Source organism: Tamlana flava (assembly GCF_041287255.1).
In the GTDB taxonomy this organism is placed as follows: domain Bacteria; phylum Bacteroidota; class Bacteroidia; order Flavobacteriales; family Flavobacteriaceae; genus Tamlana; species Tamlana flava.
The window spans coordinates 519,043-601,327 of sequence record NZ_JBGGTX010000004.1 but is presented as its reverse complement, the minus strand read 5'-3'; the positions used below and the strand labels follow the sequence as shown (position 1 = coordinate 601,327).

The 82,285-nt window shown below is 35.3% G+C and carries 64 protein-coding genes (1 of these 64 cut by a window edge); 12 read left to right on the top strand and 52 right to left on the bottom strand.

What is annotated here, in order from left to right; genetic code table 11:
* The 3 genes from ACB104_RS14355 to ACB104_RS14345 form a co-directional block, all read left to right on the top strand.
* Positions 1-1,753: T9SS type B sorting domain-containing protein (locus tag ACB104_RS14355; RefSeq protein ID WP_370479811.1), on the top strand; the 1,753-nt coding region annotated here is incomplete at its 5' end.
* Positions 1,754-1,855: 102 nt separating this feature from the next.
* Positions 1,856-2,785 carry a PorP/SprF family type IX secretion system membrane protein gene (locus ACB104_RS14350; protein ID WP_370479809.1) on the top strand — a complete coding sequence of 310 codons (930 nt, stop codon included), beginning with the start codon at positions 1,856-1,858 and terminating at the stop codon, positions 2,783-2,785.
* Positions 2,786-2,797: 12 nt separating this feature from the next.
* Positions 2,798-4,714: an OmpA family protein gene (locus ACB104_RS14345; RefSeq protein WP_370479808.1), complete on the top strand. Its 1,917-nt coding sequence runs from the start codon at positions 2,798-2,800 to the stop codon at positions 4,712-4,714.
* A 247-nt stretch (positions 4,715-4,961) separates the two neighbouring features.
* Here ACB104_RS14345 and bshA read toward each other — a convergent pair whose 3' ends face one another.
* From bshA to ACB104_RS14310, 7 genes are all read right to left on the bottom strand, one after another.
* Positions 4,962-6,101, bottom strand: a complete 1,140-nt coding sequence (bshA, locus tag ACB104_RS14340; protein WP_370479806.1) for an N-acetyl-alpha-D-glucosaminyl L-malate synthase BshA — start codon at positions 6,099-6,101, stop codon at positions 4,962-4,964.
* Positions 6,102-6,160: 59 nt separating this feature from the next.
* On the bottom strand, positions 6,161-9,079 hold the full coding sequence (locus ACB104_RS14335; RefSeq protein WP_370479805.1) for a serine hydrolase domain-containing protein: 2,919 nt from the start codon (positions 9,077-9,079) through the stop codon (positions 6,161-6,163).
* Between the two features lie 116 nt (positions 9,080-9,195).
* The gene (locus ACB104_RS14330) at positions 9,196-9,681 is read right to left on the bottom strand and encodes an ABC transporter ATPase (RefSeq protein WP_370479803.1); all 486 of its coding nucleotides are present in this window, start codon (positions 9,679-9,681) and stop codon (positions 9,196-9,198) included.
* Between the two features lie 47 nt (positions 9,682-9,728).
* Positions 9,729-10,520, bottom strand: coding sequence for a (Fe-S)-binding protein (locus tag ACB104_RS14325; RefSeq protein ID WP_370479801.1), 792 nt, complete (start codon positions 10,518-10,520; stop codon positions 9,729-9,731).
* Positions 10,521-10,532: 12 nt separating this feature from the next.
* Positions 10,533-11,846 (bottom strand): 4Fe-4S dicluster domain-containing protein, encoded by a 1,314-nt coding sequence (locus ACB104_RS14320; RefSeq protein WP_370479800.1) that lies wholly within the window; start codon positions 11,844-11,846, stop codon positions 10,533-10,535.
* A gap of 3 nt (positions 11,847-11,849) precedes the next feature.
* Positions 11,850-12,782, bottom strand: a complete 933-nt coding sequence (locus ACB104_RS14315; RefSeq protein WP_370479798.1) for an MlaD family protein — start codon at positions 12,780-12,782, stop codon at positions 11,850-11,852.
* 106 nt (positions 12,783-12,888) lie between these two features.
* The gene (locus ACB104_RS14310; protein WP_370479796.1) at positions 12,889-13,989 is read right to left on the bottom strand and encodes an N-acetylmuramoyl-L-alanine amidase family protein; all 1,101 of its coding nucleotides are present in this window, start codon (positions 13,987-13,989) and stop codon (positions 12,889-12,891) included.
* Between the two features lie 167 nt (positions 13,990-14,156).
* On the opposite strand from ACB104_RS14310, the gene ACB104_RS14305 reads away from it, so the two are divergent.
* Together ACB104_RS14305 and ACB104_RS14300 are read left to right on the top strand one after the other, a co-directional pair.
* Complete coding sequence (locus ACB104_RS14305) at positions 14,157-16,925, top strand: putative LPS assembly protein LptD (protein ID WP_370479795.1); 2,769 nt, start codon at positions 14,157-14,159, stop codon at positions 16,923-16,925.
* A 55-nt stretch (positions 16,926-16,980) separates the two neighbouring features.
* Positions 16,981-17,361, top strand: coding sequence for a RidA family protein (locus ACB104_RS14300; RefSeq protein WP_370479793.1), 381 nt, complete (start codon positions 16,981-16,983; stop codon positions 17,359-17,361).
* Between the two features lie 48 nt (positions 17,362-17,409).
* Here the strand turns inward: ACB104_RS14300 and ACB104_RS14295 are convergent, their stop codons facing one another.
* Positions 17,410-19,011: a family 43 glycosylhydrolase gene (locus tag ACB104_RS14295; RefSeq protein ID WP_370479792.1), complete on the bottom strand. Its 1,602-nt coding sequence runs from the start codon at positions 19,009-19,011 to the stop codon at positions 17,410-17,412.
* A gap of 198 nt (positions 19,012-19,209) precedes the next feature.
* Here ACB104_RS14295 and ACB104_RS14290 point away from each other — a divergent pair, with 198 nt between their 5' ends.
* Entirely contained in the window at positions 19,210-19,482 is a 273-nt protein-coding gene (locus ACB104_RS14290) for a hypothetical protein (protein WP_370479790.1), read from the top strand.
* Between the two features lie 122 nt (positions 19,483-19,604).
* On the opposite strand, the gene ACB104_RS14285 is transcribed toward ACB104_RS14290, so the two are convergent.
* Complete coding sequence (locus ACB104_RS14285) at positions 19,605-20,000, bottom strand: hypothetical protein (protein ID WP_370479789.1); 396 nt, start codon at positions 19,998-20,000, stop codon at positions 19,605-19,607.
* A gap of 387 nt (positions 20,001-20,387) precedes the next feature.
* On the opposite strand from ACB104_RS14285, the gene ACB104_RS14280 reads away from it, so the two are divergent.
* Positions 20,388-20,843 (top strand): energy transducer TonB, encoded by a 456-nt coding sequence (locus ACB104_RS14280; protein ID WP_370479788.1) that lies wholly within the window; start codon positions 20,388-20,390, stop codon positions 20,841-20,843.
* Between the two features lie 959 nt (positions 20,844-21,802).
* Here the strand turns inward: ACB104_RS14280 and ACB104_RS14275 are convergent.
* The 30 genes from ACB104_RS14275 to mnmE all read right to left on the bottom strand — a co-directional run bounded on the left by ACB104_RS14275 (position 21,803) and on the right by mnmE (position 68,380).
* Positions 21,803-21,958 carry a hypothetical protein gene (locus ACB104_RS14275; protein ID WP_370479787.1) on the bottom strand — a complete coding sequence of 52 codons (156 nt, stop codon included), beginning with the start codon at positions 21,956-21,958 and terminating at the stop codon, positions 21,803-21,805.
* 130 nt (positions 21,959-22,088) lie between these two features.
* Positions 22,089-23,948, bottom strand: a complete 1,860-nt coding sequence (locus ACB104_RS14270; protein ID WP_370479785.1) for a hypothetical protein — start codon at positions 23,946-23,948, stop codon at positions 22,089-22,091.
* A gap of 19 nt (positions 23,949-23,967) precedes the next feature.
* A complete protein-coding gene (locus ACB104_RS14265) occupies positions 23,968-26,310 on the bottom strand; it encodes a beta-glucosidase (protein ID WP_370479783.1) in 2,343 nt (780 codons plus the stop codon).
* A gap of 40 nt (positions 26,311-26,350) precedes the next feature.
* The gene (locus tag ACB104_RS14260; protein WP_370479782.1) at positions 26,351-27,166 is read right to left on the bottom strand and encodes an SDR family NAD(P)-dependent oxidoreductase; all 816 of its coding nucleotides are present in this window, start codon (positions 27,164-27,166) and stop codon (positions 26,351-26,353) included.
* 17 nt (positions 27,167-27,183) lie between these two features.
* Positions 27,184-27,948 carry an SDR family NAD(P)-dependent oxidoreductase gene (locus ACB104_RS14255; protein WP_370479780.1) on the bottom strand — a complete coding sequence of 255 codons (765 nt, stop codon included), beginning with the start codon at positions 27,946-27,948 and terminating at the stop codon, positions 27,184-27,186.
* A gap of 383 nt (positions 27,949-28,331) precedes the next feature.
* Positions 28,332-29,465 (bottom strand): helix-turn-helix domain-containing protein, encoded by a 1,134-nt coding sequence (locus tag ACB104_RS14250; protein ID WP_370479778.1) that lies wholly within the window; start codon positions 29,463-29,465, stop codon positions 28,332-28,334.
* Between the two features lie 238 nt (positions 29,466-29,703).
* On the bottom strand, positions 29,704-32,610 hold the full coding sequence (locus tag ACB104_RS14245) for a TonB-dependent receptor (protein WP_370479777.1): 2,907 nt from the start codon (positions 32,608-32,610) through the stop codon (positions 29,704-29,706).
* A gap of 271 nt (positions 32,611-32,881) precedes the next feature.
* Complete coding sequence (gene uidA, locus ACB104_RS14240; protein WP_370479775.1) at positions 32,882-34,738, bottom strand: beta-glucuronidase; 1,857 nt, start codon at positions 34,736-34,738, stop codon at positions 32,882-32,884.
* 141 nt (positions 34,739-34,879) lie between these two features.
* On the bottom strand, positions 34,880-35,335 hold the full coding sequence (locus tag ACB104_RS14235) for a hypothetical protein (RefSeq protein WP_370479773.1): 456 nt from the start codon (positions 35,333-35,335) through the stop codon (positions 34,880-34,882).
* A gap of 197 nt (positions 35,336-35,532) precedes the next feature.
* Positions 35,533-36,585, bottom strand: a complete 1,053-nt coding sequence (locus tag ACB104_RS14230; RefSeq protein ID WP_370479772.1) for a GntR family transcriptional regulator — start codon at positions 36,583-36,585, stop codon at positions 35,533-35,535.
* Between the two features lie 22 nt (positions 36,586-36,607).
* Positions 36,608-37,789, bottom strand: coding sequence for a mannonate dehydratase (gene uxuA, locus ACB104_RS14225; RefSeq protein WP_370479770.1), 1,182 nt, complete (start codon positions 37,787-37,789; stop codon positions 36,608-36,610).
* 20 nt (positions 37,790-37,809) lie between these two features.
* The gene (locus ACB104_RS14220) at positions 37,810-38,637 is read right to left on the bottom strand and encodes an SDR family oxidoreductase (RefSeq protein WP_370479769.1); all 828 of its coding nucleotides are present in this window, start codon (positions 38,635-38,637) and stop codon (positions 37,810-37,812) included.
* A gap of 24 nt (positions 38,638-38,661) precedes the next feature.
* Positions 38,662-39,534, bottom strand: a complete 873-nt coding sequence (locus tag ACB104_RS14215) for an alpha/beta hydrolase (protein WP_370479767.1) — start codon at positions 39,532-39,534, stop codon at positions 38,662-38,664.
* Between the two features lie 13 nt (positions 39,535-39,547).
* Positions 39,548-41,779, bottom strand: a complete 2,232-nt coding sequence (locus ACB104_RS14210; RefSeq protein ID WP_370479765.1) for a glycoside hydrolase family 3 N-terminal domain-containing protein — start codon at positions 41,777-41,779, stop codon at positions 39,548-39,550.
* Positions 41,780-41,797: 18 nt separating this feature from the next.
* On the bottom strand, positions 41,798-43,942 hold the full coding sequence (locus ACB104_RS14205) for a hypothetical protein (RefSeq protein ID WP_370479764.1): 2,145 nt from the start codon (positions 43,940-43,942) through the stop codon (positions 41,798-41,800).
* 16 nt (positions 43,943-43,958) lie between these two features.
* Entirely contained in the window at positions 43,959-47,738 is a 3,780-nt protein-coding gene (locus tag ACB104_RS14200) for a beta-galactosidase small subunit-related protein (RefSeq protein ID WP_370479762.1), read from the bottom strand.
* Between the two features lie 33 nt (positions 47,739-47,771).
* The gene (locus ACB104_RS14195; protein WP_370479760.1) at positions 47,772-48,479 is read right to left on the bottom strand and encodes a LamG-like jellyroll fold domain-containing protein; all 708 of its coding nucleotides are present in this window, start codon (positions 48,477-48,479) and stop codon (positions 47,772-47,774) included.
* 1 nt (position 48,480) lies between these two features.
* A complete protein-coding gene (locus ACB104_RS14190; RefSeq protein ID WP_370479758.1) occupies positions 48,481-50,658 on the bottom strand; it encodes a hypothetical protein in 2,178 nt (725 codons plus the stop codon).
* 37 nt (positions 50,659-50,695) lie between these two features.
* Entirely contained in the window at positions 50,696-51,565 is an 870-nt protein-coding gene (locus ACB104_RS14185) for an alpha/beta hydrolase (RefSeq protein WP_370479756.1), read from the bottom strand.
* 18 nt (positions 51,566-51,583) lie between these two features.
* Positions 51,584-52,909 carry a family 43 glycosylhydrolase gene (locus ACB104_RS14180; protein ID WP_370479754.1) on the bottom strand — a complete coding sequence of 442 codons (1,326 nt, stop codon included), beginning with the start codon at positions 52,907-52,909 and terminating at the stop codon, positions 51,584-51,586.
* A 6-nt stretch (positions 52,910-52,915) separates the two neighbouring features.
* Positions 52,916-54,589: an alpha-L-rhamnosidase-related protein gene (locus ACB104_RS14175; protein ID WP_370479752.1), complete on the bottom strand. Its 1,674-nt coding sequence runs from the start codon at positions 54,587-54,589 to the stop codon at positions 52,916-52,918.
* A gap of 351 nt (positions 54,590-54,940) precedes the next feature.
* Positions 54,941-56,515 carry a carboxylesterase/lipase family protein gene (locus ACB104_RS14170; RefSeq protein WP_370479750.1) on the bottom strand — a complete coding sequence of 525 codons (1,575 nt, stop codon included), beginning with the start codon at positions 56,513-56,515 and terminating at the stop codon, positions 54,941-54,943.
* A 1-nt stretch (position 56,516) separates the two neighbouring features.
* Positions 56,517-58,217 carry a carboxylesterase/lipase family protein gene (locus ACB104_RS14165; protein ID WP_370479749.1) on the bottom strand — a complete coding sequence of 567 codons (1,701 nt, stop codon included), beginning with the start codon at positions 58,215-58,217 and terminating at the stop codon, positions 56,517-56,519.
* Between the two features lie 172 nt (positions 58,218-58,389).
* On the bottom strand, positions 58,390-59,946 hold the full coding sequence (locus ACB104_RS14160; protein WP_370479747.1) for a RagB/SusD family nutrient uptake outer membrane protein: 1,557 nt from the start codon (positions 59,944-59,946) through the stop codon (positions 58,390-58,392).
* 23 nt (positions 59,947-59,969) lie between these two features.
* On the bottom strand, positions 59,970-63,251 hold the full coding sequence (locus ACB104_RS14155) for a SusC/RagA family TonB-linked outer membrane protein (protein ID WP_370479746.1): 3,282 nt from the start codon (positions 63,249-63,251) through the stop codon (positions 59,970-59,972).
* Positions 63,252-63,498: 247 nt separating this feature from the next.
* Entirely contained in the window at positions 63,499-64,635 is a 1,137-nt protein-coding gene (locus ACB104_RS14150) for a FecR family protein (RefSeq protein ID WP_370479745.1), read from the bottom strand.
* A gap of 123 nt (positions 64,636-64,758) precedes the next feature.
* Entirely contained in the window at positions 64,759-65,316 is a 558-nt protein-coding gene (locus ACB104_RS14145; protein ID WP_370479743.1) for an RNA polymerase sigma factor, read from the bottom strand.
* 212 nt (positions 65,317-65,528) lie between these two features.
* A complete protein-coding gene (locus tag ACB104_RS14140; RefSeq protein WP_370479741.1) occupies positions 65,529-66,296 on the bottom strand; it encodes an SOS response-associated peptidase in 768 nt (255 codons plus the stop codon).
* A 219-nt stretch (positions 66,297-66,515) separates the two neighbouring features.
* Complete coding sequence (locus ACB104_RS14135; RefSeq protein ID WP_370479739.1) at positions 66,516-66,773, bottom strand: hypothetical protein; 258 nt, start codon at positions 66,771-66,773, stop codon at positions 66,516-66,518.
* A 206-nt stretch (positions 66,774-66,979) separates the two neighbouring features.
* Positions 66,980-68,380, bottom strand: a complete 1,401-nt coding sequence (gene mnmE / locus ACB104_RS14130; protein ID WP_370479738.1) for a tRNA uridine-5-carboxymethylaminomethyl(34) synthesis GTPase MnmE — start codon at positions 68,378-68,380, stop codon at positions 66,980-66,982.
* Between the two features lie 204 nt (positions 68,381-68,584).
* Here mnmE and ACB104_RS14125 point away from each other — a divergent pair, with 204 nt between their 5' ends.
* Complete coding sequence (locus ACB104_RS14125) at positions 68,585-69,013, top strand: hypothetical protein (protein WP_370479736.1); 429 nt, start codon at positions 68,585-68,587, stop codon at positions 69,011-69,013.
* Here the strand turns inward: ACB104_RS14125 and ACB104_RS14120 are convergent.
* The 10 genes from ACB104_RS14120 to ACB104_RS14075 form a co-directional block, all read right to left on the bottom strand.
* Positions 69,005-69,835 (bottom strand): CvfB family protein, encoded by an 831-nt coding sequence (locus ACB104_RS14120; protein ID WP_370479734.1) that lies wholly within the window; start codon positions 69,833-69,835, stop codon positions 69,005-69,007. The genes ACB104_RS14125 and ACB104_RS14120 overlap by 9 nt on opposite strands.
* A gap of 123 nt (positions 69,836-69,958) precedes the next feature.
* Positions 69,959-70,297 carry a DUF2853 family protein gene (locus ACB104_RS14115; protein WP_370479733.1) on the bottom strand — a complete coding sequence of 113 codons (339 nt, stop codon included), beginning with the start codon at positions 70,295-70,297 and terminating at the stop codon, positions 69,959-69,961.
* A gap of 90 nt (positions 70,298-70,387) precedes the next feature.
* Complete coding sequence (menD, locus tag ACB104_RS14110; protein WP_370479731.1) at positions 70,388-72,148, bottom strand: 2-succinyl-5-enolpyruvyl-6-hydroxy-3-cyclohexene-1-carboxylate synthase; 1,761 nt, start codon at positions 72,146-72,148, stop codon at positions 70,388-70,390.
* Between the two features lie 51 nt (positions 72,149-72,199).
* Positions 72,200-73,315 (bottom strand): chorismate-binding protein, encoded by a 1,116-nt coding sequence (locus ACB104_RS14105; protein WP_370479729.1) that lies wholly within the window; start codon positions 73,313-73,315, stop codon positions 72,200-72,202.
* Between the two features lie 6 nt (positions 73,316-73,321).
* Positions 73,322-73,747: a hotdog fold thioesterase gene (locus ACB104_RS14100; protein WP_370479727.1), complete on the bottom strand. Its 426-nt coding sequence runs from the start codon at positions 73,745-73,747 to the stop codon at positions 73,322-73,324.
* Between the two features lie 92 nt (positions 73,748-73,839).
* A complete protein-coding gene (locus ACB104_RS14095; RefSeq protein ID WP_370479725.1) occupies positions 73,840-74,646 on the bottom strand; it encodes a sensor histidine kinase in 807 nt (268 codons plus the stop codon).
* Positions 74,622-75,344 (bottom strand): hypothetical protein, encoded by a 723-nt coding sequence (locus ACB104_RS14090; protein WP_370479724.1) that lies wholly within the window; start codon positions 75,342-75,344, stop codon positions 74,622-74,624. The genes ACB104_RS14095 and ACB104_RS14090 overlap by 25 nt, the downstream gene beginning before the upstream one ends.
* A gap of 11 nt (positions 75,345-75,355) precedes the next feature.
* The gene (locus tag ACB104_RS14085) at positions 75,356-75,865 is read right to left on the bottom strand and encodes a hypothetical protein (RefSeq protein ID WP_370479722.1); all 510 of its coding nucleotides are present in this window, start codon (positions 75,863-75,865) and stop codon (positions 75,356-75,358) included.
* Between the two features lie 76 nt (positions 75,866-75,941).
* A complete protein-coding gene (locus ACB104_RS14080; protein WP_370479720.1) occupies positions 75,942-76,568 on the bottom strand; it encodes a CPBP family glutamic-type intramembrane protease in 627 nt (208 codons plus the stop codon).
* Positions 76,569-77,027 carry an Lrp/AsnC family transcriptional regulator gene (locus ACB104_RS14075; protein ID WP_370479719.1) on the bottom strand — a complete coding sequence of 153 codons (459 nt, stop codon included), beginning with the start codon at positions 77,025-77,027 and terminating at the stop codon, positions 76,569-76,571.
* A gap of 159 nt (positions 77,028-77,186) precedes the next feature.
* On the opposite strand from ACB104_RS14075, the gene ACB104_RS14070 reads away from it, so the two are divergent.
* A complete protein-coding gene (locus tag ACB104_RS14070) occupies positions 77,187-78,401 on the top strand; it encodes an aminotransferase class I/II-fold pyridoxal phosphate-dependent enzyme (RefSeq protein WP_370479718.1) in 1,215 nt (404 codons plus the stop codon).
* Here ACB104_RS14070 and ACB104_RS14065 read toward each other — a convergent pair.
* On the bottom strand, positions 78,398-79,426 hold the full coding sequence (locus tag ACB104_RS14065) for a metal-dependent hydrolase (protein ID WP_370479716.1): 1,029 nt from the start codon (positions 79,424-79,426) through the stop codon (positions 78,398-78,400). The two genes, ACB104_RS14070 and ACB104_RS14065, sit on opposite strands and share 4 nt — an antisense overlap.
* Before the next feature lie 317 nt (positions 79,427-79,743).
* On the opposite strand from ACB104_RS14065, the gene ACB104_RS14060 reads away from it, so the two are divergent.
* The 3 genes from ACB104_RS14060 to ACB104_RS14050 all read left to right on the top strand — a co-directional run bounded on the left by ACB104_RS14060 (position 79,744) and on the right by ACB104_RS14050 (position 81,013).
* Complete coding sequence (locus tag ACB104_RS14060; RefSeq protein ID WP_370479714.1) at positions 79,744-80,382, top strand: peroxiredoxin; 639 nt, start codon at positions 79,744-79,746, stop codon at positions 80,380-80,382.
* A 78-nt stretch (positions 80,383-80,460) separates the two neighbouring features.
* Positions 80,461-80,775: a thioredoxin family protein gene (locus ACB104_RS14055; protein WP_370479713.1), complete on the top strand. Its 315-nt coding sequence runs from the start codon at positions 80,461-80,463 to the stop codon at positions 80,773-80,775.
* Entirely contained in the window at positions 80,756-81,013 is a 258-nt protein-coding gene (locus tag ACB104_RS14050; RefSeq protein WP_370479711.1) for a DUF6952 family protein, read from the top strand. Before ACB104_RS14055 ends, ACB104_RS14050 begins: the two co-directional genes overlap by 20 nt.
* A gap of 191 nt (positions 81,014-81,204) precedes the next feature.
* Here the strand turns inward: ACB104_RS14050 and ACB104_RS14045 are convergent, their stop codons facing one another.
* Together ACB104_RS14045 and ACB104_RS14040 are read right to left on the bottom strand one after the other, a co-directional pair.
* Positions 81,205-81,780 carry a Crp/Fnr family transcriptional regulator gene (locus tag ACB104_RS14045; RefSeq protein ID WP_370479709.1) on the bottom strand — a complete coding sequence of 192 codons (576 nt, stop codon included), beginning with the start codon at positions 81,778-81,780 and terminating at the stop codon, positions 81,205-81,207.
* A gap of 277 nt (positions 81,781-82,057) precedes the next feature.
* A protein-coding gene (locus ACB104_RS14040; protein WP_370479708.1) for a DUF8428 domain-containing protein crosses the window boundary here: on the bottom strand, positions 82,058-82,285 show its 3' end. The gene runs 651 nt beyond the window's last position; 228 of the gene's 879 nt are visible here — the last part of the coding sequence; its start codon lies off the right edge, out of view — the gene reads right to left on this strand; its stop codon occupies positions 82,058-82,060.

Here is an 82,285-nt window from a genome sequence, read left to right as displayed (position 1 = left end):
AACGCTTACGGCCACCGATAACTGTGGTACTGCTACGGTAACTTTCAATGAAGTTAGAACCGATGGTGATTGTCCTTCTAGCTACTCGTTAGCTCGTACCTGGACGGCTACGGATGAGTGTGGTCTAGAAACCGTACATACACAAACTATAACTGTACAGGACACAACCGCCCCTACTTTTGTTGAGGCCCTACCTGCTGATGCCACTGTGGAATGTGATGCGGTGCCTACTGCTGAAACGCTTACGGCCACCGATAACTGTGGTACTGCTACGGTAACTTTCAATGAAGTTAGAACCGATGGTGATTGTCCTTCTAGCTACTCGTTAGCTCGTACCTGGACGGCTACGGATGAGTGTGGTCTAGAAACCGTACATACACAAACTATAACTGTACAGGACACAACCGCCCCTACTTTTGTTGAAGCGCTACCAGGCGATATCACCGTGGAGTGTGATGCGGTGCCTACCGCTGAAACTTTAACTGCAACAGACAGTTGTGGTGATGCAGTAGTAACAGTGAGTGATACCAGAACCGATGGTAGTTGTGCAAACAACTATATTATAGCCCGTACGTGGACGGCAACCGACGAGTGTGGACTCACAACAGTACACACCCAGACCATTACCGTTGAGGATACCACACCACCTACTTTTGTTGATACCCTACCAGGCGATATCACCGTGGAGTGTGATGCCATACCTGCCGCTGAAACTTTAACTGCAACAGACAGTTGTGGTGATGCAGTAGTAACAGTTAGTGATACCAGAACCGATGGTAGTTGTGCAAACAACTATATTATAGCCCGTACGTGGACGGCAACCGACGAGTGCGGACTCACAACAACCCATACACAGACCATTACCGTTGAGGATACAACGGCACCGGTACCAACAACAGCTTACGAACAAACCATAAGCACCAGTTGTTACGATATTGAAACTGCTCCCGAACTAGAGTTTTCCGATAACTGTTCAACAAACATTATTGTGGAGTTTGAAGAAACGAATACTTTTGACGAGACCATTTTGGCCGATTATCAAGTTATAAGGACATGGACCGTTCGCGATGCCTGCAACAACGAGGCCGTCTATACTCAGACCGTGAATGTTTCATTGGATGAAGTCTATACTGAGATTAGTGCCCCAGACAGATGTTTTGATGACGGCTTGGTCAACCTTAGCAACTTCCTTTCCGAAGACGCTATAAATGGAACCTGGGAGATTATTGAAGGCAATCCACTCGCAACCATTAATGGAGATATCTTCGACCCGACCAATTTAGAAGATGCCTATACCGATGAATTTAATCCAAATACAGAAGGAATTACCTATGTATTACGCTTTACTGGATTAGAAAACGGGTGCATCAACATCACTGATGTAACCATGGTCATAGACGCTAAGTGTAAAGTACTGCCCTGCGGAGAAAGCTCTATTATTATATCAAAGGCTGTAACGCCTAATGGCGACGGTTTCAACGATACTTTCGACATTGCCGGTATCGACCTTTGTGGATTTACTGCCGAGGTAAAGATATTCAACCGTTGGGGCGCTTTAGTTTATGAATCCAACGATTACACATTGGGCAGCATAACGACATCCGGCTCTAATGGTGACTGGAATGGAAGCTCGCCGAGCTCATCGTTCGGTAGTGCGGGCAAACTGCCTAACGGAACATATTATTACATCATAAATTTAAGGGATAGTGGACTGAGCCCATTTACAGGCCCCGTATATTTAGGAACCAAATAACAATAACCTATGAAATGAGCCCTAACAGTATTTCGAAATTAAACCGAAATGGCCGTTATGGTGAATGACATCTGAAAAATCAAGAACGTAAAACTTAAACAGATGAAATTTATAAAATATAATATAATCGCTATGGCGCTGTTCAGCTGTGTTTTCGGAGCGGCACAACAGTTACCGCAATTTACACAGTACATGTACAACACCATCTCTATAAACCCGGCTTATGCGGGAAGCAGAGAGGCGCTCAGTATAGTTGGCCTACACCGAAGCCAATGGGTTGGTTTTAAAGGTGGCCCCATCACACAAACACTTTCTATCCATACACCATTACGTAATGATAGAGTTGGATTGGGCTTATCTTTTATTGAAGATGATTTAGGCCCACAAAATTTTTCATATCTATATGCTGATTTTTCATATAGTATTCCAACAGGAGATACAGGGAAACTGGCATTTGGTGTTAAGGGAGGATTCACCCAATTTAGTTTTGATACCGATTTTCGTTTGGATCAAGCGAATCAATCCGACCCATTAATCTATGGGACAGAAGATAGGTGGACACCAAATGTAGGTGCTGGAGTTTACTGGAGTACTAATAGAGTTTATGCGGGTTTATCCGCACCAAGAATATTGAACAACGATTTCAGTAACAAAAACAACGACTTTGAAGCCTTAGAGCGCATTAGTTACTATTTTACAGTAGGTGGCGTTATTGATTTAAACAATACGATTAAGTTTAAGCCTGCGGCATTAATTAAAGCGACAAATGGTGCCCCCGTATCTTATGACCTAACTGCAAATTTCTTATTTAATGAAAAGTTTTGGTTAGGCGGTTCATACAGAATCAATGAGCAAACTGCAGCCATTGGTGGTATTGCAGATTTTCAAGTGTCAAGACAATTGCGTGTTGGCTATGCATACGAAAAGCCAATTTCAGATATAGCAGATTATACAACAGGCACACACGAAATTTTACTTATTTATGAATTCAAGTTCTTAAATTCTAAACTAAAATCACCTAGATACTTCTAATACCTTTTAGATATGAAGATAAAAAATTACATATTAGTTTTCGCTGCATTATTGTTAACCTGTTCTGTATTTGCTCAACAAGGAAAACAAAAGAAAGCAGACACTCTATTCAATAAATTTTCTTTTGTAAAAGCAACAGAAGTTTATAAAGAACTTATTGCAAACAATTACAATAAGGATTATGCAACCAGAAAACTGGCAGACTGTTATGCTCTATTAAGAGACCCTAAAAATGCCTCTAAATATTATAAAAAAGTGGTAGAACAAGACAACGTGCCTGTCGAGTATTATTACAGCTACGCACAATCATTAAGAGGTATTGAAAATTATAAAGAATCTGAAAAATGGTTGCAACGTTTTAAAGATTCTGGTGGGGTTGTAAATAAAAATGACTTCTCTAAAGCTCCTAATTATTCAACCAATGTTTTTAATGCTAAGCAACAGTACTTTTTAAATAAATTTAATTTTAATTCAGAGTTTAGTGATTTTGGTGCTTTCGAACACGATGGGAAAGTATATTTCACCTCGTCTAGAGATGAAGGAGTGTCCATAAAACGTCTTTATGGATGGAATGAACAACCCTTTTTAGATGTTTATGTTGCCAAACTTGATTCTGAAGAAGTAGTTGATCATACCTACAAACTTCAAGGAGATGTGAATTCTGTTTTTCATGACGGTCCGGTTACCATAACTAAAGATGGTAAATACATGTATTTTTCACGTAATAATTTTAAAAATAATGTTGAGAAAAAAGACAACAAAGGTTTAACCAATATGAAAATTTACAGAGCTACTTTCAGAGATAGTATCTGGACAGACATTGAAGACTTACCAATTAACAGTGATGATTTTTCAACACAGCATGCTGCACTAAATAGCGATGATTCTAAATTGTATTTTGCATCAGATAGACCAGGTGGGCTTGGAGGTTCAGATATTTATGTGGTTAGTATTTCTCCTGATGGCGTGCTAGGTGAACCTAAAAACTTGGGAGATGTAGTAAACACTCAAAATGCTGAAGGTTTTCCTTTTATAAATACCGAAGGTACATTATTCTTTTCTTCAGACGGGCATGTTGGTATAGGTTTACTAGATGTTTTTGCCACTATCAAGGATGAAAACGACAACATTGTTGATGTTATTAATCTAGGTAAACCGGTAAACTCTAGTAAAGACGATTTTTCATTTACCATGAGTGCAAATGGAACATCTGGTTATTTTGCTTCAAATAGGTCTGGAGGTAAAGGCGATGATGATATTTATGCATATAACAGAATTCCGCCTCTTGAAGTAGAAGGTGTTGTTTCCGATGCTATTAATGGTAACCCTATCACTAATGCGACAATTAAGTTATATAATTCAAAAGGTAATGAAATAGCTTATTTAGAAACAGACGACAAAGGCTTCTATGAAATTAATATAGATAGAGATGAAGATTATAAAGTGACTGGTAGTCATGACAAATATATAGAAGATTATAGAACATTTACTTCTAAAAATATCAAAACCGAGTTAAAGACCATCACTGCTAATTTATTATTAAACCCTGTAGAAGATGTGGTTAAACTGGCTGAGTTAAATACTATCTATTTCGATTTTGATAAATATAACATTAGAGAAGATGCTGCACTGGAATTAGACAAAATTGCTGATTTAATGCAAAATCAATATCCAGACATGGTTATACGTATTGAGTCTCATACAGACTCTAGAGGTTCACTATCTTACAACGATAAATTATCGATAGATAGAGCAAACTCAACTTACGAATATTTAATCTCTAAAGGTATAGCTCCTGAAAGAATTACTGCTCATGAAGGATTTGGTGAACGTAGGTTAACTAATGGTTGTGACGGAAGTGATGATTGTGAAGAAGAGGCTCACCAATTGAACAGACGCACGCAATTTATAGTGATAAAAATGGAATAAGTTAATCTGTTGCCCTTTATAGGTCTTTGTTCTTCTTAACCATATATTTTGCTTCGAACAGAGAAGGAGGCCAAGGTGTCGATAATATTAATGGCTTCAACAGATTTACAAGAATAAAACTTGGTAAATAGTTCTCACGGAACGATTCGTTGCTCTGAAGCCGAGCATGCTCTTAATAGAAGAACAAATTTTATAGTCGTTAAAGTAAAATAAAAGACTGTAAAGAAAAGAGTAAACCCCTTGCTAGCTAAAGCACAAGACACTTAGCTAAAGTGTCTTCATAAATAGCTTCGTATTGTGGTACAATTTTGTGCAAATCAAATTTCAAAGCTTCTTTTCGTGCATTAGCTTTGAACTGGTTTAATCTATTTATATCACTTAGAATATACAAGGCGTTTTTGGTCATGTCTGCAACATCGCCAACATTGCTTAAAAAGCCGGAGACACCATGGACATTCACTTCTGGAATGCCTCCTGTATTGCTTGAAATAACGGGGACCCCAGATGCCATGGCTTCTAGGGCGGCCAAACCAAAACTTTCAGTTTCCGATGTCAACAAAAACAAATCACTAAAACGTAGTATTTTATCTATCTCGTTACTTTTTCCGAAGAAAACCACTTGGTCTAAAATACCAAGTTCTTGACAACGCATTTCCACACGTTCTTTTTCTGGCCCTTCACCTATAAACATAAGTTTGGCCGGCATTTCCTTTTGGATATTGTAAAAGACACTAATAACGTCCTGAACCCTTTTAACCGGTCTTAAATTACTGATGTGCGCAATAATTTTTTCATCATCTTTTGCCATAATGGCCCTTTGGCAATCTGTGTAACTTTCGTGGTTGTATTTTTCCAAATCAATGAAATTAGGTACGACATGAATCTCATTTTTTACATCAAATAACCGAAGTGTGTCTTCCTTTAAACTTTTTGAGACTGCCGTAACTGCATCTGATTTATTAATGCTAAACGTCACCGCTGGTTTATAAAACGGATGGTTGCCAACAAGCGTTATATCTGTGCCATGCAGGGTTGTTACAATGGGCAGATAAATACCTTCTTCATTAAGCATTTTCTTGGCCATGTAAGCGGCGTAGGCATGTGGAATGGCATAATGCACATGAACAATTTCTATTTTATGAAGTTTAACCATATCAACCAATTTACTTGATAAGGCTAGCTCGTAAGGTTGGTAGTGAAACAATGGATATTCTGGAACAGTTACCTCATGATAGTGCACATTATTACTTAAAAGTTCCAATCTTACGGGCTGATTGTAAGTAATAAAATGTATTTCGTGTCCACGTTTAGATAGCTCTAAACCTAGCTCTGTAGCCACTACGCCACTACCACCAAATGTTGGGTAACAAACAATTCCTATTTTCATAAATTTCAATTTTTCTGATTATTTCATTGCAAAGTTATAATTCCAAAATCGCAATCAAGTTAATCAATTATCGCTTCATAAATCAAGCGTTGTATTTCTGTTCTAATATTTTTTCGAAGCAATAAATTTTTTCCAGCTTTAGGATAGGTTCTATTGGCCAAAAACACGTACACAATTTCTTCATCTGGGTCTGCCCAAGCATACGTTCCCGTAAATCCTGAGTGTCCGAAACTGGTCATGGAAATACAGCCACATGTGGGGCCATCATCACCCAATTGGGGTTTGTCAAAACCCACCCCTCTCCTATTGTTTTTACTGCAATAGTAACATTGGTTAAACTTATCGATGGTTTCGGGCTTCAAATAACGTTTTCCTCCATAAAAACCTCTTTGCAAATACATTTGCATAATTTTTGCCACATCATTGGCATTACTGAAAACTCCCGCGTGCCCTCCAATTCCATTTTGCATGGCAGCACCCATGTCGTGAACATAGCCATGAACCTCCTGGAAACGATAATAATCATCAACTTCTGTGGGTACAACCCTTTTGTCACTTATTTTATGATAAGGATTATACATGGTATAATTTGCACCCAAAGGCTCATAAAAATGACTTTGAGCCAATTGCTCCAATGTTCTGTCGTAATGATGCTCAATAAATTTCTTCAGAATGTAATAAGGGAAATCACTGTACCTATAGCGCAAAGTTTCCAACAGTTCTGAATCTTTTATAATCTTTGGTATAGAATCTTGATAATCTGTTCTTAAATATAGGTTTTTGGCCACTTCAATATTGAACTCATCACTTCTCTCCGTCCTGTAGTATTTTGGACTTGGGTGTTTGGTAACTGAATCTATAGTATGGTAATAAAAAGGTTCCCATGGCCGTAACCGAGCATAATGGGACAGCATGCTTTTTAATGTGATGTCTTCCTTGTTAGACCCAATATATTCTGGCAAAATCTCCGAAAGTTTCGAGTCTAGAGACACAATGCCTTGTTCTTCAAGCTCCATAAGCAAAGGTAATGTGGCCAAAATTTTAGTGAGTGAAGCTACATCGTAGATATCATCAAAAATCACTCCCTGCTCACCTTTATAGGTGTGCTTTCCAAAATTCTTATTGTAAATTACTTTACCCTTTCTTGCCACCAACAATTGTATTCCGGGCGTCATCATGGAATCTACCGCAATTTGAGCCACCGAATCTACACGTTTTAACTTTTCAGAACTCATACCAACACGCTCAGGCAATGTATAACCAAGTCTTTCAATGGCATTGAGCCTTATGCAATTTCCTACCTCAAAATAAGGTTCAACGGAAACCGGAAGCTCCCCTTTGGCCTCAATTGCTCCAAAAATGAGCTGCGCAGACTTTTGCTGGGCAATCGCACTGTTTTGATAGCTGACAATAATGCTGGCTATGTTTTCAATATCCTTTAAACCTGAAAGCGCATAAGGTTTTACAAAGGCATCTAAAACAACCGTGTTGGTTTTTGCAATTTCATCAATCCAAACCACATCCTGATCGGAAAATTCATAATTCTTCCAAGGATTTTCATTTGATCGATGAAACCCAATTATAACCGTGTTATAAGATTTTAATTTTCCTGTTAAACTAAAAAGATTATCGGCCTCGATTAAATGAACCTTTCCGTATTTTTTAAGCTCATCATAAAAGGGTGAACCATCATCATCGCCAAGTTTAACATAGGCTATTGATTTGGTTTCCAATCTTCTCAAAGGAATTAAATCCCGTTCATTCTTTACAACAGTTATCGCGTTTTCAAGAAGCTCTTCATAAAGAACGTCGTCTTTAATCCTATTTAAATCTTTAGACAAATCATGCAGCCCAATAGGTTTGTACTTGTTCAGCCCCACTTTATATTTCGCCATTAATATTTTTTTTACCGAATGTGCCAAACGTGCTTCTGTAATATCACCACTGATAATGGCTTCTACTATTTTTGAAACACCAACCCCAACATCTTCAGACATGAGCATGACATCATTTCCTGCCATAAAAGCAGCCAAATCAATATCACCTGTTTCACTGAAATCGGCCGCACCTTTCATGGTCAATGCATCCGTGAAAATGAGCCCTTGGAACCCTAATCTTTCTTTTAAAATATCTGTTACAATGTGTTTTGACAATGATGACGGATAACCCTCACGTGGCTCTAAACTTGGCACATTTAAGTGGGCAACCATAACACTTGAAAGCCCTTCCTTGATCAACGTTTTATAGGGATACAATTCTATGGAATCTATGCGTTTTTCATTGAAACTGATGGTTGGAAGGGTTTTATGCGAATCTTGGTCCGTATCACCATGACCCGGAAAATGCTTGGCATTGGCCAAAACGCCGGAACTTTGCATCCCTTTCATAAAAGCCGATGCCTTTTCGGTAACGTTATCCCTATTTTCGCCAAAAGAACGATTGCCTATTATTGGGTTTTGCGGATTGGTATTTATATCCACAACGGGAGCAAAATTAAAATGCACCCCTAAACGCTTGCAATGCTCCCCTATTTGTCGCCCCGCTTGTTCAACAAGTCTATTGTCTTTTATGGCTCCCAAAGTCATATTCCATGGAAAAGCATAGGTAGAATCTAAACGCATGCTCAATCCCCACTCGGCATCCATACCAATGAGCAAGGGTATTTTTGCACTTGCCTGCAATTCATTGTTAAGTTTTGCTTGTCTATATGGCCCTCCATTGGAATAAATAATGCCTCCAATATAATCTTCCTTTATTAGATTTATGATCTTATTCTTGGTTTCCTCATCTTGATTGGACATGACTTGTACCATATACAACTGGCCCACTTTTTCTTTAAGGGAAAGGGAAGAATAAACGCTATCAACCCACTTTATTTGCGCAGCACTATCAGAAGTCAATAATGGGCTTTCTGTATTTTGTCCGTAATTTATGGATACTAAAAAAAGAGAAAGAAATATAGTCGAGATTTGACGCATAAAATATTGATTAAGGGGACCTTATCAGTAATACTAATAATCGTGCCAAAATAATACTTTTAAAAGGAAGATAAAAAGACTTTAAGATAGATTTATAAAGAAACTATCAACCGTAACTACTTTAAAAAACGGCTGTGCCAGCTATCGCTTGCGGGCACTTCCCAATTTTCGTTGAACTCCGCAATATTGGTCACCAAATTATTGAAAACAATGGTGTTTTTAGATACGGCCTTTTCTTTAGCCATTTTTTTGAAGTCTGTAAGTGGCTTATATGCAATAAATTCACCTTGTTTGTAAGAGACATTCATTTTATCCATTAAATCTACATTATAATCTTTTTCCAATTGTTGAATAAAATGAACCGATGAATCAATGGAGCAACCTGTCGCCTTATTTAAGTTTTGATTTAATCCTATAACTATAAATCGCTTATATTTAATTAAGTAACCTGCTTCTAAATCGCTGCCGTGCGCTGTCCATTTTTCAATAAACACATCCAACTTAGATTGAATTTCATCAATCTCTTCTTGGGTAAAGGAGCGATTGGCTTGGTAAATCCAAACACGTGATTCTTCTGGCAATGTATTAAAATCTACGAGCATTAAACTAATTTATAAATTACGGTCAATGATTTTTAATTTTTCAGGAATTACAAATCTTGGGCATTGGCAATTAACTCGGCCACATCCATAACAGGAATATCTCCTTCCTTCTCCTTCGATTTGACGCCATCGGTCATCATGGTGTTACAAAACGGACAACCTGCTGCAATTATTTCAGGCTTTGTATCCAAAGCTTGTTCAGTGCGCTCTACATTGATATCCTTATCACCTTTTTCTGGCTCTTTAAACATTTGCGCTCCTCCAGCACCACAACACAACCCTGTACGTCGACAGTTTTTCATCTCTACCAATTCGGCCTCTAGTTTTTCAATTAAATCACGAGGAGCTTCGTAAACATTATTGGCTCGCCCTAAATAACAAGGATCGTGAAATGTAATACGCTTACCTTTAAATTTTCCACCTTCTACGGTTAATCTGCCATCATCCAATAAAGTTTTTAAAAATTGGGTGTGGTGCATTACCTCATAATTTCCACCCAATCCTGGATACTCGTTTTTAATAGTGTTAAAACAATGTGGGCAAGCCGTTACAATCTTTTTTACTTCATAAGCGTTAAGCACCTCAATATTGGTTACTGCTTGCATTTGAAACAAAAACTCATTACCGGCACGTTTTGCGGGGTCACCAGTGCAACTTTCTTCAGTGCCCAAAACAGCAAATTCAACATTTGCTTTGTTCAATAATTTAACAAAGGCCTTGGTGATTTTTTTGGCTCTATCATCAAAACTACCCGCACAGCCCACCCAAAACAAAACTTCGGGTTGCTTGCCTTGTTCCATGAATTCTGCCATGGTTGGTACTTTGATTGTTTCGCTCATATTACATTAATTTTATTCATTCTTCCAATTCAATCGATCCATTTGGTTATAAGGCCAAGGCGCACCGTTGTTTTCAATATTGGTCATCATATTGTTCAACTCCATAGGTGCAGCAGATTGTTCCATCACCAAATAGCGACGCATATCCATGATAATTGAAAGCGGATCAATGCTCACCGGGCAAGCCTCAACACATGCATTGCACGAAGTACAGGCCCATAATTCTTCACGGGTAATGTAATCGTCCAACAACTGCTTTCCATCTTCTTTAAATTCGCCATTATTTGCATCGATGTTTTTACCAACTTCCTCCAAACGGTCGCGAGTGTCCATCATGATTTTTCTGGGCGACAGCTTTTTTCCTGTTTGGTTTGCTGGGCATTCACTGGTGCAACGCCCACATTCGGTACACGTATAAGCATTGAGCAATTGCACCCAATTTAAGTCCTGAATATCACTTGCACCAAATTTTGCTGGCACATCGTCTTCTGAGCCTTCTTCTGGAGCAGCAAATGGGTCGACATTTGGATCCATCATCATTTCAACCTCCTTCGTCACGGCTTCCAAATTATTGAATTGCCCTTTCGGTGTCAATTTTCCGAAATAGGTATTCGGAAATGCCAACAAAATATGCAAATGCTTTGAAAAATATAGATAATTCAAGAAAATTAAAATCCCAACGATATGCAACCACCATGCTGCTCGCTCTATGGCATGCAAAGTAGATTCGGACGTGCCTTCAAACAAACCGGCTACGTGCTGACTAACAATATTTCCTGAATTTAAGCTTTGAAAATGGACATCGGTGGCATTCATGATTAAAAAAAACAGCATCAAAATCATTTCGAAATACAAAATGAAGTTAGCATCGTTTTTAGGCCAGTTGGTCATTTCACTTTTCCAAAAGCGAGCCAACTTAATCACATTTCGTCTTATCCAAAAAACAATCACAGCAACAAAAACCAAAACAGCCAACAGTTCAAAAACTCCTATGAATATACCGTAAACAGAGGACGAAAGTACACTAAGGCCTATTCTGTGCGTTCCGAAAACACCATCAATAATAATTTCTAAAACCTCTAAGTTTATTACAATAAAGCCCACATAAACAATGGCATGAAGCAAACCAGCAATTGGGCGCCTCACCATTTTGCTTTGCCCAAAAGCAATAAGTGCCATGTTGCGCAAACGTTCGGATTTATTATCGCTAACGTCAACATCTTGGCCAAGCTTTATATTTCTAATGAGTTTTTTTAGATTATTTGCAAAATAGCCAATACAAACAACCAATATGACAGCAAAAAGTATATTCGGCAAGTATTCCATAGATTAGTTGCTAGGTTCTTCTTGGTAAGGTATTTCTTTTTTTGATAAAATCCTAAAGTAGCGTTTTGGGTGCAATTTTATATCCCGAAGCAGTTCTTCCAATTCTTTGGTAGCACCTTCTAGATTATTATAAAGGCTTTCATCTTTTAGAAGTTTTCCAATTGAGCCATCACCTTTTTCAACTTTATCCAACACCCCGTTTAAGCTAGCTAAGGTTTTTTTCAAAGATTCTATAGTGGCTCCCATATCGGCATTTTTCAAGTCGGTCGCTAGGGTTGATAAATCCTCGCTAGTTTTCTTAAAACTCTTTAAGGTTGTGGTAATATTTTCTTCATTCTTGGCAATGAGTCCGTTGACACTGCTTGAAGTAATTTCAAATGATTTTAAGGTTTCGTTTAACTGCTCTACCGTCCGTTTTAAACCTTTTTCAGACTGGTCATTTATTACTTTATTCAAGCTTACAATAAGCGAATCTGCTGATTTTAAAGTTGAATTTAAATCGGTACTTAAACCTGAAAAATTCTTGGAAAGACTGGTAACCAGACCAACTTCAACTTCAGATTTTAAAACATCACCCGGTTTTGCCAATTCTCCATCTTCCCGAGCCACAATGGCCAATCCATTACCACCCATCAAACCGGTTTCGTAAAGGCGAACCACGGAGTTTTTTGAAAATTTAAGCTTTTCATCCACTGAAAACGCCACTCGTGTTTTACCTGTGTTAAAATCGTAATTAATGTCTTGAACCTTACCAACGCTATTACCTTTAATGGTAACTGGTGAAGACTTGGTAAGCGCGTTATAATCGAATTCTGTAAAATAAACATTATTGGATTCCAGTAAGTTTATGCCTTTTAAATAGTTGAATCCAAAAATAAAAAGTATAATTCCTAATATTACTAATACGCCTGTTTTTACTTCTTTGTTTATTTTCATCTGGTTGCATTGGCTATTTTAAATGAACCTAAACCATGTATTAGACGGTCCATTTTAAAATACATGTTCGAAAAACAAATTTAATATAAATTTAAAAAGAACGGCTTTAATTTGAAGTTGATTTTAAAGCATCGGCCAAGGCTATCTTTTCACCATTTTTAAAAGCCACAATAAAACTTGAAGCATATCCTTTTTTTCTAGCCTCAACCTCAAATGCTTGCGCTTGGCCATAGCTTGAAGAAACTCCGTAAAAATACTTGTAAAGGCTTCCTTCCTTTAACTTTGAAATAGAATTCAGCCCTTTGAAATTGTAAGGTTTAGGGTCTAGGGATTTTGAACTGGCCGCTATTTGCACTTTAAACACAACGTCTTCTGAAGCTGTTTCTTGAATATTCTCCGTGCTTTTAACCAACTCAAAATCACCAACATTTTCATCTAAACTGGATTTATATTCCAGAACAGCATCGGCAATAGCTGTTGACATTTGGTTTTGCCCCCTTTTAGAATTGAGATAGCTTCCTTCGCTTTTATAAGTTAAAAAACCTGTTTCAACTAAAACACTAGGCATCACGGTTTGGTGCAAAACAATAAAACCAGCTTGCTTAACCCCTCTGTTGTTACGTTTCAATATGTTTGTGAATTTGTTTTGAATCAACGAAGCCAACATGATGCTTTGATCTAAATACTCCTCTTGACTCAAAAGGATACTAATAACAGATTCTGGGGAATTTGGATCAAAACCACCGTAGTTTTTTTCATAGTCATCTTCTAGAAAAATAACTGAGTTCTCCTTTTTTGCCACTTCGAAATTAGTTTGGTTTCTATGCGTACCCAACACAAAAGTCTCCGTGCCATGGGCTTGTGAATGATGGGAATTGCAATGTACAGAAACAAATAAATCGGCATTAGCCTTGTTTGCAATTTGTCCCCGAACAAACAAGTCGATAAACTTGTCTTTCTTACGTGTATAAACCACTTCTATATTGGGATTTTTTTCAAGCTGCTCTCCTATTTCCAAAACAATTTTCAATGCAATATCCTTTTCTTTAAAACCATTTCCAATATTACCTGGATCGTGCCCTCCATGACCGGCGTCCAAAACCACAACAAATTTTTTGGAACCCTTATTTTGATTAACGGATATAAAAGAAGAAAGTGTTAATACGAATATAATAGATACGAAAAGTAATACTCTATGCGTTTTCATGTGGTGTATTATAATTTTTTTCTATCAGCCTAAAACCATACGGAATCTTTAATTCTATGTTTAAAACGACCAATAAACTCGGTTTATTACCCAGCCCAATTGTGCAGGGTTTTAATTTGAAATTTTTAATTGAATATTAAATCAATCCCAGAAAAATATATGTAATTTTGGCATTTCAAAAACCGAGCCATACTTTTACAAAAATACATTTAAAAGCGTTGCGTACAAACAACTTTAAAATACTTTTTGCATTAAGTTTTACAGTGTTTATCAACATGTTAAGCTTCTCCCAAGACATCAAAAAACCACAGGATTCCATCAAACCTGTAGTTCGAGATAAAGCCATAGTAAAAGTTGACAGTATAATTAATTCAACCCCTTTAGAAAAGGAACAGGACACCACACTAACCGACTCTATAAAACCAAAAAAAAAGGAACTACTTGAACATACGGTGGTTTACCACGCTGAAGATTATACTAGGTTCAACCAAAAGCAGCAAAAGCTTTACTTGTATAACCAGGCCAGAATTGACTATGGCGACATGAACATAACGGCCGGGGACATTACCATAGATTACAACAAAAACATCGTTTATGCCAAAGGTATCAAAGATAGTATTGGCAACTACGACCAAAAACCCGTGTTAACCGAGGGTAGTGATGTTGTTGAACCAGATTCTTTGGTTTTTAATACCAAGACCAAAAAGGCACTTATATACAATTCTAAAACTGAACAAGGAGAAGGCACGGTAATAGCTTCGGTAACAAAAAAGGAAAATGATTCGGTGTACTTTTTAAAGAATGCCAAGTACACGACTTCAGAAAATATTGACGACCCTGAATATTACATTAAACTTTACAAAGCCAAAATTGTTCCGGGCAAAAAAATTGTAACTGGGGTGGCAAACTTGTTTATTTATGACGTTCCCACACCATTGGGCCTGCCTTTTGGATTTTTCCCCCAAAGTGAAAAACATACCTCGGGAGTCATTATACCTTCTTTTGGTGAGCAAAACGACAGAGGGTATTTTTTACAAAACGGTGGTTATTATTTTGCGATAAGTGACTATGTAGATTTGGCCGTTTTAGGCGACTATTATACTAACGGAAGCTACGGAACGCGTTGGGAGAGCTCCTATAAAAAACGTTACAAGTTTAATGGCAATGTTAGTTTTAGGTATGAAAGTTTAATAAGAAGTGAGCGCGGTTTTCCTGATTATGCGAAAAGCACCATTTACAACCTACGTTGGTCGCACAGTCAAGATTCCAAATCCAACCCGAGTTCCCGATTTTCTGCCTCCGTTAACTTGGGTAGTAGCAATTATTATCAGTCATCAAACAACCAAGTTAACGTTGCAAATAGGTTGAACAATACTTTGGCGTCTTCGGTGTCATATTCAAAAACATTTCAAGGGGAACCCCAAGTAAACCTCAGTTTAACGGCCACGCACTCCCAAAACACCCAAACACAGTCTATTAACATGACATTACCTACGTTACAAGGTAGTGTAGGTAGAATGTATCCGTTTGCCTCAAGCACAGGTTCTAAAAAAGGCATTTTTCAAAACATAAACTTTCAGTATAACTTAAGAGGGGAAAATAGAATTGCAACAACAGATTCATTGTTCTTCAAAAAAGAAATGTTTGATGATGCCAAAACGGGACTTCAACATACCATACCGCTTAACACCAACTTCAAAATATTCAAATATTTCAGCGTTAGTGCCAGTACCAACTTTAATGAGGTTTGGACCTTTAAAACCATCAACAAATCCTATGACCTCGATGAAAACAGAACGGTAACAGAAACCGTTAACGGATTTGATTCCTATAGAACGTACAATTTCAGCACAAGTTTGGGAACCACCATTTACGGCACCAAAAATTTTGAAAAGGAAGGAGAAGACCGAAAATTCAAGGCTATTCGCCATATTATAAGGCCATCCGTAAGTTATAATATAAATCCTGCCTTCGACCAATATTACGACACCTATGAGGGGGATGAAGTAGTTGATGCAGATGGCACAACTAGAAGGCAACTTTTGGAATATACGCGGTTTGAACAGGGTGTTTTTGGCACGCCCGGAAAGAATTTTTCAAGTTCTATGGGGATTTCGGTGTCCAACAACCTTGAAGCCAAGGTTCGGGACAAGGACAGTACAGCAACCGAACCCAAAAAGATTATCATTCTTAACAACCTTAATTTTAGCACATCGTATAATTTTGCCGGTGACTCCTTACAATGGAGCCCAGTGCGAATGAATGGTGGCACCTCGCTCTTCAAAAATAAATTGAGCATCAACTTTAGTGCTACGCTAGACCCCTATGCTCTGGACAACAACAATAACAAAATAGATAAATTCAATATCGATAATGGTGGCAGCTTGTTTCGGTTGACAAGCGGAAACATTAATGCTAGTTGGTCTTTTTCAAGTAAAGGTGGTGGTGCAAAAGACAAAGACAAAAATATTGAAGAAAACCTTAGAGGTGGTGGCCGAGATGACGATATGTTTGGTGTTTCGGAGGATTTTTCCGACCAGCAATATAATGAGGATGACAGAAATAGTGGAAATGATGAGACACCAAGTGAATTTTATAATTTCAACATACCATGGAGTTTAAGGTTGGCCTATGCCGTAAATTACTCTAACCAAAGACGGCAAAATGAAATATCGTCACATTCGCTTATGTTTTCTGGAGATATCCAACTGTCTCAAAAGTGGTCAGTCGGGGCTTCTTCAGGTTATGACCTAAAGAATCTTGGATTTACAACAACCCAACTCCGCTTTGAACGCGACTTGCTAAGTTGGCGTATGAATTTTAGTTGGACACCTTTTGGTGCTTACAAATCTTGGAATTTCTTTATAGGTATTAAGTCCAACCTGCTTAAAGATCTTAAATACGAAAAACGGCGTCAACCAGACATTAGATTGTAATTTATTTTTAATGGGTAATTCAATTTTTTATCTTGAAACTTAAATTTATTTCACAATGAAATCAATAATAAATACCACGAATGCCCCTGCTCCCATTGGCCCATACAACCAGGCTGTTTTAATGGGTAATACACTTTACACTTCGGGGCAAATTGCATTAAACCCAAAAACTGGAAATCTTGTTTTAGACGACATTAAGAAAGAAACCGCTCAAGTGATGCACAACTTAAAAGCCGTTTTGGAAGCTGCCCAAATGACTTTTGAAAACGTTATTAAGTCTTCCATTTTCATAAGCAATATGGATGACTTTGCATCAATAAACGAAGTTTATGGTAGTTTTTTTAATGAGGCTACCGCACCAGCAAGAGAAACCGTTCAAGTGGCTAAATTGCCTAAAAACGTTAATGTTGAGATTAGTGTGATTGCTGTTAAGTAAAATACAGAACTTACACTAACAGACCAATATAATTAAAAGTTGTCTAGGTTATTTTAATACAACCTTACCTATTGCCTCCTTATTATTGGTTTTCGACTTTATTAAATAAATCCCTGAATTAAAACCAGGTAAGTCTAATTTTAATTGGGAAATATTGCTATACTTTGCTCTTTTGACTAAAACTCCTGTCAATGTAAAAATTTCTATCACCAAATTATCATAGGGTTCAGCAAAATTAATCTTAATAGTTCCTTCAGTAGGGTTGGGATAAATGAGCATATCCAAACTATCATTGGAAATGTCCTCAACGCCTAATTCACCCACCTTTGTGAACGACCACTGTTGTGTGGGATGTTGATTCCAAGGCCATTGTTGTACCCTGGCTCCGGGGGTTGTAATGGCATCCTTTATTTCCATTGCTAAATAACTGTTCTTATTCATTAACCGATATGAGTTTCCTGAAACATTAACAATGTACCATTCCTGGCAAGGGCTGTTAATGGTTGACCAAATACGTACCTCATCACCCCATCCGTTACTACAATTTATAATCTCGAGTGATTTGTCGGGAGCTGCCTCTGGAGTGATTTTGTAATAATGATTGTTAACTGAAGTAATAGCCCATCGTTCGCTACTATTGCCGTCACTAATTCCTGATGTTGCATTTACTCCGTCCACAAAAGTCTCGTTTTCTAGCTCAAGCAAATTTGAGCTATGGTTATTACGGATTGTATAGACACCATTTGCAATGCCACTTTCAGTAGTGTAAATGGCAACAGGCCAGTCATTTACCCATTCTATGTTTTCAACCTTTAATTTAGCATTCCCGTTATTTTTAGAATCGTAATAATGATAAGTAAATAAGGAACCAGATAATCCAAAATGACCAGGACCAACAAAACGGCCATCGGAATGAAGAAAAGTTGACCCTCCATTATTATTACAGTTAACACCATTTTTATCGAGGAAAGGTCCAGTAGGACTTGTTGATCTGCCCACGAACATTTGGTATGTACTATTTACACCGCTACAACATCTTCCCCTATTAAAAAAAAGATAATAATACCCATCATGTTCAATAAGCGAGGAAGCCTCAGGATTATTATTGGCAATATGCGTAATATTATTTATATCGAAAGGTTTTCCTGTAGCTGGATTTAACTCCGTTATAACAATACCATCCCAGTAAGAACCATAAGTCATCCAAAATCTGCCGTCATTATCCTCTAATAATGAAGCATCAATGGCATTAATTCCCTGCGAACCATCGGTATAAGTTACCATACCTTGATCTTGCCAATTACCTGCTTCTAAAGAGCTTGTTGTAGCCAACCCAATTGCCGAATTCTGTGAGCCAAAGGAAGAACATGAATAATACAAATGCCATTTATTGTTCATGTAAATTAAATCTGGCGCCCAAAAATGTCCGCCAAAATTATCGACATAAGTATCAATCCATGAAGGATAAGTGCCTATTGGAAAAACTGGAGCTTCTCCTCTCCAGTCTGAAAAGTCAGATTGAGTAGCTGACATTACCCATATTCCATTACCCGTACTGTAAATATAATTTCTGCCATTTTCTTGTACCATGTGAGAAGGGTCGTGTGAAGGCTGAGCAAAAACAAACCCCACACTGAAAACTAAAATCAAGATTATAAAAGAACCCTTGCTTTGCATCTTTAATTATCATTACGTATTAATCAAAGATACAAAAGGCATTTCATGTATTTCAATTATACATTTAAATATGTTACTAGCATTTTCATGTATCGTTATGGCTTATAATAGAAATGACATGTAAAGTTGAAATGAGCTGGAGTCAGTACCAATTTTGACGGAAATTTTACTTTGAAGGTAAAAGAAGGGGCTGTACTTGTCGTTAGTTGTTCTGGATTTAAAACCAAGGAAATCATTGTGGGGAATCAAATGAATATTGACATAACTTTGGAAGACAAAGTTAAATCAGAAAATAAAATACCATTAACTAAGGCTGAAATTAGGAAGAATAGACGTAATGCTAATAGAAAAAAATACTCAGAACCATTAGATTTACAGGAAGAGGTGTTAAAGGGTGTAGGTAGGTCTATTAAAGGAGCCATCCATAAAAAAAATAATTTGTAACATATTTTAAAATTTTGGCGCATACTTATCAAGACTATGCCCATATTTAAAACTCCTTAACTCTTTAATAAATAATTAAATTCCAAAACAATAATCATTTTGAAAAACCGATAAAATTATGGTTAATTTCCAATATGGCTAAAGCCGATATTTTGAGCAGATAATGCTAACACCACTATTCCTATACCCAGCCATGCAACTGGGATAGAGATAGTTAAAATCGTTGAGGTTGATTTGTCTTTTATTTGGATTTTTTCTATCTCATCTCCATTGATTAAAATATTATTATGCAACCCGTTTACTTTTTCATCGCCATAATAATTCCCGTCTTCGCCTTGGACAATTTTATAATATTTCAATTTTTCACCATTTCTTTTTTCAATTTTTACTTTGGTATCTGCTTTCACTGCTTCATCAAGAGTTACAGGTGTCGATTTGTAAACTGTGCAACTTTGAAGTATCATTAATGCTGATAAAAATAACGCCACTGCTTTGAGATAGATTTTTAAAGTTTTCATATTAAAAATGTTAATTGGTTAATATTAAAGTTTTATCCAAAATAAAGCAAGGTGAATTGAATCAATGTCCGATAAAATAGTCTATGGAAGAATTTGGACAAATAAATTGTGATTAAAAAAAGTAAAAAAACAATTTAGATTTAAAAGAGATTGAATATTAAAGTTTTGGAGCATACTTATCAAGACTATGCCCATATTTAAAACTTCTTACTTCTGTTATGACATTAAGTTGGTCATCATAGACAACTTCAACAAAGAACTTATTTTTTTAACATAATCAGTTATAATTCCTATATTACAATTATATTCAAGATATTATTCTTAATCTCCCCTATAAATTATAGTCTTTTGGATGGTATGTTATTAACCTTTAGACTATAATTTCTTATGAAAAAACTACTATTTCTTTTATTTTTTGCTCCTGCAATTATTTTTGCACAATCTGATAATGAAAACTCTAAAACAAATAAAGACTATAAGCAAGAAAAAAATGTTGATATATCGGAAACTCCTCCTACTTACCCTGGTTGTGATCGCCGAGACTTTGAATTTAAAAAGAAATGTACATCAGACAAAATAGTGAAATTTGTAAATAAAAACTTTGATACTGACATTGCTGGAAGAATAGGACTAACTGGTGTACAAAAAATTAAAGTTGCTTTTAAAATAGATAGGAATGGTGATATTACAGGGGTAAGATGTAAAGCTCCACACCCTGAATTAGAAAAAGAAGCTATTCGTGTAATAAAATTACTTCCAAGAATGAATCCTGGTTATCAAAAAGGAATGCCTGTTGTCGTTCCTTATTCACTACCAATTAATTTTGCAGTGGCCAGAAAATAACTCTTCCAACTAAATTTTATTAGCATTAAGCCTTACACATCGACCAATTAGGGGTTTTAGAGTTCTTGGATGGTATTTGTATGAGAAATTATTAAAGTCTGTATTTTGGATATTAATTCTGAATAAACCTTGGAGCATACTTCTCAAGACTATGCCCATATTTAAAACTACTAATTTCTTTAATGATATTCAATTCTCCATCATAGACTACCTCAACAAAGAACTTATTTACTGCGTATCAATTAATTCTTCCATTCTTTGTAAGGTAATTGTCAAGAAATACCCCTATTAGGTTGACTACTTCCATTTTGCCATTTAAATCTAGTTTATTGAAGTCGTATAGAGTCATTTTTATCTATGTTTTGACCAAAACTGAGGAAGATCATTTGTTATTATAAATTAATTGATTTTATTACTTCCGCTATTAATCAAATTATGCTATTTATAATTAGCAAAGTGGAATATAAATATCTTTTTATGTTTCACTTTTTTTTAATGGCTCATTTTTAAAATAGTCTAGTTGTGATAGATATTACTTTGTTTAAATATCAAAATGAATATTAACTTTATATCAACAAAAAAGCCTTTTAATAAAGGCTTTACAATGGTTTTCAATATGTTTTGTATTTGTTTAGTTTGTATTGGTTACTTCCCGATGCAATATTTAAAGTTTATTTATTTTAAAGGGATATCACAAAATGGGCAACAAATAGGCTTCAAGAAACATTAAAAATGAGTAAATACAGGACAAATACAAATTAATATATATGATAATAAGTTAAGATTTTTTTATTATCAAATTAGTTTATATTCAGTCCAAAAAGAACCTGTTTAAATGCTTAATCTTTATAACGCATAATTTTTTTAAAAGTGCTAAATCCCAATCAGCAATATTGATTGTGAACGTGAGGTTTTAAAATATGAATTTTTACAACTTAGATAAAGGGTGTTTATGGAATTTAATGTAGCCTTGAGTGTAAATCATTAATAGCGTCTATAATTGTTTTCCCGTAGCCTTTTATTATTTCAAATCCCTTTTTATCAATCAAGGAAACACAATGAATATTATTTTTGATTTCAAACTTTAAATTAGCAAGTTTTTCAAGTTCTATCATGATTCAATGTTTATATAATTGGCTTAATCTGTCAATTCCATTTGGTTGGTCAAAACCATTGTTAGATAAGTAAACCCTTAATTCAAAAGATACATATGGTAATTTCTCTATTAACCAAACAAATATATTTTTATTCAGATTCTAATACGACTATGCAAAGTGCATTAGGTTCTAGTGAAAAAGTAGTCTTAAACACCCTTCCTTTTTTACGTTCAATGATTTTTTCATTCATAGTTAAATTACAATTCTCTAAATCATATTGATAGTTACTGTTCTTAGCATCAATTAAACCAGTTTTAACCTTAACTTTCTTTTTAAATGACTTAGGCAAGTTTTCAATTATTAATTCTATATTATAACCTTCAGTATTTTTACTCTGATAATTCCAAATCATTATAGAAACGCCTGATTCATCATAACTCGCAATGGAATAAACACCTTTCCCTTCTTTAAGCTGATTGGATGAACTAACCTGCAGTCTTTTTTTCTTCAATTTAGAAACCATAAGTATGGAATTACCGTATGGTGTAAACTTTTGAGTGTGAATCATATCGGTACCTGTAGAATCTCTTGACACCAATTGGTCTTTCCTACCCTCTGTTTGATGCCTAAGTACCCAATTAAAGGGATATGATCTTTTGCTATTCAAGTACCAATAATTAATAGACATAACACCCGCCGCTTGACGCAACCTATCGTTCTTCATATTACCATAATCATCAAAAAGAGGCCCAGGATAAATACCCATTTCAGTAATAAAAGAAGGTATGTCAGTAGAAATACCTCTACTTGTCATTTCCTTTTCTAAAATCACTCTTTGATCCTTTACCAAACTTGGGTCATCTTTATAGAATTTGTACTCCTTACCTGGTTTTGTAAAATACCCATGATAGGAAATAAAGTCCAATTTCTTGTCTTCTGTGTCATCCTTTTGAAATTCATCTAAAAAAGTTCTAATCCAATTTAGGTCAAACTGTGCCGTAGATGGCCCTCCTATTTGTAGCGGAGATTTAGGATTCAATTTACTATTTACCTCATTGACTGCCTGATAAAACACTTTATAAACACCATAGTATTCTGTTGGAGTGAGTCTTTTTTCGTAATCAGGCTCATTAAGTACCTCAATGTATGAGAACGCTGGATATTTTGTTTTTAAATCGGTTAGTATATTGATTAAAATTTTCTGGCTTTCGGCAACTGAAACACCCCAATCACCTGTAATGCCTCGGCCATTCATATTAAACATCAGATAATCTGAAAGCCTACTTGCGTCTTCTATATAATCTGCGTATTTACTATAGTCGTAGGCATCTGTTTTAGGATTATAAAAATCGGCGTCATATATCCACAACTTATAAATCTTTCCATGCAACCCTTGCTCGTTATAGAAATTAACATCAGCATCTCTTTGCTCTGTAAATAAGTGATGATCGGTTAAATTATTATATCTCTCCGTTCTTATCAATTCGCCGATAGAATTACTCGCATCTACTGTAATTGTAGAATTTTCAAAACTTGTTGCAACTACGGTTGCAACTTCGCTTGTACTTGAAGAACCTTGGGCCATTAAATTTCTACGAATTTCTTCTGGAGGACCCCCGGTACTTGGATCAGGTATTTCGAAATTAAATTGGCTATCTTCATCTAAACGTATAGCCTTAAGGTTAAATCTACCTAACAGCGTTGCATTCATATGATTTTTATCTCCTTCAACCTTGGTAAGTATAATATTTGCTGGAGTACCTGCTGTTGTAAAGTATACTGTTAAAGTTGAATCTGTAGATTCCTTTTTATAAATTAAATCCGGGTCACCATCATCATTCTTAAATGCTCCAACTAACTCTTTCCCTTCATATTTAAATTTCAAATACATTTTGCTATGTGCAAACGATCCTTCTCCTTTAAGATGCCATAGACCTTCATAATCTTGACTTTGAGAAAAAGCATTGAATGCAAAAACAAGTAGTACAATTGTATATAATCGTTTCATTTTGTCTTTACTTAATTATTTATTGTTTAGCTGATAATTCATTAATCTTTACTTGTGGTACAAGAGCCTTATTTACCTTTTGCACTACTCTATCTTTGCCTAGGTTAAAGGATTTCTCTGCTTTAATATCTTCACTAGACATACCTATTTTCACAATATATTCTCCAGCTTCAGCAATCCAGGCGGATTTTTTAGTATCAAAAGATGTTAAACTTGAAATGTCAATTTTAAAGGTTATGGTTTCTGATTCTTTGGGTGCTAAATTTTTAGTTTTAGCAAAAGCTTTCAATTCCTTAACAGGCTTCTCAAGGTTACCAGTTGGTGCTGATACATATAACTGTACAACCTCTTTTCCACTTAATTCTCCTTCATTTGTTACAGTAATACTAACTTCTAGTTCATCCTTGAATTCTGTATTACTCAACGATAAATCACCAAAAGAAAAGTTTGTATAACTTAATCCGAAGCCAAAAGGATAAGATGCTTCTACTCCAAAAGTATTGTAATAGCGGTATCCCAGATAAATACCTTCTTCATAAATTACCTGTTTAGGGTTATCAGCCGGAGTACCTGGGAAATTCTTTGCTGAAGGTTCATCTTCATATTTCACTGGAAATGATGCAGTCAGCTTTCCAGAAGGATTAATATTACCACTTAACACATCTGCTATCGAATTCCCAGCCTCTTGACCTGGTTGCCAAGCTATTAAAATTGAATCTGGTAAACCTTTCCAATTGGCAGTTTCAATAACTCCACCTATATTTAGAACCACAACTACCTTTTTTCCTTGTGCATGAAATGCTTGTGAAACATTATTAATATTATTTAGCTCTACCTCTGTAAGCTTAAAATTCCCTTCAATACTTCTATCTGCTGTTTCCCCCGATATTCTGGCTATTGTAATAATTGCCAAATCAGATTCCTCCGCTATTGTTTGAATTAATTTTTGGTCTAATAACATTTCAGGAGCTCTTTTCTTTCTACCCCTAGTCATATCAATCATTCCTGTTGGAGGTGTGTTTTCAGAAATGTAAGCAGTATATGCATCTTCAAGGGATTTTGAAACTTTGAAATTTTGATTTTTCAATCCCTCTATTATATGTACGGTAGGCCCAGCTCTCATGACAAATCCACTACCTGATCCACCTACGATTGTTTCATATGACCCATTACCGAACAATGCTAAATTTTGTTCTTTATCTAATAATGGTAATGCTTGATTTTCATTTTTAAGTAATACCATTCCCTGTGCAGCTGCACTTCTGGCTATACTGGCATTTTCTTCAAGATTAGGTTTATTGGAATATTTATAATCTTTGAATTTTTGCACTTTCATAGCCCCTTTTAAAATCCAACTTATGTTTTCATTTAAAACATCTTCTTTTAAGTCACCGTCTTTTACAGCCTTTAACAATAAAGTGTCTTGATAGGGCCCAGGCATTAACAAATTAAGCCCTGATTTCATTTGATTAACTGGATCTTTTCCAGCTTCCCAATCTGACATAATTATGCCTTCATAGCCCCAATCCTCTCTGGCAACTTTAGTGAGTAAATCATAGTTTTCTGTTGCCATATTTCCATTAACTGAATTATAGGAAGCCATTAAAGTCCAAGGATTAGACTCTTTTATGGCAATTTCAAACCCTTTGAGATAAATTTCTCTTAAGGCTCTTTCACTAACAATAGCATCCACCTCAATACGGTTGGTTTCTTGGTTATTAGCAACAAAATGTTTTAAAGACGTGCCTGCTCCTTGAGACTGGATTCCATTAACCAGAGCCGCTCCCATTTTACCCGATAGCAAAGGATCCTCTGAAAAATACTCGAAATTTCTTCCGGTTAAAGGGTTTCTATGAATATTGATTGCCGGTGCAAGCAGAATATCTAAACCGTATTCGAGCGTTTCGTTGCCCATGCATTCTCCAATTTTCTGAACAAGATCTACATCCCAAGAACTTGAAAGCGCAGTACCAATAGGGTAGGCTGTACTTCTAGACATAAAACTTACTCCTGCCGGGCCATCTACCATTTCAATTGTATTAACACCCAGACGAGGAATTTCTAACGTTCTACCAACTGCGCCACTAACATACACCTTCGATTTTGCGGCTAAACTGCCCGGTACTGGTTGATTAGGAATTGGAAAAGGTGAATTTTTATCGATTGAATCTCCAAATTTTAACCCTGTACCAACAACAAGTGCTACTTTTTCCTCTAACGTCATAGCATCAATAACCTCCTCAATTGGTGATTTTCCCAACTGAGGCACTGCTTCTTTTTTACAAGCGATGAATATTATCATTGGCACTATGACCAAAGCAATAGAAATTATAATATTTTTCATTTTCTTTAATCTGTTCATTGTCTCAATAGTTTAGTTGACCTTTTGATTTTCGAAATAATTAATTAGATACTTCCATTGGCATATCTTTCATTTTCTTAACAATAAGGTTTGTAGCAAATCGAGGCGCAATCCTATAGATAATGTCAAGCATACGACTGTCATTGCCTACGGTGGCTCTATACTTGTTTTTCTCCATGGCCTTAATAATTAATTCTGCGGCTTTTTCTGGTTCAAGGGCCATATTGCTTTCTTCAGCTGAAGTTGAATCAATACTATTTTCCAAACCTGAATTAGCCATTATATTTGTTTTTATGGCGCCTGGATGGATAACAGTTGCCCTAACATTTGTTTCTTTTAACTCGGCATACAAACCTTCAGTTAGCAGTTTTAATGCCGCCTTTGATGCCCCGTAAATAGTTTGGCCAGGAAATGGCATAAAACCGCCAAGACTAGATACATTCACAATATGCCCTTCAGGTCTTTTCAAAAAATATGGCAAAAATGCTTTTATTAAATAAAGAGAACCGTAAAAATTAACATTCATAATCTGTTCAATTTTTTTCATGTCAAGTTTATTAACATGAAAAAATGGTTGTATGATTCCAGCATTGTTAATTAAGCCATCTACAGTTCCATGCACTTTAATTACCTCTTCCGGAAACTCTTCAACTTTTGACCAATCTGTAATATTTAAAACATGAACAGAAAGATCAGAAACATAATTACCTGATAATTTTTGAGTCTCATATAATGCAACTTCATTTATGTCAACAGCCGCAACTTTTGCCCCTTTCTTTAATAAAGAAAGCACCAATGCTCGCCCAAGACCTCCACCTCCACCTGTTACAACTATTACTTTGTTATTTACCTTCATACCCTTAGTTTAATGAATTAGGTTCTCATAATGGCACCACCGTCAACGCAAATGGTTTGACCAGTTATCCATTCAGAAAGGTCGGATAAAAGGAAGGCCACAATAGAAGCCATATCTTCTGGTTTTCCGACTCTTGGAGCTGGAATCATTTGAAGTACCATCTCGATAAGATGTCCTGAATTTTGGACGCCACTTTCTGTAAGCACCAACCCTGGTGACACTGCATTACATCGAATACCTTGCTTACCAAACCTTGCAGCTATGTTTCTGGTAAGTGCCCCTATTCCGGCTTTAGTTACCGAATATGCTACCTTGTCGTGCATTCCGGCATAAACTGCATCAGATATAGTATTAACTATGGCTCCACCCCCTGCTTTTAAAATATGGGGGATTGCGTACTTTGATGTTAACAAATAACCCGTAAGGTTTATATCTATATTACGTTGCCAGTCCTTCAAATCAATATCAACAGGGTTCGTGTCTTTTGCAACTTCTACTGGATTAATATTGGCAGCCACATTGAAGAGACCATTTATTTGACCATAAGTATCTATGGCCAAATTCATTAAATCTTTGACTTCGCTAGGTTGAGATATATCCATTTTTATCGAAACGCCATCTCCTCCTGCCTGCTTAGCAACATCCACACATCTATCTGCATTTTCTTTAACAATATCACCCACAACAAGTTTGACGCCGTTTTGACCCAAAAATTTAGCTGTTCCATCAGAAATCCCTCCAGCACCTGCAACAACAATAACTTTTCCTTTTAATCCTTCCATTACAATATTTAGTTTAATTAAATTATTTAGTAACGATAAGTAGTTGTTTAAATACTTACGTAATTGTTTATTGAATTATTCAAATATATATAATGACCAACCAAGAAATGTTTTACTAAACTATCCCATACCAAAAATACGTTTACAGTTTATGGCCTAAAAGTTCGCTTAATATAGGAATCTGATTATAAGTGATTTATGAATTGAAAAGGAGATGATTTCCAGTTTTTCAATGGTGAAGAAAGATTATAATTAAATTGAACTTTTAATACTAATCTCAAAATATTTAACTTATAATTCGGTCTATTAAATAAATTTTTTTTGGTTTAAGACCTCGGAATAATTAGGCAAAACCTATTGACAGGCAATAAAACAAAAGCTTATTAAGCGGATTTACGCTTACTTCTTTTAAATTCACTAGGGGTCATTCCAGTATACTTTTTAAAAAAAATATTGAACGCCGTCTTCGAATTAAATCCACTTTCAAAAGCAATACCGACAAATGATAACGTATCATACTCTGGAGACTTTATCATTTGCATGGCTTGTTCAACACGATATTCGTTAACAAAGGTATAGAAGTTCTTCTTTATATTTTCATTTAAAACCTGGGTAACATGATGCTTTGGAATATTGGTCTCCTCAGATAATATAGCAACAGTAAGTTCATTATTTTTCCATGAATCTGAGTTATTCATATGATTGATCAAAGTATTTGCGTAATTCTCGGCTTTCTTTTTAGTCAATCCAGATTTTTGGTATCGATCAGATTCTAGTTCGTCATCTTTTCTAAAAATATTCAGCTTAGGTGTTCTAATATTCGTGGCTAATTGATTTTGTTTAAACCCCCAAAAACTAAGAATATATACAAATAAAAGTAACGCTCCACTTCTAAATGTTTCAATATTTGGCATATACGCGCCTAGATAATATTTAGTACTGATATAAATGATATAATTATAAATAACTAAAAATGCTATGATAATAAATACCAACCAATTCAAACTATTTTTGTAAGATTTAAAAGAAAAGTAGTTTTTTATTCTTTTACGGTAATTAATAATAAAAATTAATGCCAAGATACAATACACCCATATATATAACCTGAAAACATATCCTACTTCATCAGGTGGATTTATATTATGCAACTCTTCTTTAAATTCTTCTATACCTACAGTAAGTGATGGAACAAAATAAATAAGAACAAAACAACCAACTAATAAAGGGACAAAATGTAAATAATCTAATGCCTGAAATTTTGTATAGTCTGAAACTACATATTTAGTATAGATATATAAAAAAATAGGAAATGAGGTAGATAGCGTAAGTGATATTGGCCAAAAATCTTGTGTCGCCTCAAAATGAATCTTTACAATATTTAGTGCAAACATTCCACTAATTGCTAAAAGCCAAAAACCTAGAATTCTATTGGCCACATTTCTAGGTTTTTTAAAATAAATGATAAAGGCTGAAAATAATGATTGTGCTAAACCAATATAAATAAAAGCAATATCCATTAATTTAGTTTGATTAAAAAAATGCAACAAGTTGTCAAATTAACAAAATATCGTCCAATAAAAAAACTAACTTGAACAATAAGCCCGAAAAGACTCAAATACATCAAAATATTTTTGCCCATCAAAATACTACTTGAAAGGACATAAAAAAACCATCAAAAAACTAATTTTGATGGTTTAAACAAACTAAACTAATTGAATGATAAGTTTTCCTTATCTGTGAAAAATTCTCAATAAATTAAAAATTATAGCTGGCAGTCAGGAAGTAAGCCCTTGGTGGTATACTTTGGGTAAAGTATACCGCATCTGGGTTTGTTGCTAATTGCTCTTTTGTAAAAGATTCCGGGTTTAAAGAATTTGGAAAGCCACCAGGAGGAGCAAATGCATTTACTCCTATAACATTAAAAATGTTGTTCATATTGAACTGTAATCTAAATTTCTTTGAAAACTCGTACCCCATACCTAAATCAAATTGATGATAGGCTGGTAAGTCAAAAGCTTTTGCTGTATTAGCTGGACGGTCACCAACAAACTGCCAATCTATTGTAGAGAAAAACTTCCCTTTTGTATAAGATGGTGAAACCCTAAACAATGTTGTTCCTACTCCATCATTTTCGGTAGTTAAATCAAGAAGAGTATCATCTGCTTGACCTGCACCCCCTAAATCATAGGTTTGTGCAATTAAAGGCTTTGCATGTTGATATGTAAATACTCCACGAACACTAATGTTATCGTTTACCGAAACATTTCCTTCAAATTCTATACCTGCTGTTCGATTCTTATTGTATAGGACAGGCGTATAGTATATTGAACTTGGGTCTGAAGCATCCTCAAGACCAAAAGACTGCTGATAAATATTGTCTAGAACGGTGTAAAATGGAGTAATAAAAAGACTGTATTTTTCTCTATTTATTTTAACGCCACCTTCAATTTGCTGAACCCTTTGTGGTTTTGGAGATAATAGCCCTTGGCTTCCATCAGAATCAATGCTTAAAAATTGAGAAAGGTCTGCTACCAGCTCTCCTTGTGAAAATCGTCCAAAAATTGCAAATTCACTTGAAAATTTATAGTTAAAACCAAAAGAATAAGAAAATGTGGTCATTGTTTCATCGTATGCAAAAACTTCTCCACTTAGACGACCGCCTCTCTCATCATACAAAGTAAGCGGATCACCATCTGTTCCCCCAGTTGGCAAAACATATTGTTCACTCAATTGGTTCATCCCTTTAACCCTATCCTTTTCATATCTTACACCCCAATCAAAGTTTAAATTTGGAGTAATTTCCCAATTATGCCCAAAAAATCCAGCCAATTGAGATTGTTCTAATTCAAAAATAGAAGATGGCTGACTCGCTCCATTTCCACCTAATGCTACTCCATCAGAATTGGTTATCATATATTCATTATTACCGTCATTGTACGAAATGGTTGTTAGACTAGGAATAGGTGAGGTTAACTGAGGGAAAGTAATACCCCCACTAGCGCTACTTCTTTTAACTTTTGAATGAGAATAAAAACCACCAGCCGTAAAGCTCATGTTTTCAAATTCTTTGGTAACCATTAGTTGATCAACTATCTCTAAAACATTATTATCAAATACTGTTAAGGGATTAAAAAGCAGTGAATTAGGGGCATATTCTCCAGGAAGCCCTCCGCTTACAGTATCAAACTTAAGTTGAAATGTAGAAAAATCAAGACCTTGGTTTACAACCATAAGCTCCTGTCCAGTAGCTTGGTCTCTAAATGTGTAATCACCAAACGCTCCAGCTTGATTTAAAAGGAAATAAAATATCACGTCATCAACAGCAATGGGATATGGTATTGACGTTTGGTTCCAAAAACTATTCTTTTCTGAAAGTCTAAAATTGTTTTTAACACTAATTCCGTTATCAAATGAATAATCAAAGTTAGTACCGATTGAAAAATCTTGGGAATGTATAAGATCTTCAGAATCAAAAGTTTGATATTCTCCAGACTGGTTTATCTCATATCTTGATCGTATTGATGGAATTAAAACAGAGTTGGTCTGTTCAACACCAGGAGCCATTCTTGGGTTGTTAAAGTCAACGGTAGGTAAAAATTCAAAAGATGAATTCCTGTCATCCAAATATTTTACGTAAAGCTTCAGCCCCCCATTGTCTAATGGCTTAAATAAATTAGCCTTTATTTGACCTCCTTTATTCATTGGATAGCCCGGATATCTCGCACCATCGGCTTGTCTCCAAAACCCTCCAACATTATAAGTTACGTCACTATCTTTTCTCAGAGGTCCTCCAAAATTAAAATCCGTTCTATAGTAAGGGTTTTTTCCATTACCTTCTAAACCATATTTGGCTTGGATTTCGGCGGAAAACTCTTGTCCACCTACCTTAGACACATAGTTATAAATACCTCCAGGGGCATTATTTCCTAAAATTGAAGCCGTACCACCTCTTACAGCTTCTAATCTTGATAAACTAAGGTCAGACCTCAGAAAATAGTCTGGTCCGTAGTTATTATATTTAGCATTGGTTACTGGAAGTCCGTCCTCTTGAACAGAAACGTAAAAATAACCTCCCAAACCTCTGGAAACGATTGTGTTTTTAATTTCTCCTGATGATGAGTTAACATAAACCCCAGGAACATTCTTTAACAAATCTGGAGCACTAACAGGCACTTGACGCTGAATTAGTCCCTGCTTTAAAACAGAAATTGCAACAGAAGATTCCATTGCTGTCCTTTTATCGAAAACTCCTGTGACAATTACTTCGTCTAAGGTTTCACTACTTTCAACAAGTACTACATCAATATAGGTACGCCCATTTAAAGCTACTTCCTTAACCTGATACCCAATATATGAAATCACTAAAATGACATCATCACTTGGTACATCTAAACTAAACTCACCATCAAAATCAGTGACAGTACCTATTTGGGTGTTTTGTACAAAAACATTTGCCCCAGGAAGTGGAACTCCACTTTCATCAACAATTTTACCTTTAATACTTGTTTGAGCAAGGTCAAAACTGCTAAGGACAAATAAATTTTCATCATGATTTAAAATAGCATGGTCTGCTTTAGCCTGTGTACTAAACAAAAAGAATGTTAAAATCAGGTACACGTAATTATTACGATTGGCTTTTAAAATTTTGAATACTCCATTCATGGTTTTTAATCTTTATTTAGTTAATGTTGGTTTAAAAAGTTTTAATTCTAGTTTGGTAAATGTAGATAAAGGAGGTTTTACTTCTGTTCGGATAATAAAGCCTGCGCCATAAATACGTTCTGAATTTTAAAATTTAATAGTTCGCATTTTTTAGGGTGTTGATTATCAAATAGTTATTTTTGCAAAAGATTTTCAAGTCTCACATTTTTCAATGCTTTTTTTAATTCTTGTTTTTGAATATTGTATTCGAATATTTGGATAATTGCGCCATTTATTGACCATTCCATCTTTTTCTAAGATACCAGGCAGCCAACTTAGGCCTTCGGTCTCTCGTAAAAACCCCCTTAAGATTGTAGCTCCCAAAACGTATTAATCCTTGACTTGTCTTAAAATCAGCTAAATTCCATACGTGCATGCCTGTAACAAAATCTTTGCTGTCCGCTACATCCAAATAAGCTTTAATAAATTCCTTTTGATATTCTTCAGTAAACATTTCAGGGTTGACCGAATGCATTCCTGCTTGTGCATCGGCTCCAAACTCAGTAACCATGCATGGTTTTTTAAATTTGTTATGCAACCTATCAAGTTCTGTACTAATAGTTTTTGCGCCTAGTTCAATATTTCCAGGAGAACTGTACCATCCCCAATATCTGTTTATGGCTATTACATCCGTTAGATTAAACCAATCTGTTGGCCCAAACATGACGCCAACATACATGACCAATCTTGTATTATCACGTTTTCTAACTTGCTTGAACAACTTCTCAAATTGATTGTATGCTTTTTCTTTAACTTCATCACTTGAATATCCCATTTTTCCAATTTGAGCATTTTCACCAGGTTCGTTAGCAACGCACCACATAATAATTGATGGATGGTTTTTATCTCGTAACATCATTTCTTCTATATAACGTGTCATTGCCTGCTGCCTTTTTTCCAAAGAATCCCCATCACCAGCAAAATAAAGCCCAACGCCCGGCGTTTCTCCTATAACTAAAAAACCTTCACGGTCAGCCAGGTTATAATTTTCCTCATCATAAGGATAATGTGTTGTTCTAAATGAATTTGCTCCAGCCCACTTCATTAATCCAAAATCTTTGATAATGACCGAATTAGAACTTGAACGCCCTAAAGCTGGAAAATCCTCATGTCTACCAAAACCTTTTAAGAAAATAGGTTTTCCATTAAGCAAAATACTTTTTTCATTGACACTCACTGTTCTTACCCCGGTTTTTAAATTGTAAATATCCATTTGTTCATTTCCTTCTCCCAAAACAACCTTAACGTCATATAAATAAGGATCTTCAGGACACCATAATCGAACATCAGGAATCACTACACCAACATTTGCTCTGTTGTTTTTGAAAACAAGCGGAACTTCTATTGTTTTTCCTTGACCATGAACATATACCCTTCCTTTATTAATGCCTCCAACACTCTCAACTGTAACATTTAATGCCCCTTTACTGCCTTCAAAAGATGGTTTTATTGTAATATCTCTTAAGTAAGAACTTGGCACCGAAAACAATACCACTGACCTGTTTAGTCCTGAATAAGGAAAAAAATCATAATTTGAAGCTGGAAAACTCTGAAAAGAACCTCCTTGAACATTACCTGTAGGTACGCGCTCTGGTGACAATTGATTCTCCACTTGAATCACCAATTTATTGGCTACTCCCCAATTGACATGTTTCGTAATGTCAAAGGCGAAAGGTACATGGCAACCTTCGTGGTAACCCAGAGGCTTTCCATTGACCCAAATTTTTGCCGAATAAGTAGCATCATTTACGCGAATAAATATTTTCTGCCCTTTCCAACTTGATGGCACATAGGTTTCTGTTTCGTACCAAACCCAATCTAAATAATCTCGCATATCATCATATTGCGCGTTCCAACTCCCTGGAACGGCTATTGCTCGCGAATCCGACAAACCTTTATACCATTGCATTTTTTCACCAATGTTAAGGGAATCCTTTTTAAACCTCCATATTCCTGAAAGGTCAAGTACATTACGTATATTATTTTGAACTGGGGCAAGGGCAATGTCTTTAGGATCGGAAAGCCTGAAATCAGTTGCAAAACCAATAAGGCTGCAAAACGCAAATAGAAAAAAGATTGAGTATTTCATTAGAAATTGTGATTGAAAAAAAATAGATTGATTGCATACAATGATAATTATAGACGCAAAACAACACTTATGCTTATGTTATAAACAAGCCAATAACTTGGTTCCGAAATTAAAGAGAGAAGATAAAAATGAAAGGAAAAATTAATTAACAATACGCTCACCAGTGGCATCGAACATATCCATAAGAGAGCCTTCTATTTTATTGTCATCGATTTTTTCCAAATGGAGAAAAATATTATAGCCTCCTCCAAACCAATAAATTTTCATTTTGTTCTCTTTAATTTCAACTTTATCAGCTTTTACGGGTTTAACATCCGTTCCAATAGATTGAACTGTCCCTATATACTTATCATCCTTCTTTTCAATAACTACATTCATAACTACATCTCCATTAGGAGTGCCTTTAACAAGTACCTTCCATTCACCAATAAAAAATCCAGCTTCAATCGGACTAAGTTTTAATATTGGATTAAAACTATCGATGACGTTGTCAACTAAATTAGAGTCATCCTTACAAATTACATTATTTTCATTTGCATATAAATTGACAATTGACAAAATGGAAACTATCAAAAAGTTAATTTTAGGAACTTTCATGGTAATATATTTAAGATTCTATTTTATGTGACTAAATGCCTTAATCGCTAATTTAAAGAAAAGAAGTTGTTTAGACAGCCTTCATTTCTGGGACAGAAAACAAACTCGTTTTAAATATATGGCAAACAGCGTTCGTTTTATATAGGATCTTAAAAATCAAATCAATAGAAAATCAAACAAACTGGATTAGTTGTGGTTTAAATTGAATTTCTTTTAATAAGCGAGAACGGATTTCTAATTTTCCCTTTTTCTTCTTTTGAAATCATATTGGCCGCCGTTTCCCCCATTTGTTTAAAATCAGTTGAAATTACGGTAATGTCCAACAATCGTTTGAAAGGGGTTTCGTTATATGAAATAACTCCTACATTTTCACCTAATACTAATTCATTATTATCAGATATTAAATCTAAAAGACTTACTAAATCCTCATCTGCTATGACTATAAATAAATCGCCCGAGTTAACAATTCCTTTGTCTTCTATTCGATTTAAAATTTTAAAATCAAAACAAAATTCATTACAAAATTTAATAAACCCATTACAGATTTTCTGTAAATATGGAAATGTATCACCCTTGGAAATAATCAAATTAAGGCTTTTATATTTTTTTATCTCATTCAAACCCCCAATCAGTGCATTAAAAATATCATTCTCAAAATCCTGAAAAACTTCAACAATATTCCCATCAATGTTCATGTCATTATTATCCAGTAATATTATCTTGTTCCTAGAAATGCCCTCTATTAATTTCGTTGATTTATTTCTAACACTCACTTCCTCATTACTAACAACTTTAAAATGTGGCATTATCACATAATAATCGTACTTGTTTAAATTTTTCTCTATCAAACTTAAAAAGAGCAATTCATTGCAATGATAAATTTCAAAATCGGTATGGTAGTCTTCTCCAATATTTTTAATAAATGAATGATATACCATTAACTTATATGGACTTAATTTATTAATTAAAAACAATACTTTTATTTTACCAACTACTTGATCCGATACATTTATAAATGAACCTAATCCCTTTCTTCCAACAACAACGTTCTTGGACTTAAGTACCTTATAGGCTTTTTCAACCGTATCCCTAGAGACCTTATATTCTTTACTAAACACATTTATGGAGGGCAGTTGAGTATCGTTTTTAATATTTCCTTCATTAACATTATCAGCAATACAATTTGCTATTTGAAGGTAAATCGGCGTTTTGTTATCTAAATTAAAATGTAAGTCCTTTAATAAATCCATAACATTTAGTGTAAAATTCCTTTTACTGAATTAAGCTTTTCTTAATGCCTAGTTCCAGACCTCTCAATTCTGCCAACCCTCTTAACCTACCAATACCTGAATAACCAGGATTGGTTTTCTTTCTTAGGTCATCAAGCATTTGGTGCCCGTGGTCAGGCCGCATTGGTATTAAAGCATCTTTCATCCCAGCGCCATTTCTACGTTTTTCTTCTATAACTACTTGTTTTACAACCCCAAACATATCCACGTCTCCTTCCAAATGATTAGCTTCATAGAAATTGCCCTTATCATCTCTCTTGGTACTTCTGAGATGTAAAAAATGTACACGATCAGCAAATTTTTTAAATATTTGAACTAAATCATTATCTGCCCTGACGCCTAATGAGCCAGTGCAAAATGTAATTCCATTAGACCTGTCGGGAACCTGATTAAATAGAAAAGCATAATCGTCTTCAGTACTAACAACCCTTGGCAAGCCTAATATTGGATAGGGAGGGTCATCAGGGTGAATGCACATAAGAACCTTGTTTTTGGAGGCTACCGGTATTATTTCTTTTAAAAATAGCACTAGATTTTCTCTTAAAGTTTGTGCATCAATTTCAGAATATGTGTTTAATATTGCTTGAAACTCTTCCAAAGTATAACCTTCCTCAGAACCAGGAAGGCCTGCAATGATATTATTGACCAATTGGTGCTTTTCATTCTCAGATAACTTACCCATTAAAACTTTAGCCTCAAACTTTTGTTCGTCCGTATAGACATCTTCCGCCCCAGGCCTTTTCAAAAGAAATAATTCAAAAGCGGCAAAAGCAGCAGCATCAAACCTCAAAGCTCTAGAACCATCTTCTACCTCATAGGCCAAATCAGTCCGGGTCCAGTCTAAAACAGGCATAAAATTGTAACAAACCACTCCAATATCACAACTAGCTAAATTTTCTATACTTTTTTTATAGTTGTCGATATAGTGGTTGAAACGGCCAGTTCGCGTTTTGATATTTTCGTGCACAGGTACACTTTCCACAACACTCCAAGTAAGTCCATGATGTTCTATTGTTTTTTTTCTTTTCTGAATTTCCTCTACAGTCCAAATCTCTCCATTTGGCACATGATGTAATGCAGAAACAACACCAGTTGCTCCAGCCTGTTTTATATCGCTTAATGAAACGGGGTCGTTCGGCCCGTACCATCTCCATGTTTGTTCCATTTGTAATTTATTTGCGTTAATTAAACTCCACTATATGCAGAAAAACCACCATCGATAGGTATTACCACGCCTGTAACGAACGAGGATTTTTCATCGCACAAAAACAGTGTTGTACTTATTAAATCTTCTGGTTCTCCATAACGGCCCATAGGTGTTTGATCAATTATTTGTTGTCCCCGTTGTGTTAAACTTCCATCAGAATTTGTTAATAAAGTTCTATTTTGTTCAGTAAGAAAAAAACCAGGGGCTAAAGCATTAACTCGAATTCCTACTTTAGCAAAATGAACAGCAAGCCACTGAGTAAAGTTTGAAACCGCAGCCTTTGCCCCACTATAAGCAGGTATTTTGGTTAAGGGTGTAAATGCATTCATTGATGAAATATTTAAAATACTACATCCCTTTTTACCTACCATATCTTTAGCAAAAATTTGAGTAGGCAGCAATGTTCCAATAAAATTCAAATTAAAGACGAATTTAATTCCATCAGGGTCTAAATCGAAAAAAGTCTTAAAGCCTTCTGCTGTATTAGTTAAATCCTCTTCCTGTAGATACGGATTTGAAGTTGTTCCTAAAGGATGATTTCCTCCTGCTCCATTTATTAATATATCACAGGTTCCAAATCGTTGATTAATTTCGGTCTTTGCTTTTTCTAATGATTCCTTATTTAAGACATCAGCCATTAAACCTATGACTTCTCCTCCATCAGAGTGAATATCAGCAGCTACTTTTTCAGCAGCTTCTAATTTCAAATCTAAGACCGCCACTTTATGGCCTTCCTTTGCAAAAGACTTAGCTATTGTACTGCATAAAACGCCTCCAGCTCCGGTAACTACAACTACTTTACTCATTATTTAGTTATTTAATTTTGTTGGTTAATTATTTTTTAAAAATCCTTGGTTTAACATCCATTCTTTAAACAGTATTGTCCATATATCCGATGCCTTATTCTGTTTATTAACAGAAAAACCATGGCCTCCATTATAAAAACAATGCATTTCCACAGATCTGCCTGCTTCTTTCCATTTCTCATACAATCTTGGATTTCCATTTGCTATAACATCATCAGAAGCCCAGGCAAGAAACATTGGTGGAGCATTGGCAGGAACTCTATCACCAACAATTGCTCCGCAATAGGCATAAACTGGAACCACAAAATCAGGCCTACTTTCTTTATTATAATTTTGAGCAACGGAGCTAACAATTGTTCCTCCTGCTGAATAGCCAATGATTCCAATCTTTTCCATATCTAAATTATATTGGTCCGCACGACTTCTAACATATTTCACTGCTTCCAAACCATCATCAACGGCAAGTTTAACAAATGGCTTAAAAATTGAATCTCGTTCAGACTGTTCTGAACTATTTAATTCTGGATATGGGTAAGGCATCAAACGATATTTTAAAATAAAGGCAGTAATGCCATTTTCCACACACCATTTAGCAGTTGCTGTGCCCTCAGTTTGATAAGCCAATCCTTGAAACCCTCCTCCGGGACAAATGATAATAGCTGTCCCTTTAGATTTGATTTGTTCTGGTCTATAAACTGTTAATGTGGGAATAGAAACATTTCTAATAGTAACAATTTCACCATTATCATCTAATCTTGCACTTTCTTTTAAAGTAAATATTTCCGAACCTAGTGGAATCGAATCTTTGTAAAGAGGAATCACTTCTTGGCTATTTCCAATCAGACAGCTAAATACTAATATGATTGACCAAATTCTTAAATCACTAATTATCTTCATTTTAAACACTTTATTAATCTAATAGATTAATTACTATCTTTTGATTTCCAACTGATACATGATACTCACCTGATTCAAGTATTTTATTCCCAGAACTATCCACAAAACTTAAATCGCGAATAGGATTCAGATGAAATTCAAAAACTTCTGTCGTTCCTGCCTTAATTGATTTTTTCTCAAAAAACTTTAACTCCTTGATAGGTCTTGAAATTGAACAAACAGGGTCTGAAATAAACCAATGCACAACTTCTGCCCCATCAACATCTGATGCATTGGTTACCGGAATTTCAATTATCAGATTTTCATCTTTCCTCAGGTTAGTTTTTGAAGATTTTAAATCTCCATATTTAAAGTTTGAATAGCTTAATCCATGAGTAAAACCATAAAGAGGCTCTTTTGTAATATCCTGATACATACCTGACGTAGGACGTGCCTTTTTCCTCATATTATAGTAGATAGGTACTTGCCCCGTGGAAAAAGGAAAAGTCATTGCAAGTTTTCCTGAAGGATTAATTCTTCCTGAAAGAATACCAGCAACAGGTTTCCCTCCAACAACACCAGGCTGCCACAGTTCAATTATCCCGTCAGAAAGTGGAGCTAAGCGACTTAAATCTAATGGTCTCCCATTTGATAATAATAAAACAATAGGCTTCCCTAATTCACTTAGTTTTAAAAGTAAATCCTCTTGTATTTTTGGAAGGGAAATTGTAGAACGTGAAGCATTTTCACCACTCCACGATTTTTTTTCTCCTAAGCAAACAACGACAACCTCAGCCTTTCTAGCTACGTTAATAGCCTCTGTATATCCAGCAGAATCATTGCCATCAAAATCACAACCCCGAGCATAAAATATTTTAGATTGTACAAACTCAGATTCTATTGCTTTATAAATACTTTCCACATCCTTGGCATCTCCATAAGCAGACCATGACCCCAAAAGATCTTCTTGATTATTAGCCATCGGTCCTATAACTGCTAAAGAAGATACCTTATTATTTAAAGGAAGTATATTATCTGAGTTCTTTAGCAACACCATGGTTTCTTCAGCTAATTTTTCAGCTGTTGAAATATATTCAGGAAGTAAATACCTATTGTACTCAGGGGTTACGGTAACATAGGGCTTATCAAACAACCCCAGTTGAAATTTAAGGTTTAAAACCCTGCTAACCGCATCATCTACACGATTTAGCGAAACCTTGTTTTCTTTTACTAAATCAGAAATATGGTCAAGATAAAGTCGATCTGCCATATCCATATCAACACCTGCATTAATTGCTTTTAAAGTAGCTTCCTTATCAGAACTGGCAACGCCTTGATTTATTAGTTGTTTGACTGAATTCCAATCTGACACCACAAAACCATCCATTTCCCATTTTTCTTTGAGTATTTCAGTTAACGTATAATGATTTGCACTAGCTGGCACTCCACTAATGTCATTAAAACCACTCATAACAGTCGCCGCCCCTGCATTAACTCCTGCTTCAAAAGATGGTAAATATGTATCCCAAAGTGTTTGATTTGAAATTTCGGTGTATATATAATCCTGACCTCCCTCTGAAGCGCCATATCCAACATAATGCTTTAAACATGCGGCAATGGAGTTCTCATCTGCCAAATCATTACCCTGATATCCCTTTACTGAAGCTTTAGAAAAAACAGCATTTGTATAAGGGTCTTCACCATAACCTTCAGCTACTCTACCCCATCTCGGATCCCGAGCGACATCTACCATTGGAGAAAATGTCCAATCTATGCCCGAAACTTTTGACTCTTTGGCTGCCATTGCACAAGCTTGTTCAACCAATTCAGCATTCCATGAACATGCCTGAGCCAAGGAAATGGGATAAATTGTTTTAAACCCATGTATTATATCATTAGCAAAAATTATTGGAATACCTAATCGAGACTGCTCCATAGCCTTTTTCTGCAAATCGTTTCTAAGATTTGGATCTTGATTCACATAAATTATTGAACCTATCAATGGTGAAACCTTATCCATTTCTCCACCAATATTATTCGCTGTCATATGTTTTCCAAAAGCCACCTGATTTAATTGGTAAACCTTTTCTTCAAGTGTCATCCTTCCCAATAAATCTTTTACTCTATCGTCTATTGGAGCTTCCTGATTTTTGTAAACAACCAAATCTGAACTCTTCTCTTCAGAAGAAACACATCCAAATTCTGTTAGCAAACAAAAACCAATTACAGCTATGATTGCTTTACGGTATTTTATATATTTTTTCATAAAAAGCATTCAATTAAATTATGGGGCAGGATATAATCCCTCCCATTTCACTGTCCAACTTCCATCATCGGGAAATCCAGGCGCATGTTTATCTGGAGCGCCATCCCATCCAGCTGCCATCATAGCAACAGCATACAATAGTCCACCATTACCAGGTAAATATGGACAAGGTCCTCCGGTACATACCCCTCTTTCGTCGTAATAATTTTTTGTTCCAGCATCAATAAGTAAAGCATCAACAGCCATATTTGGTTCACCTAATCGAGCAGCTGCCATGGCAGTCCATGGAAAATCCCAACCCCAACAGCGCTTCCATTCCCAGGTTTCCCAAACTTTAAGTAAACTTCGATGAGCCGTTTCATAATCCATTGTATCATTTGGTGGCAACATTCCCCAAACTCCTACGGTATTAGGGTGTTCCCAGTTACGCTCTGTATAAGTATCTTCCCATTCCTTAGAATGAAGATATAAACCATCCTTTACCGGTAATTCTTCAAGATTAGCCAAAACATCTTCCCAATCAGAGTTACGTGCTAATCCCATGCGCTCCCTCCAAATTTGAGCATGTTCTAACCCCCATTTCCAATAAGCCAAATCAAAAATATCATCTTTGGTTACACCCTGTTCGCTAGGAGGCATGACTGGGTCTAAATGATATACTCCTGTCTCTTCATCACGTACAGCATAATCGGCCATATGTACGGCGGTTCCCTCAATAATTTCAGCCCATCTTTCAAGAGTTTCCTTATTTGGGTTTAATCTATAATCCAGCTCTGCAAAAAAGATAGGATGTGGTTGTTTCCAAATCAAAATTTGATTCCCTACCCAAGGTGCTGTTCGTCCTTCTGGCCCAACTGACTTTTGCCATTTTAAACCTTTATAATCTAATTGTTCTGCTAAAGCACGTGCAGAAGGAACAAACCTTTCATATACATTAAGAGCCTCCTGTGGCAAATCCCATCTATCCCACAAAGCATAGTGTGACAAATGCCACCAAATCATTTCCATATGAAACTGACCTCTCCAGGAATCTATCCCCATTAAACCAACTTCTGCCGGAGGATTACTTCCTTTTGATTGCGCTGCCATTAAATATTGTGAAAGCACAATTCGTCTCTCCAATTCCTGCCACCTAGGATCTTTACTTTCAGATAAATCAATAGCCCCACCACTTTTCCAAAAAGATGGCCAATATGCTTCACTTAAAGCTACAGTTTCATCGACATTAGGCATATTATATGATATTGGACTTTTTGAAAAAGCACAGGAGAACTTAATACTATTCGCATTATCTGCTATTAACTGACACGTATTAGGAGCTTTATTACTATCAAATTGGATATTAGCATCTGAGCTCCAATTAATCGTTGTATAATAACTAACATCATCCATTTCTCTCCTAAAATCAGCCTGATTACTCTCATTTGGATCATTCAATAAAATGGTATTGTTTCCTTGATGCTCATCGAAATCACCTACCCAAGCAAGTCTTCTATTTATAGATGGATATGGAAAGTCTATGCTTATTTGTAAAACACCTTTTCTAAACAATTCTGAATCAACATCAACAGAAACCAAATCTTTATCGGGATGGACACTAGTTGTAACGTTAACTTGTTCTCCTTCTATGATAAAACTTGAAGTTAAAACACCCGACCATAAATCATATGTTCTCTTTATGTTTTGAATATCTTTCTCTTCTAATTCATTACCATCTGTTCTGATTAATCGTATTCTTCCTAAGTTGTAACTATGAGGATTATCAAACATCCATTGGCGCAACTCTGATTTATCTTCTGGAAATTCATCCAAACCTGTATTTCTTCCCTGTTGAAAGGTACCTGTTGCAGGTATATCTTCGGCTGAAATACCTTCCGGAAGAGGAAATGAATGCCAAGCCCAATGAGACATAGAACTACCTCCAAATGTTTGTAAACCTGTTCCGTCGGCATTAAAACAAAACTCACCATTACCTAATGGAATTTGTCCATTTACATCATTCCAATTGATATTATGTCTTGTAACCAAAGCAAAGCGATCTATTGGTTTATCAGGCTTTTTTTTCTCGTCTGTTTTACAAGAGTAAATTGTTAAACACACAAGTAAAAGCGTATTTAAAGCCTTTATATTTTTATTGAATATTGAAAATTTATAAGTTTTCATATTTTGATAATTTACCTTAGTTGCTTATTGGTTTAATTGTTATGGTTCTTTCGTATTTTTTAGGAAATACTCTATAAGAATTAAGAACTGGTTGCGAAGTATCTCCAACACCAGTAGTGTCATAATCTAAATTGAGAGTTATGCCTTCCGCTTTTTTTAATTGAAATGCATACAGTGCTTTTGTGATGTTTTCGGTGGTATATGCATGAGCATTGAAATTGAAGTGATCATTCATTGAAAATTCAAGACCATTTCCATCTTTATCAATCATTCTTAAATAACGATTGTCCATTCTTAACCCGTAATCCTGAGGCACTAAATATGGCTCAAACATATCATTTACTGTAGAATTGTAAATTCCCAATTTATATCCAGTCTTTCTGTCAGGATAATTCTCCTGAGGGCCTCTACCGTACCATTCTACCTGATTATAGCTATTATCCAACATCAAAGATATTCCTATTCTTGGTAAAAGTTGTGGCATTTTACCTTGTGGCATCACCTGATGATTAACTTCTATAAGACCATCACCATAAAAACTATACTCATAAATACTTTCAAAGCCTCCTAATTGCCCTGCTGCTCCTCCCTCAATAAGAAAATCTAAGGAAGAGGCTTTACTATCCTGACGTGTAAGAGCTACTTCACGAACATAAATTGAAACCACTCCATCTGCTTCATTTGCTCTAACTTCTAATGGAATAAAATCCAGTTGATCGATACCATTAGAATATAAATCCGTTGCCATAGTTCTTCCGTATTCAGGTTTCCATGATGGTGCGATGAAACTATAACCAGCCCATCTATCATTTTGGTTATTAACCGGGGCTCTCCATACATTTAATTTAATAGGAGCTACGAGTAATTCTTTTCCATTAACAACCATAGATTTTAATTCTCCTGTAGTCTTATCCAATAGGTAAGTAAAATTATCTCCGTGGATTACATAATCTCCTTCCTTATTTTTAAGAGAAATTGGAGAATCTACTTCATAAGATTTTGTTTTTAAAACATTCCAGTGTTTTAATTCAAATTGATCCCATGAAACCTCATGGCCCTTTACTGCCCATATCTCATCTTTTCTTAAAACAGAACTAATATTTAATCTATATTCTTTTCCTGGAACAATGTTAGGCTTTGTATAATTTATTGTTGTAGTTTGTCTAGATCTAGGCTGTAAATCCAGGTCTATTACTCCTTCTTGAAGCACTTTATCATCCTCAGTCAGAGTCCAAGTTGTTTTCCAAAAAGAAGCATTTGTAAAATCACTTCTATTCCACACCTCAACTATTCCTTTATCGTTGTTTAATAATCTAAATGATAAAGGTTGAGGAGATTTCTTCATTTGCCATAATTCTGGTTGTGGCTGACGATCTGGCCAAATACTACCATAGGTTCTTGCGGCCATACCATTACTGTAATAGGTACCTCCATTACTTTCTTCCTCAAAATCCAACCATAAAACAGTGTCTGAAACATTAATTTCTTCAGTTGGATTTACAGCCTTATCTAATACTCTAACATTATCAATCTGAGCATCACATATATAAACCTTAGTATCCTGAGTATGTATTTCTGCATTTCTTCCAATATTTACAGGGAAAGGTAAATTTTTAATATTACCACTTACAGACTTAACAGCTACCTCAACTTTATCAATAAACAATTTCATTTGTTTACCATCATAAACTGCTGCTATGTTATGCCAATTATTCTCCCAATCTGATGGTAAATCGGCGCTTAATACATGTTTGGCTTTTGTGAAAATGTAAAAATCCAAAGATTCATTACCATTTTGTACTAAACCAAATTGGTTACTTCCTTTAGTTAAAAATGACCCAGAACTACTATTAAGAGGTCTTGGATATACATTCATAGATATAGATAGTTGATCTCCAGAAATTTCTAAATTGTTACTTCTGTATATTTCTACCCATTCATCATGTCCATTCAAATCAAGTACTTTACCTGATTCACTATCTACTAGTTTTGAATTACCCATGGCATGCAAAGGTGTATTATATGGAGATTTGTCCTTTAGAATACGAACACTATCTGTAAGTCCATTACTTACGAAATCCCAAATAGCACCTCCCATAACTCTTGGATGCGTATAAATTCCTCTCCAATATTCATCCAATGCTCCTCCTCCATTACCTGTAACCGATAAATATTCATCCATAAATGAAGGACGACTATCCGTGGTGTCTAAACCCAGGTTGATTTCTTCCTGCATTGGTGAAGGATAACGAGGTCCAATAATATCCTCAGCCGGGTGAACCATATCATTTCCTCCATACATCCATAATCTTGTTGGATCTAGCTTCTTCCCTTCTTTCACCACTTCTGTAATATTCATGCCTTCACCACTTTCATTTCCAGCGCTCCAAAACAAAATACTTGGGTGATTACGATCTCTAAGAACAGCTTTTCTTGTTCTATCTTTATACATTTCTGTATACTCCGGCATATCTGAGACGAATTGAGTTGCATGACACTCATTACCTACTTCATCAACAATGAACAGACCATATTCATCAGCTAGTTCTAAATATCGATTTACCGGAATATAGTGCGAAATACGAACAAGATTGAAATTAAATTGTTTTAAAATTTCCATATCCTTCCTGATTGTAGCCTCATCGATTACATGTCCCATCTCAGGATGTTGCATATGGGTATTTGTTCCGTTAAGTTTTATTGGCAGCCCATTGAAATAAAATACATTTCCTCGAATTTCAGTTTTTTGGAATCCCATTCTGGTATCAATCTGATCCACAACTTCACCTGAGCTATTTAATAACTGTAAGTTTAAATCATACAGAACAGGCGTATCTGGTGTCCATTTAAGAGGTTTTTTTATTAATTCAGTTAGATTAATTGTTTGTTTTCCTTTATTCAAACTGAATTTTGAGCTTTTTAAAACCGAAATCTTTTCTCCATTTCTTTGCAGAATAGCCTGAACCTTATAATTATTTATTTTCTGATCATAATTTTTAATATCAAGATTAATCGAAAGTTTAGAGTCTGTATAAGTTTCATCAAAATCTGTGATAACCTGCCAATCAAAAAGTCTTACTTTAGGCGTTGCATATACCCAAACATCATCAAAAACACCTGCCAATCTCCAATAATCTTGTCCTTCTAGGTAGTATCCATCTGAAAATTTCAAAACAAAAATCGCAATGGTATTTTCACCTGGTTTTAAATAAGATGTGATATTATATTCTGACGGCTCATGCGCTCCTTCATTATAGCCTACTTCCTGACCATTTACCCAGACGAAAGATGCTGAAGCTACTTTCTCTAAATGTAAAAACACTTCTTGACCTTTCCAATCTTGTGGTAAACTAAATGATTTTCTGTAAGCTCCAGTTGGATTATATTCATCTGGAACTTCAGGAAGTACAATTGCAAATTCACTTGCATTCTTTCTGTCTTCCTCTTTTTCGACGAATTCATAACCGAGACCGATATTTCTGAACATTCTATCACCATAACCAAGCATTTCCCAATTAGAAGGAACAGTTATTTCATCCCAATCCTCATCGGCGAAATCATGTTTGAAAAAATCGCTTGGTATACCCTCAGGAACATTACTGTAAAAGAACTTCCATTTTCCATTTAACAAAATATTCTTTTCTGGAATATGGAACGCTCTAGCTTCCTCCTGCCCCTTTTCAAATATATCGGTGTTTTCTATATAACTGGATAAATTATTTATAAAACCTTGTTCTTGAGCCAACACCCCATAAACATTTAAAATAATAACAATTAGGAAAATTGTTTTTCTCATGATTAGTTTATTTTTAGTTAGTTTAGTTAATTCCTATTTAATTGTTTTAAAATCTTCAGGATTTAAAACCTTGTTTGTTATTTTGATGCTGTAAATTGCACCTTTAAACCAAGATACCTTATTTTGACGTACCCCTATAGAAGTTTTTCCTTCTGTAATTGGGGCATACTCAACGTGGCCTTCGAGTTCCTTATTTCCATTAACGAAGGTGGCCTGTTTACCATTTTTTACAGTAAATGCAATATGATGCCATTCATCTAGAGGATGAGAAAAATCTGGAGACATTAAAACCACCCACTTATCATTAGATTCAAACATACCATCCAAATACCAAGAATCATTACTAGAACGCATTTCTATCAAAGAGCGATCTTTTTTTACTGTGCCGGCATGAAAATAACGCTGTTCTTCGTTACCGCCTTTATCAAAACGAATAATCATTTCAATAGTAAATTCTGAAAGCCCTTTTAATGGCATTTCATCCAAAAATAGTGCATCATCAATACCATCAAACTGAACGGCATTACCATAAGGAGATTCTATTATTTTTGGGTTTCCGTGCACCAAAACTCCCTCTTTAGATTGAAGCAAATCAGATATAAACCAAACTACTTCTTCATTATCATGACTAATTCCTAAACAAGAGATAAGCATCAATACTAAAGAGAGATTTGTAAAATAATACAGTGCACTTTTCATTCTAGGCATATCTTTTATATAATATTTCAATATTCTAATCATACTATGGAGCTTTTATAAGGCCCTCACTTCTAACAACCCATGAGCCGTCATCAGGAAAACCAGGTGCATTTCTATCTGGAGCTCCTTCCCAGCCTGCTGCCATAACGGCCACCGCATAAAGTAAAGCTCCATTGGTAGGAAAATATATACCTCCTAATCCGCGATTGACACCATTTATTCCGTATGCTGTTCCTAGTCCTCCAATTAATTCGTGAAGAGCCTTTTCTGGTTGATGCATTTTCGCATAAGCGACAGCATCCATTCCATTTCTCCATCCCATTTTACGATTCCACGAAACTCTATACAGTTCATCAATCTTGGATTCGAAAATACTCGCTTGTGTCCGTATTGCGGTTTCCAAGGTAACTGCCTTTGAGGGAGGCATTAATCCCAGAATCTCTGTCAAATCCATTGGTTCACCCTCATTATCAACATAAATTCCGTTCTTAATTGGGAAGGTAACAAGCTTAGTAAGAACTTTATCCCAAGATGGATTACGTTTCAACCCCATTCGCTCTCTCCAAACCTGAGCATGATTAATTCCCCAATGCCAAAAGGCCAATACTTGAGGATTGTCGATTGTGTCCCCCCATTCTCCTCGCCCCATATTAAGCTGAATATGATAAATTCCAGTCTCTGGGTCGAGAGTTAAGAAATCAACCATATATTCGGCAGTTCCCTCAACAACCTCAGCCCACTTTTCTAGCGTTTCGCTAGTAGGATTTGTCTTATACTCGATTTCCGCAAAATGTATTGGTTGAGGTTGTTTCCATAGGAGTGCCTGATTGCCTTCCCAAGGTGCACTTCTACCTGATGGGGTTGCTGACTTTGGCCATTCAAGCCCTTTAAAACCAAATTGTTTTGCTCGAGCACGTGCTGTAGGAATGAACTTCTGATAGGAACTAATAGCTTCGTCTGTTAATTCCCAGCGATCCCACAAGCCAAAATGTGCCTGATGAAAAAAGATTATCTCAAAATGAAATTGTCCTCTCCAAGGATCAATATTCATAAGGCCACTTTCGGACGCAGGCCAACTTCCGGCGGCTTGAACCGCAGTAAGCCATTGAGAAAGTACTATACGTCGTTCTAATTCGTACCATCTAGAATCAGTACTCTCAGATAAATCTATAGCTCCACCAGTTGTCCAGAAGTCTTTCCAATATTGGCTACTTGCTAGCTTTGTTGAATTAAAATCAGGTATCGTAATTGAAACGGGATCAAGAGAATAAGTAGTACTAAATTCTAATTCAGAAAGCCCGTTTCCTTCTAAATAGTAAACCGGGCTGTCATCAAATTTTGATGCCTTAAATTCCGCACCTTCCGAATAATTTAAAGATACATGATAAGTAAAGTCGTCAACCTCTCTCTTGAAATCTTGGCGGGTATTGCTGATCTTGTCAAGAAGAGTATTGTTATTTTCGGTCTTCTTGAAGTCTCCAACCCAATCTTCTCGATTATTCAAAGTGGGATATGGAAAATCCAAGGCTACTTTAATAACTCCTTTAGCTATCAGATCAGATTCAATTCTCACAGACACCTGGTCATTTTCAGGATGTACGTAGGTGGTAACAATAACTTGCTGACCACTTCCTTCCATTTCCGCTGGATTTACCCATATGTCATCATTTATCCATTTACCACTTACGACAAATTGTGTTATATGAGTTCCTGTCCATAAGTCAAGAGTTCTCTTGCTGTTACTTGTTATGTCTTCAACAGTTAATTCCTTTCCATCATATCTTACAAAGCGTAAACGACCTAAATTCATTATATGAGGATTATCGAACATCCAATTACCCAAATCTTTTTTATCTTCTGGGAGCATATCGGGTCCGATATAACGTTCTCCCTTTTTAGATTGAAAGAAAGAACCAGTTTCAGGAATTTGATCTTCAGTTATACCTTCGGGTAACGGAAAGGAATGCCATCCCCAATGGGACATTGTGTTACCACCAAAAGTCTGAAGACCTGTGCCATCAATTCCAACACAAAATTCTCCATTTCCCATTGGTATCTGCCCACGTTCTTCCCAAGCCCACCTAATGTTATGTCTGGTAACTAATTGTTCACGGTCAATTGGCAAAACATCTTTTGCTAGTTCACTTTTTGTCTCCTTACAAGAATTAGTAATTAAAATGGTAAAACCAATAAAAAAAAATATGTTTTTTAAAATCTTCATCCATTATCTTTTAAAATATTTAATAATTTAATTTTTATTAAAATGACACGACTTCAATCCATTCATAAAATCTATTTATCCAACCATCTACTGGTAGGTTCTTTTTATCCATTCCAAAACCATGACCACCTCTGGAATACACGTGTAGCTCTGCAGATTTACCCGCTTGTCTCCAAGCCTTAAATACATCTGGGCTGTTAACAGCAATAAAATCGTCAGCAGCACATAAAATAAACACAGGAGGCGCACTTGCTGGCACTTCGGTATCATTTAACCATCCTCCATAAATTAATCCTGCAAAATTCAATTGATCTTCAGGTGAAACATTAAGGATTGTATGCATGGTCACACCTGCTCCTGCGGAAAAACCAATCATTCCAATTTTATTGGGGTCAACACCGAAGCTTTTACAGTTTTCTCGAACGTACTGAACAGCTTTAATACCATCATCCCCACCATAAAAAACTGGTTTTTCAGGTATCCCTTTTTTACCCTTTTCTTTTTTCAATGACCTCCCAAAGTTGTTCCAGAACTCATTAAATTCAGATTTATCAATTGGTGTTTTATTAAGTCTGTATTTTAAAACAAATGCCGTAAAACCTTTTTTAACTAACCACTCTGCAACTGCAGTTCCCTCACTTTCATAAGACAACCATACATTCCCTCCTCCGGGACAAATTATTACAGCTGTTCCATTAGAAATTAATTCATCCGGAACATACACTTCTAATGTTGGATCTACCACATTCCTTAGCATTCTTGTATTTGTTCCTGAATTATAAAATTCAATTTCCTGATAATCCCAATTTTCAGAACCCGGAGCTTTTCCTTCATACAACCGCATAATCTCTTGCGAATTACCAAGCGTAACAGAAAAAAACATAGCAACCAGTAAAAAATATTTCATAATAATTAGTTCTTGAGATTATTCATTAAACTTAAACCAATCCAAATCCAAAAGATCTTTACCTTCTCCTCTAAAGCTTATAAAAACAGCATGTTCTCCTTTTATTGGTTTTATTGGAAAGTTTATTGCTGTCCATTCGGAGTTCTCATCATTTTTTATTGAATAACTTCCTAAGGTTGGTCCCCAAGGCTGATCTTGTTTTATAACAATAGTTCCTCCATTAACAGGTTTTATTCTCATATCAATAGAACTCGCTCCTCCTTTAAAATCAAAATATTTATAAGCCACATTATCTGAAGGATTAATAGCTGTTAACATTTCATTCGCTTGTTCAAACAGTACAATCCTAACATTTCCATTCAACAGACAAGCTCTTTCCGCTTCAGTTTTAAGAAAGGCATTCAAGGGTGAACCTGCCCCTTGGGTCGTCATTTCTACTTCATCAATAGTTCCATCTTCATTAAAGAAAATCGGCTCTATACAAGCTTTTCGCATTGTACTGCTATTGTGTGTTGATCTGTGATAAAAAACAAACCAGTTACTATTAAACTCGACTATTGATCCATGGTTATTCCAGTTCGACGGGTCTGAATTATCGTTATCAATTATTACTCCCTGATATTTATATGGTCCTGTTGGGTTTTTACTGGTAGCATAGCCAATACAAGTTGGCCTATTAGCTCGACTTATATCTGTATAAACCAAGTAATAAAGACCATTTCTTTTGATCATAAAAGCTCCCTCATGGAAGTAATGCTCGTTTTCGGTAAGTATATTTGAAACAATTGATGATGTATCAACTTCTACCATATTAGGCTTTAACTTAGCTATCTTAGCATTAAATTGCCCCCATACGTAATACGCTTGGCCATCATCATCAATAAAAACTGATGGATCTATTTCTTCAATACCTCCAACATCTAATTTAACTCCATTGGTAAATGGGCCTTGGGGCTTTTCACTAGTGGCTACACCCTCAGCAGAATTCTTATCAGATAGACAATAGTATAAATAATACCTCCCATTGTTATACTGGCAATCTGGCGCATATAAATAAGCATCATTATAAGCTACCTGATCACTTTCTCCTTTTGAAGAAAATGAATTTGAACTTACCTCCCAATTAACTAAATCTGATGTACTTAAAATATCATAGCTATTAGAGCAGTAATACTCTGTGCTCTCATCTTTTGAGCCATAAACATATAACTTGCCATCGTTCCAAACTTTAGCCGAAGGATCAGCAAAATATACTCCTGATGGTATTATAGGATTTTGTGCTTCAATAGTTTTAGAAAACAAGAAACAAAAAACAAGAGCTATATAATATTTTGAGTAAGCCATAAAGATCTATTCGTTTGAATTAACTAATTCAACTTCTATCTCCTGAGGTTTTTTATAAGTTGTTTTCACAGATCCATTCGGTAATTTTTCATGTCTTAACTCTAACAATCCATAAGGGGTTGGGAAGGTTCCTTCCACCCAATTTAAATCACTTAAATGTGGTTCAATAACTATCTTCTTACATCCCGGATCAACAACATGAACCCCCAAAACATAGCGACTTAACCATGCGGTAGGTCCTGATGCCCAACCGTGACATAGGCTATGTCTGTACCCTACGTAACAATAGTCTCCATATTCACCATGAACATCAACTTTATTCTCTGGAACAATCTCATCAATACGTGCTGCATTTTCTTTCCAATCTATATTAAAATCTTCCCAAAAGGTGGTCGCGCCTAAATCTAACATAGCTCCCCAATATTCACGAATATTATCTATTGCTCCTTGATAGTCGCCTGCCATAGCTCTTGCTATAAGCATATAATACCCATAAAAAGTTGACATATTCTTTACACCGTTTTGGGCTAACATGCTTTTATTTGAAACTTCCGGAGAAACCAAATTGGCCATAGCTAATAAAGCTGCTGCCTGTTTTGACCCTGCCATTGATGGGGTGTGTTTTTTCAATTTTTTAACTGAAGCCTCACATAATTTTACTGTCGCCTTATCTCCTAGAATTTCACTTAGCTCTTTACCTGCTTCAAACCCTAATAACATAAGCGAATGAAGTCCAGCATGAATGGCATCTTTATTTTCACTTGATGGCCAGTCTAAAAAGCGTTCTCCATCTAAACTTTCACTACCATCCTCTTTTATTTTATCCGATAGCTGATTTAATAATCCTGTTAAATATTCCTTTTGTTTTTTAAGGTATTCTAAATCTCCCTGATAATAATACCAGTCCCTTTGAATAAGAATCCACCAAATGGAATATGACCCTATGCCATTCATATAATTTGGTAATGGCGTTTGCTTTTTAACAAAATCTAATGTTTCAGGCACGACTTCATTATATCCAAACACAGAATTAATAGTCATAACTTCTGGATGCATGTCTCCAACCCAAATTAATCGATCTCTTTTAATACCATCCCACAAATAATCCTGCATGTTTAAATGAACTGTATATGCACCTGTCATCCAAATATCATTGAGCCTTTGGTCATTACATTTAAAAGAACCTTTATAAGGAATATCTCTATACCTAAATACAGCACTTATTTCTTTAATAAAAACTCGTGAATTTGGATTAACTAAGTCAATACGAACAAATCGGAAACCTGATTCTCCAACATTAATCCTACCTAACTTAGGAACTAAAATTTCAAAATCTCTAATGGCATGGTCATTTGTTGCTCCTTTTTCACCAACATCACTCATTACTTCGGCCACAGACTCTCCAAACCTAATACGTAATGTACCGGCTGGATTCATATTCCCTCGTGGAGCAACTATTTCTATTCCACCTTGAATTTCTCTTCCAAAGTCCAGTATAATACCATGGTTAGAAATACTATCATTTCTAATCATTAAAAAATCATCCCTCCTCAAATCAGCTTGGCCTGACCCAGGTTTTAATACATATTCTGAATTCTTTATAAACTCTCCTGATTCATCCGTTTTCCAGACAATTCGAGATGGCGTTATGTATTTTGTTGTTAGACTTGTACTTCTCACTAATGCGGTATCCATGGATTGAAATACCGGAGGTAGCTGAGCTTCTGCTTTCAATACAAAAGCTAAACAAATCATTAATGTATATAAGTTTTTCATTATGCAGTTAAATATCTTATTTAGTTTTTTACAATGACTGGTCAGGTCATAAGGGCTGGTTTCAATACAATTAATTTACAACTTAAATTCCACCAAATAGAAACCCTTTATCTCAAATATATCCAACAATTAATTAAATTAAGTAAAGCTAATCTCGCCCATATAAGAGATGCGTTCATTTGGTTTAGGAACACTGTTCGTGTTATTTAGGAAGCTGATTAACAACAATTTGAATCAAACATCTTAAATTCCAACTTAATCATTTGGTTTATCTTTTTTAAGCATTATTTCTATCAATTCGCGTTCCTCCTTGTTCGGGTTTTCCTCTACTACACTTTCATCTACATCAAAAATCATGGTGCTTCGTGTATCCAATGAATACGAAGGCCATTCTAACGCTGTTGTACTTGGATCACTCGTTCTAGCGAATTCAGCCCAAGCATTAGCCATCTGTCTTGACAATTGCTCCGATTCCGGATAAAGCGTTAATCGCATCACTAAAGGAAGATCATAAGTATGAAAAGCTCTGAGTTTCCCATTTTCAATTGGAGTATTATACTGGCTTAAATACATCCATACCTTTGATTTTTTATTAGCTAATTGCAATTCCGCTAATTTATTAGCAGACCTCCTAAAGCTGCGATCTGATGATATTCTAAAATATAAATCACTCATAGAATCTTCCGGATAATCTCGTTGGTAGAGTTTCAGTAGCCCATCCAAATTATCTTCAGAAATTCCATCTTTAATTAGATTGTTTTTTAAACCCTTTAAATCCAAAGAAAAAAGTGTTGAATCTTGTTGTTTGAATAACGTGGTTTCATCCTTGCATGTTCCTATTAATAAGGGAATACCCTCCGATTCATTAGGAGCATCAGGGTAGAAAGGATGTCTTTTTAGGGAATAACCATCTACAACAGGACCAAAACCAAAAGCTTTTTGCATGAGCATATCAGCCGAAGCAGATAATAATTCCTCTACAGAATCAACTTGAATTTCAGACATAAAGTCTCTGATTTTTGCATTGGCCTCCTCTTGCTCGCTCATTTTTATACCTGCACCACTCATTATGGCTGCCTTATGAAATAATCCCTTTGCTCCAGGCATAGCCAAAAGACAACTTACCTTTGCTGCTCCTCCTGATTCTCCAAAAATCATAACATTATTAGGATCCCCACCAAAGTTTTGAATATTATATCGTACCCACTCAAGAGATGCAATAAGATCTAATTGACCTGGATTTCCTATTTTATATTTTTTATCAATTCCTCCTAAATAAGCATAACCAAAAACACTTAAACGATGATTGACACCAACCAAAACAACATTCTGCTCCTTAACAAACTTGTCTGAAAAAACACTAAGCAAACCGCCTCCATCTTTAAAACCGCCTCCATGAAAATAAACCATAACAGGAAGTTTTGCTTTTAAATCAGGACTAAGAACATTCAGGTTTAGGCAATCTTCACTCATTCCCTGTTTTGACAATTCAAACCTATCTTCTCTACCTCCAGAAAACCAAGGTCCTAATTGATTCGTTTCAAAAATACTTCTGCCTGTTTGGTAACATCGATCCCCATTAGTTGTGCATTCTCTTACTCCATTCCATTTTTCAGGCCTTTGGGGTGGCAGAAACCTGTTCTCTCCACCAGTATCTGCACCATAAGGGATGCCACGGAATATTTTAACATCATTAAACTGATAGCCCTTAACTTTCCCATATGCAGTTTCTGAAATAACCTCTGAAGTCTTAGATTTACTTGAATTACAGTTCACATTAATAAATCCTAAAACCAAAAAAAATATAAGTCTGAAAAAATTAGATTTCATATTAGCTTCGGTTTAAAATTTTATTAGCAAGATCCCTAGCTTCCCTATCTGGATCATTACGAACCTCACAGATATCGTTTAAAATCATAACAGCTCCCTTTTCATCATCGTATGCAGGCCAATGTGGAATTCCTGAATGATTTGGATTTCCCGTTCTTGCAAAATTGGTCAAAGCCAACCCCATTTTTTCAGCCAATTTACGTGGCCTACTTCCTCCTCCTGTAATCGTATCCATAATGTCTGTTGTATTAAACCAAAATGGCAAATCGCTATTATGATAAGCCCTAGGTCTACCATCATATAAAGGGGTCGCCCAATCAAATAAATAATTGTAAACCACACCTCCATTAGCTGATTGCCTTTTAGCCTGCTTGATTTGACCATTTCTACCTGCCAACAACGACCATATTTCAACTGGTTTTTTCTCTGGGAAAACTTTGGCATAGGCATCTACCACCTTTCCAGCTCTCTCCCCAAAAGCCACATTACTGCCGAAAAACCCACCACGTTTTGGAGACTCCGCCAATTTTTGCTTGAGCTCCTCAAAAGTTATATCCTCAAGAGAAGGGTCGTTTTTACTATGTGAATATTCAGCAGTTGTATTACCAATTATCATTGGAATACCTGCCGAGATTGAAGGAGCCGTAGGGTGAAAAGGGTGATGTGGAATATGGAGATTATCGAGACATGGAGCAAATACCCCAGATCTTAATCCCGGAACTGTCCGTGTAATCATGTATAAATCTTTCCAGGGAAGTTGCTGTAACTTGTCAAGGTTAGCTGAACTAATCCCAACAGCTTTAATGAACTTACGAGCTTTTTCCGCTTGTGACTCAAAACTAGCCACTTTCAATGCGGCACCACTAATGGTCATTGCCTTATGAAACAGACCCTGAGCTGAGGGCATAGCCATTAAGATACTTACTTTAGCTCCTCCACCTGATTGACCAAAAATGGTAACATTCTCAGAATCTCCTCCAAAATTTGCGATGTTTTTTTTAACCCATTTTAAAGCAGCTACACAATCGAGCATTCCGGCTGAAGATGAATCCTTATATTTTTCTCCACCAATCGCTCCTAAATTTAAATATCCAAAAAGATTTAATCTATGGTTTACAGTAACCACTATTGCATCACCAATTTTACTTAGGTTCTCACCATTATAAGCGTTAATTTGTATGGACGACCCTCCTGCAAAACCGCCACCATGAAACCAAACCAATACAGGTCTTTTAATATTGTCGTTAATACTCGGAGTCCAAACATTAAGGGACAAGCAGTCCTCTCCATATCTTTTTTCAGCCCAATCAAAAGTAAACCAGTCAGAGAAGTGATTAAAATCGGGTTCCATTGGATCTCCCAGCCCACCTCCCTGTGGTGCTGCATTGCCCCAATATAAAGCATTACGTACCCCTGTCCAGGGCTTTGGTTTTGTTGGAGCCATAAATCTATTTTCTCTAGTCGTATTGCCACCATAAGGTATCCCCTTGTATGTATAAATTCCATTACGCTGAAAACCCCTTACTTTACCATATTCGGTTTCTACAATTGCTTCCTTTTCTGATATCTTTAAAAATTGTTTGGAAGGGCTTTCGAGTTTTTCTTCCGTATCTGAACATGAAGACATCATTAAACCACTTATTCCAATGGTCGACGCCCCCATTCCAACGGTTTTAATGAAATCTCTTCTTTTATTTTGCATACCTAAATCTTTTAGCTTTTAAAATTGAAACCTTCTCCAATAGAGCGTTCAATTAGCTCATTACAAAAAAAGCTCAGAGCTTTACACTAACTAGTTAAACACAATAATAAAATTGGGAAGACCCGTTAAGTTAAATTCAACTCAACAAATCTTCCCATACAAAAAAACTAAACTAGTATCCTGAATTTTGAAAATTGGGATTACCCATTAAATCTATTTCAGATTGTGGAATTGGATAATTAACCATATGCGGTTGCATAATTCTATTTGATACATTTGTGGAGTTTGAGCCTACCATAAAATGAAGACTTACCCTTTCTGCCAGCAATCCGAGTCTTTTCAACAAGAACCATCGAGAGTGCTCCAAAGCCATTTCACGTGCATGTTCCTCCAGATAAGTATCTAAAGTTATTGATGTGTAATCGAACGCGGGATCATTGTCGAAGGCTCTTCTTCTAACCATATTGATGTATTCCAAAGCTTTTGAATCTGTACTACCTCCTAATCTCCAATGCGCTTCAGCTCCAAAAAGTAATGTTTCGGCAAAACGATAATGAATATAATTTTGATAACTATCTGTAGAGGTGGCCGGTTTATTTTCATCATGAAACTTTCTAAGGCTAAAATGATACCTTCTATAGTTATCTTCCGTTGAAACGAAAGGTTGACCAAAATTTGGATGATCCGGATTATTTACAATATAGGTACTTGGATCATAATAATAAGTAGTATAGCGATTGTCATTGGTTTGATCATACAATGATTCACAGTAATCGTTTGGAAAAGCCCAACCGAAAGACTGTCCGCCATATTCAACTGCTTGAATAATTTCACCACTTCCTGCTTCATAAAGTCTATTAACAAACATACTTGCAAATGCAGTAGCTCCACCTCCAGCAGAAGCGTTTCCACTTGCCAATTCCTGACTAAATGGATAAGTATATAATGATTCTGCGTGCATTCTATCACCTGAAAAAACTTCATTCACTCCTACCAAATGATGTGTGCCATTATCAACTATGGCGTCATATTGATTGGCCGCTTCTTGCCAATCTTGCTGCCACATAGCTGCATTTCCTCTGAGGTGTCTTGCCACACCTTGACCATAACGACCAGGTTCAACCCCCCATGATAATTTAGAAATGGCAAAATCCAAATCACTATTGACCAAAGCCCAAATATCTGCAGGATTTGCAGGAACGTACTCTACATCTACAGCAGGTTCTGTTTTTAACACAATATTGTTATAGATGGTATATGCTTCCATATATGTTTCAGCTCTCATTGCTCTAGCTTGTGCCAATAAAACATCCTTTTTATTCTGATCCATATCAACATTTGCAGCACTTGAGATAACTGTATTACACCTTTCGATGATCAAATACAATTGATCCCATTTTCCTGTTGGACCAATACTTGTTGGACTATAAGAGTTAGGATCATATGCCCAACTTGACGCAATTCTTGCGACCCCCAAATCCGTAGCTATACGGAAAAAACCGCTTGCCTGAATTGGAGCATCTGTTCCAGCAGGATAATATAACTCCCTCATTAAGTTATAAAGGCCATTTACCCCTGCCTCCAAACCTGACTCTGTAGACAAGAATGAAGAATCTGTAACATCAAAAGGAGTTTCCTCTAATAAATCCTCACATGAAAATGCCAGTAAAATTGTTAATAACAGAATACCAACATATCTAGTTTTATATAAATTTTTTATTGTTTTCATCTTAATTAAATTTTTTAATTTTACTAAAATCCTACTTGAAGACCTGCCGTTACCGAAATAGATTCTGGATAAGAATAGGCATCATTTTCAGGACTAAATGATTGAAAATCAGTAACAGTTATAAGGTTTTGTCCTGTTACGTAAAACCTTAGCTTACTTAACCCTAAATTGTCAATAACGTTTTCAGGCAATGAATATCCCAAGGTAACATTCTGCAATCTAAAAAATGAAGCATCTTCCAAACCAGCGGTAACGTTGCCCAAATCCATAAACCTTCTTCCTCTTGCCTCAATTGGTCGAGGTCTATCTCCTGTTGGGTTTTCTGGTGTCCAATAATTCACCCTTACCCCTGATAATATTCCTCTTGGGTTACCACCAGTTTGGTAGTCCACTAAGAACGGATTAAATTTAGTAACACCTTGTACTGTATACAAACTGCTTGAGAAATCAAAATTCTTGTATTGCATGTTTAAGGTAAAAGTACCATACCAATCTGGACCTTGTTGAGTAATGACCCTATCATCTCCATTTAGATCGCCGTCATTCGGATCTCTATCCCAAACTTGAATGTCTCCCAATTCGGCATCTGGTGTATTGGAATTGTCTATTTGTTCTTGCGAACTGAAAATCCCTTGAAATAAATAGTCATAATAAACATCTATGGGCTGCCCGATGAACCAACGGTTGGCTACATCATCATCTTCTCTTCCATCTCCATCTTTATCTTCACCATATAAACTGATAATTTTGTTTCTATTACTATTTACTACAATACCTGCACTTAAGGTAAAATCTTGTTTCCTGATAATGTCTGCATTAAATGAGGCCTCAATACCTTTGTTTTCAATCTCTCCCACGTTAGTTTTACTAACTGCATAACCTGTTACGGCCTCAAGAGCTCTGTCAACAAGTAAATCCTTTGTTCTAGTATTGTAAAATTCAACTGTACCGCTAAATCTATTTTGAAGGATTCCATAATCCAGGGCTAAGTTAAAGGTGGTTGATGTTTCCCATTTAAGATCTGGATTTGGAAGAGTAGCCCCTGGCAAAAGTCCAGCGGTTTTATTTCCGTTTATGATATAATCTCTGGACACTAGGGTGTTTAAACTTTGGTATGGCTCGATACCCTCATTACCCACACTGCCATAACTTCCTCTGAGTTTTAGTGTATTTATAGAACTTCCACTCAGGAAATCTTCTTTATGAACATTCCACCCTGCACCAACGGCTGGAAAATATCCCCATTTGTTATTGGCACCAAAAACACTAGATCCATCAGCACGCATTGAAGCTGTTAAGTAATATTTTCCTCCGAAATTATATTGAGCTCTACCAACAAAAGAAACTAAATTTCTTTCTAATCCTCCAATTGTTGTTTGATTTGTTCCTGCGGCAGAAATATCGTAAATACCAATATTATCATTAGGAAAATTACTTGCCTCGTTATTCAAAAAGTATGATTTAGTATTTAGAACACTTTGAACAAATGTTAAGTTTAAATTGTGATCATCATTACTAAAATCAAAATCATAATTAAAAATATTCTCAAGTTGCCAAGATTTATTTTCATTATAGCCAATAGAACCTAACCCTTGACCTCCAGCTTGAATACCGCGTAAGGATTTAGATGAATTATAGATAATAGATTTTCTGTTGATAGTATTTCTACTCGCATTAAATCTATAACTGAAACCTTCAAATGGTTTAATGTCTAAAAAAACATTTACTATATCTCTTTTATCATCAGTAGTGTTAGTGATTTCATTTAAATCCAAAAGTGGATTAAAACTATCCTGAACATCACTTGGATTGACTTTTAAACTACCATCATCATTGTATACTTGTCCTAATGGGGATGTGGTTATGGATCTCAATAACATTGATCCAGCATCATCTGTGTAAGCAATCCCAGGGTTGTCTTTTTCAGAAACCTGATAAGAAGTATTTATACCTACTTTTAGCCAATCTGTAATCGTTTGATCCAAATTCAACCTGATTTGACCTCTATTAAAATTTGAACCTTTTATAAGACCCTCTTGTTTAAGGTAACTAAAGCTACTGTAGATTTTAGTTTTCTCAGTCCCGGCAGAAACACTTATATCACCATTGGTAATAACAGCCGAATTGTTAATAATTTTGTCCTCCCAGTTTATATAATCCCCTGAAGCGATAGTTTCCAGTTCTGAAGCCGAGAACACCTGATCATCTGGTAAAAATGTCCCACCATTTGATGCTCTAAAGGCTTCCCGTTTATAAGCAATAAATTCATCTCCGTTATAAGTTTCAAAATGTTTTTGAAGTGATTGAACACCTGTATAACCGTTAAAATTAACCTGAATTTTTCCTTCTTTACCTCTTTGGGTCGTTATTAAAACTACGCCATTTGATGCTCTTGCTCCATAAATAGCTTGTGCAGCAGCATCTTTTAAGACTTCCATAGAGGCAATATCGTTTGGGTTAACATCATTTAAGCTAGAAACTTGCACTCCATCTACAATTACCAATGGCTCATTTCCACCATTTATAGACCTTTTTCCCCTTATTTGAATAGTAGTAGAACTTCCTGGACTAGCATCGGCAGTACTAATTAAAACTCCCGGCGCCTTACCTCTCAACATTTCACCAACATCCGAGCTTGGCACTTTAACTAAATCTTCCGTATCCACTTTTGATACAGAGCTAATCAAATCGCTTTTCCTTTGAGTACCATAACCTACAACAACAACTTCATCTAAAGCAGCCGCATCTTCTTGCAATTTTATCGTCAACGTAGTTTCACCATTTAAAGCCATTTCTTTAGTTTTAAATCCAACATATGAAACAACTATTGTGGCATTGGAATTGGATACCTCCAGTACAAAATTACCATCAAAATCAGATTGTGTTCCATTAGTTGTACCCTTTTCAATAATGTTAGCGCCTGGAAGCGGCTGATCATTTGAGTCAACAATTGTTCCCGTAATTTGATAATCCTGATTTTGCTTGTCAGTATTTATAGTTTTTTCTTTAATGATTACCCCTTTGTTATCGGTTATTGATATACTAAGATTGCCCATAGACAAACTTGAACTTAGTAAATCGTTCGTATTTATAACCCCTTTTTTAACATGTACTTTTGGGTAATCCTTAAACATACCTTCTTCATAGAAGAATTTGTAATCGGTTTGCTCCATTACAAGGTCAAATACCTGATCAACTGTTAGCGTTTTGTCTTCTTTAATCCTGATTTTCGAATTTTGGGATACAATATTATTAGGTGTGAAGGCAAATACAGTTGTAAAGAATAAAAAAATGAATGTCTTCATAATAATTAGTAGTAACCTCTTCCCAAATATGGAATACGAGTTTGTAAATTTAAATTTCATAAATTTGCGTATTATTTAGTTAGTTAATAAATATTAATTAATTGGTAATAATCTATAGAGGGTAAAGCGTTATACTTCCCGGTTAAACAAACTTTATCCTCTTTTCTTTTTAATGTTTTTTTATATCATAGGCTTGCTAGTTTTTTTGATTTTAGTTAGTTTATTTAAAGTCTTCCTTTAGGAAATTTTATTCTAAAAATATTTTTTTATCCACTATTTCATACTTATTAATACTACTTGATGTTATAATTGATAAAATTTCCTCAATACTTTGGTGCTTGCTTAAAATTCCTTTGAATTTAATTTGTTCAAGATCCTTATTTTTAAATATAACCTCGACGTCATACCATCTAGATATAACTTTCATAATTTCCTTCAATGGTTTTCCTTTGAAACTAAAAACCCCGTTCTTCCAAGATATCTCAGAATCAACATCAACGATTTCCACGTTCAAAGAGCCATTTAAAGTGTCATAGTTTGATTGTTCATTTGGAGATAAATTTTGTTTTTTTCCATCAATGTCAAGCATAACTCTTCCCTCAACTAAGGTGGTGTAAACATTGTTTTCGTCTTTGTAGGCCTTAATATTGAATTCAGTACCTAAAACCTCAACTTCTTGTGAATTGTTAGTTACTATGAATTTAGAGCCGTTATGCTCGGAACTCGGTGAAACATCAAAATAGGCCTCTCCATATACAAGTTCTACCTGACGGTTCAGCCCTTTTACAAAAGCAACTGGGTACTTTAATTGCGTTTCTGAGTTTAACCAGACTTTTGTACCATCAGATAAAATAACGTAAAACTGGCCTCCTCTTGGTATAGTTAAATAATTATACTTGATTTCTCTCGAACCCGTATCAACTGAATTATATTCAATTTTTTCACCATTACTCACTACCGTTTGAGAATTATAGGAATTACCTTTTTCAAGTTCAACAGAAGACCCGTCATCAAGAGTTAAAATTGCCTTATCCGAACCAGGTAAAATTGGGTTATCTGCTATTACTGGAATTGGAGTTTCATTTAAGGAAGAATTTGAAAATTTATCTTTAAAGAAATAAGTTGTAGTAACTAATCCAACGACAATAGCAGCAGCTGCGTACTTCCAGTACTTTCTTTCTTTCTTTGGTTTATTTAGACTATCTTGAATTTTTAACCAAGCCTTTTCAACATCAATATCATCCAATTTTATTTTGTAATTAGATTTTACAGAAGTGAAAAAATCTTTATGTTTTCTGGACTCGTTAAACCACTTAGAAAAAATAACCTCTTCCTCAGGCGTAAGTTTATTGTTGAGTTTCTTTATTATTAACTTAAATTCCATTTTCTTCTTTTAAGGGCCTTTCTATTAGTGAGACAATTAAAATTCAAAATGGGTGACAAAAAAAGGAAAGAATTTTAAAATTTATTGTGAAAAAATTTATCGAGTTGATAAAAAAGTTAGCTTTTAATGATTGATTTGCAATAAAATTAATAGTGAAGTTACCAATTCGGCAATTTTTAGTTTTGCTCGCTTAAGTTGCGTTTTAACTGTGTTTATAGATATTCCCAACTCATCCGCTATTTCAGAGTACTTATAGTTGTGTAAAAACTTTAACTTTACAACCTTTTGCATTCCTTCTGGAAACGTGTCAACCAATTTTAAAATCTGATGATAAACTATCCTTTTATCTTCTTCCGAAGTTGAATCAAAAACTTGTTCAGTGATTAAATTGATATTAAATTCAAGAAACTCATAATTATCTGTAATCTTAATAGATTTTAAGTAGTTAATACACCTATTTCGAACCATTGTGTATAAATATGCTTTAAGAGACCTTTTCACTTCCAATTTATTGGCATTCTCCCATAAATAAATAAAAACTTCTTGCACAATATCCTCGCTCGAAGGCTGGTCAAAAAGATAACCATTTGCATAAATTACTAACTCCTTATAGTGCTTATTAAAGACGTTTTTAAAAACTCGCCTATTCTGTTTGCTTATCTCTTCTAAAATGAGATTCATATTTATGTCTTAGGGATTGTAACAAATCTATAAAAAAGAATAGAATAACCTTCATATTTAAGTAAGACATGTTTAGTAGGGCAAACCAAATTAAGAGAAAACAATAAGTAATGTTGTGAAATTAGAATTGTAATCAACTATTATTTTATGTATACATATGACCTTAAAACTAACTTGACTGAATTCCTTTTGATGTCCATGGAAATTATAAATTAAAATAAACTATTAAGTTCAGGATATATCACCTCCTTTGAGATTTCCTCAACATTGCCCAAATACTCCTTGCCCCTAAGTTTTGCAACTGTATGGGATGTCAATTCTTCTTCTGGAAACGGCCTTATCAACTCCATAACAGCCTCTTTATCCAAGTCCTCATCAATGGGTGCCAACCACTTATCTTCCTCCTCTTCGGTCAATATCAGTGGCATTCTCGGCCCCTTTAATTTAGGGTTGTTATGTATTCTGGCCATCATGGGGTTGCCTTCAGTGGTAACAATGGTAAATGTGTTCATGATTCCGCCATTACCACGCCTCCATTCCGACCATAGCCCAGCTAAGACAATGGGCTTACCATCCTTCCTATAAATAAAATAGGGATAGGTATTCTTACCGTAATGATGGTGCTCATAAAAACCATCTAGGTAGATTAAACATCTATTATGTTCGGCAGCATATCGAAAGGATGGCTTCTCAAAAATTGTCTCACCCCTAGCATTCAAGGTATTGTTCCAAATCTTCTTAACACCTTCATCATCCTTCACCCAATGCGGCACCAACCCCCAAGTAGCCACCGATGGGAAATCTGGAGACTCATCAGTATAAATAAGCAGTTCTGGATGGCTAAACCCAGAAGCATGGTAGATTGGCAAATCGGTATACGGCACTAACCTTTCCATTATTTCCTCTACTGCACTGGCATCTCCTCTTTGCCTGGCTCTTTTTAACTGCGTCTCTAAATTTGCTTTTATATCGTAACACATCAGCGATTTATTTTATCTTTATAAAGTTATGAATTTTAAAGATTTACAATGGCACATTCCCTCAATTCATGGGCTGTACAATTTAAAGATACAGGATATTGATAAGGGATACCGTATTTCCAAGGGAAAATGGAACGGCTTCGGCTTTGTATTGGCTCAAGGCGAACTAAATCCAAATGAGTATGTCGAGTGCTTTCATTTCTGCGGAATTATCAAAAACTAAATTCTTGAAAATCTAAACATTTCCTCCATCAATAGCTTCGGCTCTATATTACCCGTATTTTCAACCAATTTTCTGTGCTTTTTGAATATCAGCATCTCATATCGCCTATGACCTTCTTTTTTTTGCAAAAAGGACAGTGCGTCAATATAGGACTCCAAATGTACAATGTTCATCATCCGCCTAAACTGGTCATTTGATAGATGGGGCTGTCCTTGCTCTTTTACAATAGTCGAAAAAAAGGATGTATATTTCATATCACAAATTTCACTATATATTGTAGCTTTTGTTGCCTGTATTTGTAGTAATTGGAAAATATTTTCGAAAATCAGATGAGACATACCCCAAATAGGTAAAAGCAGTTTCAATTACGTTAAGAACTCTTCTGACGTGTAAGAATATTATGTATATTTAACAAAATAAATTAATGTAGATAAACTTAATACGTTTATCCAACTGGTGGTTACTTCCCGATGCAAAAATTGGCAAAAATATTCCCCAATAGATCATCATTTGTAATCTCACCTGTTATTTCACCAAAATGGTACAACGCTTGACGAATATCAATGGCCAACAAATCGCCCGACAAACCTGTTTCCAATCCTTCTTTTACTTTTTGTGTTTCTTCAAAAGCCTTCAACAGGGCATCGTAATGGCGGGTATTGGTTACAATGGTTTCGTTGTTACGAAGTGCTCCGGTATTGATTAAATCTAAAAGCGAATGGGTCAATTCTTCTACACCTCTTCCTGTTTTTGCTGAAAGAAATTGAATATCTGGTATTTGGGCTTTCAGATTTGCAACTTCTGAATCATTAATTTTATCCACCTTATTCCCTAAAATAATTAAAGGTTTTTGGGGGTATTTATTTTTTATCTTTTCAATTTCCAGTGCCACGTTGCGTGATTTCAATTTATCATTTGCAATAACATCTACATCAAACAAATAAATGACCACTTGGGCTTGGTCTATTTTTTCAAATGTCTTTTTAATGCCTATACTTTCCACAACATCTTTGGTTTCCCTAATTCCTGCCGTATCTATAAACCTAAAACCAATACCGCCAATGGAAATCTCATCTTCAATGGTATCGCGGGTTGTGCCTGCAATTTCAGAAACAATGGCACGTTCCTCATTTAATAGGGCGTTTAAAAGTGTAGATTTCCCAACATTGGGTTCACCCACAATAGCCACGGGAATACCGTTCTTGATAACATTACCAACGGCAAAAGAATCAATCAAACGTTTTAAAACAAAACTGATACGCTCAATTAATGATTTAAATTCGGTTCTATCAGCAAATTCAACATCTTCCTCCGCAAAATCCAATTCCAATTCAATGAGCGATGCAAAATTTAAAAGTTGTTCGCGCAGTTTAGCAATTTCAGATGAAAAACCCCCTCGCATTTGCTGCATGGCTATTTTATGCGAAGCCTCATTTTCACTAGCAATTAAATCGGCCACGGCTTCAGCTTGACTTAAATCCAATTTGCCATTTAAAAAGGCCCTAAGGGTAAATTCACCAGCGGTAGCCATTCTGCACCCCTTTCTTAAAAACAATTGCATGATTTCCTGTTGGATGTAATTTGAGCCATGGCACGAAATCTCAACAACATCCTCCCCTGTATATGAATTTGGGTTTTTAAAAATGGAAACCAAAACCTCATCTATGGTTTTATCTGCATCAACAATATGGCCCAAATGAATGGTATGGGTTTTTTGGGAAGACAATTTTTTAGCGCTCTTCACAGATTTAAAACATGAATCTGCAATAGCAATAGCCTCGCTTCCAGACAAACGAATTACAGCTATGGCACCTGCACCCGATGGTGTTGCCAAAGCCACTATGGTGTCTTGATCTATCATTTGGCTAAAATACTAAATTTGAAAGGTTAACCGCCATAACATTCTTTACAAAAACTTTATTGGCTAAACCAGAAATCGTAAATGGAATATAGCAATCAAGGAGTTAACAAACATTTAACTTTAATTTACTATGCTTGCATGATATATTTGCAGTCTTATTTAAAATTAACCTCTAGTGCAACGTAGGTATAAATTTGCAACTGAATGAAAATAGCGGAATCTGATTATTCAAATCAAATTTTAAAGTTTGTTAAAAATCATATTGGCAACATTTTTTTCTTTAACCATATTGCCGTTGTAGAACTTAACGAGGGGGTGCATTTTGATATGACCAATTCTTCATCCATTATAGATGAAATTGTTTCTTTCTTTGGTGAAAAAGAGCCTTACGGCGTTATTGCCAATAGAATTAATTCGTACTCAGTAAATTTAATGGACGCTCCATTTTTCAGGACACAAGCAAAAAATATTTGTGCCCATGCTGTTGTTGGTCACGACCTTGCCGGTAAAATGAATGCCGAAATGGAAAATGATTTTTGTGCCTCAGAAAAAGTTGATTATGACAATATTTACGAAGCCATTGCAAATGTTTACAAAAAGGTAACAAGTAAGGGGTACTTTTCTTTAAATTAAATAAATACCATCGGGCTTAAGCTCAACTTTGCGTTGCTTGTATAAGGTTCCTATGGCCTTCTTAAAGTTTTTTTTGCTCATTTGAAGCTCTTCCTTAATGTCTTCTGGTGAAGATTTGTCTGTAAGAGCAAGCTGTCCACCATTATCTTGTAGTGCCTTCAATATACGTTCAGCATTTGGTTCTATGTTTCTGTAGCCTACTTGACCGATGGAAATATCCAATTTGTTACCCGGACGAATCTTTTTAACTATACCCTTTAATTTGTCACCCACACTTAGATCTCTAAAAATATTGTCCTTATAAATTAAACCAGAATGCTTTTTGTTGACTATAACATTCATTCCAATTTCTGAAGGATGAGATACAATTAAATCGACTTCCTCAAAAGGTTTAACAGTAAGATTTTTATTGTCCAAAAAATGATTTGTTTTACTCGAAGCTACAAGTCTGTTGGTTTTTTCGTCTAAATAGCAATACACCAAATACCAACCACCAGGTTTCATTTTAAAAGCTTGTTCCTTAAACGGACAAAAAAGTTCCTTAACCAAGCCCCAGTCTAAAAAAGCCCCGTAATCTGTTACCTGATTGCATCGCAACAATGCAAAATCACCTTTCATAATATAAGGCTTCTCTGTTGTGGCTACTGGCCGTTCTTCGTTATCCAAATAAACAAAAACGTCCATTTTGTCCCAAATTTTAAAACGTTCTGGAACATAGCGATTAGGAAGTAATACCTCTTCATCATCTTTGTCAATTAAATAAACTCCGTGGTCTGTCTCACGAAGAATTTCCATTGTGTTTATTTCCCCTAATTTTATCATGCTGCAAAGGTAGCAATAGCTTGTTTTATAATCATAAGAACCTTAAAATAAATCTTGTTGCTACTTCAATAAAAAGAAAGCGTTACAAAAATGCAACGCTTTAATTATTTTATGCGCTAAAGCCTAATAGGCAGACTCTTTTCCAAAGTGCTTGGTTAAAAGATAATAAACTACTGCTCTGTACTTATTTCGGTTAGACTTACCGTATTTTTCCATTACCGCATCAATACCTTTATCTAAATCCGGACCATCCTTTAAGCCCAATTTTTTAATCAAAAAGTTATTTTTTACGGTTGCTAATTCAGATTCATCTGAACCTGAAACCGTTGATGAATCGGCATTGTAAATTGATGGACCGCAACCAATAGTTACTTTGGTCAATAAATCCATGTCTGCATTAACACCACATTTTTCTTTTAAATCTGCAGCGTACTTAGCAATTAGTTCGTCTCTTTTACTCATAATGATTTCATTTTTAATATTAGTAAATAATTGATAACCAATTTAAAGGTAACCATTTTTTAAGACACAGAAAATATTCACAAGTCACATTTACCTGATGAAATCAAAATAGTTTAGGAGTATTTCGTCATTTAAGCTTTTTGGCGTGAAAATTTCCAATAATTTTGGACTATTGCTTTTTTGGTAAAAGGATTTTAAAGCCAATTTTAGTCTTTCTTCATCGGATACAGATTCATATTTTAAACCATACATCTCACAAAGCGGTTTAGCCGAATATTTATGGGTAGTTTCAAAATAGGTGTCAAAATTCTCCGTGTTTTTATGGCCTGGCAAGATTCTGAAAATACCACCACCTTGATTATTAACCACAATCACCCTAAAATTATTAGGAATATAATTGTTCCAAAGGGCATTACTGTCATACAGGAAACTCAAATCACCCGTAATAAAAACAACCGGTTTCTCACTGACCACTGAACAGCCAATAGCAGTAGAAGTACTTCCCTCTATCCCACTCGTTCCTCTATTACAATAAACATCAAGGCTTTTATCAAGTTTGAATAGCTGCGTGTAACGAATCGCCGAACTATTACCTACTTGCAATATGGAATTATTTGGAATTGACTTTAGCACTTTACTGAATACGCTAAAGTCTGAAAACGGTATTTGTTCCAGATACTCCTTATGCTTTTTTAATCTATATTGCTTGACATCGGTCCATTTGCTTTTATAAGTGCTTTTTACGTAATGGGTAACTTTTGGCAAAAACGCTTCAAAAAATTGGTTTGGGGTAGCCTCAATATGATTCTCTAAACAGAAAAAAGTGTCATAGGCCAATTTTTTATCAATATGCCAGTGGTGTTTTGGTTGAAATCTGCGCAATAATTGTTTTATCTTTTTTGAAACAATCAAGCCACCAAAAGTAACCAATATGTCTGGCTGGAGTTCTTTTTTCTCTTCATCTGTTAAAGGTGCAATCAACTGGTCGATACTCGGGAAAAAACTTGGGTGATGCAAATTTGAAGTGGTTTCGGTAAGGACTATCACGCTATCGTCCTCAGCCAATTCATCCAACCACTTTTTTTCAATTTGATCCGGATAATTAACGCCGACCAATATCATTTTTTTTGTTGCCGAATTCCAGTCCTCAAAACATGATTGAAGTTGGTAGTCTTCAATCTCGGTTTGTTTTTGCGGACTTTCAATTGTTTTTGGGGAAACACTTAATTTTTCAACCGTTTCATATAATGGTTCATCCAAAGGAATGTTGATATGAACAGGCCCTTTTTGGTTTATTGAAATATTTATAGCATTGTTTATTTCTTCCTCATTATGGGTTTGAATGTTCTTTTGTAGCCCCAAAAGTCGTTCAAATTTATCTTCAAGATTTTTTAGAATGGGTAATTCTTCATGCCCTGGCACGTTCTTTTCATCTTTTAAATCGAGCTTTAAATTTGCAGAATATAAAATATGGTTGTCAAAAACATTTTTCTGGTTAATGGTTTGTCCATCACCAATACCAACTAAATGCTTTGGCCTATCGGCGGAAAATACAACTAGAGGAATGTTGCTGTAATAAGCCTCGGAAACAGCCGGATAATAGTTCAACAGCGCACTTCCTGACGTACAAACCACAGCAGTTGGTTTTTGCGCTTTTTGGGCTATGCCCAATGCAAAAAATGCTGCACTTCGCTCGTCCACAACACTGTAGCTATTAAAAAAATAGTCATTTGTGAAACCTAAGGTTAAAGGTGCATTTCTGCTTCCTGGGGAAATTACTATATGCTTGATGCCTTTCAATTTGCATAATTGCACAATGGTTTGAGCCAGTGGAATTTTTGGATAAATCATTTAATTACTTTGATTCACCAAAAATAAGAAATAGACGGGTAAATGAAAGGCTTATAAAACGTTTTTAATCACCAAGGATTTTGCCTCGGTCTCTTCCCATTCCTTTTGAGGATTTGAGCTTTTGGTTATGCCACCACCTACATAAATTATAGCAAGATTGTCTTGAATTTGCATGCAACGCAAATTAACATAAAGCTGCGTACTTTGTTTTGAAAAGGCATAGGCTCTGTTCTCAATATTTCTTCTTCCAGAACGCGGTTTAATTGTTGTATCCAGATTAAGTTCGCCCAAATAACCTGTATAAAAACCACGGTGGTAATTTTCATGCTTTAAAATGAATTTCTTTGCAATATCCTTTGGCAAACCACAAACCGCTGGTGTTGGGTGAAGTGCATCAATTATTTCTTTTAACGAAATACCATTTTTCAACTGTGCACTAATCATGGTCCGCAAATGCACCAGGTTTCCAGCCTTTACAGACTCAACATCAGAGACATTAAAACTTTCAACCGAAGGTTTTAGGTTCTCTAAAATAAAATCGGTTACATATTGCTGTTCCTGTTTCTCCTTGTCCTGCCAAAGCACATTCAACGAACCTTCATATTTTTGGGTTCCGGCCAATGCCATGATGGAGAATTGCCTACCTTCAATTTTAATCAATGTTTCTGGTGTTGCGCCCAACCACATACCTATTTTAGGATGATACCAGCAATACACAAACGCCGATTTATAGTTACTTAAAAGTCTTCTGAAAATTTCAATGGGATTGCTTTCTTTGAGTTGAACGGTTTCTTTTCTGGAAAGCACCACTTTTTTGAATTTGTCTTCAGAAATGGCTTCAATACCCTTTTTTACAAGGTTGACATGGTTTTCTTTTCCATTTTCTTCAGAAGATGGTTTTGCTTCCCGTGCCTCAACGTCCACTGTTGGGACGGATGAAACATCAATAATTTCTGAATGTTCTTTCGGAATTAAAATTGAAGGTTCGATATCATCAAAGGGCGAAAAAACAAATCCTTTTTGCGTAAAATCTTCAATCAAATATAAATCATGCGTTTTTTGAAGCATCGCCTTAACGTCTTCCCTGTTGGGCTTTCTGTAAACGACAAAAGGCAATTGCTTTTTGTATTGAGTTGAAACAAACTCGAAAAAATCCTTAGAAGTCATTAATGTTTATTTCGATTTTGGAAGGGCTACGGTGGTTAATTTGCATAGTGATATTAGGTTATCGGCTTCGTCGGTAACCCGTATATCAAAAATTTGGGTTGTTCTTCCCTTGTGGACAATCTTGGCCCTTGCAAATACAAAACCAGCTTTAACACTTTTTACATGATTGGCGGAAATTTCTATACCCCGAACAAAAACATCATTTAAATTGAAAAGTAGTTCGGCTGCAAAACTACCAACCGTTTCTGCCAAAGCCACTGTTGCACCACCATGAAGCACGCCATCGGGCTGATGTACTCTAGAGTTTACGGGCATTTTAGCAATAAGGAAGTCGTCACCAAAATCCACAAACTCAATTTGTAAAGTTTCCAATAATGTATTTTTACTGATGACCTTTGTTCTTGCCAAAAATTCTTCCTTTGTTATTTGCATGAGCTTTGTAAATTAAAAGTGTGTAAAATTACAAAACGCAAATAAAACCAACTTAAAAACCCAAAAGAAAATGCCTTTATGTTTTATTGAAATTATGAATTGACTAATGGGTATATAAGCAATAACTTTACACCTTCATTGGGTTGCGAAGTTAAATCCAATTCAGCTTTGATCAATGATGCCCTACTTTTCATGTTAATAAGTCCCGAGCCTTTTTCTATATCATTAACATCAAAGCCTTTGCCATCATCTATTGCCTTAATCAACAATAAATTAGGTTGGTAATCTAAAGTGACCTCAATATTTTTTGCTTCGGAATATTTAACCGAATTTGATAAAAACTCCTGAAGAATCCGAAAAAGTATAATTTCATGATTCCTCTGTGAAAAATCAACTTTCTCTCCAATAATCTTAAGTTCGGCTGATTCAAATTTCATCTTTTTAAGGCGATTCAACTCGTTTGTTATTGATTTTTCAAAACCATTGTTTAAAACCACTTCGTTGTTCAAGGTTTTTGAAAGCGCCCTAACTTCAGCTAAACCTTCCTTTAAGGCATCCGAGGTGTCTTTAAATTTCTCTTTGATATCCTCAGTCATTTGCATTTTTAAAATACTTAATTGCATATTGGCAAACGACAATAATTGCCCCACGTTATCATGCAGTTCCCAACCAATATTTTTTAAGGTTTGCTCTTGGGTTTCGGTTTGCGCGAGAGCAATTTCTGCTTCGAATGCCCTTTGCTGCTCCATTTTTTCTTGTAGTAATTTGTTCTTTCGCTTTAAAAAGACAATAAAAAAAATGACCACCAAAGCAGTTACAATCACCAAAACGGCAATCATATAAATCAACAAATAGCGTTCTGAAGCCGTGCTGGCTAATCGTTCTCCGGTTTGCACCATAAAAAGGAAAAAGTATAAGTTAAATACATAAAAATATTGGCAAATAAAAAAACCAATCTTCTTAATTTATAAAAGTTTAAATCGTTAGGTGGTTTTCCAACTTCGTAGGTATAATATACATCGTAAAATGTTATTGGCGTAATGATTAACCACCAAATAAAAATTGTGGCAGTTATGTAAAAGTATATTGATTTATAGAATACCAAGATTTTATCACTAGATAAAATTTCCATAAAATAAAATACCGAACACATAAAAACAATGACCGCCCCCAACAAATCCAGAACTTTAAAAAATTGAAAAAAGAAGCGTTCCCAATTCAACCCTATATAAACAATTGAAAAAATCAAATACGAATAACCTGTTATTTTTATAATGTTACGGAATAAGGATGTTTTTAAAATTTTATAATAAAAAAAACAAAGGAATACAATTGCCCCAACATCCCAATACAGTGTAGACCACCAATGGTTCTTTTCAAACTTGGTGCCTATCAAAAACCGTAGCGCCCGATTGGGGTTCACAAAATAAGTATAATAACATAGAGTATCTGAAATGGCAACAATAACCAAAAACCAAATGAAATATTTTACAACGGAATTTCTATATTTTTTATAACAAAACAACCCCATAATAGCAGCCAAAAACTCTAAGGTGTGGGTTGAAAATGAATAATGCCTTAAAAGAAACTCTATCACAAAACCTGTTATTAATAATCTCCTGAACCTCCACTTCCTTGATTTAATGGGGGTGTTGGAAGATTACCATTGCCTTGTACAAAGTTTAATTTTAAGCTACTGGCGGTTGAATTGTTTTTCTTGCCTGTAGGCACAATAAACATGGTGGTTAAATCTTTTTTGCTCTGCCCAGCATTTTGACCATAAACTCCAAGATAAACCCTTATTCCAGTCATATCATACCCTATACTATCAGAATAATGTTTTGCGTAACCTAAATAATCTTCAACATCTTTTAAATCCCAATAAACCGAACGGTCATCTTTATCCCTTCCTTGCTTTTTCGCTGCAGAATCGACCGCTGCTTGTCTATATTTTGTCCAGTTATCATTTAACGATTTAGCTTCGGCAACTGAAATTACACCTTTAGGCTTAACAATTTTGGTTTCGAGAGTCGGCAACTCACAATTTCTTGGACAAAAATAATAGGTCAACACAGCTCCTATAATAAATCCTAAAATAATGTAACCCAATTTTTTCATAATGTATAGTTTAATGGTTAAGAATAGCTGGCCTAAAATAATAAAAAGATTTCATTATGTAAGATTTATATAAACATCATGTTGGAAATCCCAACATAGCACCCATGCCAACCGTAAACAACCAACTGCCATATAAAGCATGCTCAATTGACACTAAAAACGTTGATTTTGTTCTATGGAACGTATAGGCAAAAAGCACTCCCCCTAAAAATGTTAAAACAATCACTAAAACATTTCTAAAAAACAGATGTCCTAAAGAAAACATTATGGCATTTATAAAAACCAACACCTTTTCATTCTTAAAAAAATGACTGTACCGTTTAAAGAAAAATGTTCTATAAATCAATTCTTGAGGATAAACTGAAAATATACTATAAACAAATAGCAACAAAAACCATAAGAAAGGTTTATGAACTAGGACAGAAAAAAGAGCATTTGGTTGTGTTAGCCAAACAAGTAATGTAGTAACAACTCCAACCAAAATTAATTTTAAACATGTTTCTTTCCAAAATCGTGGCCAATCAATGGCTTTTGAAATTTCAAATTTTTCGTTTTCAACTTTTAGCAAAACAAACAAAACATAAAGAAACCCTAAAAACCCAACAGCTAATTTCAAATAATGCGGATAATCAAAAACGAAGCTAACCGGAACTAAAATAAAGGCAACCAGAAACTCTAATATTTTAAAACCGTTTGACTGCATTTAAAAATCGATAACAGTGGTGTTTTTAACAGCATTGATTACAAACATGCTGTGGGTACTCCCGATATGATTGATTGTGGTCAATTTTTTTACCATAAATTCCCTAAAAGCAGCCATATCTTTAACCAATACTTTCAAAAGGTAATCGTAGTCCCCACTAATATGATAACATTCAAGCACTTCCTTTAAACTTTTTACTTCCTTCTCAAAACTAACCACAAATTCTTGACTGTGTTGCAATAGTTTCACATGGCAAAAAACCATGAAGTTTTTATCGATTTTTTCCTTGTTAAGCAAAACGGTATAGCCATCAATATAGCCTTCCTTTTCAAGTTTTTTAATCCTTTCATAAACCGCTGTAACAGAAAGGTCTAATTTATTGGCCAGTTCTTTGTTTGTTTGCTTACTATCTGATTGTAAATAATCTAGTAACTTTTTATCTGATGCATCAAATATCATGGGTGAAAAATTTTCATCACGAAACTACTTATTCTTATAAATATAGAAATATTTTCTTAATTTATTTTTTTAAACAGTTTTATATTCTACTAATACAAATAATAATTGCAAATATTTCTATAAGTAATTAAATTTATTAAAACTTAAAACAAAACAATTATGCCCTTTAAACCTGCAAACAATATTCAAGATTTACAATATTTTGGAGAATTTGGAGGTGTCAATCCTTCTATTTCCGACTCTTCAACATACACATTTTTGTCTGCTAAAACCATGTTTGACACATTTGAAGGCAATGCAGACGGTTGCTACTTGTACTCCCGACACTCTTCACCTTCCAACTTATATTTGGGACAAGCCTTGGCGGCTATGGAAAACACCGAAACAGCTAATGTGTCTGCTTCTGGCATGGGGGCCATTACTGCTGTGATATTACAATTATGTGGTGCCGATGACCATATCATTTCTAGCCGGACCATTTATGGTGGAACTTATGCGTTCTTTAAGAATTTCACGCCCCGTTTCAATATTAAAACAACGTTTGTTGATATCACAGATTTAAAACGAGTTGAAGCCGCGATTACAAAACAAACCAAAATTTTGTACTGCGAATCCGTTAGTAACCCCCTTTTGGAAGTTGCTGATATTCAGGCATTGGCTAAGATTGCAAAAAAACATCATTTAAAATTGGTGGTTGATAACACTTTTTCACCTTTATCTATATCACCTGCTGTTTTAGGGGCTGATGTTGTTATTCATAGTCTAACAAAATTCATAAATGGCTCTAGCGACACGGTTGGCGGTGTGGTTTGTGGCTCCCAGACTTTTATTAATGAACTGCGCAATGTTAATGACGGCGCTTCAATGCTTTTGGGTTCTACCATGGACAGCTTGAGAGCCGCATCCATTTTAAAAAACCTAAGAACCTTGCACATTAGAATGCAGCAGCACAGCAAAAATGCCTTGTTTTTAGCTGAAAAGTTTGAAGCCGATGGTTTGAAAACGGTTTACCCTGGATTAAAATCACATCCATCACATGTGCTTTTCAAAAAAATGATGAACCCTGAATATGGCTTTGGTGGTATGCTAACCATTGATGTTGGCTCTTTGGAGAAGGCCAATGAACTCATGGAGCTCATGCAAAACAGAAATCTAGGCTATTTGGCCGTTAGCCTTGGGTTTTACAAAACCCTGTTTAGCGCTCCTGGAACATCCACATCTTCTGAAATCCCAGAAAACGAGCAAAAAGAAATGGGATTAAGTGATGGATTGATTCGATTTTCTATTGGATTGGACGCAGATATTGAACGCACCTACCAAATGATGCATGAATGTATGGTTGAGCTAAACATTTTCGAAAAAGTATTGGCTTAATTTTGTTTTCCTTTGATACGCCGCCAAAAGACTGACAAATCTTCACTAGACGGTGGTTTTCCTTCAAATGGGAGTATGTTCCAGCGGCCTTCATCTTTATAAATGGTAAAACTAAATATTGAAGAATTGGGGTCTTCAGCATTTAGTAATGGGTATCGTAAATCATTGTATCTATATTGGCCAACCGAATCTAAAGGAACAATATTATAATACCCATTACTGAACCAAGACAATGTTTTTATGTCCCTGTTTACCAGTGGCACGAGTTCATGATTTTTTGTTAATTGCTTCCAATCTGAAAATTGATTGCTTTTATCCAATAACGAGTAAAAAGCCACATGATAGGAATCTTCTCCTTCGGCTATGCCATACCATAAAATATTGTTGAAAATTGATGGCTGTGTCTGGAATCGACTAAAAGAAATCTTATTTTCTTGCAGGGATTTTTTAAAAACAAGATTCACATAAACCTTATTGACCAAGGTTAAAAGCATGTAAATAGAACTAATGACAATTCCCGTTTTATTCCAAAATTTTCGCTTTGCATTTGTTCGTCTAAAAAACATAATAACAATCAAACACAGTAAAAATGGCATGGTATAAATAGGGTCTACAACAGCTATATTATTAATGGCAACACGATAATTGGAAAAAGGCAGAAACAATTGTGTGCCGTAGGGTGTAAAGCTATCTAAAAGTGGATGGGTAAAAATGGACAAAAAAAACAACCAAATCCAATCTTTTCTGGAGGTACTTCCTTTTCGTTTTCGAGTATTGTATAGCCAAAAAACCAAATAGCCCAAAACAAAAGCTGCCAAAACCGCAAACACCAACGAATGCATAAACCCTCTATGGAATGCCATGGAATCTATTTCATTTTGAAACAACCAACTTCCAACAAAAACATCCAAATCTGGAATGGTGCCCCCAATAGAACCAAAAAGTAGCGCTTTATTACCAATCTTTTTACCCAAAGCCACTTCGCCACAGGCCGCTCCCAAAACAATTTGAGTCAATGAATCCATTTAAGAACAAAATTTGAAATACAAATGTACACAACTCTTCGCTCTCAACGCTTGATTAAAATTCGCTGCTTTTAATCAATGAAAAATAAAATCTCTTAAACAAAATTATTGCCGTTTGCTTTTCAATGTTGTGAAGTCGATAATTTCCGATACAATATTTTGAGCAATTCATAAAATAAAGCATGGTTTTTTCAACCGATATTTAAACGCTATTGCTTCATAAGATTTTATAATTGCATTCTATTTTTGAAGGTATTTTATAGTGATAATTTTGTTTCAGAATTAATTTAATAATCAAACTTTAAAAACAGAATTATATGGCATTAGTAGGAAAAAAATTTCCGGATTTAAATGTTGACGCAATGAATGAAATGGGTGACACCTTTAAAATAAACGTTCTAGAAACAGCAATAGACAATAAGAAAAAAGTGGTATTGTTTTGGTATCCAAAAGATTTCACTTTTGTTTGTCCAACCGAATTACACGCATTTCAAGCAGCTTTACCAGAATTTGAAAGACGGAATACTATTGTAATAGGCGCTTCTTGTGATACTCCAGAAGTGCATTTTGCATGGCTAAGCACCCCAAAACAAAATGGAGGCATTGAAGGTGTAACCTACCCAATTCTTGCGGATAGCAACAGAAACCTTTCTAAAATTCTTGGCATTTTAGACATCACAAATGAAACTTTTGATGAGGCAACGGGTACAGTATTATTAGAGGGTGATAACGTAACGTACAGAGCTACCTATATTATTGATGAAAAAGGTATTGTGCAACACGAAAGCATCAACAACATGCCTTTAGGAAGAAACGTAAACGAGTACCTTCGTTTGGTTGACGCTTTAACGCATGTCCAAGAAAAAGGTGAAGTTTGTCCAGCCAACTGGGAAGAAGGTAAAGATGCGATGAATGCCAATGCAAAGGAAACTGCCTCTTATTTGGCAACTCACTAATTAAAAAACAATTTACCGAACACAGTGAATATTTTTAAATTATTCACCGTGTTCAGCATCCTAAAAAATTAAAAATATATGGTTCAAGAATTAGAACAAGATAGCTTGGAAGAAATCATTGCCAACAACAGGAACGTTGTGGTACAATATTCTGCAACATGGTGTGGAAATTGCAGGATAATGAAACCCAAATTTAAAAAACTGGCCTCTGAAAACGAAGGCATTTCCTTTGTTGTGGCCGATGCTGAAAAATTTCCAAACTCAAGAAAATTGGCTTCAGTAGATAATTTGCCAACCTTTGCCACATTTAAAAATGGTGCATTTGTTAACCAAGTTCAGACCAACAAGTTTGATGTTTTAAAGGAATTAGTAAATGAAATTACCAGTAATTAAACACTTAACCCAATTCATTGAAGATAATGATGAAGATTTCGTAATTGAAACCATTGAAACATTGGAGGGTCTTACCGAAATATCATCATTGAAGGATGAAGAATTAGATGTTATTGGCGAACTGATTTCAAATATGTACGGTGCTTTGGAAGTCAATAAAATGACCAAGGATGGCACACCAAAAAAGGAAGCATTAAACAACTTCATGTCACGGGTTTTAGGCTCTATTGATAGCTAAGAGCCTGGCTTCAAAGCAATCAGAAAAAACTTGACGGCATTTAACGTCAAGAAAACCAATTAAAAAACAGATGAAAAATACTTTCATCTGTTTTCTTGGTTGGTTAGCTATCAATCCTTCTACGTGTTTATTGTATTAAAGGAAATCAAGTCAAAGATATAGTTTAGCTTATTATAATTAAATAACAAATGTTAATGAGCTCTTGTTTTTTTTCGTATCCTGCTTAATTGCACAGGCGTAATGCCAAGATAAGAAGCAATATGATACTGTGAAATCAAATCATCAATATTAGGATTTTGCTTCCTCAATTCTAAATAGCGCCCAGTAGCATCCAACGAAATCAAATCCACCAATCGCTTTTCATATTGCATGTAAACCTTTTCTAAAACTCTACTGTACAAAGTTTTTAATGCATTGCTTCTCTTGTGCAACTCCATGAGTTTATAGTAATCTATTTCAAACGCTTCAATGTCGGTAATGGATTCAAAAACAAATGCAGAAGGTGTTCTTTTTACCAAAGCCGTTAAAGACCCCATAAAAGCAGTAGCTATGTAAAAACTTTTGTTGAACTCCTTGCCTGATTCTGTACATAAGTAACATCGAACAACACCAGAAACAATAAGATACACTTTGGTGGGCACTTCGTGTAATTTAACTATTTGTGTGCCTGAGGGAATTCTTCTAAAAACACTGATACTTTGAAGTTCCTTAAAAAGTTCTTCGGAAACTTCCCCAATGGAATTTAAAAAATTGAAATTACTATTCATTAACAAAATCGGGTTGGGTTGGTTGATAAAAGCAATCACAAGATTATAGAATTGTTAATCAAAACAAACTTTTCTAGGAAAAATAATAATGGAATACTTTAGGCGTTCAAAAATAATATCTTTTTACGTTCTTTTTACAAATTATATGCAATTTACATAAATACTAGTTTAGTTGTACATACAACAGTGATTAACCACAATAAAATGGATACATAAAAAAAGCTCCAAACAGTTGTTTGGAGCTTTTGGGATAAAGTATAAACTTTATAATTGTTTCTTATTTTAAAGTAAACTCTGAAGTAGACACTAGGTCTTTCTCATTAAATACATTTACTACATAACGTCCTTTTTCAAAATCACCATTTCCAGTAACAAATTCGCAAACGTTAAGACTAGCATTTTCATAATTGAATTTACTAATTATACTGTAATTTAATGTTTTTTCACCAAATTGAATTTGCTCATTTAAACCTAAAGTATTGTTCTTAGGGTCAATAACTTGAAC

Excerpts from the sequence above, each read along its gene's own strand:
- ACB104_RS14350 (WP_370479809.1), top strand. The coding sequence starts at position 1,856 with ATGAAATTTATAAAATATAATATAATCGCTATGGCGCTGTTCAGCTGT.
- ACB104_RS14345 (WP_370479808.1), top strand. The coding sequence starts at position 2,798 with ATGAAGATAAAAAATTACATATTAGTTTTCGCTGCATTATTGTTAACC.
- bshA (WP_370479806.1), bottom strand. The coding sequence starts at position 6,101 with ATGAAAATAGGAATTGTTTGTTACCCAACATTTGGTGGTAGTGGCGTA.
- ACB104_RS14335 (WP_370479805.1), bottom strand. The coding sequence starts at position 9,079 with ATGCGTCAAATCTCGACTATATTTCTTTCTCTTTTTTTAGTATCCATA.
- ACB104_RS14330 (WP_370479803.1), bottom strand. The coding sequence starts at position 9,681 with ATGCTCGTAGATTTTAATACATTGCCAGAAGAATCACGTGTTTGGATT.
- ACB104_RS14325 (WP_370479801.1), bottom strand. The coding sequence starts at position 10,520 with ATGAGCGAAACAATCAAAGTACCAACCATGGCAGAATTCATGGAACAA.
- ACB104_RS14320 (WP_370479800.1), bottom strand. The coding sequence starts at position 11,846 with ATGGAATACTTGCCGAATATACTTTTTGCTGTCATATTGGTTGTTTGT.
- ACB104_RS14315 (WP_370479798.1), bottom strand. The coding sequence starts at position 12,782 with ATGAAAATAAACAAAGAAGTAAAAACAGGCGTATTAGTAATATTAGGA.
- ACB104_RS14310 (WP_370479796.1), bottom strand. The coding sequence starts at position 13,989 with ATGAAAACGCATAGAGTATTACTTTTCGTATCTATTATATTCGTATTA.
- ACB104_RS14300 (WP_370479793.1), top strand. The coding sequence starts at position 16,981 with ATGAAATCAATAATAAATACCACGAATGCCCCTGCTCCCATTGGCCCA.
- ACB104_RS14285 (WP_370479789.1), bottom strand. The coding sequence starts at position 20,000 with ATGAAAACTTTAAAAATCTATCTCAAAGCAGTGGCGTTATTTTTATCA.
- ACB104_RS14280 (WP_370479788.1), top strand. The coding sequence starts at position 20,388 with ATGAAAAAACTACTATTTCTTTTATTTTTTGCTCCTGCAATTATTTTT.
- ACB104_RS14275 (WP_370479787.1), bottom strand. The coding sequence starts at position 21,958 with ATGATAGAACTTGAAAAACTTGCTAATTTAAAGTTTGAAATCAAAAAT.
- ACB104_RS14270 (WP_370479785.1), bottom strand. The coding sequence starts at position 23,948 with ATGAAACGATTATATACAATTGTACTACTTGTTTTTGCATTCAATGCT.
- ACB104_RS14265 (WP_370479783.1), bottom strand. The coding sequence starts at position 26,310 with ATGAACAGATTAAAGAAAATGAAAAATATTATAATTTCTATTGCTTTG.
- ACB104_RS14260 (WP_370479782.1), bottom strand. The coding sequence starts at position 27,166 with ATGAAGGTAAATAACAAAGTAATAGTTGTAACAGGTGGAGGTGGAGGT.
- ACB104_RS14255 (WP_370479780.1), bottom strand. The coding sequence starts at position 27,948 with ATGGAAGGATTAAAAGGAAAAGTTATTGTTGTTGCAGGTGCTGGAGGG.
- ACB104_RS14250 (WP_370479778.1), bottom strand. The coding sequence starts at position 29,465 with ATGGATATTGCTTTTATTTATATTGGTTTAGCACAATCATTATTTTCA.
- ACB104_RS14245 (WP_370479777.1), bottom strand. The coding sequence starts at position 32,610 with ATGAATGGAGTATTCAAAATTTTAAAAGCCAATCGTAATAATTACGTG.
- uidA (WP_370479775.1), bottom strand. The coding sequence starts at position 34,738 with ATGAAATACTCAATCTTTTTTCTATTTGCGTTTTGCAGCCTTATTGGT.
- ACB104_RS14235 (WP_370479773.1), bottom strand. The coding sequence starts at position 35,335 with ATGAAAGTTCCTAAAATTAACTTTTTGATAGTTTCCATTTTGTCAATT.
- ACB104_RS14230 (WP_370479772.1), bottom strand. The coding sequence starts at position 36,585 with ATGGATTTATTAAAGGACTTACATTTTAATTTAGATAACAAAACGCCG.
- uxuA (WP_370479770.1), bottom strand. The coding sequence starts at position 37,789 with ATGGAACAAACATGGAGATGGTACGGGCCGAACGACCCCGTTTCATTA.
- ACB104_RS14220 (WP_370479769.1), bottom strand. The coding sequence starts at position 38,637 with ATGAGTAAAGTAGTTGTAGTTACCGGAGCTGGAGGCGTTTTATGCAGT.
- ACB104_RS14215 (WP_370479767.1), bottom strand. The coding sequence starts at position 39,534 with ATGAAGATAATTAGTGATTTAAGAATTTGGTCAATCATATTAGTATTT.
- ACB104_RS14210 (WP_370479765.1), bottom strand. The coding sequence starts at position 41,779 with ATGAAAAAATATATAAAATACCGTAAAGCAATCATAGCTGTAATTGGT.
- ACB104_RS14205 (WP_370479764.1), bottom strand. The coding sequence starts at position 43,942 with ATGAAAACTTATAAATTTTCAATATTCAATAAAAATATAAAGGCTTTA.
- ACB104_RS14200 (WP_370479762.1), bottom strand. The coding sequence starts at position 47,738 with ATGAGAAAAACAATTTTCCTAATTGTTATTATTTTAAATGTTTATGGG.
- ACB104_RS14195 (WP_370479760.1), bottom strand. The coding sequence starts at position 48,479 with ATGATTAGAATATTGAAATATTATATAAAAGATATGCCTAGAATGAAA.
- ACB104_RS14190 (WP_370479758.1), bottom strand. The coding sequence starts at position 50,658 with ATGAAGATTTTAAAAAACATATTTTTTTTTATTGGTTTTACCATTTTA.
- ACB104_RS14185 (WP_370479756.1), bottom strand. The coding sequence starts at position 51,565 with ATGAAATATTTTTTACTGGTTGCTATGTTTTTTTCTGTTACGCTTGGT.
- ACB104_RS14180 (WP_370479754.1), bottom strand. The coding sequence starts at position 52,909 with ATGGCTTACTCAAAATATTATATAGCTCTTGTTTTTTGTTTCTTGTTT.
- ACB104_RS14170 (WP_370479750.1), bottom strand. The coding sequence starts at position 56,515 with ATGAAATCTAATTTTTTCAGACTTATATTTTTTTTGGTTTTAGGATTT.
- ACB104_RS14165 (WP_370479749.1), bottom strand. The coding sequence starts at position 58,217 with ATGCAAAATAAAAGAAGAGATTTCATTAAAACCGTTGGAATGGGGGCG.
- ACB104_RS14160 (WP_370479747.1), bottom strand. The coding sequence starts at position 59,946 with ATGAAAACAATAAAAAATTTATATAAAACTAGATATGTTGGTATTCTG.
- ACB104_RS14155 (WP_370479746.1), bottom strand. The coding sequence starts at position 63,251 with ATGAAGACATTCATTTTTTTATTCTTTACAACTGTATTTGCCTTCACA.
- ACB104_RS14150 (WP_370479745.1), bottom strand. The coding sequence starts at position 64,635 with ATGGAATTTAAGTTAATAATAAAGAAACTCAACAATAAACTTACGCCT.
- ACB104_RS14145 (WP_370479743.1), bottom strand. The coding sequence starts at position 65,316 with ATGAATCTCATTTTAGAAGAGATAAGCAAACAGAATAGGCGAGTTTTT.
- ACB104_RS14140 (WP_370479741.1), bottom strand. The coding sequence starts at position 66,296 with ATGTGTTACGATATAAAAGCAAATTTAGAGACGCAGTTAAAAAGAGCC.
- ACB104_RS14135 (WP_370479739.1), bottom strand. The coding sequence starts at position 66,773 with ATGAAATATACATCCTTTTTTTCGACTATTGTAAAAGAGCAAGGACAG.
- mnmE (WP_370479738.1), bottom strand. The coding sequence starts at position 68,380 with ATGATAGATCAAGACACCATAGTGGCTTTGGCAACACCATCGGGTGCA.
- ACB104_RS14125 (WP_370479736.1), top strand. The coding sequence starts at position 68,585 with ATGAAAATAGCGGAATCTGATTATTCAAATCAAATTTTAAAGTTTGTT.
- ACB104_RS14120 (WP_370479734.1), bottom strand. The coding sequence starts at position 69,835 with ATGATAAAATTAGGGGAAATAAACACAATGGAAATTCTTCGTGAGACA.
- ACB104_RS14115 (WP_370479733.1), bottom strand. The coding sequence starts at position 70,297 with ATGAGTAAAAGAGACGAACTAATTGCTAAGTACGCTGCAGATTTAAAA.
- menD (WP_370479731.1), bottom strand. The coding sequence starts at position 72,148 with ATGATTTATCCAAAAATTCCACTGGCTCAAACCATTGTGCAATTATGC.
- ACB104_RS14105 (WP_370479729.1), bottom strand. The coding sequence starts at position 73,315 with ATGACTTCTAAGGATTTTTTCGAGTTTGTTTCAACTCAATACAAAAAG.
- ACB104_RS14100 (WP_370479727.1), bottom strand. The coding sequence starts at position 73,747 with ATGCAAATAACAAAGGAAGAATTTTTGGCAAGAACAAAGGTCATCAGT.
- ACB104_RS14095 (WP_370479725.1), bottom strand. The coding sequence starts at position 74,646 with ATGGTGCAAACCGGAGAACGATTAGCCAGCACGGCTTCAGAACGCTAT.
- ACB104_RS14085 (WP_370479722.1), bottom strand. The coding sequence starts at position 75,865 with ATGAAAAAATTGGGTTACATTATTTTAGGATTTATTATAGGAGCTGTG.
- ACB104_RS14080 (WP_370479720.1), bottom strand. The coding sequence starts at position 76,568 with ATGCAGTCAAACGGTTTTAAAATATTAGAGTTTCTGGTTGCCTTTATT.
- ACB104_RS14075 (WP_370479719.1), bottom strand. The coding sequence starts at position 77,027 with ATGATATTTGATGCATCAGATAAAAAGTTACTAGATTATTTACAATCA.
- ACB104_RS14070 (WP_370479718.1), top strand. The coding sequence starts at position 77,187 with ATGCCCTTTAAACCTGCAAACAATATTCAAGATTTACAATATTTTGGA.
- ACB104_RS14065 (WP_370479716.1), bottom strand. The coding sequence starts at position 79,426 with ATGGATTCATTGACTCAAATTGTTTTGGGAGCGGCCTGTGGCGAAGTG.
- ACB104_RS14060 (WP_370479714.1), top strand. The coding sequence starts at position 79,744 with ATGGCATTAGTAGGAAAAAAATTTCCGGATTTAAATGTTGACGCAATG.
- ACB104_RS14055 (WP_370479713.1), top strand. The coding sequence starts at position 80,461 with ATGGTTCAAGAATTAGAACAAGATAGCTTGGAAGAAATCATTGCCAAC.
- ACB104_RS14050 (WP_370479711.1), top strand. The coding sequence starts at position 80,756 with ATGAAATTACCAGTAATTAAACACTTAACCCAATTCATTGAAGATAAT.
- ACB104_RS14045 (WP_370479709.1), bottom strand. The coding sequence starts at position 81,780 with ATGAATAGTAATTTCAATTTTTTAAATTCCATTGGGGAAGTTTCCGAA.